112 protein-coding genes and 2 tRNA genes (2 of these 114 cut by a window edge) are annotated in these 111,621 nt (G+C 70.4%); 60 read left to right on the forward strand and 54 right to left on the reverse strand.

All coding sequences use genetic code 11. The annotated features are described in order from the left end of the window. A protein-coding gene (locus EJ357_RS19105) for a class I SAM-dependent DNA methyltransferase (RefSeq protein ID WP_126392831.1) crosses the window boundary here: on the forward strand, nt 1–325 show its end. Its footprint begins 419 nt before the window's first position; the window shows 325 of its 744 coding nt (coding positions 420–744); its start codon lies off the left edge, out of view; it ends in the stop codon at nt 323–325. Between the two features lie 103 nt (nt 326–428). Continuing rightward, complete coding sequence (locus tag EJ357_RS19110) at nt 429–713, forward strand: hypothetical protein (protein WP_126392832.1); 285 nt, start codon at nt 429–431, stop codon at nt 711–713. 46 nt (nt 714–759) lie between these two features. On the opposite strand, the gene EJ357_RS19115 is transcribed toward EJ357_RS19110, so the two are convergent. Together EJ357_RS19115 and EJ357_RS19120 are read right to left on the reverse strand one after the other, a co-directional pair. Then, entirely contained in the window at nt 760–1,605 is an 846-nt protein-coding gene (locus tag EJ357_RS19115) for a DMT family transporter (RefSeq protein WP_126392833.1), read from the reverse strand. Further along, a complete protein-coding gene (locus EJ357_RS19120) occupies nt 1,602–2,129 on the reverse strand; it encodes a YbaK/EbsC family protein (protein ID WP_126392834.1) in 528 nt (175 codons plus the stop codon). Before EJ357_RS19120 ends, EJ357_RS19115 begins: the two co-directional genes overlap by 4 nt. Nucleotides 2,130–2,228: 99 nt before the next feature. Here EJ357_RS19120 and EJ357_RS19125 point away from each other — a divergent pair, with 99 nt between their 5' ends. Further along, on the forward strand, nt 2,229–3,023 hold the full coding sequence (locus tag EJ357_RS19125; RefSeq protein ID WP_126392835.1) for a methyltransferase: 795 nt from the start codon (nt 2,229–2,231) through the stop codon (nt 3,021–3,023). Here the strand turns inward: EJ357_RS19125 and EJ357_RS19130 are convergent. Both EJ357_RS19130 and EJ357_RS19135 read right to left on the reverse strand, forming a co-directional pair. Next, nucleotides 2,992–3,180, reverse strand: coding sequence for a DUF397 domain-containing protein (locus EJ357_RS19130; protein ID WP_126392836.1), 189 nt, complete (start codon nt 3,178–3,180; stop codon nt 2,992–2,994). The two genes, EJ357_RS19125 and EJ357_RS19130, sit on opposite strands and share 32 nt — an antisense overlap. Then, nucleotides 3,177–4,010, reverse strand: coding sequence for a helix-turn-helix domain-containing protein (locus EJ357_RS19135; protein ID WP_126399666.1), 834 nt, complete (start codon nt 4,008–4,010; stop codon nt 3,177–3,179). Before EJ357_RS19135 ends, EJ357_RS19130 begins: the two co-directional genes overlap by 4 nt. 152 nt (nt 4,011–4,162) lie before the next feature. Between EJ357_RS19135 and EJ357_RS19140 the strand changes: the two genes are divergently transcribed. The 3 genes from EJ357_RS19140 (at nt 4,163) to EJ357_RS19150 (ending at nt 5,430) form a co-directional block, all read left to right on the forward strand. After that, complete coding sequence (locus EJ357_RS19140) at nt 4,163–4,699, forward strand: ATP-binding protein (RefSeq protein ID WP_126392837.1); 537 nt, start codon at nt 4,163–4,165, stop codon at nt 4,697–4,699. A gap of 63 nt (nt 4,700–4,762) precedes the next feature. Further along, nucleotides 4,763–5,011 (forward strand): type II toxin-antitoxin system VapB family antitoxin, encoded by a 249-nt coding sequence (locus EJ357_RS19145; RefSeq protein WP_126392838.1) that lies wholly within the window; start codon nt 4,763–4,765, stop codon nt 5,009–5,011. A gap of 2 nt (nt 5,012–5,013) precedes the next feature. After that, nucleotides 5,014–5,430, forward strand: coding sequence for a PIN domain-containing protein (locus tag EJ357_RS19150; RefSeq protein WP_126392839.1), 417 nt, complete (start codon nt 5,014–5,016; stop codon nt 5,428–5,430). Between the two features lie 81 nt (nt 5,431–5,511). Here the strand turns inward: EJ357_RS19150 and EJ357_RS19155 are convergent, their stop codons facing one another. Then, nucleotides 5,512–7,746 (reverse strand): MMPL family transporter, encoded by a 2,235-nt coding sequence (locus tag EJ357_RS19155; protein ID WP_126392840.1) that lies wholly within the window; start codon nt 7,744–7,746, stop codon nt 5,512–5,514. A gap of 147 nt (nt 7,747–7,893) precedes the next feature. After that, nucleotides 7,894–8,493: a TetR/AcrR family transcriptional regulator gene (locus EJ357_RS19160; RefSeq protein ID WP_126392841.1), complete on the reverse strand. Its 600-nt coding sequence runs from the start codon at nt 8,491–8,493 to the stop codon at nt 7,894–7,896. A 186-nt stretch (nt 8,494–8,679) separates the two neighbouring features. Between EJ357_RS19160 and EJ357_RS19165 the strand changes: the two genes are divergently transcribed. After that, nucleotides 8,680–11,943 (forward strand): S41 family peptidase, encoded by a 3,264-nt coding sequence (locus EJ357_RS19165; protein ID WP_126392842.1) that lies wholly within the window; start codon nt 8,680–8,682, stop codon nt 11,941–11,943. Nucleotides 11,944–12,075: 132 nt separating this feature from the next. Here the strand turns inward: EJ357_RS19165 and EJ357_RS19170 are convergent, their stop codons facing one another. The 4 genes from EJ357_RS19170 to EJ357_RS19185 all read right to left on the reverse strand — a co-directional run bounded on the left by EJ357_RS19170 (nt 12,076) and on the right by EJ357_RS19185 (nt 15,719). Continuing rightward, nucleotides 12,076–12,294, reverse strand: a complete 219-nt coding sequence (locus EJ357_RS19170) for a hypothetical protein (protein ID WP_126392843.1) — start codon at nt 12,292–12,294, stop codon at nt 12,076–12,078. Between the two features lie 88 nt (nt 12,295–12,382). Continuing rightward, nucleotides 12,383–13,276 (reverse strand): SDR family oxidoreductase, encoded by an 894-nt coding sequence (locus EJ357_RS19175; protein ID WP_126392844.1) that lies wholly within the window; start codon nt 13,274–13,276, stop codon nt 12,383–12,385. Further along, nucleotides 13,273–14,208: an alpha/beta fold hydrolase gene (locus tag EJ357_RS19180; RefSeq protein ID WP_126392845.1), complete on the reverse strand. Its 936-nt coding sequence runs from the start codon at nt 14,206–14,208 to the stop codon at nt 13,273–13,275. The genes EJ357_RS19175 and EJ357_RS19180 overlap by 4 nt, the downstream gene beginning before the upstream one ends. Continuing rightward, nucleotides 14,205–15,719 (reverse strand): flavin-containing monooxygenase, encoded by a 1,515-nt coding sequence (locus EJ357_RS19185; protein ID WP_126392846.1) that lies wholly within the window; start codon nt 15,717–15,719, stop codon nt 14,205–14,207. The genes EJ357_RS19180 and EJ357_RS19185 overlap by 4 nt, the downstream gene beginning before the upstream one ends. Before the next feature lie 196 nt (nt 15,720–15,915). Between EJ357_RS19185 and EJ357_RS19190 the strand changes: the two genes are divergently transcribed. Next, nucleotides 15,916–16,551: a MerR family transcriptional regulator gene (locus tag EJ357_RS19190; protein ID WP_175647831.1), complete on the forward strand. Its 636-nt coding sequence runs from the start codon at nt 15,916–15,918 to the stop codon at nt 16,549–16,551. Here EJ357_RS19190 and EJ357_RS19195 read toward each other — a convergent pair. Continuing rightward, the gene (locus EJ357_RS19195) at nt 16,548–17,351 is read right to left on the reverse strand and encodes an exodeoxyribonuclease III (protein WP_126392848.1); all 804 of its coding nucleotides are present in this window, start codon (nt 17,349–17,351) and stop codon (nt 16,548–16,550) included. The genes EJ357_RS19190 and EJ357_RS19195 overlap by 4 nt on opposite strands. Nucleotides 17,352–17,428: 77 nt before the next feature. Here EJ357_RS19195 and EJ357_RS19200 point away from each other — a divergent pair, with 77 nt between their 5' ends. Continuing rightward, nucleotides 17,429–17,905, forward strand: coding sequence for a GNAT family N-acetyltransferase (locus tag EJ357_RS19200; protein ID WP_126392849.1), 477 nt, complete (start codon nt 17,429–17,431; stop codon nt 17,903–17,905). A 4-nt stretch (nt 17,906–17,909) separates the two neighbouring features. On the opposite strand, the gene EJ357_RS19205 is transcribed toward EJ357_RS19200, so the two are convergent. From EJ357_RS19205 to galU, 8 genes are all read right to left on the reverse strand, one after another. Beyond that, a complete protein-coding gene (locus EJ357_RS19205) occupies nt 17,910–19,169 on the reverse strand; it encodes an MFS transporter (protein ID WP_175647441.1) in 1,260 nt (419 codons plus the stop codon). Between the two features lie 94 nt (nt 19,170–19,263). Further along, nucleotides 19,264–19,337, reverse strand: a tRNA-Ala gene (locus tag EJ357_RS19210). A gap of 92 nt (nt 19,338–19,429) precedes the next feature. Continuing rightward, nucleotides 19,430–20,671, reverse strand: a complete 1,242-nt coding sequence (gene sepX, locus EJ357_RS19215; RefSeq protein WP_126392850.1) for a divisome protein SepX/GlpR — start codon at nt 20,669–20,671, stop codon at nt 19,430–19,432. 184 nt (nt 20,672–20,855) lie between these two features. Beyond that, entirely contained in the window at nt 20,856–21,503 is a 648-nt protein-coding gene (locus tag EJ357_RS19220) for a GNAT family N-acetyltransferase (RefSeq protein WP_126392851.1), read from the reverse strand. A gap of 20 nt (nt 21,504–21,523) precedes the next feature. After that, the gene (locus EJ357_RS19225; protein WP_126392852.1) at nt 21,524–22,021 is read right to left on the reverse strand and encodes a MogA/MoaB family molybdenum cofactor biosynthesis protein; all 498 of its coding nucleotides are present in this window, start codon (nt 22,019–22,021) and stop codon (nt 21,524–21,526) included. Then, nucleotides 22,018–22,512, reverse strand: coding sequence for a cyclic pyranopterin monophosphate synthase MoaC (gene moaC / locus EJ357_RS19230; RefSeq protein ID WP_126392853.1), 495 nt, complete (start codon nt 22,510–22,512; stop codon nt 22,018–22,020). Before moaC ends, EJ357_RS19225 begins: the two co-directional genes overlap by 4 nt. Nucleotides 22,513–22,598: 86 nt before the next feature. Next, entirely contained in the window at nt 22,599–23,921 is a 1,323-nt protein-coding gene (gene glp, locus EJ357_RS19235; RefSeq protein WP_126392854.1) for a molybdotransferase-like divisome protein Glp, read from the reverse strand. Between the two features lie 4 nt (nt 23,922–23,925). Beyond that, entirely contained in the window at nt 23,926–24,828 is a 903-nt protein-coding gene (gene galU, locus EJ357_RS19240; protein ID WP_126392855.1) for a UTP--glucose-1-phosphate uridylyltransferase GalU, read from the reverse strand. Nucleotides 24,829–24,961: 133 nt separating this feature from the next. Here galU and EJ357_RS19245 point away from each other — a divergent pair, with 133 nt between their 5' ends. Beyond that, on the forward strand, nt 24,962–25,543 hold the full coding sequence (locus EJ357_RS19245; protein ID WP_407698498.1) for a 5-formyltetrahydrofolate cyclo-ligase: 582 nt from the start codon (nt 24,962–24,964) through the stop codon (nt 25,541–25,543). Nucleotides 25,544–25,617: 74 nt separating this feature from the next. Here EJ357_RS19245 and EJ357_RS19250 read toward each other — a convergent pair whose 3' ends face one another. After that, the gene (locus tag EJ357_RS19250; RefSeq protein WP_126392857.1) at nt 25,618–28,389 is read right to left on the reverse strand and encodes a penicillin acylase family protein; all 2,772 of its coding nucleotides are present in this window, start codon (nt 28,387–28,389) and stop codon (nt 25,618–25,620) included. A gap of 240 nt (nt 28,390–28,629) precedes the next feature. On the opposite strand from EJ357_RS19250, the gene EJ357_RS19255 reads away from it, so the two are divergent. From EJ357_RS19255 to mscL, 6 genes are all read left to right on the forward strand, one after another. Further along, entirely contained in the window at nt 28,630–30,156 is a 1,527-nt protein-coding gene (locus tag EJ357_RS19255; RefSeq protein WP_126392858.1) for a potassium/proton antiporter, read from the forward strand. A gap of 248 nt (nt 30,157–30,404) precedes the next feature. After that, the gene (locus EJ357_RS19260) at nt 30,405–31,697 is read left to right on the forward strand and encodes an MFS transporter (RefSeq protein WP_126392859.1); all 1,293 of its coding nucleotides are present in this window, start codon (nt 30,405–30,407) and stop codon (nt 31,695–31,697) included. 67 nt (nt 31,698–31,764) lie between these two features. Then, a complete protein-coding gene (locus tag EJ357_RS19265) occupies nt 31,765–32,094 on the forward strand; it encodes an FmdB family zinc ribbon protein (protein ID WP_126392860.1) in 330 nt (109 codons plus the stop codon). 77 nt (nt 32,095–32,171) lie between these two features. After that, the gene (locus tag EJ357_RS19270; RefSeq protein WP_126392861.1) at nt 32,172–33,014 is read left to right on the forward strand and encodes an S-methyl-5'-thioadenosine phosphorylase; all 843 of its coding nucleotides are present in this window, start codon (nt 32,172–32,174) and stop codon (nt 33,012–33,014) included. A gap of 312 nt (nt 33,015–33,326) precedes the next feature. Then, a complete protein-coding gene (locus EJ357_RS19275; RefSeq protein ID WP_126392862.1) occupies nt 33,327–33,791 on the forward strand; it encodes a CpaB family protein in 465 nt (154 codons plus the stop codon). A 129-nt stretch (nt 33,792–33,920) separates the two neighbouring features. Further along, nucleotides 33,921–34,382, forward strand: coding sequence for a large conductance mechanosensitive channel protein MscL (gene mscL, locus EJ357_RS19280; protein ID WP_126392863.1), 462 nt, complete (start codon nt 33,921–33,923; stop codon nt 34,380–34,382). Between the two features lie 52 nt (nt 34,383–34,434). Here mscL and EJ357_RS19285 read toward each other — a convergent pair whose 3' ends face one another. Then, nucleotides 34,435–34,617 carry a hypothetical protein gene (locus EJ357_RS19285; RefSeq protein WP_126392864.1) on the reverse strand — a complete coding sequence of 61 codons (183 nt, stop codon included), beginning with the start codon at nt 34,615–34,617 and terminating at the stop codon, nt 34,435–34,437. Nucleotides 34,618–34,701: 84 nt separating this feature from the next. Between EJ357_RS19285 and EJ357_RS19290 the strand changes: the two genes are divergently transcribed. From EJ357_RS19290 to EJ357_RS19305, 4 genes are all read left to right on the forward strand, one after another. Beyond that, entirely contained in the window at nt 34,702–35,940 is a 1,239-nt protein-coding gene (locus EJ357_RS19290) for a low temperature requirement protein A (protein ID WP_126392865.1), read from the forward strand. An 82-nt stretch (nt 35,941–36,022) separates the two neighbouring features. Then, entirely contained in the window at nt 36,023–37,141 is a 1,119-nt protein-coding gene (locus EJ357_RS19295) for a P1 family peptidase (protein WP_126392866.1), read from the forward strand. Nucleotides 37,142–37,304: 163 nt separating this feature from the next. Next, nucleotides 37,305–38,510: a L,D-transpeptidase gene (locus EJ357_RS19300; protein WP_126392867.1), complete on the forward strand. Its 1,206-nt coding sequence runs from the start codon at nt 37,305–37,307 to the stop codon at nt 38,508–38,510. A 178-nt stretch (nt 38,511–38,688) separates the two neighbouring features. Next, a complete protein-coding gene (locus tag EJ357_RS19305) occupies nt 38,689–39,435 on the forward strand; it encodes a DUF6227 family protein (protein WP_126392868.1) in 747 nt (248 codons plus the stop codon). 48 nt (nt 39,436–39,483) lie between these two features. Here EJ357_RS19305 and EJ357_RS19310 read toward each other — a convergent pair whose 3' ends face one another. The 5 genes from EJ357_RS19310 to EJ357_RS19330 all read right to left on the reverse strand — a co-directional run bounded on the left by EJ357_RS19310 (nt 39,484) and on the right by EJ357_RS19330 (nt 45,795). Beyond that, entirely contained in the window at nt 39,484–39,741 is a 258-nt protein-coding gene (locus tag EJ357_RS19310) for a hypothetical protein (RefSeq protein WP_126392869.1), read from the reverse strand. A gap of 120 nt (nt 39,742–39,861) precedes the next feature. Continuing rightward, a complete protein-coding gene (locus EJ357_RS19315; protein ID WP_126392870.1) occupies nt 39,862–42,006 on the reverse strand; it encodes a PTS fructose transporter subunit IIABC in 2,145 nt (714 codons plus the stop codon). Between the two features lie 250 nt (nt 42,007–42,256). Continuing rightward, the gene (gene pfkB, locus EJ357_RS19320; protein WP_126392871.1) at nt 42,257–43,204 is read right to left on the reverse strand and encodes a 1-phosphofructokinase; all 948 of its coding nucleotides are present in this window, start codon (nt 43,202–43,204) and stop codon (nt 42,257–42,259) included. Then, nucleotides 43,201–43,962 carry a DeoR/GlpR family DNA-binding transcription regulator gene (locus tag EJ357_RS19325; RefSeq protein WP_126392872.1) on the reverse strand — a complete coding sequence of 254 codons (762 nt, stop codon included), beginning with the start codon at nt 43,960–43,962 and terminating at the stop codon, nt 43,201–43,203. The genes pfkB and EJ357_RS19325 overlap by 4 nt, the downstream gene beginning before the upstream one ends. Nucleotides 43,963–44,217: 255 nt before the next feature. Next, the gene (locus EJ357_RS19330; RefSeq protein WP_407698499.1) at nt 44,218–45,795 is read right to left on the reverse strand and encodes an MFS transporter; all 1,578 of its coding nucleotides are present in this window, start codon (nt 45,793–45,795) and stop codon (nt 44,218–44,220) included. Nucleotides 45,796–45,857: 62 nt separating this feature from the next. Here EJ357_RS19330 and EJ357_RS19335 point away from each other — a divergent pair, with 62 nt between their 5' ends. Next, nucleotides 45,858–46,823: a helix-turn-helix transcriptional regulator gene (locus EJ357_RS19335; RefSeq protein WP_126392874.1), complete on the forward strand. Its 966-nt coding sequence runs from the start codon at nt 45,858–45,860 to the stop codon at nt 46,821–46,823. 514 nt (nt 46,824–47,337) lie between these two features. On the opposite strand, the gene EJ357_RS19340 is transcribed toward EJ357_RS19335, so the two are convergent. Further along, a complete protein-coding gene (locus EJ357_RS19340) occupies nt 47,338–48,333 on the reverse strand; it encodes a sigma-70 family RNA polymerase sigma factor (protein WP_126392875.1) in 996 nt (331 codons plus the stop codon). A 180-nt stretch (nt 48,334–48,513) separates the two neighbouring features. Here EJ357_RS19340 and EJ357_RS19345 point away from each other — a divergent pair, with 180 nt between their 5' ends. Next, complete coding sequence (locus EJ357_RS19345; RefSeq protein WP_126392876.1) at nt 48,514–49,044, forward strand: GNAT family N-acetyltransferase; 531 nt, start codon at nt 48,514–48,516, stop codon at nt 49,042–49,044. Nucleotides 49,045–49,101: 57 nt separating this feature from the next. Here EJ357_RS19345 and EJ357_RS19350 read toward each other — a convergent pair whose 3' ends face one another. After that, the gene (locus EJ357_RS19350; RefSeq protein WP_126392877.1) at nt 49,102–49,887 is read right to left on the reverse strand and encodes a dioxygenase family protein; all 786 of its coding nucleotides are present in this window, start codon (nt 49,885–49,887) and stop codon (nt 49,102–49,104) included. Nucleotides 49,888–50,007: 120 nt separating this feature from the next. On the opposite strand from EJ357_RS19350, the gene EJ357_RS19355 reads away from it, so the two are divergent. Then, entirely contained in the window at nt 50,008–50,577 is a 570-nt protein-coding gene (locus EJ357_RS19355) for a MarR family winged helix-turn-helix transcriptional regulator (RefSeq protein WP_126392878.1), read from the forward strand. 114 nt (nt 50,578–50,691) lie between these two features. Here EJ357_RS19355 and EJ357_RS19360 read toward each other — a convergent pair whose 3' ends face one another. Together EJ357_RS19360 and EJ357_RS19365 are read right to left on the reverse strand one after the other, a co-directional pair. Then, the gene (locus EJ357_RS19360; RefSeq protein WP_126392879.1) at nt 50,692–52,233 is read right to left on the reverse strand and encodes an MFS transporter; all 1,542 of its coding nucleotides are present in this window, start codon (nt 52,231–52,233) and stop codon (nt 50,692–50,694) included. Nucleotides 52,234–52,346: 113 nt separating this feature from the next. Then, nucleotides 52,347–53,009 carry a TetR/AcrR family transcriptional regulator gene (locus tag EJ357_RS19365; RefSeq protein ID WP_126392880.1) on the reverse strand — a complete coding sequence of 221 codons (663 nt, stop codon included), beginning with the start codon at nt 53,007–53,009 and terminating at the stop codon, nt 52,347–52,349. A 336-nt stretch (nt 53,010–53,345) separates the two neighbouring features. On the opposite strand from EJ357_RS19365, the gene EJ357_RS19370 reads away from it, so the two are divergent. Further along, nucleotides 53,346–54,629, forward strand: coding sequence for a M6 family metalloprotease domain-containing protein (locus tag EJ357_RS19370; RefSeq protein ID WP_126392881.1), 1,284 nt, complete (start codon nt 53,346–53,348; stop codon nt 54,627–54,629). A gap of 160 nt (nt 54,630–54,789) precedes the next feature. Beyond that, nucleotides 54,790–56,493 carry an IclR family transcriptional regulator domain-containing protein gene (locus EJ357_RS19380; protein WP_126392882.1) on the forward strand — a complete coding sequence of 568 codons (1,704 nt, stop codon included), beginning with the start codon at nt 54,790–54,792 and terminating at the stop codon, nt 56,491–56,493. 135 nt (nt 56,494–56,628) lie between these two features. Here EJ357_RS19380 and EJ357_RS19385 read toward each other — a convergent pair whose 3' ends face one another. Next, a complete protein-coding gene (locus EJ357_RS19385; protein WP_126392883.1) occupies nt 56,629–57,216 on the reverse strand; it encodes an NADPH-dependent FMN reductase in 588 nt (195 codons plus the stop codon). Between the two features lie 232 nt (nt 57,217–57,448). Between EJ357_RS19385 and EJ357_RS19390 the strand changes: the two genes are divergently transcribed. Continuing rightward, nucleotides 57,449–57,521: transfer RNA gene (locus EJ357_RS19390), tRNA-Arg, on the forward strand. A 112-nt stretch (nt 57,522–57,633) separates the two neighbouring features. Beyond that, nucleotides 57,634–57,981 carry a hypothetical protein gene (locus EJ357_RS19395; protein WP_085571756.1) on the forward strand — a complete coding sequence of 116 codons (348 nt, stop codon included), beginning with the start codon at nt 57,634–57,636 and terminating at the stop codon, nt 57,979–57,981. A 90-nt stretch (nt 57,982–58,071) separates the two neighbouring features. Here the strand turns inward: EJ357_RS19395 and EJ357_RS19400 are convergent, their stop codons facing one another. Then, complete coding sequence (locus EJ357_RS19400; RefSeq protein ID WP_228473095.1) at nt 58,072–59,256, reverse strand: tyrosine-type recombinase/integrase; 1,185 nt, start codon at nt 59,254–59,256, stop codon at nt 58,072–58,074. Between the two features lie 54 nt (nt 59,257–59,310). After that, entirely contained in the window at nt 59,311–59,592 is a 282-nt protein-coding gene (locus tag EJ357_RS19405) for a helix-turn-helix domain-containing protein (protein WP_107485938.1), read from the reverse strand. 468 nt (nt 59,593–60,060) lie between these two features. Here EJ357_RS19405 and EJ357_RS19410 point away from each other — a divergent pair, with 468 nt between their 5' ends. The 5 genes from EJ357_RS19410 (at nt 60,061) to EJ357_RS19430 (ending at nt 65,250) form a co-directional block, all read left to right on the forward strand. Then, complete coding sequence (locus tag EJ357_RS19410) at nt 60,061–60,303, forward strand: helix-turn-helix transcriptional regulator (protein WP_175647442.1); 243 nt, start codon at nt 60,061–60,063, stop codon at nt 60,301–60,303. Nucleotides 60,304–60,440: 137 nt separating this feature from the next. Then, a complete protein-coding gene (locus EJ357_RS19415; RefSeq protein WP_126392884.1) occupies nt 60,441–61,700 on the forward strand; it encodes a DUF3631 domain-containing protein in 1,260 nt (419 codons plus the stop codon). 192 nt (nt 61,701–61,892) lie between these two features. Further along, nucleotides 61,893–62,723, forward strand: a complete 831-nt coding sequence (locus EJ357_RS19420) for a DUF2637 domain-containing protein (protein ID WP_126392885.1) — start codon at nt 61,893–61,895, stop codon at nt 62,721–62,723. A 185-nt stretch (nt 62,724–62,908) separates the two neighbouring features. Next, nucleotides 62,909–63,544, forward strand: a complete 636-nt coding sequence (locus EJ357_RS19425; RefSeq protein ID WP_126392886.1) for a MobC family plasmid mobilization relaxosome protein — start codon at nt 62,909–62,911, stop codon at nt 63,542–63,544. Then, nucleotides 63,541–65,250, forward strand: coding sequence for a relaxase/mobilization nuclease domain-containing protein (locus EJ357_RS19430; protein ID WP_126392887.1), 1,710 nt, complete (start codon nt 63,541–63,543; stop codon nt 65,248–65,250). Before EJ357_RS19425 ends, EJ357_RS19430 begins: the two co-directional genes overlap by 4 nt. Before the next feature lie 360 nt (nt 65,251–65,610). Here the strand turns inward: EJ357_RS19430 and EJ357_RS19435 are convergent, their stop codons facing one another. Continuing rightward, complete coding sequence (locus tag EJ357_RS19435; protein WP_126392888.1) at nt 65,611–66,165, reverse strand: flavoprotein; 555 nt, start codon at nt 66,163–66,165, stop codon at nt 65,611–65,613. Then, nucleotides 66,162–66,353: a ferritin family protein gene (locus tag EJ357_RS50760; RefSeq protein WP_085571751.1), complete on the reverse strand. Its 192-nt coding sequence runs from the start codon at nt 66,351–66,353 to the stop codon at nt 66,162–66,164. Before EJ357_RS50760 ends, EJ357_RS19435 begins: the two co-directional genes overlap by 4 nt. 444 nt (nt 66,354–66,797) lie before the next feature. Here EJ357_RS50760 and EJ357_RS19450 point away from each other — a divergent pair, with 444 nt between their 5' ends. The 6 genes from EJ357_RS19450 (at nt 66,798) to EJ357_RS19475 (ending at nt 71,440) form a co-directional block, all read left to right on the forward strand. Then, nucleotides 66,798–67,772, forward strand: coding sequence for an STAS domain-containing protein (locus EJ357_RS19450; RefSeq protein WP_107463573.1), 975 nt, complete (start codon nt 66,798–66,800; stop codon nt 67,770–67,772). Nucleotides 67,773–68,002: 230 nt separating this feature from the next. Then, nucleotides 68,003–68,515: a DUF5994 family protein gene (locus EJ357_RS19455; RefSeq protein ID WP_228473096.1), complete on the forward strand. Its 513-nt coding sequence runs from the start codon at nt 68,003–68,005 to the stop codon at nt 68,513–68,515. Between the two features lie 124 nt (nt 68,516–68,639). Next, entirely contained in the window at nt 68,640–69,833 is a 1,194-nt protein-coding gene (locus EJ357_RS19460) for a PP2C family protein-serine/threonine phosphatase (RefSeq protein WP_055539107.1), read from the forward strand. 171 nt (nt 69,834–70,004) lie between these two features. Next, on the forward strand, nt 70,005–70,709 hold the full coding sequence (locus EJ357_RS19465) for a DUF5994 family protein (protein ID WP_055539108.1): 705 nt from the start codon (nt 70,005–70,007) through the stop codon (nt 70,707–70,709). Nucleotides 70,710–70,719: 10 nt separating this feature from the next. Beyond that, nucleotides 70,720–71,031, forward strand: a complete 312-nt coding sequence (locus EJ357_RS19470) for a hypothetical protein (RefSeq protein WP_086698428.1) — start codon at nt 70,720–70,722, stop codon at nt 71,029–71,031. Nucleotides 71,032–71,050: 19 nt separating this feature from the next. Continuing rightward, nucleotides 71,051–71,440 carry an STAS domain-containing protein gene (locus tag EJ357_RS19475; protein WP_126392889.1) on the forward strand — a complete coding sequence of 130 codons (390 nt, stop codon included), beginning with the start codon at nt 71,051–71,053 and terminating at the stop codon, nt 71,438–71,440. Between the two features lie 228 nt (nt 71,441–71,668). Here EJ357_RS19475 and amaP read toward each other — a convergent pair whose 3' ends face one another. From amaP to EJ357_RS19500, 5 genes are read right to left on the reverse strand one after another with little or no spacing between them, the layout of a single operon-like run. Then, entirely contained in the window at nt 71,669–72,262 is a 594-nt protein-coding gene (gene amaP / locus EJ357_RS19480) for an alkaline shock response membrane anchor protein AmaP (RefSeq protein WP_126392890.1), read from the reverse strand. 10 nt (nt 72,263–72,272) lie between these two features. Next, complete coding sequence (locus EJ357_RS19485; RefSeq protein ID WP_055539111.1) at nt 72,273–72,962, reverse strand: DUF6286 domain-containing protein; 690 nt, start codon at nt 72,960–72,962, stop codon at nt 72,273–72,275. After that, entirely contained in the window at nt 72,959–73,405 is a 447-nt protein-coding gene (locus EJ357_RS19490) for an Asp23/Gls24 family envelope stress response protein (RefSeq protein WP_107463575.1), read from the reverse strand. The genes EJ357_RS19485 and EJ357_RS19490 overlap by 4 nt, the downstream gene beginning before the upstream one ends. Then, the gene (locus EJ357_RS19495; RefSeq protein WP_055539113.1) at nt 73,402–73,629 is read right to left on the reverse strand and encodes a hypothetical protein; all 228 of its coding nucleotides are present in this window, start codon (nt 73,627–73,629) and stop codon (nt 73,402–73,404) included. Before EJ357_RS19495 ends, EJ357_RS19490 begins: the two co-directional genes overlap by 4 nt. 38 nt (nt 73,630–73,667) lie before the next feature. Continuing rightward, entirely contained in the window at nt 73,668–74,099 is a 432-nt protein-coding gene (locus tag EJ357_RS19500) for an Asp23/Gls24 family envelope stress response protein (RefSeq protein ID WP_086698432.1), read from the reverse strand. A gap of 133 nt (nt 74,100–74,232) precedes the next feature. On the opposite strand from EJ357_RS19500, the gene EJ357_RS19505 reads away from it, so the two are divergent. Together EJ357_RS19505 and EJ357_RS19510 are read left to right on the forward strand one after the other, a co-directional pair. Next, nucleotides 74,233–75,018 carry a hypothetical protein gene (locus EJ357_RS19505; RefSeq protein WP_055539115.1) on the forward strand — a complete coding sequence of 262 codons (786 nt, stop codon included), beginning with the start codon at nt 74,233–74,235 and terminating at the stop codon, nt 75,016–75,018. Between the two features lie 319 nt (nt 75,019–75,337). Continuing rightward, complete coding sequence (locus tag EJ357_RS19510; protein ID WP_126392891.1) at nt 75,338–76,381, forward strand: fatty acid desaturase family protein; 1,044 nt, start codon at nt 75,338–75,340, stop codon at nt 76,379–76,381. Nucleotides 76,382–76,537: 156 nt separating this feature from the next. Here the strand turns inward: EJ357_RS19510 and EJ357_RS19515 are convergent, their stop codons facing one another. Both EJ357_RS19515 and EJ357_RS19520 read right to left on the reverse strand, forming a co-directional pair. Then, complete coding sequence (locus EJ357_RS19515; protein WP_086698444.1) at nt 76,538–77,020, reverse strand: DUF5994 family protein; 483 nt, start codon at nt 77,018–77,020, stop codon at nt 76,538–76,540. Between the two features lie 702 nt (nt 77,021–77,722). After that, the gene (locus tag EJ357_RS19520; protein ID WP_126392892.1) at nt 77,723–78,550 is read right to left on the reverse strand and encodes a hypothetical protein; all 828 of its coding nucleotides are present in this window, start codon (nt 78,548–78,550) and stop codon (nt 77,723–77,725) included. Between the two features lie 565 nt (nt 78,551–79,115). Between EJ357_RS19520 and EJ357_RS19530 the strand changes: the two genes are divergently transcribed. Further along, entirely contained in the window at nt 79,116–79,682 is a 567-nt protein-coding gene (locus EJ357_RS19530) for a Uma2 family endonuclease (protein WP_126392893.1), read from the forward strand. A gap of 394 nt (nt 79,683–80,076) precedes the next feature. Here the strand turns inward: EJ357_RS19530 and EJ357_RS19535 are convergent, their stop codons facing one another. Continuing rightward, nucleotides 80,077–80,982, reverse strand: coding sequence for a helix-turn-helix transcriptional regulator (locus EJ357_RS19535; protein WP_126392894.1), 906 nt, complete (start codon nt 80,980–80,982; stop codon nt 80,077–80,079). Between the two features lie 157 nt (nt 80,983–81,139). Here EJ357_RS19535 and EJ357_RS19540 point away from each other — a divergent pair, with 157 nt between their 5' ends. Genes EJ357_RS19540 through EJ357_RS19550 form a run of 3 tightly spaced genes read left to right on the forward strand, consistent with a single transcriptional unit; the run spans nt 81,140 to nt 83,138 of the window. Further along, on the forward strand, nt 81,140–81,922 hold the full coding sequence (locus EJ357_RS19540; RefSeq protein ID WP_126392895.1) for an SDR family oxidoreductase: 783 nt from the start codon (nt 81,140–81,142) through the stop codon (nt 81,920–81,922). Nucleotides 81,923–81,966: 44 nt separating this feature from the next. Beyond that, nucleotides 81,967–82,878 carry an SDR family oxidoreductase gene (locus EJ357_RS19545; RefSeq protein WP_126392896.1) on the forward strand — a complete coding sequence of 304 codons (912 nt, stop codon included), beginning with the start codon at nt 81,967–81,969 and terminating at the stop codon, nt 82,876–82,878. A 29-nt stretch (nt 82,879–82,907) separates the two neighbouring features. Continuing rightward, entirely contained in the window at nt 82,908–83,138 is a 231-nt protein-coding gene (locus EJ357_RS19550; RefSeq protein WP_126392897.1) for a tautomerase family protein, read from the forward strand. Between the two features lie 141 nt (nt 83,139–83,279). On the opposite strand, the gene EJ357_RS19555 is transcribed toward EJ357_RS19550, so the two are convergent. After that, the gene (locus tag EJ357_RS19555) at nt 83,280–84,203 is read right to left on the reverse strand and encodes an RNA polymerase sigma-70 factor (protein ID WP_126392898.1); all 924 of its coding nucleotides are present in this window, start codon (nt 84,201–84,203) and stop codon (nt 83,280–83,282) included. Nucleotides 84,204–84,350: 147 nt separating this feature from the next. After that, entirely contained in the window at nt 84,351–84,824 is a 474-nt protein-coding gene (locus tag EJ357_RS19560; protein ID WP_126392899.1) for a carboxymuconolactone decarboxylase family protein, read from the reverse strand. A gap of 176 nt (nt 84,825–85,000) precedes the next feature. Between EJ357_RS19560 and EJ357_RS19565 the strand changes: the two genes are divergently transcribed. The 3 genes from EJ357_RS19565 to EJ357_RS19575 all read left to right on the forward strand — a co-directional run bounded on the left by EJ357_RS19565 (nt 85,001) and on the right by EJ357_RS19575 (nt 87,865). Continuing rightward, nucleotides 85,001–85,387 (forward strand): DoxX family protein, encoded by a 387-nt coding sequence (locus EJ357_RS19565; RefSeq protein ID WP_126399671.1) that lies wholly within the window; start codon nt 85,001–85,003, stop codon nt 85,385–85,387. A gap of 222 nt (nt 85,388–85,609) precedes the next feature. After that, nucleotides 85,610–86,452, forward strand: coding sequence for an NAD(P)H-binding protein (locus EJ357_RS19570; protein ID WP_126392900.1), 843 nt, complete (start codon nt 85,610–85,612; stop codon nt 86,450–86,452). 534 nt (nt 86,453–86,986) lie between these two features. Next, complete coding sequence (locus tag EJ357_RS19575) at nt 86,987–87,865, forward strand: helix-turn-helix transcriptional regulator (RefSeq protein ID WP_126392901.1); 879 nt, start codon at nt 86,987–86,989, stop codon at nt 87,863–87,865. A gap of 4 nt (nt 87,866–87,869) precedes the next feature. Here the strand turns inward: EJ357_RS19575 and EJ357_RS19580 are convergent, their stop codons facing one another. Then, nucleotides 87,870–88,169, reverse strand: a complete 300-nt coding sequence (locus EJ357_RS19580) for an Atu4866 domain-containing protein (protein ID WP_126392902.1) — start codon at nt 88,167–88,169, stop codon at nt 87,870–87,872. A 245-nt stretch (nt 88,170–88,414) separates the two neighbouring features. Here EJ357_RS19580 and EJ357_RS19585 point away from each other — a divergent pair, with 245 nt between their 5' ends. Both EJ357_RS19585 and EJ357_RS19590 read left to right on the forward strand, forming a co-directional pair. After that, on the forward strand, nt 88,415–89,065 hold the full coding sequence (locus tag EJ357_RS19585) for an Atu4866 domain-containing protein (RefSeq protein ID WP_126392903.1): 651 nt from the start codon (nt 88,415–88,417) through the stop codon (nt 89,063–89,065). Nucleotides 89,066–89,313: 248 nt separating this feature from the next. Next, the gene (locus EJ357_RS19590) at nt 89,314–90,705 is read left to right on the forward strand and encodes an amidohydrolase family protein (RefSeq protein WP_126392904.1); all 1,392 of its coding nucleotides are present in this window, start codon (nt 89,314–89,316) and stop codon (nt 90,703–90,705) included. Between the two features lie 258 nt (nt 90,706–90,963). Here the strand turns inward: EJ357_RS19590 and chvE are convergent, their stop codons facing one another. Continuing rightward, a complete protein-coding gene (chvE, locus tag EJ357_RS19600; RefSeq protein WP_126392905.1) occupies nt 90,964–92,049 on the reverse strand; it encodes a multiple monosaccharide ABC transporter substrate-binding protein in 1,086 nt (361 codons plus the stop codon). A gap of 638 nt (nt 92,050–92,687) precedes the next feature. On the opposite strand from chvE, the gene EJ357_RS19605 reads away from it, so the two are divergent. After that, nucleotides 92,688–93,068: a hypothetical protein gene (locus EJ357_RS19605; protein WP_126392906.1), complete on the forward strand. Its 381-nt coding sequence runs from the start codon at nt 92,688–92,690 to the stop codon at nt 93,066–93,068. A gap of 73 nt (nt 93,069–93,141) precedes the next feature. On the opposite strand, the gene EJ357_RS19610 is transcribed toward EJ357_RS19605, so the two are convergent. Beyond that, nucleotides 93,142–94,482 carry a ferredoxin reductase family protein gene (locus EJ357_RS19610; RefSeq protein WP_175647443.1) on the reverse strand — a complete coding sequence of 447 codons (1,341 nt, stop codon included), beginning with the start codon at nt 94,480–94,482 and terminating at the stop codon, nt 93,142–93,144. A gap of 392 nt (nt 94,483–94,874) precedes the next feature. Between EJ357_RS19610 and EJ357_RS19615 the strand changes: the two genes are divergently transcribed. Then, entirely contained in the window at nt 94,875–95,306 is a 432-nt protein-coding gene (locus EJ357_RS19615; RefSeq protein WP_126392907.1) for an SRPBCC family protein, read from the forward strand. A gap of 46 nt (nt 95,307–95,352) precedes the next feature. On the opposite strand, the gene EJ357_RS19620 is transcribed toward EJ357_RS19615, so the two are convergent. After that, nucleotides 95,353–96,180 carry an SAM-dependent methyltransferase gene (locus EJ357_RS19620; protein ID WP_126392908.1) on the reverse strand — a complete coding sequence of 276 codons (828 nt, stop codon included), beginning with the start codon at nt 96,178–96,180 and terminating at the stop codon, nt 95,353–95,355. Between the two features lie 126 nt (nt 96,181–96,306). Here EJ357_RS19620 and EJ357_RS48340 point away from each other — a divergent pair, with 126 nt between their 5' ends. After that, on the forward strand, nt 96,307–96,480 hold the full coding sequence (locus tag EJ357_RS48340) for a hypothetical protein (RefSeq protein ID WP_175647444.1): 174 nt from the start codon (nt 96,307–96,309) through the stop codon (nt 96,478–96,480). 42 nt (nt 96,481–96,522) lie between these two features. On the opposite strand, the gene EJ357_RS19625 is transcribed toward EJ357_RS48340, so the two are convergent. Beyond that, nucleotides 96,523–97,737 (reverse strand): MFS transporter, encoded by a 1,215-nt coding sequence (locus tag EJ357_RS19625; protein ID WP_126392909.1) that lies wholly within the window; start codon nt 97,735–97,737, stop codon nt 96,523–96,525. Between the two features lie 72 nt (nt 97,738–97,809). Between EJ357_RS19625 and EJ357_RS19630 the strand changes: the two genes are divergently transcribed. The 3 genes from EJ357_RS19630 to EJ357_RS19640 all read left to right on the forward strand — a co-directional run bounded on the left by EJ357_RS19630 (nt 97,810) and on the right by EJ357_RS19640 (nt 100,241). Then, nucleotides 97,810–98,793: an ArsR/SmtB family transcription factor gene (locus EJ357_RS19630; RefSeq protein ID WP_126392910.1), complete on the forward strand. Its 984-nt coding sequence runs from the start codon at nt 97,810–97,812 to the stop codon at nt 98,791–98,793. Nucleotides 98,794–98,802: 9 nt separating this feature from the next. After that, a complete protein-coding gene (locus EJ357_RS19635; protein ID WP_126392911.1) occupies nt 98,803–99,306 on the forward strand; it encodes a glutathione peroxidase in 504 nt (167 codons plus the stop codon). A gap of 65 nt (nt 99,307–99,371) precedes the next feature. Further along, nucleotides 99,372–100,241: a MerR family transcriptional regulator gene (locus EJ357_RS19640; protein ID WP_126392912.1), complete on the forward strand. Its 870-nt coding sequence runs from the start codon at nt 99,372–99,374 to the stop codon at nt 100,239–100,241. A gap of 34 nt (nt 100,242–100,275) precedes the next feature. On the opposite strand, the gene EJ357_RS19645 is transcribed toward EJ357_RS19640, so the two are convergent. Together EJ357_RS19645 and EJ357_RS19650 are read right to left on the reverse strand one after the other, a co-directional pair. Next, nucleotides 100,276–102,138: an MFS transporter gene (locus tag EJ357_RS19645; protein ID WP_126392913.1), complete on the reverse strand. Its 1,863-nt coding sequence runs from the start codon at nt 102,136–102,138 to the stop codon at nt 100,276–100,278. A 199-nt stretch (nt 102,139–102,337) separates the two neighbouring features. Next, nucleotides 102,338–105,088, reverse strand: a complete 2,751-nt coding sequence (locus EJ357_RS19650; RefSeq protein ID WP_228473097.1) for a D-alanyl-D-alanine carboxypeptidase — start codon at nt 105,086–105,088, stop codon at nt 102,338–102,340. Nucleotides 105,089–105,339: 251 nt separating this feature from the next. On the opposite strand from EJ357_RS19650, the gene EJ357_RS19655 reads away from it, so the two are divergent. From EJ357_RS19655 to EJ357_RS19665, 3 genes are all read left to right on the forward strand, one after another. Continuing rightward, the gene (locus EJ357_RS19655) at nt 105,340–106,095 is read left to right on the forward strand and encodes a GOLPH3/VPS74 family protein (protein WP_126392915.1); all 756 of its coding nucleotides are present in this window, start codon (nt 105,340–105,342) and stop codon (nt 106,093–106,095) included. Nucleotides 106,096–106,434: 339 nt separating this feature from the next. Next, nucleotides 106,435–107,292 (forward strand): helix-turn-helix domain-containing protein, encoded by an 858-nt coding sequence (locus EJ357_RS19660; RefSeq protein WP_126392916.1) that lies wholly within the window; start codon nt 106,435–106,437, stop codon nt 107,290–107,292. Between the two features lie 233 nt (nt 107,293–107,525). Continuing rightward, nucleotides 107,526–107,717: a DUF397 domain-containing protein gene (locus tag EJ357_RS19665; protein WP_126392917.1), complete on the forward strand. Its 192-nt coding sequence runs from the start codon at nt 107,526–107,528 to the stop codon at nt 107,715–107,717. 124 nt (nt 107,718–107,841) lie between these two features. On the opposite strand, the gene EJ357_RS19670 is transcribed toward EJ357_RS19665, so the two are convergent. Then, nucleotides 107,842–108,681 (reverse strand): hypothetical protein, encoded by an 840-nt coding sequence (locus EJ357_RS19670; RefSeq protein WP_126392918.1) that lies wholly within the window; start codon nt 108,679–108,681, stop codon nt 107,842–107,844. 76 nt (nt 108,682–108,757) lie between these two features. Between EJ357_RS19670 and EJ357_RS19675 the strand changes: the two genes are divergently transcribed. After that, nucleotides 108,758–109,543: an SDR family oxidoreductase gene (locus EJ357_RS19675; protein ID WP_126392919.1), complete on the forward strand. Its 786-nt coding sequence runs from the start codon at nt 108,758–108,760 to the stop codon at nt 109,541–109,543. 125 nt (nt 109,544–109,668) lie between these two features. Beyond that, nucleotides 109,669–111,249, forward strand: a complete 1,581-nt coding sequence (locus EJ357_RS19680) for a sodium:solute symporter family protein (protein WP_126392920.1) — start codon at nt 109,669–109,671, stop codon at nt 111,247–111,249. A 54-nt stretch (nt 111,250–111,303) separates the two neighbouring features. Here EJ357_RS19680 and EJ357_RS49395 read toward each other — a convergent pair whose 3' ends face one another. Then, nucleotides 111,304–111,621, reverse strand: the 3' portion of a protein-coding gene (locus EJ357_RS49395; RefSeq protein WP_228473098.1) for a hypothetical protein. The gene runs 225 nt beyond the window's last position; the window shows 318 of its 543 coding nt (coding positions 226–543); its start codon lies off the right edge, out of view — the gene reads right to left on this strand; the stop codon is at nt 111,304–111,306.

Consider the following 111,621-nt stretch of genomic DNA (forward strand, 5'->3'; position numbering starts at 1 on the left):
CCACTCCTTCAGCCTGTGGAACTACACCCCGTACGGCTTCCGGGTCCTGGTCGAGGAGGCGGGGCTCGCGCTGGAGGAGATCCGGCCCTCGCTCGACGGGGTGGCGCTGATCATGCGCAGCTATCTCGGCCGGCCACCGGAGTACAGCCGGTACTGGGACGAACAGTCCCCGCTCAACACGGAGATCGACGAGTGGGCGGCACACGGCGGCCGCCGCCGCAGGACGGCGCTGGTGAACCTGCGCAAGCTCACGTACTGCGGCCAGTTCGCGTTCCGGGTGGCCAAGCCGGTGCAAGATCGCGAAACTCGGCGCGCCGCAGGATGATTTGGGGCATTTCTACTTAATCTCCCTTAATCGTAAGGGTCGCTCCTGCAGGAAAGGGCCGCCCCTTCACGCATTGCATCCACCTCACTCCACCGGAGATGACATGCAGAAGCTTCGCAAAGCCGCCGTCCTGGTCGCCGCCCTCAGCAGCGTGGCGCTCATGGGCGCCGGCACCGCCCACGCCGACGGCCACCGCGGCGGCAACGACTTCAAGGTCCAGCAGAGCACCTCGTGCAAGTCCCACGACCTGAACATCGACATCCTCGGCACGGTCGGCCTGCTCAACGGCCTGCTGGGCGGCGCCCTCAACGGCGAGGGCTCCGAAGGCAGCCAGAGCACGCACCTCGGCTCGACGATGGGCTGCAACAACGCCGCCTTCGACAAGTGACCGTCTGACTGGTGCGCAAGCCCCGGCCATCGGCCGGGGCTTCGGCCTAACTCGCGTGCAGCATCATCCCGATGCCCACCACCAGCAGCGCCGCCGCCGCGATCCGGGCCCGCCCGAACCGCTCCTTGAAGAAGACGGCCCCGATGGCGGCCCCGACGATGATCGAGGACTCCCGCAGCGCGGCGATCGGCGCCAGCTCCGCCTTCGTCTGGGCCCACAGGACCAGCGCGTACGCGGCGACGGACAGCGCGGCACCCAGCAGCCCCAGCACGGCGAACGGCCGTAGCACGGCGACCGTCTCCGCGCGCCAGCGCCAGACCGCGTACGCCGGGATCGCGAGCCCCTCGACCACCATCAGCCAGGCGATATAGCCGAGCGACGACCCCGAGGCACGCACCCCCAGCCCGTCGATCACGGTGTACGCCGCGATGCTCAGCCCGGTCGCCAACGCGGCGCCGATCGCCGCCCAGTTGGGCCGGTGCCCGCGCAGCCCCCACAGGGCGACGCCGACGAGCCCCGCGCAGGACACGGCGATCCCGGCGGCCGCCCACCCGTCCGGCACCTCGTGCGCGAACACGGCGGCGAACAGGGCGACCACGAGCGGCGCGGTGCCCCGAGCGATGGGGTAGGCCTGCCCGAAGTCGCCCAGCCGGAAGGACTTCATCAGCAGCGCGAAGTACACGATGTGGACGACGGCCGAGGCGAGCAGATACGGCCAGGCCCCGGCCGCCGGGAACGCCCCGAAGGGCATCAGCGCCAGCCCGATCAGCACCCCGCCGCCCGCGATGAGCGTGAACCCCACCAGCTTGTCCGTGATCTTGTGGGCGATGGCGTTCCAACTGGCGTGCGTGACGGCCGCCAGCAGGACGGCGGCGGTGACCAGGGGCGTCACGAAGTCTGCGTCTGCTCGCGCACGTCCACCACGGTGGCGCCGGCGTGGGCGACAAGTTCCTTGGGCTCCATGGGGAAGACCGCGTGCGGGTTCCCGGCGGCGGCCCACACGACCTCGTGCTCCAGCAGCGACCGGTCGGCGAGCACCCGCGTCCGCGTACGGTGCCCGAAGGGCGGTACGCCGCCGATGGCGTACCCGGTGGTCTCCCGTACGACATCCGCCTTGGCCCGCGTGACCTTCTGGACGCCGAGTTCCTTCCGGACCAGCTCCACGTCGACCCGCGACGCCCCGTCCATCAGCACCAGCACCGGCTCCCCGTCCGCCGCGAAGATCAGCGACTTGCAGATCTGACTGAGCTCGCACCCGATGGCCGCGGCGGCCTCGGCGGCGGTACGGGTCGCGTCCGGGAAGCGGCGGATGCGGGTGTGGAGGTCGGCCAGCCCCAGCTCACGCAGGGCTTCGGCGAAAAGGGGGTGGGCGGCTGTCGTCATGGACGGCACGGTAGCGGTGCGTGCATGAGCCATGCGACCCATTACCCGCTCGGGGAAGCAGAAAGCCGACCGACGGGGCCAGAGGCAGGCCTCCTGCTCGCGCACCCCCCAGGTTCCCCCGAAGATGGCGATATGTCCCGATATCTCTTCGACAACACCGACGCCCGCACCCCGGACCGCTTCGCCGTCCTGGAGTCCTGCTACGACCACGTCTCCCGCCGCCGGCTCGAACTGACCGGCCTCGCGCCCGGCTGGCGGTGTCTCGAAGTCGGCGGCGGGGGTGGCTCGCTGGGCGACTGGCTGGCCGAGAGAACCGGCCCCGACGGCGAGGTCACCGTCACCGACATCGACCCCCGCTGGGCCGAGTCCCGCCCGCACTCACCCCAGGTCCGCCTTCTCCACCACGACATCGTCAACGACCCGCTCCCAGGCGACGGCTACGATCTGATCCACGCCCGGCTGGTCCTCATCCACCTGCCGGAACGGCTCCAAGTCCTCGACCGGCTGGTAAGGGCCCTGCGCCCGGGGGGCACGCTGGTCCTGGAGGAGTTCGACTGCCACTGGTCGCCGGTGCTCGCGTCCCCGGACGAGGAGTCGGAGGCTCTCTTCGACCACGTCCAGGCGGCCCTGCTCGCACAGTTGCAGAAGGCGGGCGCGGACCCCCTCTGGGGCCGGCGCGTGCTGGGCGCCATGCGGCGGGCGGGCCTGGAGGACGTCACGGCGACGACGTACGCCGAGTCCTGGCAGGGCGGCACCCCGGGCATCGACCTGCACCGTGTGAACGCGCAGCAGACGGAGGCGGGCCTACGGGCGGACGGCGTGACGGAGGCCGAGCTGCAGCGGTTCTACGCACTGCTGCGGGACCCGGGGTTCGTGGTCAACTCCCCTCCCTTGATCAGCGCACAGGGAAGGCGCCGAGGAAGGTAGTCCAGGTGGACGGGGTGACCGTGAGGTGGGGGGCCTCGGGGGTCTTGGAGTCGCGGATGTGGATGGTGGCGGGGGTGGTGGCTACCTCGACGCAGTCGCCGGGCTCGCTGCTGTCGCTGTAGCTGCTCTTGAACCAGTGGAGTTCGGCGGTGCTCATAGTCTCCCCAGCGCTTGCTCGATGAAGGCCTGCGACTCCCTCGGCGTGAGAGCCTGCGCCCGGATCATGCCATAGCGCAGCTCAAGGATGCGGAGATCCTTGGGGCTTGAGACCGGGCGGGCGTTGAACACGCCGCTGGAACGTCCGATCGCCGTACCGTCGGCAAACTTCAGCACCTGAATCAGGCCCGACGCTCCGGCGTTCTCCTGCCGGTCGGTCGGCATGACCTGGAGCGTGACGTTCCGCAACTGCGCTACCTCCAAGAGGTGTTCGAGCTGTCGGCGTAGCACCATCTTCCCACCGTAGGGCCGTTCGAGTGTCACCTGTTCCTGGACGAAACTGAGCGTCGGAGCAGGTTCCCGCTCGAAGACGGCCTTCCGAGCCATGCGAGCGGCGGTCTCCCGCTCGACGATGTCTTCGGTGAGCGCAGGCTGCCTCATCTCGAACAGCGTTCGCGCGTACTCCGGCGTCTGCAACAGGCCGTGGATGTTGTGGCTGCCGTACAGCAGCATCTCCACGGCCCGCCTCTCCATATCCGCCAGATCCCGCACCTTCTTCGGATACCGCGCCTGCTCCATGTCCCGCTTGAACGCCTTGAGATGCCCCTGCGCCCTCAGGACGTCGTCCGCCTTGTCCAGGAACTCCGGCCGGGGAATCCGCTGCCCCCGCTCGATCTTGCGGATCATGTCCTCGCCGTAGCCCATGACCTCCCCGAACTCGGCGACCCGCATCCCCGCCGCCTCCCGGCACACCTTCAGCAGCCGCCCCACCGCCTGGACCACGGGCTCGATCTCGTCCCCCGGTTCGACATCCCAACCGGCCTCGTCCACCTGGTCGTTCACAGTCACCCACCTCCGACGCGCACTCGTACCCGAACAACCCCCGAGACAGCCGAGACAGCACGAGACAAACCCGGGACAGTCCCGCTACGCACCGCCGCGATCGCTCACCCAGGGAAACCGATCACGCCACTCTGAGTGACATGAACCGCGAGATGACTGCCCCTGAAAACGACCTCACCCACACCATCCGCAACTTCAGCGTGCTGCTGTCCCCCACGCCCCGAGGCGCCCGGCTCGCCCGCCTCCTCGCCACGGAACAACTCCGCAGCTGGGGACTCCCGTTGGACCCCGCGGAGCACATCGTCGCCGAGCTGGCCGTCAACGCCGCGACGCACGGCCGTGTTCCCGGACGCGACTTCCGCCTGACCCTCTACGTCGTCGCCGACACCCTCCGCATCGAGGTCACGGACACCCGCGGCGACCTCCTGCCGCAGCGCACACCGACGGCCCCGGACGCCGAGTCCGGTCGGGGCCTGCTCCTGGTGGAGGCGTTGGCCGACCGGTGGGGCGCGGCGCCGGGGCCGTATCCGCGCAAGACGGTCTGGGCGGAGGTGAAGGTGCGGACGGGGGAGAAAGAGCGCGACATCAACCGGATCATCGACGAGCGCATGGCGAATCCGGCAGGAGGCGTCCCCATCGAGGACGTCATGCGGGAGACGCTGCAGCGTAATGACTAAGCAGCCGGAAATGTATGAAGCATGGGATACCTTTGTATGAAGCACATCTCACGGAGGTGCCCCATGTCCGCCACCCAGATCGACATCGACGACGAAGCCCTTGCCGAGGCAATGAGGCTGTCCGGCGCCAAGACCAAGAAGGAAATGGTCAACCTGGCACTACGGGAGTACGCCGAGCGTCGGCGACGCACCGAGGCCCGGCTGCGCTACCTGGAGATGGCCCAGGAATGGGATGAGGACGGGTTCTGGCGTCGCCACGCGGCGGAGAAGGGTTCCGTCGGCGGTGATCACGTGGAGAAGGGCGTCGCCTGACCGTGATCCGCTATCTCGCCGACTCGACCGCGGTCTGGCGGCTCCAGCGCGACAAGAAGCTCAACAGCGTCTGGGCACCCGAGGTAGAGGACGGGGCCATCGGTTCCTGTGCGGCACAGCGCACGGAGTTCCTGCAATCCGCACGCGACCTCGACGAGTACGACCACATGGCGGAGATGTTCGCCTATCTGTATCCGGACGTCGCCGTGCCGAAAGGCGCCTGGCGCTGGATCGAGGCCGGACAACACCGGCTCGCGCAGCGCGGGCAACACCAGAGTCTCTCCGCCGTCGACTGGCTCGTCTGCGCCACAGCCGCCCACCACGGCCTGGTGATCCTGCACGACGACAACGACTTCCGCGCGGCGGCCCGGATCCTCACAGACGTGAACGAGCGGAACGTGTTTACGCCCCCGGCATAGGAGAAGCCGGTGAGAGCACCCGTCCCCACGGAGCCCTCACCGGCCGGCCTACCTCAGTGGTCGTACGTCAAGGGTGACCGGTCAGACGCGCACCAGCTCCCGCTCCCCGTCCCTGTCGGCCTCCGCCTCCGTACGCAGCGCCTCGCCCTCCACGTCCACGTTCGGCAGGACGCGGTCCAGCCACTTCGGGAGCCACCAGGCCTTCTTGCCGAGCAGGGCGAGGACGGCCGGGACGATGGCCATGCGGACGACGAACGCGTCGAAGAGGACCGCGATCGCGAGGCCGAAGCCGATCATCTTGACCATCGACTCGCCGGCGCCGATGAAGCCCGAGAACACCGCGATCATGATGATCGCCGCCGCCGTGACGACCCGCGCGCTGTGCCGGAACCCGGTCACCACGGCCTGGGTGGGCCGCTCGCCGTGGACGTACGCCTCGCGCATCCGCGTCACGAGGAACACCTCGTAGTCCATGGCCAGTCCGAAGACCACGCCGACCATGAAGATCGGCATCATCGACATGACCGGGCCGGTCTCCTGGACGCCGAAGAGGTCGGCGAGCCAGCCCCACTGGAAGACCGCCACGACCGCGCCCAGGGCCGCCAGGACCGAGAGCAGGAAGCCGAGGGCCGCCTTCAGCGGGACGAGGATCGAGCGGAAGACGAGGATCAGGAGGAGGAAGGCGAGGCCCACCACCAGGATCAGGTACGGCACCAGCGCGTCGTTCAGCTTCTGCGAGAAGTCGATGTTCATCGCGGTCGTGCCGGTGACCAGCACTTTCGCGTCCGTGTCGGCCGTGATCCCGGTGCCCGCGTCACGGATGGAGTGCACCAGGTCCTCGGTCGAGACCGACGACGGCTTGGAGTCGGGGATCACGGTGATCGTCGCGGTGTCGCCGGACTTGTTGAACGTCGCCGGGGTCACCGTGACGACGTCCTTGAGGTCCTTGATCTCGTCGGAGACCTTGGTGACTGCGGCCTTCGGGGCGTCGCTCGTCTTCGCGTCGACGACCACCACGAGCGGGCCGTTGAAGCCGGGGCCGAAGCCCTCGGAGAGCATGTCGTACGCCCGGCGCTGGGTCGTCGACGTCGGCTGGGAGCCGTCGTCGGGGAGGCCCAGTTCGAGGGAGGTCGCCGGGAGCGCCGCGGCACCGAGGCCGAGGACGCCGAGCAGGAGGACGGCCAGGGGGCGGCGTACGACGAAGCTCGCCCAGCGCGTGCCCATGTTCGGCCTGCCGGAAGTGGCCCCCGTACCGGACTCGTCCACGGCCGCCTTCTTCCTGCCGCCGAAGCGCCTGCTCTTCTCGCCCGCCGGCCTGACCTTGCGGCCCGCGTAACCGAGGAGTGCCGGAACCATGGTCAGCGCGATCAGCACCGCGATCACGACCGTGCCCGCGGCCGCGAGTCCCATCTTCGTCAGCATCGGGACGTTGACGACGGCCAGGCCGGCCAGGGCGATCACCACGGTGAGGCCGGCGAAGACCACCGCGGAGCCCGCCGTGCCGGTGGCCCGGCCGACCGCCTCCTCGCGGTCGCGGCCCTCGGCGAGTTCGGCGCGGTACCGGGAGACGATGAAGAGCGCGTAGTCGATGCCGACCGCGAGACCGATCATCGCGGCCAGGGTGGAGGTGGTGGAGCCCAGGTCCAGGGCGTTGGCCAGCGCGGTGATCGCCGAGACACCGATGCCGACGCCGACGATGGCGGTGAGCAGCGGCAGTCCGGCGGCGACCAGCGAGCCGAAGGTGATGACGAGGACGACCGCGGCGACGGCGAGCCCGATGACCTCGGAGGCAGCGCCCTCGGGCGCCGCCTGGAGCGCGTCGCCGCCGATCTCCACGGTCAGCCCGGCGTCCCGCGCCTGCTGCCCGGCGTCCTCCAGGGCGTCCCTGCTGGCGTCCGTCAGCTCCATGCCGGGGACCTCGTAGCGCACCGAGGCGTAGGCGGTCGTGCCGTCCTTGCTGACGGCGTGCGCCTTGAAGGGATCGGCGACGGAGACGACCTCGGAGCCGTCGGACAGTTCCTTGACGGTCTTCTCGACGGTCGCCTTGTTGGCGGCGTCCGTCATCTTCTCCCCGTCCGGCGCCTTGAAGACGACCCGGGCGGTCCCGCCGTCCGCGCTGCCACCCGGGAAGCGCTGGTCCAACAGGTCGAAGGCCTTCTGCGCCTCGGTGCCGGGGATGGAGAAGGAGCTGGATCCGGCGCTGGGCGCGCTGGCCGCGCCGACACCCGCGAGGGCGAGCAGCGCGACCCATATGAGGGCGACGAAATGCCGTCGCCTGAAGGCGAGCCGGCCGAGTTTGTAGAGAAACGTGGCCACGAGAGCGACTCCCGGTCAGGTCGTGGGATTGGGGCGCCGGCCGGGGTTCCGACACGGGCCCCGGGGCAGGGGTGATCAGCCCGACGACGTGAGCGGTTACGTCAGGTGGAGGGCTTGCTGGGGGAACCCGTCAGCTGGAGGGACTCGTCAGCCGACGGGTGCGCCGAGGGCGGGGAGGACCACGGCGTCGATGTACGAGGAGAGGAACTCCTGCGTGGGCGGCCGGTCGTCGATCAGCGTCCGGGTGGCGAACGCGCCGACGAGCATGTGCACCACGTAGTCCAGCGCGGGACAGTCGGCGCGGACCTCGCCGCGGTCGACGGCCCGTTGGACCACCCGGTGGAACTCCGCCATCTCCGGCTCGATGAGCAGTTCCTTGAAGGCCTGCAGGAGATCCGGATTGGCGTGCACCGCCATGAACAGACCCCGCATCAGCGCGGCGTTCTGCTGCATGGTGCAGTCGTCCTCACGCGAGGTGAGTGCCTGCAGGTCGCCCCGCAGGGTCCCGGTGTCGACGTCGTCGATGCTGCCCGGCTTGTTGTGCCGGATCGCCTTCGCCACCAGCTCCGGCTTGCCGCCCCACTGGCGGTAGAGCGTCGCCTTGCTGGACCGGGTGCGGGCCGCCACGGCGTCCATGGTGAGGGCGTCGTAGCCGACCTCCCGGAGCAGGTCGAGCACGGCGCCGTACAACTCGGCCTCGCGCTCGGGGGTGATACGACTGCGCCGCGCTGTTGCCGCCTCGGTCACGGTCCTCACCTTCCCACTCCGAACGACACGGTTTCGTACACCACGAAGGTACCGCATCCCTCTTCGAAACGAAACGGTTTCGTTCGCGTAGAGGCGTGTTCTGGGTCACGCACGGGCACCGACCGCCGACACACGCCCTGTTTCCCACGAGTTGCCCCCGTCCGTCCCCCGGCAAAGCATGGGGAGGTGAGCTACCTGCGCCTACCGCATCTGAGCGGCGACCTGCTGTGCTTCGTGGCCGAGGACGACCTGTGGCTGGCCCCTCTCGACGGCCCCGGCCGCGCCTGGCGGCTCACCGTGGACCGCACCAAGACCGGCCACCCCCGCTTCTGCCCCGAGGGCCGGCGCATCGCGTACACGAGCTGGCGGAGCCTGGTCCCCGAGATCCACCTGGTCCCGGTGGACGGCGGGCCGGGCGAGCAGCTCACCCACTGGGGCTCGGCGGACACCCAGGTGTGCGGCTGGACACCCGACGGGGTGATCCTCGCCGTCGCCTCCCACGGCGAGCCCTTCTCCCACTTCACCTGGGCCTACAAGGTCCGCCCCGACGGCGACCCCGGCCGCAAGCTCCCCTGGGGCCCGTGCTCGGACATCCAGGTCGCCGACATCGACGGCGAGCGCAAGTCCCTGCTCCTGACCGGCACCCCACCGCACGAACCGGCCTCCTGGAAGCGCTACCGGGGCGGGGCCACGGGCCGCCTCTGGCTGCACGGCGAGCGTCTGCTCGCGGACATCGGCGGCCACCTCGGCTCCCCCATGTTCGTCGGCGGCCGGATCGCCTTCCTCTCCGACCACGAGGGCGTCGGCAACCTCTACTCGTGCGCGTACGACGGCTCCGACCTGCGCCGGCACACCGACCACGACGCCTTCTACGCCCGGCACGCCTCCAGTGACGGCACCCGGGTGGTGTACCAGTGCGCGGGCGACCTGTGGATCGTGGACGACCTCGCCGCGGACTCCAAGCCGCGCAAGCTCGAAGTACGGCTGAGCGGGCCGCGCGCGGGACGCCGTACGTACCAGGTGCCGGCCGCCCAGCACGTCGACGGCATCTCCGTGGACGAGACGGGCCGCGCGAGCGCCGTGGTCGTGCGCGGCAGCCTCTACTGGCTCACCCACCGGGACGGCCCGGCCCGCACCATCACCGACACCCCGGGCGTACGGGTCCGGCTCCCGGAGATGCTCGGCTCGGTCGGCCAGGTCGCGTACGTGACGGACGCCGAGGGCGAGGACGCCATCGAGATCGCCTATCTGCCCCGGGCGACCGGTGACCGGGAACCCCGCCGGCTGGCCTCCGGCGAGCTGGGCCGGGTCCTGGAGATGGTCGCCGACCCGAAGGGAGAGCGCCTCGCGCTCGCGTCCCACGACGGACGGCTCCTTCTCCTCGACGTCACGGAGGACTCCAACGGCGAGGTCACGGAGCTGATCCGGTCGATCAACGGCCCCGTACGGGACCTGGCCTTCTCCCCGGACGGGACCTGGCTGACCTGGTCCCACCCGGGCATCGGCCGCTCCCTGCGCCAGATCAAACTGGCCCGGATCTCCGGGACCGGCCAAGGAGCAGGGCCGGGGGCAGGGGGCGCTCTGGTCATCGACGTCACCAACGGCCGGTTCGAGGACGAGAACCCGGTGTTCACCCGGGACGGCCGCTACCTCGCCTTCCTCTCCTGGCGCGGCTTCGACCCGGTGTACGACGTCCACACCGGCGACCTGTCCTTCCCGCTGGGCTGCCGCCCCTACCTGGTCCCCCTGTCCTCGGCCACCCCCTCCCCCTTCGCCCTCAACCCCGAGGGCCGCCCGGCGGCCGGCGGACTGGACCCGGTGGAGGACGAGGAGGGCTCCGAGGCCGGAGCGACGACCATCGAGGTCGAGGGCCTGGAGAGCCGGGTCACCCCCTTCCCGGTCACCGCCTCCAAGTACTCCGCGCTGCACCCGGTCGCGGGCGGCGGACTGGTGTGGCTGCGCTGGCCGATCTCGGGCGCGCTGGGCGAGACGTTCGCCAACCCGGACGACACGACCGGCCGGCCGACCCTCGAACACTTCAACATCAGCAAGGCCAAGAAGTCCGAACTCGTCGACCATCTGGACTGGTTCGCGGTGAGCGGCGACGGCAGCCGCCTGGTCCTGGTGGACGAGGGCGACCTGCGGGCGGTGCCCGCGAGCGAGTCCGGCGACAGCGACACGACGGTGTGGATCGACCTGCGCCGCATCCTGCATGAGGTGGACCCGACGGCGGAGTGGAGGCAGTCGTACGCGGAGGCCGGCCGCCTGATCAGGGCGTACTTCTGGGAGCCGGACATGTGCGGCATCGACTGGGACGGAGTCCTCGCCCAGTACCGCCCGTTGGTCGACCGCGTCGCCTCCCCCGACGAGTTCGCCGACCTCCTCCGCGAGGTGCTGGGCGAACTCGGCACCTCGCACGCGTACGTCTCCCCCGCCCGCCGCAACGAGGGCCCGCCCCACTACCAGCGCTGGCAGGGCCTGCTGGGCGCCAACCTGGTCCGCAGGGACGAGGGCTGGACGGTCAGGCGCATCCTCCCCGGCGAGTCGTCCGACTCCAAGGCCCGCTCGCCCCTGGCCGGCACGGGCATCCGCGAAGGAGCGGTCCTCACCCACGTGGACGGCCGCCCGGTGGACCCGGTCAGGGGCCCGTACCCGTTGCTGGCCGGCGCCGGGGGCACGACGGTGGAGCTCACCTTCAGCCCGGCAGAGGGCGAGGCGGGCAGATCACGCCGGGTCGCCGTGGTCCCGCTGCTCGACGAACGCCCCCTGCGCTACCAGGACTGGGTGGCCAAACGCCGCGCCGTCGTACGGGAGTTGAGCGGCGGCCGCTGCGGCTACCTGCACATCCCCGACATGGGCGGCTCGGGCTGGGCCCAGTTCAACCGGGACCTGCGGATGGAGATGTCACGCCCCGCGCTGATCGTCGACGTGCGCGGCAACGCGGGCGGCCACATCAGCGAACTGGTCGTGGAGAAGCTGACCCGCACGATCCTGGGCTGGGACCTCACACGCAACGCCCAGCCGGTGTCGTACGCCTCGAACGCCCCGTGCGGCCCGGTCGTCGCCCTGGCCGACGAGGCGACCTCCTCGGACGGCGACATGATCACGGCGGCCTTCAAACTCCTCAAGCTGGGCCCGGTCGTCGGCCAGCGCACCTGGGGCGGAGTGGTCGGCATGACCGGCCGCCACCGCCTGGGCGACGGCACGGTGATCACGGTCCCGATGAACGCCGCGTGGTTCGACGCCTACGGCTGGAGCATCGAGAACAAGGGCGTGACCCCCGACCTGGAGGTCCTCCGCACCCCCCTGGACTGGGCGGAGGGCCGCCACGCCCAACTGGCGGACGCGGTGGAACTGGCCCTGAAACTCCTGGAGTCGAACCCTCCGGCAACGCCGCCGGACTACGCACACGTACCGAACCGATCAAGGCCGGAACTGCCGCCCCGTTAGGGGCGCGGGGAACTGCGCGACAAGCCCCCCACACAGCCGCACCCGACAACGAACCCTCTCAACGCAGCAAAAACGCGGGGCACCCCTCAAAGAAGGGCACCCCGCGCTCATCGGCTCAGCCGACCACGACACTTACCGGTCGTAGTCCTGGTCGAACCGCTCCTCGTCGTCACGAGTGGAGCGCTCGCGCTCATCCTCGCGCTGCGGCCGCTGACGACCCCGCTCCGGCTGACCCGGCTGACCGGGGTGGCCCGGCTGACCCGGACGCCCCTGCTGACCCTGCTGCCGCTGCTGCTGCGCGCGCTGCTTGAGCTGCTCGGACTTCTCCTGGAACTGGTCCTTCATACCCATGTGGGTTCACTCCCGTAGTGAGTGGGGGGTTGGCCCCTCGCTGGGGCCTCGACCAGATTCACACGGGCGATAACCCCACGCATGTCGATCAGTTACGCGGCGTGATCCGCGCAGCTCGCTCCCGCTCGTCGGCGGAGCCCCCCGCCCCGACCAGCCCCGTCCGCATCCCCTCCAGCCGGTCCGCGAACCGCAGCATCTCCCGCTGCCCCACGGTCCCGATGAGCCCCGGCAGATACCCGCGCACCCCCTGCATCCCGCGCAGCCACCACTGCCCGTACACATGGCTCGACCGCCGCTCGATCCCGGCCACGATCCGGTCGACCGCCGGCCCCAGCGGATACGTCTTGTTGGACGGCCACGGCAGCCGCTTGCGCAACTCCCGCATGACGTCGTCCTGATCGGCCCCGCGCACCATGTCGGTGTCGGTCCAGGAGAGATACCCGACCCCCACTCGCACGCCCTTGTACCCGACTTCGGCCCGCAGACTGTGCGCGTACGCCTCCACACCGGACTTGGACGCGCAGTACGCGGTCATCATCGGCGCCGGAGTGATGGCGGCCAGCGAGGCGATCTGCAGCAGATACCCCCGGCTCTCCATCAGCACCGGCAAAAACGCCCGGGCCGTCACCGCCGACCCGATGAGATTGACCTCGATGACCCGCCGCCACGCCTCGGGGTCGGAGTCGATGAACGGCCCACCGGAGGCGACCCCCGCGTTGGCGACCACGATGTCGACCTTCCCGAACCGCTCCTTGACCTCCCGCGCCACCCGGGCCATGGCCTCATGGTCCGTCACATCGGCGTACCAGTGGTCGCTGTCGCTGTGCAGCCGCTCGGAGACCTGCTTGAGCTCGTCCGGCTCCAGCCCGACGAGCGCCACCTTCGCGCCCCGCGCGGAGAGTTTGCGGGCGAGCAGCTCACCGACACCCCGCGCCGCACCGGTGACGACGGCGACCTGCCCTTCGAGACTCACCCTGCTCATGCGCCCTCCTTCACCTGCGTGTACGTCGTGGCCCTGGCATACGTCGTGACGAGCTCCCGTATCTTCCCGGTCACCAGCTCGGGCGCCTCGACCGGCGTCATGTGCCCGAGGCCGGGCAGTTCGGTGACGCCGAGGCAGTGGGGCAGCGCAGCGGCCAGCGAGCGGGCGTGCACCGGCGGCGTCAGCCTGTCCGCCGTACCGACGACGACCGCCGTCGGCACCGCCAACTCCCTTACGCCATGGTCGAGATCGAGCAGGTCGAGCACCTGCGACCAGGCGTACCGCACCTTGCGCGGACACGCGTGCACGATCCGCGCGCACGCCTCGACCATGTGCGGGGCCGAACCGGGGCCCATCGTCGCGTACTTGAGGATCGCCCGGGCGACCGGAGTGACCGGCCCGAGCGGCGCCCGCGACCCGAGGATGTGCTTGGTCAGCCAGGTCCGCAGCCGCCCGGGCCGGATCGGCACGACGGTCGACTCGGCGACCAGCCGCGAGGCGCCGGTGCTGCACAGCAGGACGGCGGCGGCGTGCTCCCGCAGCGCCGGGCGCGTGGCGGCGGCCATCACCGTCATGCCGCCCATGGAGTGCCCGGCGATCACGGCCTGCTCGCCGGGTGCGAGGGTCGCCTTCAGTACGGCTTCGAGGTCGTCGGCGAGCCCGTCGGCGGTGCAGCCGGGGCCGGCCGGGCTGCGTCCGTGGCCGCGCTGGTCGTAGGCGATGACGCGGTGGTCGACGGCGAGGTCCCGTATCTGCGCCGCCCAGAAGGCGGTCGAGCAGGTCCAGCCGTGCGCGAGGACGACGGCGGGCGCGTCCTCGGGCCCGTGCACCTCTATGTGCAGCCGGGCGCCGTCGGCCGAGGCGGCCGACAGCTCGCGGGCGGGGACGGGTGGGGCATAGGGCCCGGAGGCCACGTGCATGAGACGGCTCATGCCGTCACCTCCGCGTTCTCGTTGCTGTTCTCACTGTCCTTGCTCGCCCGGACAACGGCATACTCGGCGAGGTCCACCCGCCGCGTGGCCCGCCGGAACTCCGAGGTCGTACCGGGCCAGATGGTGGTGTTGCGCCCGTTGGCGTCGAGGTACCAGCTCGTGCACCCGCCCGTGTTCCACACGGTCCGCTTCATGCGCTCCTGCACCCGCCGGTTCCAGGCGTTCACGGCGCTGGGCCGCGCGTCGAGGGCGACCTTCCCGCCCAGGACGTTCAACTGGCGTAGGAAGTCGGCCATGTAGTTCAGCTGGGACTCGATCATCAGGATCATGGACGAGTTCCCCAGCCCGGTGTTGGGCCCGATGATGGTCATCCAGTTCGGGAAACCGGCGGCCGAGGCACCCCGCAGGGCCTCCATCCCGCCCTTCCAGGCCTCGGCGAGCGTCCGGCCGTCCGCGCCCACCACCCGCTCGGCGATGGGCATGTCGGTGACCCGGAACCCGGTGCCGAAGACGATCACGTCGACCTCGGCCTCACTGCCGTCGGCGGCCACGACGGTCGAGCCGCGGATCTCGCTGAGCCCGCTCGCGACGACGTCCACGTTGGGCCGGGCGAGCGCAGGGTAGTACTCGCTGCTCAGCAGGATCCGCTTGCAGCCGATGCGGTAGTCGGGCGTGAGCTTGGCGCGCAGGGCGGGGTCCTTGATGGCCCGCCCCATGTTCCGCTTGGCCAGCTGCTCGATGAGCCCCAGTTCGTTGGGATGCTTGGTGAACGCCTGGACCTGCAGCTCCCGGAGCCCCCACAGCAGTCCGCGGCGCAGCTGGGTGGTGAAGGGCAGGGCCCGGTGCAGCGAGCGCTCGGCGCCGCTGATGGCGCGGTCCACGCGGGGCATGACCCAGGGCGGGGTGCGCTGGAAGAGGGTCAGCCGGGAGACGTCGGGCTGGATGGCCGGCACGATCTGGATGGCGGAGGCGCCGGTGCCGACCATGGCGACGCGCTTGCCGCGCAGGTCGTGGTCGTGGTCCCAGCGGGCGGAGTGGAAGACCTTGCCGGGGAAGGAGTCCAGCCCGGGGATGTCGGGGATCTTCGGGTCGGAGAGCGGGCCGGTGGCGGAGACGACGAGGTCGGCCGACAGACTGCCGCTGCTGGTCTCGATGTCCCAGCACAGCCGCTCGCCGTTCCAGGTCATCCGCTTCACCTCCGAGTTGAAGCGGATGTGGGGGCGCAGCCGGAAGACGTCCGTGACGTGCTCCAGGTAGGCGCGGATGTGCTCCTGCCCGGAGAAGGTGCGCGGCCAGTCGGGGTTGGGCGCGAAGGAGAACGAGTACAGATGGGACGGCACATCGCACGCGCACCCCGGATAGCTGTTGTCCCGCCAGGTGCCGCCGACGCTGTCGGCCCGCTCCAGGACGACGAAGTCGGTGACACCCTCGCGCCGAAGCCGGACGGCGGCCCCCAGCCCGCCGAAGCCGGACCCGATCACCGCGACCCGCACATGTTCGCGTTCGGCCATGCCTGTGCCTCCACACTTCAACACGACAACACTGCAACCGGAACCGCGCCAGTGAACACTGGCGCAATGGGAGAGTAGAGGAGGTCCGTACCGACCGGTAGGGGTCAACCGGGGTTCGTTTACATCAGCGGCTGCCGCCGCGGGTACCGCCAGTACGAATTAAGGTTCCGGAGTGACCGAGAAGCGTGAGTACCGCATGGAGGAGCTGGCCCGTCTGGCCGGCATCACGGTGCGCACCCTGCGCTTCTACCGCGAACGCAAGCTGATACCGCCGCCCCGCCGCGAGGGCCGTATCGCCTGGTACGACGACCACCACCTGGCCCGCCTGCGCACGATCGCGGCCCTGCTGGAGCGCGGCCACACCCTCACCGGCATCGCGGAGCTGGCGGAGGCCCTCGACCACGGCCGGGACGTCGCCGACCTGCTGGGCGTCGCCACCCCGACCGAGGAGGAGCCGGTCCGCCTCACCCCCGAGGAACTCGCCGCCCGCTTCGAGGGCCAGGTCACCCCGGAGAACCTCGCCGCGGCCCTGGAACTCGGCTATCTCGGCACCGACGGCGACGAGATCGTCCACATCAGCCGCCGCCTGCTGGACGTCTCCGCGGCCCTGGTCCGCGAGGGCATCCCGCTCGCGGAGGTCCTGACGGCGGGCAAGCGGGTCCGCGAACACGTCGACGACCTGGCCGAGATGTTCGCCGACCTGGTGCTCCGCCATACGGGGGAGGACGACCTCCAGCGCCTGCGCCCGCTCGCCCGGAGCGTGGTGGAGGCGGAGCTGTCACTGGCCCTGGACCGGCGGCTGCGCAAGCAGAGCGAGCGGGACGGGCCCTAGCGGTCGTACACGACCGTCACCGGCGCGTGGTCCGACCACCGCTCGGCGTGCGTCGCCGCCCGCTCCACGTACCCCTTGCGGGCCTTCGCGGCCAGCCCCGGCGTCGCGACCTGGTAGTCGATACGCCAGCCGGTGTCGTTGTCGAAGGCGCGCCCGCGGTACGACCACCACGAGTACGGTCCCTCCACGTCGGGGTGCAGCGACCGTACGACGTCGACGTAGCCGCCCTCGGCGGGGTCGAACACCCGCGTGAGCCACTCGCGCTCCTCCGGCAGGAACCCGGAGTTCTTGGTGTTGCCGCGCCAGTTCTTCAGGTCGGCCCGCTGGTGGGCGATGTTCCAGTCGCCGCAGACGACGACTTCACGGCCGTCGGCGGCGGCACGCTCGCGCAGGTCCTTCAGATAGGCCAGGAACTCGCCCATGAACCGGACCTTCTCGTCCTGCCGCTCGGTGCCGACCTCGCCGGAGGGGAGGTACAGCGAGGCGACCGTCACACCGGGCAGGTCGGCCTCGACGTAACGCCCGCTGCCGTCGAACTCGCTCGACCCGAAGCCGACCTGGATACGGTCGGGCTCGCGGCGGGTGTAGAGGGAGACACCGGCGCGGCCCTTGGCGGCGGCGGGCGCGTGCACGACGTGCCAGCCGTCCGGCGTGCGCACCTGCTCGGGCAGCTGCTGCGGCTCCGCGCGCACCTCCTGCAGGCACAGCACATCGGCTTGCGTACCGGCGAGCCACTCCACGAAGCCCTTCTTCGCGGCGGCCCGCAGCCCATTCACATTCACAGAGGTCACAGTGAGCACTCCGGCACCTTACCGGCACACTGGACGGTGTCCGGTTCTGGAACCCCTTGATCTTGAATTGATATACGGTACCTAGCATGCATATACGTCGCGTCTCCTTCGACCACCCCGACGCCGTCAAACTCAACGACCAGGTCCAGGCCGAGTACGGCGTCCGCTACGGCGACGACGGCGACGCCACCCCCATGGACGCGGCGAACTTCGAGCCCCCGAACGGCCTCTACCTGATCGCCTACGACGAGCTCGGCACCCCCGTCGCCTCCGGCGGCTGGCGTGTCCAGGACGAGAACGGCGAGGGCAACCAGGACGGCGACGCCGAGCTCAAGCGGATGTACGTCGTCGAGTCGATGCGCGGGCGGGGTCTCGCCAGACGCGTCCTGGCGGCGCTGGAGGAGGACGCGCGGGCCGCGGGCCGCACACGCATGGTGCTGGAGACCGGCGCCAAGCAGCCGGAGGCGGTGGCGCTGTACACGTCCAGCGGGTACGAGCCGTGCGAGAAGTTCGGCTACTACCGCCACCACGAACTGAGCCTGTGCTACGCCAAGGCGCTGTGAGCGGTCAGTGCTGTGAGCGGTCCCGTGGCGCGTTGCCGGGTTTCACGGCGTTGATGCGATACACGTCCCGCACACAGAGGTTGAGGACGCAGGAGACGGCGACCAGCGCGGCACACGCCACCAGCACCGTCCGGTTGTCCCAGGTGCCGGCCGCGAGGGCGGTCAGCAGATAGCCGAGCGGAATCGCCAGCCGCTCCCCCACGCTGTTGAACGCGCTCATGCGCCCCAACTCGCCCTGCGGCACATGCCGCTGGAAGGCGGTCGTCCACGCGACGACCGCCACGTCCAGCCCGACCCCCGCGAGCAGCACGGCCAACAGCAGCCAGGGCAGCGGCAGTCCCCAGCCCATGACGAGCAAGGGAACGGCCAGGGGCAGACAGGCCACGATGGCCACCGCCAGCAACCGGTACGGCCGCCAGCGCAGACACACCACCGTCCCGGCCAACAGCCCCGCCGCGAACGCGCCCTGCACCAGCCCCCAGTCCCGCGCCCCGGCGTACCGCTCCGCCGCGACGACCGGCCCCAGCAGCTGGAACCCCGCCAGCCAGGCGGCGACCAGGACGGTCCCCGCGAGCGTGTACGTCCACAACCAGGTCCGCGACCAGAAGGCGTGCCATCCCTCCCGCAGATCACTCAGCGCGCCGGTGACGGTGACGGGCGCGTCCAGGCGCAGCCCGAGCAGCAGGAGGGCGGCGACGGCGAAGGAGAGCGCGTCCCAGGCCAGCGCCCAGGCCGGGCCGCTGACCGCGACGACGACTCCGCCGACCGCCGGCCCGAGCACCTTGACCGCGTTGCTCGGCAGCCTGAGCAAGGCGTTGGCCTGCTGCAACTGCTCCGCGGGCACGATCTGGGCCACGGCCCCCTGCGTGGCGGGCACGGTGAAGGCCACCGCCGTCCCGGAGACGAAGCCGCAGACCGCGATGGAGAGGGTCGTGGCGTGCCCGGCGGCGACGACGGCCGCCAGGGCTCCCTGGGCCGCGGCCGCCAGCAGATTGCCGAGGAAGAGCAGCCGGCTGCGGGACATACGGTCCGCGAGCACCCCGCCCATCAGGAGGAAGAAGACGGTCGGAACGGTGTTCGTGGCGAGCACCACACCGAGGGCCCCGGCTCCCCCGCCCTGTTCGATGACCGAGTAGGCGAGCGCGAGGGGCGCCATCGCGGATCCGGTGGCGGAGATCAGACTGGCGGTCACGAACCGCCGGAAGGGCGCGCTGCGCAGAGGTGTCGCGCGCCTCGCCGGTAACTCTGCGGCGACCTTCTCCACGTTTCCCCCGGTGGGTAAAACAAAGATCCCGCCCGATCAACCGATCGGACGGGATCTCGCCAACTCCCCAAGTTTCCTTGGAAAGTCGTTGCGGTGGACCTGAGGGGATTTGAACCCCTGGCCCCCTCGATGCGAACGAGGTGCGCTACCGGACTGCGCCACAGGCCCTTGCAACGAGTGAAACTTTAGCACCCCGATCGGCCTGCTTGGAAATCCGTTCCTGGCCGGCCGCACGACCCGCCACCGGGGGTGGCCTTCGGCTACTCGTTCGCCGCGCGCGGCCGGTCGCCGTCCTCGTACTGGTCGAACAGCGGCGTACGACCCCGCTCACGGGCCCGGCGGGCGGAGGCGGCGCGGCGGGCGTCGCTACGGCCGCCCCCCTCACCCTTCTCCTCGCCGCGGGCCTCGTCGGCGGGCTCCGCACCCCGTGCGGCACCGTCCCCGGCGCCGTCGCCCGCGTCCCGTTCCCGGCCGACGGAACTCGACCGGGCCGAGCTCCACGCGTCCGGCGCCCCGAGGTCCACGTCGGAGGTGGCGCGCGGCGCGACCGGCGCGGTCACGTACGTCGGCAAGGGCACCGGGACCGGATCCCAGCTGTCCCCGTGTCCGGGCCGCCGCTGGCGCTCGCGCTGCTGGTCGACCCACTCGGCGTGGTCGGTCTGCTCGACGAGGGCGCGCCGGTCCGCGGCGAGCGCGGACATGCCGGTCTCGGTGCCTGGTTCGGGCCTCTCGTCGGGCTCGTCGATGCCGTCACCGGCGTCGGCGGGGCCCCGCCTGCGCGACTGGCGGGCGTGCTCGCGCACCCGCTGGGCGGCGGCCTCGGCCTGGCGCCGGTCCATCTGGTAGGCGAAGCGGCGGCGCTCCTGGGAACGCAGGTACGCGATGTACCCGCTGAGCAGCACGGCCGGAATGCCGGGCGCCCACAGGAACGCGAGCCCGCCGACCGCGGCGACGATCGCGCCGAGGGTGAAGGCGAGGAAGAGGACGACGGTGGTACGTCTGCGTCGCGCGAGCGCCTTGGAGCGCCGTGCACGGGCTTCGGCCGCCCCCTCCGAGGAGGGGCGCCGGGCGGCGGGCACTCGCGCCCGCTCCCCCCGGGCCGGGCCGGAGACCGGTTCGGGGACGGGCGCGTTACCGCGTTCGGGGGCCGGCCTGGACGCCTGTCCATCGGTCGGCTCCGGGCGTCCGGGCTTCTGCCCCTGGACCGTCGCCTGGGTCTGCGGGCGGGTCGGAGGCACGGCGAAGGCCCGGACGTCCACCGACTCGGTGACCGCGCCCGGGTCATCGGCGCTGGGCTCCCCCTCGTCGGTGGAGCGCGCGCGCAGGTCCTTGGCGTATCGGCGCTCCATCCCCGCCCGTCCGGACAGCAACCGGATGGCTGTGCTGAAGCGTTCCGTCGGACGGGCCTCGTTCAGCTCGTCCTGCCTACGGAGCCACATCGGCACCAAGTAGGCGGCCCAGGCCCCGACAATGACTGCGTAGATGAGGCCGCTGCTGCTCACGCCTCACACGGTAGAGGGGTTTGCGTGAGGCCATCCGCCAATTGAGCCGGTGTGTCGCACGATCTGGCTGATATTTCGAACTTTTTTTGTGACCGATGCGATCAGCAGCCCGCCGAGGGCGCGAATTTATAGCCCTGAGCCGGTCATCGGGCGATCAATTTCGAACACTTATTCAATTTCCGGGCTACGCGGGATTCCCCTGCGGGTTCTGCCGGGTGTTCTGCGGGTTCGAGTGCGGCGTCTTCCGGGAGCGTGCCCGCTGCCAACGGCTCAGCAACCCTTCCGGGACCTCTTCCGCCGTGAGCGCGAAGACGAGATGGTCCCGCCAGGCCCCGTCGATGTGGAGATATCGCGGACGCAGCCCCTCCTCGCGGAATCCGAGTTTCTCCACGACCCGGCGGCTGGGCCCGTTCTCGGGGCGAATGCAGACCTCGATGCGGTGCAGACCGACGGTCCGGAAACAGTGGTCCACGACGAGCGCCACGGCGGTCGGCATCACCCCGCGGCCCGCCACCGCCTCGTCCACCCAGTAACCGACGTGGCCCGAGCACATCGAGCCCCAGGTGATCCCGGCGACCGTCAACTGCCCGACCAGTCGCCCCTGGTACTCGATGACGAACGGCAGCATCCGGCCCGCGTTCGCCTCGGACCGCAGGTGGCGGACCATCTGGCGGTAGGTCGGCCGGTGCGCGATCGGCCCGCTGGGCGTGGGCGGCGGAATCGTGGCCTCCCACGGGCGCAGCCAGTCGCGGTTGCGTCGGTTGACCTCGCGCCAGGCCCGCTGGTCGCGCATCTTTATCGGCCTCAGGACGACGTCGCCGTCCCTCAGCACGACGGGCCAGGATGGGCTGTTCAGCTCGCACCCCCACTGGGTCTGGGGTGGTCGCCGCCGCGGATCTGGTCCACGGCGTGGACCAGCAGGGGCTCCAGGACGGCCAGCCCGTCCTTCACCCCGCCGCTGGAACCGGGCAGATTCACGATCAGGGTGCTCCTCGCCACTCCGGCCAGGCCCCGGGAGAGCGCGGCGGTCGGCACCTTCTGCCGTCCGAACGCCCGGATGGCCTCCGCGATGCCCGGCACCTCGTAGTCGATCACCTCGCGGGTCGCCTCGGGGGTGCGGTCGGTGGGTGAGACGCCGGTGCCTCCGGTGGTCACGATGACGTCGTACCCCGCCTCGACACCGGCGTGCAGGGCGGCCGCGACCGGGTCGCCGTCGGGCACGATCTGCGGCCCCTCGACCTCGAGGCCGAAGCCCTTGAGGCCCTCGGCGATCAGTGGGCCGCCCTTGTCCTCGTAGACCCCGGCGGCAGCCCTGTTGGAGGCCGTGACCACGAGAGCGCGATACGTCATGACCGGCTCCAGTCGCCCGACTTGCCGCCCGTCTTCTGCTCCACCCGCACGTCCGTGATGACCGCTCCCTTGTCGACCGCCTTCACCATGTCGATCACGGTGAGCGCGGCGACGGAGACCGCGGTGAGGGCCTCCATCTCGACGCCCGTACGGTCCGTGGTCTTCACGGTGGCCTGGATCTCCACGGCGTCGTCCGCGACCGACAGATCCAGTTTCACACCGGACACCGACAACGGATGGCACAGCGGGATCAGGTCCGGCGTGCGCTTGGCACCCATGATGCCCGCGATGCGCGCGGTGGCCAGGGCGTCGCCCTTGGGGACGCCCTCGCCGCGCAGCAGCTCGACCACGCGGGGTGAGACGAGGACGCGTCCGCTGGCGCGGGCCGTGCGCGCGGTCACGTCCTTGTCGGACACGTCGACCATGCGGGCCGCGCCCGCGTCGTCGATGTGCGTGAGTCGGTCCTGGGTGGATGGGTCCTGCGTGCTCATGCTGCTGTGGCGCTCCCGGTCCGGGCCCGTCGCGGTGCGGCGCACGGGCCTGCTGTGCGCGACACGGTACCGCCAACCAGGGGTGCTCAGCCGAGCAGGACCACCTCGACCTCGGCGCCGGGCTCGACGCTCTCCGCGTCCTCGGGGACGACGATCAGCGCGTCCGCGTGCGCGAGGGCGGTGATGAGGTGGGATCCGGCGCCGCCGACGGGCCGGACCTCGCCGTCGGCGTACGCCCCACGCAGGAACTGCCGGCGCCCCTTGGGCGAGCTCAGCGCCTTGTCCGCGGTCAGGGTCGCGCTCACGCGCGGACGGTGGACGTCCTCCAGGCCCATCAGTGTCCGGATCGCGGGGCGCACGAAGATCTCGAAGGAGACGTACGACGACACCGGGTTGCCCGGGAGCGCGAGCAGCGGGGTGTGGTCGGGGCCGATGGAGCCGAAGCCCTGGGGCTTGCCGGGCTGCATGGCGAGCTTGCGGAACTCGACGCCGCTGCCCGCCTCGTCCTCGTCGCCGACGTGGGACAGCGCCTCCTTGACGACGTCGTACGCCCCGACGCTGACGCCGCCGGTGGTGACCATGAGGTCGGCGCGGACGAGTTGGTCCTCGATGGTGGACCGGAGCGTCTCGACGTCGTCGGCGACGGCGCCCACGCGGTAGGCGATGGCGCCCGCGTCCCGGGCGGCCGCGGTCAGGGCGAAGCTGTTGGAGTCGTAGATCTGGCCGCTGCCCAGCGTCTCGTCGGGCTGGACGAGTTCGCTGCCGGTGGACAGCACGACCACGCGCGGGCGCGGGCGCACGCGTACGCTGCCTCGGCCGATCGCGGCGAGCAGGGCGATCTGCGGCGGCCCGAGGACCGTGCCGGCTTCGAGCGCCCGGTCGCCGGACTTCACGTCGCTGCCCTGCGCGCGCACATGCGCGCGTGCCTCGGCCGGCCGGTAGACGTGCACATCGCCCTGGGCGCCCTCGGGGGCCAGGCCGCGGGCGCGCATGCCGGTCACCGGGCCCTCGCCGAGGCCTCCGTCGGTCCACTCCACCGGAACGACGGTCTCGGCGCCGGGCGGCAGCGGGGCACCGGTCATGATGCGGGCGGCCTGGCCGGGGCCCACTTGGAGCAGTTCGGCCTGGCCCGCCGCGACGTCCCCGACGACCTCCAGGACGGCGGGGAACTCCTCGCTCGCGCCCGCGACATCCGCGACCCGCACCGCGTACCCGTCCATCGAGCTGTTGTCGAACGGCGGCAGCGAGACCGGCACCGTGACGTCCTCGACCAGGACGCAGCCCTGGGCGTCGAGGAGTTGCAGCTCGATGGGTTCGAGGGGGCGGACGGTCGTGAGGATGTCCTCCAGGTGTTCGTCCACCGACCAGAGGTGGTCCTGGTCGGCCGGGCGGGTCGCGGCGGTGCTCAAAGCGCTACATCTCCTCGGCTACGTAACTGCGAAGCCAGGTCCGGAAGTCCGGGCCCAGGTCTTCACGTTCGCATGCGAGTCTGACAATGGCACGCAGGTAGTCGCCCCGGTCACCGGTGTCATAGCGGCGGCCCTTGAAGACGACGCCGTGCACCGGGCCGCCGACCTTCTCGTCCTGCGAGAGCTGCTGGAGGGCGTCTGTGAGCTGGATCTCGCCGCCGCGGCCCGGCTCCGTCTCGCGCAGTATGTCGAAGATGTGCGGGTCGAGGACATAGCGGCCGATGATGGCGTAGTTGGACGGCGCGTCGGCCGCGGCGGGCTTCTCGACCAGGTCGTGGACCTTGACGACGTCCCCGTCCTCGGTGGGGTCGACGGCCGCGCACCCGTAGAGGTGGATCTGCTCGGGCGAGACCTCCATGAGCGCGATGACGCTGCCGCCGCGCTGCTCCTGGACCTCGACCATCCGCTTGAGCAGCGGGTCGCGCGGGTCGATCAGGTCGTCGCCGAGGAGGACCGCGAAGGGCTCGTCGCCGACGTGCGGGGCGGCGCACAGGACGGCGTGACCGAGGCCCCTGGGGTCGCCCTGACGGACGTAGTGCATGGTGGCCAGGTCGCTGGACTCCTGGACCTTGGCGAGCCGTTCGGCGTCGCCCTTCTTCTCCAGCGCGGACTCGAGTTCGTAGTTGCGGTCGAAGTGGTCCTCCAGGGGGCGCTTGTTGCGGCCCGTGATCATGAGGACGTCGTCGAGGCCGGCGGAGACGGCCTCTTCGACCACGTACTGGATCGCCGGCTTGTCGACGACCGGCAGCATCTCCTTGGGAGTGGCTTTGGTGGCCGGAAGGAAGCGGGTGCCTAGGCCCGCTGCGGGGATGACAGCCTTGCTGATCCGAGGGTGCGACTGAGTCATGCCCGCCACCTTATCCGGTGCCTTTGTATGGAATCTGAGGCTCCGGTTATTTGGAACTCATATGAGCCCATTGGGAAGGGTACGGAAGCGACGGGTGAGTCACATCGGACGTTCGGGCGAGACTGACAAGCGAATGTTGCGGCGAGAGTTCCTCGCGGTGAGAAGCAGGTTGACGGCGGATGACGTGCGGGCATCCGCCGTCGCGCTGGCCGAGCGGGCCCTGGACCTGCCCGAACTGGCGCACGCGCGCGTGGTGGCGGCGTACGTCTCCGTCGGCACCGAACCGGGCACGCCGGCGCTGCTGGACGCACTGCGCGCGCGGGGCGTGCGCGTCCTGCTCCCGGCCCTGCTGCCCGACAACGACCTCGACTGGGGCGCGTACACCGGGGAGGACTCCCTCGCCCGGGTCCAACACGGCAAGCTGATGGCCCTCTTGGAGCCGAGCGGCGAACGCCTCGGCCCGGACGCCGTGACCGACGCCGACGTGGTGCTGCTGCCGGGCCTCGCGGTCGACGCGCGCGGAATGCGGCTGGGACGCGGCGGGGGGTCGTACGACCGCGTCCTCGCCCGTCTGGAGAGTGCGGGCGCCCGTGCCTCGCTCGTGGTGCTGCTGTACGACTCCGAGGTCGTCGAGCGCGTCCCCGAGGAGCCGCACGACCGTCCGGTGCACGCGGTGGTGACACCGTCGGGTGTGCGCCGCTTCCGGGACTCCTGAGTCGCGTCCCGCATGCGAAGGGGCCCTCACGCGTGCGCGTGGAGGGCCCCTTTCGGCCGTTCGCCGTCAGCGGGTCACGGCCTGAGCACCAGGGTGTCCTCCGTGCTGTCGTCGACCGCGCCGTCCGAGAAGGACCAGTCGAGCAGTTCGCCGTCGGCCCACTTGTCCGTCTGGTCGGTGTAGTGGGCGTTGTAGGCGTGTCCGGAGGCGCCGGTGAGGTTGATCCACTTCGACTTGTCGAGGTCGCCGAGGTTGACCACCATCCGCATCGACGGCACCCAGACGACGCCGTAGCCGCCCGCGGCGTTCCAGCCGGTGGCGTTGACCGTGCCCTCGCCGCCGCTGAGCTTCCAGGGGCCGCGGTTGAGGACGTACTGCAGGAAACCGGGGCCCTCGGTGCCGAGCGTCTGGTTCTTCAGGAACAGGCGGTGCAGCCGGCCCCAGCTCCAGGTGTCGATGTCCTTGCCGAGCTTGGCCGTCAGCTCCCAGCGGGCGTCGATCATGGCCCGCCTGAACAGGCTGTCGCGGTCGGTGGCGCCGGGGCGGGTGCCCGACCTCGGCGTCGTCCACCAGTCGCTCTTCTCGTCGTTCATGAGGCTGCGCACGACCTCGAACCAGCGGTCGCCGCCGTCCGGCTGCGCCTGGTCGGCGTCGCGCTCACCGCACTCGCGCACCTTGTCCGTCTGGTCCGCGGGGCCCGTGGTGTTGACGGGGTCGACGTACAGGCACTGGCCCTTGACCCGCAGCTCCTTGGGCAGCTTGTTGCCGAAGGCGAGCTTGAGGACGTTGCGCCAGACCGAGTTGAAGTAGGCGGCAGCCGCCGAGTCGGCGTCCTGGGTGTAGTCCCAGCCCTCCAGGAGCTCCTGCGCGTCCCGGACGTCCTTGTCCTCGATATCGATCTTCAGCAGCTTGGGCACGAGCAGCTTGGCGATCTCGCTGCTGTTGTCGAGCTGCATCTGGCGCATGTCGTCGGTGGAGATCTTGCCGCCGTCGTCGATCTTCGACTGGATCAGGTCGGTGATGCGCTGGCTGCGGGCGCCGTAGCCCCAGTCCGTGGTGAGCGTGTACGGGTACTTGGCCTTGTCGACCACCGCCTGGTTGGCGGTGACGATGTAGCCGCGGGCCGGGTCGTACTCGTACGGCAGCTCGTCGTCGTCGATGTAGCCGGTCCAGCGGGACTTGGAGTCCCAGCCCGGCGCCGGGACGGAGCCGTCGTAGCCCTGCGCGCGCGTGGGGATCTTTCCGGGCAGCGTGTAGCCGATGTGGTTCTTCGTGTCGGCGTAGACGAGGTTCTGCGAGGGCACGTCGAACAGGGTCGCCGCGGCACGGAAGTCGTTCCAGTTCGCCGCCCTGTTCATGGCGAACACGGCGTCCATGGAGGTGCCCGGCTCCAGCGCGGTCCAGCGCAGCGCGATGCCGTAGCCGTCGCCGCGGTCGGGGGCGGCGGTGTCGACGGTGGCCTTCTTGCCGACCTTCACCAGCTCGCTGCTGCGGTCGGACAGCAGGGGCATCCCGTCCTTGGTCTCCCGGACGACGATCTTCTTGGACGTGCCGCCGGCGACCTTGATGGTCTCCTCGCGCGTGGTGAAGGGCACCGTCCTGCCGTCGTACAGGTAGCCGTCGCCGGAGAGCTTCTCCAGGTAGAGGTCGGTGACGTCGACGCCGGAGTTGGTCATGCCCCAGGAGATGTTCTGGTTGTGGCCGATGATCACGCCGGGCATGCCCGCGAAGGTGTAGCCGGTGACGTCGTACTGGCACTTGCTGGAGACCGAGCGGCAGTGCAGGCCCATCTGGTACCAGACGGACGGCAGCGAGGCCGACAGGTGCGGGTCGTTGGCCAGCAGCGGCTCGCCGGTGATGGTGTACTTCCCGGCGACCACCCAGGAGTTGGAGCCGATGCCGTTGCCGTTCACGCCGACGGCCGTCGGAAGGCCGTCCAGGACGTCCTGGAGGCCCGCCAGCTGGCTCTGCAGTCCGCTGGTGCCCGACGAGGAGGCCGTCCCCGCCGTACCGCTCGCGGAGCCGCCGGCGGACGAGCCCGCGGTGGACGCGGAGCCGCCCTGCCGGAACGTCTTGGTGACCGCGTCGTACCCGCCGGCCTGGACGATCGTCTTGTTGCGGCTGTAGGGGTACTGCGGGTACAGGTCCGCGATCTCCTTGGGGCCGAGGCGGCTGGTCATCAGGGCGCGGTCGATCTCGTCCTGCATGTTGCCGCGCAGGTCCCAGGCCATCGCCTTGAGCCAGGAGATCGAGTCGACCGGGGTCCACTTCGCCGGCTTGTAGTCGTTCTCGAACCCGAGAGCCGCGTACTCCAGGGAGATGTCCTTGTTGTCCTTGCCGTCCAGGTAGGCGTTGACGCCCTTGGCGTAGGCCTGGAGGTACTTCTTGGTGGAGGCCGACAGCGTCTTGTCGTACTCCTCCTGCGCGATCCGGTCCCAGCCCAGGGTGCGCAGGAACTCGTCGTTGTCGACCTGCCCCTTGCCGAACATCTCCGACAGGCGCCCGGAGGTCATGTGCCGGCGCACGTCCATCTCGTAGAACCGGTCCTGCGCCTGGACGTAGCCCTGCGCCATGAACAGGTCCTCGTCGGAGGAGGCGTAGATCTGCGGGATGCCGTAGTCGTCGCGCTTCACGTCGACGGGCCCGGACAGGCCCTCCAGCGCGATCGAGCCCTTGGTCTGCGGGAAGGAGGCACGGACGGTACTGATGGACCAGTAGGCACCGCCGGTGACGCCCGCGATCAGGGCCAGCGCCAGCACGAGGACGAACAGACGGGCTTTGCGCCCCTTCTTCCTGCCGGACTTGCCGGGCTGCTGACCCGTGGAGGCGGTGGTATTCGGGGGCATCGCTGTCCTTGCTGTCCTAACGCGAGCGGCAGGGCTGGCTGTCCTTTTGAATGAGCGCTGGAGCAACCATAGGCGCAGGGCCCGGTGCCACTTGACGCGGAGTGGCGATCCAGCGCGGACGGACGTTCGATCATGCCTGTCCGAGCGTCAAGAAATCGTCAAGAGTTAGGTAAGGTAACGAAGTAGTTGGGTGCGGAGAACTGCCACTTCGTGTCCTATGTACGTTGAGCCCACGCGCGCGTGCGCGCGGGCCAGGGAAGGGAACGGCCGCTGACTGTCCACGACCTAAACCAGCTCCTGCTCGTCTGCTCGCTCGTCCTGCTCGTCGCCGTCGCAGCGGTCCGGATCTCCTCGCGCAGCGGGCTCCCCAGCCTGCTCGTGTACCTGGGCATCGGCGTACTCATGGGCCAGGACGGCATCGGCGGCATCCGCTTCGACGACGCCGAGCTGACGCAGGTCATCGGCTACGCGGCGCTGGTCGTGATCCTCGCCGAAGGCGGTCTGGGCACGAAGTGGAAGGAGATCAGGCCGGCTCTTCCGGCCGCGACCGCGCTGGCGCTGGCCGGGACCGGGATCAGCGTGGGGATCACGGCGGCGGGCGCGCACTACCTGGTCGGGCTGGACTGGCGGCAGTCGCTCATCATCGGGGCGGTCGTCTCCTCCACCGACGCGGCAGCGGTCTTCTCCGTGCTGCGCCGGATCCCCCTGCCCGCGCGCGTGACGGGCACCCTGGAGGCCGAGTCCGGCTTCAACGACGCCCCCGTGGTCATCCTGGTGGTCGCGTTCTCCCAGGCCGGCCCCATGGAGCACTGGTACGCGCTGGTGGGCGAGATAGCCCTGGAGCTGGCCATCGGCGCGGCCATCGGCATCACGGTGGGCCTGCTGGGCTCGTGGGGGCTCAGGCACGTGGCGCTGCCCGCCTCCGGTCTCTACCCGATCGCCGTCATGGCCATCGCCGTCACCGCGTACGCGGCCGGCGCGATGGCGCACGGCAGTGGCTTCCTGGCCGTGTACCTCGCCGCGATGGTGATGGGCAACGCCAAGCTGCCGCACTGGCCCGCCACGCGCGGGTTCGCCGACGGGGTCGGCTGGATCGCCCAGATCGGCATGTTCGTCCTGCTCGGCCTGCTGGTCACCCCGCACGAGCTGGGCGACGACATCCTGCCCGCGCTCGTCATCGGACTGGTGCTGACCATGGTGGCTCGCCCGCTGAGCGTCGTGGCCTGTCTGACGCCGTTCCGGGTCGCCTGGCGGGAGCAGGTGCTGATGTCCTGGGCCGGGCTGCGCGGCGCCGTGCCCATCATCCTGGCGACGATCCCCATGGTGAGCGGCGTCCGGGACAGCCGCACCATCTTCAACATCGTCTTCGTCCTGGTCGTCGTCTACACCCTGGTCCAGGGCCCGACGCTGCCCTGGCTGGGCCGCAAGCTGAACCTCGGCCAGGGCCCCGAGGCCGCCGACCTCGGCATCGAGTCGGCGCCGCTGGAGCGGCTGCGCGGGCATCTGCTGTCCTTCGGGATCCCCGAGGGTTCGAAGATGCACGGCGTCGAGGTCAACGAGCTGCGGCTGCCCGCCGGGGCCGCCGTCACCCTGGTCGTCCGCGACGGAAAATCGTTCGTTCCGCTGCCGACGACGGTGCTGCGACTCGGGGACGAACTGCTCGTGGTCGCCACGGATCCGGTACGGGACGCCGCCGAGAACCGGCTGCGGGCCGTGGCCGCCGGGGGCAAGCTGGCCGGATGGCTGGGGACGAACGGGACGAATTAATCGCAGGTGGAGCACGCCGTAGTGCTCATTTTCACAGGCGAGAGCGGCACTGATCCCTGTAGTATGCAGGCGTCACCCAGATCAAACCACCTCTGCCTGACGCAGAGCTGACGCGACCGTATGGCGGCCGGGACGTCCTTCCTCAACGGGGCGCCGGTATCTACCGCAGTCCAGCGCAAGAGGACAGCTCTCGGCGCCGCCCCCCACCCGAAGGGGCCGCGCTACCAGGTGGCAGAAAGGCACGGGCCGTGGCGTCCACGGTCACCACCGAGCCGTCGAAGGACTCGTCGGTCTCCTCCCGCCCGGGATACGGACAGCTGCTGCGCACCCGCGGCGCCTGGACGTTCCTGCTCCCCGGCTTCGCGGCACGCCAGCCGTTCGCGATGCTGACCATCTCCATCGTGCTGCTGGTGCAGCACACCACCGGTTCGTACGGTGCGGCGGGCGCCGCCGCGGCCGTCACCGGCGTCTCCATGGCACTGTTCGCGCCCTACAGCGGCCGCCTCGCCGACCGGTACGGGCAGCGCGCCGTCCTGATTCCCGGTGTCCTGGTGCACGTCCTGTCCGGCCTGACGCTGACGGCACTCGCCCTGGCCGACGCCCCCCTGTGGGCACTGTTCGCCGCGGCTGTGCCGACCGGTGCCTCGGTGCCGCAGATCGGGCCCATGGTGCGGGCCCGCTGGGGCGTGAAGCTGCAGGGCTCGCCCCTGATGACGACGGCCGCGGCCTTCGAGTCGGTCACGGACGAGCTGACCTTCGTCGTCGGCCCGCTGCTGGCCACCGCCCTGTGCACCGCCGTCGACCCGGCCGCCGGCCTGGTGACGGAGGCCGCGCTCACGCTGCTGGGCGGTCTGCTGTTCGCCGCGCAGAAGAGCACCCAGCCGTCGGTCACGGCCGTCGGGCACGCACGCGTGGAGCACACCTCGGCGCTGCGCGTCCCCGGCGTGCGCGTGCTGATCGTGACCTTCCTCGGCATCGGTTCCGTCTTCGGCGGCATGCAGGTCTCGCTGGCCGCCTTCACCGAGTCCATCGGCGAGCCCGGTCTGAACGGCGTCCTGTACGGCACCTTCGCCGCGGGCAACATGATCTCCGGTATCGCCTGCGGCGCCATCGCGTGGAAGGTGGCCCCGCAGCGACGCCTCGTCATCGGGTACGCCGCCCTCGCGCTGGCCGCGTCCGGCCTGTGGGCCGCGCACTCGGTGCTCGTCCTGGCCGGCCTCGGCCTGCTCGTCGGCATGTGCATCGCGCCCGCGCTGATCACCGGGTACACCCTGGTCGAGAGCCTGGTGCCGGCCGGTGCCCGCACGGAGGCCTTCACCTGGCTCACCGGTGCGGTGGCGCTCGGCCAGGCCGCCGCCGTCACGGTCGCCGGACAGCTGGAGGACCGCTTCTGGGGCGGCGCCGGGTTCCTGGTGCCGATGGGCGGGACGCTGCTCGCCCTGGCGACCCTGGTGGCGCTGCGCGCGCGGCTGTCGGCGCGGCCCCGCGGCCGTACCGTCGCACGTGGCGTCGGTCACCGCGTGCCGGTGGCAGTGGACTGAGCGGCTGGAATACGACACACTTGACCGTCGTTAGCACTCATCGAGTGAGAGTGCCAGGAGGAAGACAGTGCCCACCTATCAGTACCAGTGCACCGAGTGCGGCGAGGGTCTCGAAGCGGTGCAGAAGTTCACCGACGACGCCCTGACGGAGTGCCCCAGCTGCCAGGGCCGCCTCAAGAAGGTGTTCTCCGCGGTCGGCATCGTCTTCAAGGGCTCCGGCTTCTACCGCAACGACAGCCGCGGCTCCTCGTCGAGCAGCTCGCCGGCTTCGTCGAAGTCGTCGACGTCCTCTTCGTCGTCCGACTCGTCGTCTTCCTCTTCCTCCTCTTCGTCTTCGTCGTCCTCGGACTCGAAGTCGTCGAGCGCGGGCACCACCTCCAGCAGCTCCGCCGCGTAACACCCACTGCTCGCGGGACCCTGTCGTCATACGGCGACGGGGTCCTCGGCGTTTCCGGGTGCGGTTAGGGTGCGGGCATGGCGAACAAGGCGAACGTCGAAATCGGCGTGATCGGCGGCTCCGGCTTCTACGCGTTCCTCGACGACGTGACCGAGATCCAGGTGGACACCCCGTACGGGCCGCCCAGCGACTCCCTCTTCCTCGGCGAGATCGCCGGCCGGCGGGTCGCCTTCCTGCCCCGGCACGGGCGCGGCCACCATCTGCCGCCGCACCGGATCAACTACCGGGCCAACCTCTGGGCACTGCGCTCGCTCGGCGCGCGCCAGGTCCTCGGCCCGTGCGCGGTGGGGGGCCTGCGCCCCGAGTACGGACCCGGCACGCTGCTCGTGCCGGACCAGCTGGTCGACCGTACGAAGTCCCGGGTGGGGACGTACTTCGACGGGCTGCCGCTGCCCGACGGCACCGTCCCGAACGTCGTGCACGTCTCGCTGGCCGACCCCTACTGCCCCGCCGGACGCGCGGCCGCGCTGAAGGCGGCGCGCGGGCGGGACTGGGAGCCGGTGGACGGCGGCACGCTGGTGGTCATAGAGGGCCCGCGCTTCTCGACCCGTGCCGAATCGTTGTGGCACCAGGCGCAGGGCTGGTCGGTGGTGGGCATGACCGGCCACCCCGAGGCGGCCCTCGCCCGTGAACTCGAACTCTGCTACACCTCGTTGGCGCTGGTCACCGACCTCGACGCGGGCGCCGAGACCGGCGAGGGCGTCTCGCACGACGAGGTGCTGCGGGTGTTCGCGGCGAACGTGGACCGGCTGCGGGGTGTGCTGTTCGACGCGGTGGCGGGGCTGCCGGGGAACGAGGATCGGGACTGTCTGTGCGCCGGGGCGCTGGGTGGGATGGATCCCGGGTTCGCGTTGCCGTAGCGCCCGAGTCGGTTCCGGGCCCCGCCAAGGGGCGGAATTCCTCGTTCGGGTGGGGGAGTTTTCCACAACCGGCCGGTAGTCCACGGGCGTCGGCGGACGACTGCGCATTGCCTCATCGTGGCGTCGAAAGCCGTTCCGTCGTCGCAGGTGGTGGTCCTCATGTCCGTTGCTCCGTCGTCCCCGTTTCCGTCCGCTCCGTCGTCCCCCTTTTCGTCCGCTCCGTCGTCCCCTTCTTCTTCGTCTAGTTCTTCTTCGTCTACTTCGCCGACCGTTCCGCTTCCGCCGGGCTCGGATGCCCCGGCCACGTGCGAGGTGCCGCACTTCGAGCCGGTCCGGGTGCGCGGCGGGCGGTATCCACTACGCCGACTCGTACGGCACCGGAGGCGGGCCGTGGCGGCCGGGCTCGCCGTGACGGCGGCGGCACTCGTGGCGGCGGGCCCGCGGGAGGCCGACAGGGCGCGTGGGCATCCGGTGGCGGAGCCGGTACGCCAGCACCGGGCCGTCGAGCGGGTGTCCGCGCCGGTGCGGATCGCCGACGGGGCGACCGTGCGGCTGCTGCGGCCCGGTGACCGGGTCGACGTGATCGCCGCGCAGGAGACGGCGACGGGCGGTGACGCCCAGGTGGTCGCGCGCGGGGCACGGGTGACGAAGGTGCCGGAGCCGCTGGACGCCGCGGCCGACAGCGGGGCGCTGGTGGTGCTGTCGGTGCCGCGTTCCACCGCGGCGCGCCTCGCGGGTGCGAGTGCCACGGCACGGTTGGCGGTGACGCTGTGCTGAGCGGGATCAAGCATCACCTCCGGTCAAGCCCCTCGTTCCGGTGGCTCAATTGGACAGGATGGCCCAACCCTGCCGTAGGTTGCGGAGCTGTTCGTTCCACAACCTGTGCATGCGAGGAGAGGCTCCGCGGTGAGCGAGAAGAAGGAACCGAGCGTCTGGGAGGGCTTCAAGACCTTCCTGCTGCGCGGGAACGTCGTCGATCTGGCGGTGGCGGTCGTCATCGGTGCCGCCTTCACCAACATCGTCAACTCGGTGGTGAAGGGGATCATCAATCCGCTGGTCGGGGCGATCGGCACCAAGAACCTCGATCACTACAGCTCGTGCCTGAGCTCGAGCTGCGAGGGCGAGCAGGGCATCCAGATCCTGTGGGGCTCGGTCCTCGGCGCGGCTCTCAGCTTCGTGATCACCGCGGCCGTCGTCTACTTCCTCATGGTCCTGCCCATGGCGAAGTACCTGGCCCGGGTGGAGGCCCGCCGCAAGGCCAAGGAGGGCGCGCAGGAGGTCATCGAGGTGACCGAGCTGGAGGTGCTCAAGGAGATCCGCGACGCGCTGGTCGCACAGCGCGGCTCGGGGTCGGGGCACGACCGGTAGAAGCGGCTCCGACGGGAGCGGCTCAGACGGAAGCTGCTCCGCGGGAAGCGGCTCAGATGTGGTGGGGCGGCTTCTCGTCGAGGAACCGCTTCAGGTCGGCGGCACTGTCGCCGTCGGCGCGTGGCCGCTCGCCCCATCCGCGGTCCGTGTCGTCCGAGGACTGCTGGTCCAGCGGATCGTCGAAGATCAGCGCGGGCTTCGGGGCGCGCGGCTCGGGGGTGGGGGCGGTACTCATACGTTCAGGGTACGGCCCGCGGCCTTGCGCGCTTGTGAATCACTGGGCAAGAAATTCCACGCCCCATCTGCTGTGCTTGATCTCATGACGTCCAGTTCGACTCCCGCGCCGGAGTCTCCCCGCGCGTCCGAAAGCCACCGCCCGCTGCGCAGACTCACGGCCCGTGGCCGTGGTGAGGCGCACCGGACCGCCACCCCGCTGGAGCTCTTCTTCGATCTGTGTTTCGTCGTCGCCATCGCCCAGGCCGGGATCCAGCTGGTGCACTCCGTCGCCGAGGGGCACGCGAGCGAGGGCATTCTCAGCTACGCGATGGTCTTCTTCGCCATCTGGTGGGCCTGGATGAACTTCACCTGGTTCGCCTCCGCGTACGACAACGACGACGTCCTCTACCGGGTCGTCACCCTGCTGCAGATCGCCGGTGTGCTGGTGCTGGCGGCCGGGGTCTCCCGGGCGTTCGAGGACCACGAGTACCAGGCGGTGGTGCTGGGCTATGTGATCATGCGGCTCGCCCTGGTGGCGCAGTGGCTGCGCGTGGCCAGGTGCAGTGACGGCGCGGAACGGACGATGGCCCTGCGGTACGCCGGCGGGGTGCTGCTGTGCCAGATCGGCTGGGTGGGCCTGGTGGTCCTGCCCGAGGAGGCCAGGGTCTGGGTGTTTCTGGTGATGGCGATCCTCGAACTGTGTGTGCCGCCGTACGCGGAGAAGGACCACCCCACGTCCTGGCATCCGCGCCACATCGCCGAGCGGTACGGGCTGTTCACGATCATCGTGCTCGGCGAGACCATCGCCGCCGCCACGGTGGCGGTGAAGGCCGGCATCGACGAGAGCGACGAGCTGGGCGACCTGTTGCCGATCGCCACGGGCGGACTGCTGATCATCTTCGCCGCGTGGTGGATCTACTTCGTGGTGCCGATCCACGGTCACCTGCGCTCCAACAAGCAGGCGTTCCTGTGGGGGTACGGCCACTACGTCGTCTTCGCCTCGGCGGCCGCGATCGGCGCCGGACTGGAGGTGGCGGTCGAGCAGGCCGTCGGCAAGGCGCACATCTCGACGCTGGCCGCGTCGGCGGCGGTGACCCTGCCGACGGCGCTCTACCTGCTCAGCGTCTGGGCGCTGCACTCGCGCCACTTCAAGTTCGGCATCACCCAGCAACTGGTGCTGCCGACGGCGGCACTGCTGGTGATCTGCTGCACGTTCCTGGGCGAGTGGGCGGTGCTCGCGGCCGGCCTCGTCTCGGCGCTGGCGGTGGTGACCGGGACCACGCTGACAGCACGTATGGCGAGCCGGGAGAAGGGAAGGCGGGTGAACGTGCCGGTGACCTGACGCTCCGGGTTCGCGGTACTCGGGCGGCTGAACGTCCTGCGAGGTCCTGGGTCCGCGCCGGTCGCTGGACGAGACTTGGGGCATGACAGTTGACGCTCTGACAGATGTCCCGGGGCTGCGGGTAGGGCACGCGACACGCACCGGCGACGGTTGGCTCACCGGTACGACGGTCGTGCTCGCCCCGGAGGGCGGGGCCGTCGCCGCCGTGGACGTACGCGGCGGAGGGCCGGGCACCAAGGAGACCGACGCGCTCGATCCGCGCAACCTCGTGCAGAAGGTCGAGGCGATCGTGCTGACCGGCGGCAGCGCGTACGGGCTCGACGCGGCGTCCGGGGTGATGGCCTGGCTGGAGGAGCAGGGGCGCGGGGTGCGGGTGGGCGCGGATCCGGCGCATGTCGTGCCGGTGGTGCCGGCCGCCTGTGTCTTCGACCTCGGGCGGGGCGGCGACTTCCGCGCGAGGCCGGACGCGGCCACCGGGCGGGCGGCGGTCGAGGCGGCCGCGGCGAGCGAACCGGGCGCCCCCGTGCGGGAGGGGTGCGTGGGCGCGGGTACGGGAGCCGCGGTCGGCCCGGTCAAGGGCGGGATCGGCACCGCGAGCACCATCCTGGACTCGGGGATCACGGTGGCCGCCCTGGTGGTGGCCAACGCGGTGGGCTCGGCGCTGGATCCGGAAACGGGCGTGCTGTACGGGGAGTTGTTCCAAGGGCGCGTGGACTATCCGCAGGCACGTGTCCACGAGGCCGCGGGCCGGCGTCTCGCCGAGACCACGGCCAAGAACGCACCTCCCCCGCTGAACACCACGCTCGCGGTCGTCGCCACCGACGCCCGACTGTCCAAGGCACAGGCCCAGAAGCTGGCCGGCACAGCCCACGACGGCATCGCGCGGGCCGTGCGCCCGGTGCACCTGCTCCACGACGGCGACACGGTCTTCGCCCTGTCCACCGGGGAACACCCCCTCGACCCCGACCACCCCCTCGCACTGAATCCCCTCCTCGCGGCGGGCGCGGACACATTGACCCGCGCGATCGTGCGCGCCGTACGCGCGGCCGAGTCGGTGGACGGGCCCGGAGGAGCGTGGCCGTCGTACCGGGAGTTGTACGGGGACGGGAAGACGGGCGGGGACGGGAAGACGGGCGGGGACGGGAAGGCGGGCGGGGACGGGGAGTTGGGCGGCGGCAGGAGGCCGGCCGGGGAGCGCTGACCGCGAGGCCGACAGGGTCGGTGCCTGCCCGGTGCGGGGATTGTCGCGGTTCTGTCACGTGATGGCGTTCACCGCGTACAGCGGGAACCCGGCTCGGTGGCGGTGGCCTCTTCCACCGTGGAACGGAACGGAATCCGCAGATCGCATGAAGATGGAGCAGCTCGTGACAACGCCGGACATAGCAGCGCGGCGCGCACTGGGGGCCTGTGCCGCCCTGGTGATCGGCGCTTTGACCCTCACCGCCTGCGGTGGGAACGCCGACAACGAGGACGGGAAGGGCGGCCAGGACTCGTCCGCCGCGAAGATCGTGATCTCGGCGAAGGACGGCTCGACGGGCGCGTCGATCAACACGACCGGTGTGAAGGTCAGCGGCGGGCAGCTGACCGAGGTGAAGATGACGCTGGCGGGGAGCGGGCAGGCCGTGCCGGGCTCCCTGACCGGTGACGGCGGCAGCTGGAAGCCCAAGGAGCAGCTGGAGCGGGGCACGAAGTACCGGATATCAGCCAGCGCGAAGGGCGCGGACGGGCGCACCGTCGCCGCCGACTCGACCTTCACCACGGTCAGCTCGGCCAACAGCTTCATAGGGACGTACACGCCCGACGACGGCACGACGGTCGGCGCCGGTATGCCGGTGTCGTTCAACTTCGACAAGGCGATCAGCGACAAGAAGGCCGTGCAGTCGCACATCACGGTCACCTCCAGCAGCGGGCAGAAGGTGGTCGGGCACTGGTTCGGCCAGCAGCGACTCGACTTCCGGCCCGAGGAGTACTGGAAGGCCGGCTCCAAGGTCACGATGGAGATCGACCTGGACGGCGTCGAGGGCGCGAACGGCGTCTACGGCGTGCAGCGGAAGACCGTCAGCTTCACCGTCGGGCGCTCGCAGGTCTCGACGGTCGACGTCAACACGCAGACGATGACGGTCGTGCGGGACGGCAGGACGATCAAGTCGGTGCCGATCTCGGCGGGCAGCTCGGAGTTCTCCACCTACAACGGGCAGATGGTGATCTCGGAGAAGTTCAAGCAGGTCCGCATGGACAGCCGTACGGTCGATCTCGCGAACGCCTACGACATCAAGGACGTGCCGAACGCGATGCGGCTGACGACGTCGGGGACCTTCATCCACGGCAACTACTGGTACAACAAGGGCAACCCGCCCTTCGGCAGCCAGGGCACCAGCCACGGCTGCGTCGGCCTGCAGGACGCGCGGGGCGGGCAGGCGGACACCTCCGCCAAGTGGTTCTACGACAACTCGCTGGTCGGCGACGTGGTGATCGTCAAGAACTCCCCCGACAAGACCGTGACGCCGGACAACGGGCTCAACGGCTGGAACATGGGATGGAACGAGTGGGTCGCGGGCAGCGCCGTGTGATCCAGTGAAGTACGACTCGAGCAGGGATTATTGACGGTTCGTCGGGCCGCGCGGGAACTTCTCGCGCGGTCCGTGCGTTTTACCGGACGTACGTTTTCTCGGTTCCCGGACATGATGTCCGACCGAGGGGCTACGGTATGCACCCACAAGGTGACATGCAGCAACGCCGGGAGAAACCTTGAGCGTTCCGTACGACACGGCAGCGTACGAACCACCCGAGTCGCCGGAGTCTCCGGAGGAGCACCTCGCGCGACTCCTCGGCCGCGCCCTGAACTCCTTCGAGTTGCCGGACGAGACGATACGACAGCTCGACTGCGCGCTGGCTCACGACAGCTCGCTGCACTCCGCGCACCACAGCGCGGGGCGGCATCGCGAGACGTACCGGCACACCTGGCTGCTCGCCGACGGCTCGGCGCTCACGCTGTGGGAGCTGGCGCACAACACCGCACGGGGCGGGGCGCAGCAGCACGAGGTGTACGCCGACGAGGAGGACCTGCGCGCCGCGACCGCGCGGCTGCCGCTGCCGCCGGACGCGCCGGACTTCGAACTGCCGGTGACGGTGCAGATGTCGCCGATCCCGGCGCCCCGGCACGCGTATGTGCCGGACGACTCGGCGGACCACGCACGCCGACTGCTGCGCCGGGCGGAGAACGCCGACCGGCCGGGCGCGGAGACGGCCGCGCTGCTGGCCACGGCGTTCGCGCACCAGATCACGCAGGCGTTCGGGCGCCCGGGGCGTTCGGGGCGCGCCGGCCTGTGCTTCTCGCTCTACGAGCACGCCTTCCTGCTGCGCGACGGCAAGGAGATCTCCCTGTGGGAGGTCGAGCACACGGCGACGCCGGACGGGCGGCACATGTGCGAGGTGTACGTCGACGAGGACGCGGCGCGGGATGCGATGGAGCGCCGGGCGGCGCAGGTGTCGTAACGCCGACACCGCCGGTCGGGGCAGACGCCTTGGCTCCGCCCCCGCTGTTCAGCGGCCGTTGCCGAGCTGTCGTACCAGTCCCGCGAACGCGTCCCGTTCCGCCGGGGTCAGTTCCACGGCCTCCCGCTCGGGAGGTGCCTGCCGCTGCTGCGGGAGGGCGGAGAGCGCCGAACCGCCCGCGCGCCGCGGCGACCGCTCGGGGCGGATGCCGCGCAGGAGGCGGATCAGGCCCATCACCCAGAGCACGGCCGCCAGGGCCAGGACGACGGGGCCCAGCAGTTGGAGGAACGAGACGTGCTCAGGCATGGGGCCCAGTAGACACCACGGTCCGGGCCTTTGGGCCCGGACCGTGACGTATCTCGCAGGTGCCGTGAACAACTCACAGCGCCTCAAAGGGACAAGCGGGAGCTTTGCCCGCCGGAGCGCTTACGCCGCCACCGGCTGCTTCGCCTCCGTGGCCGTGGTGGCCGGGGACTCGGCGGCCGGGGTGCCGTCCGGGGCCGTCTTGCGCATGCCCTTCAGGACGATGACCAGGCCGGCCGTGACCGCCGTACCGGCCGCGATGGCCAGCAGGTAGAGGAACGGCTTGCCGATCAGGAAGGTGACCCAGATACCGCCGTGCGGGGCGCGCAGGGTCGAGCCGAAGGCCATGGTCAGCGCGCCGGTGACCGCGCCGCCCGCCATGGAGGCGGGGATGACGCGCAGCGGGTCGGCCGCGGCGAACGGGATCGCGCCCTCGGAGATGAAGGAGGCGCCCAGGACCACGGCGGCCTTGCCGTTCTCACGCTCGGCCGTGGTGAACAGCCTCTTGCGGACGATGGTCGCGAGGGCCATGCCCAGCGGAGGCACCATGCCGGCGGCCATGACGGCGGCCATGATCTTCATGGCCGAGTCGCTCGGGGCGGCCACCGAGATGCCGGCCGTCGCGAAGGTGTAGGCCACCTTGTTGACCGGGCCGCCCAGGTCGAAGCACATCATCAGGCCGAGCAGGACGCCGAGCAGGATGGCGTTGGTGCCGGAGAGGCTGTTGAGCCAGTCGGTCAGCCCCTTCTGCGCCTCGGAGATCGGCTTGCCGATGACCACGAACATCAGGAAGCCGACGACCGCCGAGCCGACCAGCGGGATCACCACCACCGGCATGATGCCGCGCATCACGGGCGGGATGTCGATCCGCTGGATGCCGAGGACCACACCACCGGCGATCAGGCCGGCGACCAGACCGCCGAGGAATCCGGCGCCGATCGTGACCGAGATCGCGCCACCGACGAAGCCGGGTACGAGTCCTGGCCGGTCGGCCATGCCGTACGCGATGTATCCGGCGAGGACCGGGACGAGGAAGCCGAAGGCCGCGGCGCCGATCTGGAAGAGCAGCGCGCCCCAGCTGTCGATCTGGCCCCAGTCGAAGTGCTCGGTGACCGACTTGGCCTCGTTGATCTGGTAGCCGCCGATCGCGAAGCCGAGGGCGATCAGCAGACCGCCGGCCGCGACGAACGGGACCATGTAACTCACGCCGGACATCAGCCACTTGCGCAGCTTGGTGCCGTAGCCCTCGCCGGGCTCGCCCGCGCGCTCGACAGGGGTGCCGGGCCGGGCCGCCGCGGTGGCCTCGCCGCGCTCCGCCTTTGCGCGGACCTCGGCGATGAGGTCGGCCGGGCGGTTGATGCCGGCCTTCACGCCGACGTCGACGGTGGGCTTGCCGGCGAAGCGGTCCTTCTCGCGTACGGACACGTCGTGGGCGAAGATCACGCCGTCCGCCGCCGCGATGACGGCCGGGTCGAGCCGGGTGAAGCCGGCCGAGCCCTGCGTCTCGACGACGAGTTCGACGCCCGCCTCGCGGCCCGCGTTCTCCAGCGACTCGGCCGCCATGTAGGTGTGGGCGATGCCGGTCGGACAGGAGGTGACGGCGACGATACGGAAGGGGCGCTCGCCGTCGGCGGAAGCCGGGGCACCCGGCGCCGGGGCCTCCGCGCCCTCGGCGTGCGCGCCCGGCGCCGGGGCCGTGGTGCCCGTGGCGGCGTCGGCGGAGGCCGCCACCGACGACGCCACGGAGTCTGTGGAGGCGCCTTCGGCGGCGCTCGCGCCCTCGGACGCACCGGACGCGGCTGCCTGCGCCGTCCCCGCCGCCGGCTCCTCGTCCCCGCGGATCAGCGCCGCCGCCGAGGCCGCGTCGCCCGCCGACCGCAGCGCGTCCGTGAACTCGGCGTTCATCAGCTGCCGGGCCAAGGACGACAGGATCGTCAGGTGGGCGTCGTCCGCGCCGGCCGGGGCGGCGATCAGGAAGACCAGGTCGGCGGGGCCGTCCGCCGCGCCGAAATCGATGCCGGCGGCGCTGCGGCCGAAGCCGAGCGTCGGCTCGGTGACGTGCTCGCTGCGGCAGTGCGGGATGCCGATACCGCCGTCGAGGCCGGTCGGCATCTGTGCCTCACGGGCGGCCACGTCGGCGAGGAAACCCTCCAGGTCGGTCACCCGGCCCAGGGCCACCATGCGCTCGGCGAGGGCGCGGGCCGCGGCTTCCTTGGTATCGGCGGACAGGTCGAGATCGACCAGGTCCGCGGTGATCATGTCGCTCATCGCGGGCTCCTTCGCACGCGTATCGCCCGGGGGGTCTGGTGGGCGGAGAAGGGGACGGGGGTGCCATGGGGGGTGGCGGGGCTGCGGTGGGGGGTGGCGGGGGTGGAGGAGGCGGGGTCGGGGAAATCCCGCCTCCTCCGGGCGGCAGAGCGGCTCAGGAGGCCCTGCCGTCCGCCGGCGGCCGTGAGTAACAGCGAGCTTCGCCGCCCACGGGACCGATCGGCAAGAACTGTGACAACCGCGACATTGCTCATGACACCGGCTCCTTCAGTACACGGTCCACCGGCACCTCGGCCGTGACCGTCACCGCCGTCAGGTCCACATCACCCGGGGACGGCATCACGCTGCCGGGCAGCTGCACGGCAGCCGCGCCGTGGGCGACCGCCGAGGCGAGGGCCTCCGGCCCGCTGCCGCCGGCTATGAGGAATCCGGCGAGGGAGGAGTCTCCGGCGCCGACGTTGCTGCGTACGACGTCGACGCGCGCGCTGCCGAACCAGGCGCCCGAGCCGTCGACCAGCAGTTGCCCGTCGGCGCCCAGGCTCGCGAGGACGGCCTGCGCACCCATCTCGCGCAACTCCTCGGCCGCCTTCACCGCGTCACCCACGGTGGCCAGCGGGCGCCCGACGGCCTCCGCGAGCTCCTCGGCGTTCGGCTTCACCACGTCGGGGCGGGCGCGCAGGGCTTCGAGGAGGGCGCGCCCGGAGGTGTCCAGCGCGATCCGCGCGCCCCCGGCGTGGGCCCGGGCGACCACATCGGCGTACCAGGACGGCGCGAGCCCGCGGGGCAGGCTGCCGCAGCAGGCGATCCAGTCGGCGTCGCGCGACTGCTCACGGACCGTCTCCAGGAGCAGCTCCTGCTCGGCCGCGGACAGCTCGGGACCGGGTGCGTTGATCTTCGTCAGTACGCCGTCCGACTCCGCGAGCGCGATGTTCGAGCGGGTGGCCCCGGCCACCGGCACCGGCGCGACCTCGATGCCCTGCGCGTCGAGCAGGTCGGCGACGAGCGCGCCGGGCGCACCACCCAGCGGCAGGACGGCGATGGTGCGCTGCCCGGCTGCCGCGACCGCGCGCGAGACGTTCACACCCTTGCCGCCCGGGTCCATCCGCTCGCCGGTGGCGCGGATGACCTCGCCGCGGTCGAGGGAGGGGACCTCGTACGTACGGTCCAGGGACGGGTTCGGGGTGACGGTGAGGATCATGCGCGAACTACTTCCGTGCCGCCGTGCTCGATCGCGGCGGCGTCTTCGGGGCTCAGCCCGCTGTCGGTGATCAGCAGGTCCACGTCGCTCAGGTCGCCGAAGCGGGCGAAGTGCTCCTGACCGTGCTTGGAGGAGTCGGCGAGCAGCACCACCCGGCGGGCCGCGGCGACGGCCGCGCGCTTCACGGCCGCCTCGGCGAGGTCGGGGGTGGTCAGGCCGTGCTCGGCGGAGAAGCCGTTGGCCGCGACGAACAGGACGTCGGCGCGGATCTCGCCGTACGCGCGCAGCGCCCAGGCGTCCACGGCGGCGCGCGTGCGGTGCCGTACGCGCCCTCCGACCAGGTGGAGCTGGATGCCGGGGTGGTCCGCGAGGCGGGCCGCGATGGGCAGGCTGTGCGTGACGACGGTGAGGGACGCCTCCAGTGGGAGCGCCGCGGCGAGGCGGGCCACCGTCGTACCGGCGTCGAGGATCATCGTGCCCTCGGTGGGCAGCTCGGCGAGGGCCGCCTTCGCGACGCGGTCCTTCTCGTCGGCCGCCGTCGACTCGCGCTCGGCGAGGTCCGGCTCGAAGTCCAGGCGCCCGACCGGGATCGCGCCGCCGTGCACACGGCGCACGAGCCCGGCGCGGTCGAGGGCCTTCAGGTCCCGGCGGATCGTCTCCGCCGTCACCTGGAACTCCTCGGCCAGCGACAGGACGTCCACTCGGCCGCCGTCACGGGCGAGCCGGAGGATCTCCTGCTGCCGCTCCGGTGCGTACATGTCCGTTCGCCTCCGAACTGTGCCCGAACTTGTGGTTTCGCTGGGAGGCTACGCCCGGATTTCCGGAAAGTAAACAGGTTCGGATGCAATCGGGCATGAGCACATTCCCACTCGGGCATGATCGGGCTTCCGGCATCGGGCATGGTCGGGCTTCCCGCATGGGGAGATCCGACAGGGGGAGACACGAGAACGACGAAGGGCCCGGCACCGAAGTGCCGGGCCCCTCCCCCGCTCTCAGAGCCTGTGAACAGGCTCTCAGCCCACCAGCGCGGGCTCCTTCCGCGGCGCCGGTGACGGATCGTCGGCCGCTCCCTCGATGTGCTGGGCCGACCGCTTCGGCAGCGCGAACATCAGCAGGAAGATGACGGCCATCACCGCGGCCACCCATCCCAGCGCGTGCTGGAAGCCGTCCGCGAAGGCCGCGCCCACCGCCGGTCCGTGCGCGGACTCGGCCCCCTCCGCCAGCCGGTCGTCGATGACGCCGAAGAAGACCACGGAGACCAGCCCCAGCCCGAGCGCGTTGCCCATCTGCTGGACGGTGCTGATGAGGCCGGACGCCGAACCCGAGTGCTCGCGGGGCACCTCCGAGAGGATCGCGTCCGTCAGCGGGGCCACGATCAGGCCCATGCCGACGCCCATGACGACCAGCGGCAGAGCCATCTGCCAGGGGGCGATGGACAGGCCGTAGTGGCCGGACTCCCAGATGTAGATCAGGACGCCGATCGCCATCACCAGCGCGCCCGCCTGGAGCACCTTGCGGCCGAAGCGCGGCACCAGCTTTCCGACGGACAGGCCGGCCGCCGCCGAGACCGCGATCGAGAACGGGATCCCGGTCAGACCGGCCTTCAGCGGGCTCCAGCCCAGGCCGTACTGCATGTACAGCGTCCAGACCAGGAAGAAGATGCCGAGCGCGACACCGAAGACGGTCTGTACGGCGATGCCCGCCGCGAAGCTCTTCACCTTGAACAGGGACAGCTCGACGAGCGGGGAGCCGTCCCGGTCGGCCTTGCGCCTCTCGTACGCCACCAGCGCCCCGAGGACCACGAGCGCGCCGCCCATCGACACGTACCCCCACAGCGGCCAGCCCAGCTCGCGGCCGCGGGTCAGCGGGTAGAGCAGCATCAGCAGGCCGAGGGTGACGAGCGCGACGCCGACCAGGTCCAGCTTCAGGGCCTTCGGCGCCTTGGACTCGGTGATGAAGCGGCTGCCGAGGATCAGGCCCGCGATGCCGACCGGGAGGTTGATGAGGAAGATCGGGCGCCATTCCAGGCCGAAGAGGTTCCACTCCGTCAGCAGCGCGCCGAGGAGCGGGCCGGTGACCGCGCCGAGTCCGACGACCGCGCCGAACAGGCCGAAGACCTTGCCGCGTTCGTGCGCCGGGAAGGTGGCGTGCACGATCGACAGGACCTGCGGGACCATCAGCGCCGCCATGCCGCCCTGCAGAATCCGGGCCGCGACCAGCATCTCCGGGTTCGCGGCGAAGCCGCACAGGGCCGAGGCCAGGGTGAAGCCGGCGATGCCGACGAGGAACAGCCGCTTGCGGCCGTGGATGTCGCCGAGCCGCCCGCCGGTGATCAGGCCCGCGGCGAACGCGAGGGCGTAGCCGGCGGTGATCCACTGGATCTGGCTGAAGGTCGCGCCGGCGTCCCGCTGGATCGACGGGATCGCGACGTTGACGATCGTGACGTCGACGAGGTCCATGAAGGCCGCGGTCATCACGATCGCCAGGGCGAACCAGCGGCGGCGGTCGCCCGCGGCGGGCTCCGCGGGCTCGGCGAGCGGGGCGCTGTGGTGGGTCACGGGGTCGGTCCCCGCTGAGGTCCTTGAGGTCATGGAAGGAAGTTACGACCCCATTAGGTCAGATCGTGTCCTAGTTCTGCGGCATCCTCGAATTCATGACGACGGATACTCCGGCACGGCTGCTCCAGCTCCTCTCCCTCCTCCAGACGCCTCGCGAATGGCCCGGCGGTGAGCTCGCCGAGCGCCTCGCGGTGTCCCGGCGCACGGTCCGGCGGGACATCGACCGGCTGCGGGAGCTCGGTTATCCCGTGCAGGCGACCAAAGGGGCCGACGGCGGCTACCGGCTCGTCGCGGGCAAGGCGATGCCGCCGCTCGTGTTGGACGACGAGGAGGCCGTCGCGATCGCGGTCGGGCTGCGGGCCGGGGCCGGGCACGCGGTAGAAGGAGTGGAGGAGGCGTCCGTGCGGGCGCTGGCGAAGCTGGAGCAGGTGCTGCCGTCCCGGCTGCGGCACCGGGTGGCCACACTGCAGGCCGCGACGACGCCGCTGACCAGTGGGGACGGGGCGAGTATCGCGCCCGAGACGCTGACCGTGATGGCGTCGAGCGTGGCGGGGCAGGAGCGGTTGCGGTTCGCGTACCGGGCGGGGGACGGAACCGAGTCGCGGCGGCTGGTGGAGCCGTACCGGCTGGTGTCGACCGGGCGGCGCTGGTACCTCGTCGCCTACGACCTCGACCGGGCCGACTGGCGGACGTTCCGGGTGGACCGGGTGAGCGAGCCGTTCGCCACGGGGGCGCGGTTCGCTCCGCGGGAGTTGCCGTCGGGGAGTGCGGCGGAGTATCTGCGGCAGTCGATGTGGCGGCGGCAGGAGACGTACGAGTTCTCGGTGACGTTCGACGCGCCCGCGGAGTTCGTCGCGGCCCGGTTGCCGGGGTGGCTGGGGGCGCCGGAGCCGGTCGGGGACGGACGGCGGTGCCGGTTGCGGGGCTCGGCGGGGGATGCCGTGGAGTGGATGGCGGTGCGGCTGGCGATGGTGGACTGCGAGTTCGCGGTGGAGTCGCCGGAGGAACTGGTGCGGTGCGTACGGGAGTTGGGGGGCCGGCTGGGGCGGGCCGCGGGGTGAGACCGGGGCCGGGGTTCCGGGGGATCGGCACGTCGTTGCGGGCGGCTGCGCCGAGGTGGCACGAGCCGATCAGGGACGCTCCGCCCATGTGACAGAATCTGCCCTTTGGTGGGCCACCCCGTGGTTCAGGTACGGGGTGGCCCACCGGTCCAGGGCGCGGCCCGGTGGACCCAGGGCCCACGACTACGGGCACCGAACCCAAAAGAGCCGGGCCCCGGCACCCAGGGGGGATAGGCGCCGAAGCCCGACTCGGGGAAAGTCCCGGCGCCGGGGGGAGTGCGTCGGGACTTGGTCTCTTGGTGTGTGGTGTGCTCGGGGCGCGGTCGGCGGGGTCCGTCGATCTCCGTCCGGGCCGCGAGGCCGTCGCCTCAGGTCCCGAACTCCCTTGCCCGGAAGTCTTGTTCCCGGTGCTCCATCGGTTGAAGCGGCGTTACATCGCCATGTTTGCGCGGTCTTTCGCCACCCGGCGTACGCCGCAGCCGGACACACACCCCCGGCCTTCCCGCCCGAGGCACTACGCGGCCGCGTCGAACCCGGTGCTCCGCGCCAGCTTCTTCAGCTCCAGCAACGCGTGCTTCTCGATCTGCCGGATCCGCTCGCGCGTCAGGCCGTGCTCCTTGCCGACCTCGGTCAGCGTGCGCTCGCGGCCGTCCTCGATGCCGTACCGCATCTTGATGATGGACGCCGTGCGCTGGTCGAGGCGGCCGATGAGGTCGTCGAGCTCCTCGCTGCGCAGCAGGGTCAGGACGGACTGCTCCGGGGAGACCGCCGAGGTGTCCTCCAGCAGGTCGCCGAACTGGGTCTCGCCCTCGTCGTCCACCGACATGTTGAGGGAGACCGGGTCGCGGGCCCAGTCCAGGACGTCCGTCACACGGTCCGCGTTCGAGCCGAGTTCGGCGGCGATCTCCGCGGGCTCCGGGTCGCGGCCGTGCTCGCGGTTGAACTCACGCTGCACGCGCCGGATTCGGCCCAGCTCCTCGACCAGGTGGACGGGGAGGCGGATGGTGCGGGACTGGTCGGCTATCGAGCGGGTGATGGCCTGGCGGATCCACCACGTCGCGTACGTAGAGAACTTGAAGCCCTTGCGGTAGTCGAACTTCTCCACCGCACGCACCAGGCCGGCGTTGCCCTCCTGGATCAGGTCCAGCAGGGGCAGGCCGCTGCGCGGGTAGCGGCGGGCCACCGCGACGACCAGGCGGAGGTTGGAGCGGATGAAGACGTCCTTGGCCCGCTCGCTCTCCTCGACGAGGGCTTCCAGCTCCTCGCGGGTGGCGTCAGCCCTGGCCTCCTCGTACCCGTCGAGGACCTGCCTGGCGAACACACCCGCCTCGATGATCTGCGACAGCTCGACCTCTTTGGCCGCGTCGAGCAATGGCGTGCGCGCGATCTCGTCGAGGTACATGCCGACCAGGTCGCGGTCCGCGATCTCGCCGCCATGGGCGCGAACACTGCTTGCCGTGTCGGTCCGGCCGGTGGCGGACTGACGACGGGCGACGGCACGGGTTGCCATGCGTGCTCCCTTGCGATGTGGGGCGGGCGGGTGATTCGTGAACGCTTGGGACTCTGCTCGAGTGCCCTGCATCCGATGGAAACAACGACTGGAATCAGGACAGAATTCCCAACCCGCCCCTCAATTTTTCTGATCTTGCAGTACCCTGTCCGGCCACGTCCGGCCACACGAGGAGGCCCGATGCCGCCGGAACGTAGAGAGGTGCAGGTCAGGCCGGGAGTCGAGAGTGACCTCGAAGCCCTCACCGAGCTCTACAACCACTACGTACGTGAGACGCCCATCACATTCGATACGGAGGCCTTCACGCCGGAAGAGCGCCGCCCTTGGCTGCTCTCCCACCCTGAAGACGGGCCGTACCGGCTGATGGTTGCCGTGGAGGCCGGCCTCGAAGGGAACTCACAGCGGATTCTCGGCTACGCCACATCCAGCGCCTTCCGGCCGAAGCCCGCCTACGAGACCTCCGTCGAGGTGACGATCTACCTCGCGCCGGACTCCGGCCGCCGAGGCGTCGGCGCCCTCCTCTACAAGGCCCTGTTCGAGGCCCTGGCCGAGGAGGACCTGCACCGCGCCTACGCCGGCATCGCGCAGCCCAACGAGGCGTCGACCCGGCTGCACGAGCGGTTCGGTTTCCGGTACGTCGGCACGTACCGCGAGGTGGGCCGCAAGTTCGGCCGGTACTGGGACGTGGCCTGGTACGAGAAGGAGCTGTAGCTCCCCCGCGCCCGGCCGAACCGCACCGGCTCCCGTCGTCCGAACCGCACCGGCCCGTCAGCCGAACTGCACCGACCGCTTCGCCAGCCCCATCCAGAACCCGTCGATCACCGACTTCTGACCGGCCGCCTCACCGGCCGCGTCCGCCGCGCCCATGGTCACGAACAGCGGGGCGAAGTGCTCGGTGCGCGGGTGGGCGTAGCGGCCGGCCGGGGCCTTGTGGAGGAAGTCCAGCAGGGCGTCCCAGTCGCCGTTCTCCAGCGCCCGGCGGCCCCAGTCGTCGAACTCCACGGACCAGGAGGGGATGCCGGCCTGCCGCAGGGCGGCGAGGTTGTGGGTGAAGAAGCCGGAGCCGACGATCAGCACACCCTCGTCGCGCAGCGGCGCCAGCTTGCGGCCGATGTCCAGCAACCTCAGCGGGTCGAGGGTCGGCATGGAAATCTGGAGGACAGGGATGTCGGCTCCGGGGTACATCTCGACGAGCGGTACGTAGGCGCCGTGGTCGAGCCCGCGGTCCGGGATGTCCTGCACGGGCATGCCCGGGGCGCGCAGCAGCTTCCGTACGGACTCGGCGAGCTCGGGAGCGCCGGGTGCCGGGTACGTCACCTTGTAGTAGTGCTCGGGGAACCCCCAGAAGTCGTAGACGAGAGGAACGGACTCGGTGGCACCGATGGCAAGCGGGGCCTCCTCCCAGTGGGCGGAGACCATCAGGATCGCCTTGGGGCGCGGCAGGCCGGCCGACCATGCCGCGAGCTCACCGGGCCAGACCGGGTCGTCCGCGAGCGGCGGGGCACCGTGGCTGAGGTAGAGGGCAGGCATGCGCTCCTGCGTGGCGGCGGACATGGTGGCGACTCCCTCCGGAGAGCTGAAGCCTTATTTGCTTCAAAACTAAAGCTTCTCTCTTCCAAGACGGTACGCCTCGGTAGTTAAAAGTTCAAGGAGAGCTCTCGTACAGTGGAGTACATGAATACGGCACCGACCTCCGCGCCACCCGCGGCCGAACCCGGACCCGAATCCGAGCGAGTACCCGAACAGGCCCACGCGTCGGCACCGCCGCGCTGGCTCACCGACGAGGAGCAGCGCGTATGGCGCTCGTACATCGAGGCGTCCACGCTGCTCTGGGACCACCTGGACCGCCAGCTCCAGCGGGACGCGGGCATGCCGCACGTCTACTACGGCCTTCTGGTCAAGCTCGCCGACGCCCCGCACCGCAGACTGCGGATGACCGAGCTCGCGATGCTCGCCAAGATCACCCGCTCCCGTCTCTCGCACGCCGTCGCCCGGCTGGAGAAGAACGGCTGGGTGCGGCGCGAGGACTGCCCCGACGACAAGCGGGGCCAGTTCGCGGTGCTGACCGAGCAGGGCGTGCGGGTGCTGCGGGACACGGCGCCGGGCCATGTGGAGGCCGTACGGCAGGCGCTGTTCGACCGGCTCAGCGTCGAACAGCAGCAGGCCCTCGGCGAGATCATGCAGATCGTCGCCGAGGGCCTGCAGCCGAGCGAAGCGGGTGCGGACCTGCCCTGGCTCCGCTGAGCCGCTCGATTCAGCGAGCCGGGGCAGGTCCTGCGAGGCGGTACGTACGGAGCGTCCCCTTCCCCGTACGTACGCCCGGTCCCAGGGGGTACGGCCGTACGGTCGTCGTCGGTATCAGTGCGCGACGACCGGCACCGGCACCTCGTCCGCCGCGCCCTCCTCGGAGGACGCCACCGTCGTACCGTCGGGGCGGCCGGCGTTGACGAAGGTCACGACGATGAGCGCGGCGAGCACCAGCATGCCGACGGCGAACCAGATCGCGTTGGTGTATCCGTGCACCATGCCCTCCAGCTGGACCAGCTGCTGCTGCGAGCGGGAGCTCGCGGAGCCGATGTGGTCGGCGATGTAGGAGGTCGTGGCCGAGGCGGCGATCGTGTTCAGCAGGGCCGTACCGATCGCGCCGCCCACCTGCTGCGAGGTGTTGACCATCGCGGAGGCGACACCCGAGTCCCGGGGCTCGACGCCCAGGGTGGACAGGGACATGGCCGGCATGAAGGCCGTACCCATGCCGAGACCGAGCAGCAGCATCGCCGGCAGGATGATCGAGGTGTAGGACGAGCCGATCTCGAGCTGGGTCATCAGGAGCATGCCCAGGGCGGCGACCAGGAAGCCGGGGCCCATCAGCAGCCGCGCCGGGACGCGGGTCATCAGACGGGTGCCGATCTGGGTCGAGCCGACCATCATGCCGACGATCATCGGCATGAACGCGAAGCCCGTCTTGATCGGCGAGTAGCCCTTCACGATCTGCAGGTAGTAGGTCAGGAAGAGGAACGTGCCGAACATGGCGATGATCGCGATGCCGAGCGAGAGGTAGACGCCACCGCGGTTGCGGTCGGTGACCACACGCAGCGGCAGCAGCGGGGCCTTGACCTTGGCCTCGGTGACGACGAACGCGAGCAGCAGGACCGCGGAGGCGACGAACATGCCCACGGTCACGGAGTCGCCCCAGCCGTCGGACTCGGCGCGGGTGAAGCCGTAGACCAGCGCGACCAGGCCCAGGGTGGACAGCAGGACGCCGGGGATGTCGAGCGGGTTGCGGTTGCGGCCGCCCTCCGGCTCACGGATGACGAAGTACGCGCCGGCCGCCGCGACGATCGCGAACGGGATGTTGACGAAGAACGTCCAGCGCCAGTCCATGTACTCGGTCAGCACGCCGCCGAGGATGAAGCCGACGGCGCCACCGCCACCGGCGATCGCACCGTAGATGCCGAACGCCTTGGCGCGCTCCTTGGCGTCCGTGAACATCACGGCGAGCAGGGAGAGCGCGGCGGGAGCGAGCAGGGCGCCGAAGACACCCTGCAGGGCACGGGCGCCGAACATCATGGCCTCGTTGGTGGCCGCGCCACCGAGCGCGGAGGCGCCGGCGAAGCCGACCAGGCCGACGACGAAGGCCCGCTTGCGGCCCCACAGGTCGGCTATGCGGCCGCCGAACAGCAGCAGACCACCGAAGGCCAGGGCGTAGGCCGTGACGACCCACTGCCGGTTGCCGTCGGAGATGCCCAGGTCCTGCTGGGCGGAGGGCAGGGCGATGTTCACGATGGTCGCGTCGAGCACGACCATGAGCTGGGCCAGCGCGATGAAGACGAGCGCTTTCCAGCGGTTGGGATCTACAGCGCCGAGGGCACTGCTCGGAGCCTTTGCGGCCGTTTCAGACATGGGGGTACCCACTTCGGGACTTCGTGACGGAAAAAAGGTGTGTAAGGGGACGGCCCGTCATCGGTGACGGCCGGTGAAAGTCGTTGCGTTACGGACTGCTGTGGAACTCTGAACTAATCGCTGCTGACAGGGCAGTCTTGGCGGAGGTCCTCCATGGTCACGGCCGTTCCCGGGAGTTCGGAGCGGGCCGGGGCCCGCAGTCCGTCCAGGAACAGCTGCAGGGTGCGGTGTGAGAAGCGGTCGAAGTTGGCGCAGGCCGTGCCGGCCGGCGGACGGGACAGCTGGGCCACGGCGACCATCACGTCGCCGACACCCACGTCCGCCCTCATCTGACCGGCCGCCTTGGCCCGGTCCATGAGTTGCTGGGTCAGTTCCTCGACGCGTTCGCGTGCCGCCTCCAGGTCGGGGTGGTGCTGGTCGAAGGTGCTCTGGACCATCGGGCACAGCGCGCTGATCCGCTCGTCGGCCGCGGTGTGCACAAAGCTTTCCAGAGCCTCGAAGGCGTCCCCGGTCTCCGCGAGCGCGATCTCGGCCGCCTCGGACGTCCGGTCCATGACGGAGCAGACGACCTCGCGGACCAGCGCGTCGCGGTCGGGGAAGTTTCGGTACACCGTGGCGTTGCCGACGCCGGCCCGGCGGGCGATCTCGTCGAGCGGCACATCGGGGCCGAACTCGACGAACATCTCCCGGGCGGCGGTGACGATCCGCTCCCGGTTGCGCAGGGCGTCGGCGCGCGGCCGGGGCGCCTTGCGCGGTACGGGGGTTGCGGTCTGCACGGCGTACTCCTGAGTTGGGTGAGCTCCGGTTGATGAGCTCTGGCTGGTGAGCTCCGGTTGATGAGCTCCGGTTGATGAGCTCCGGTTGACGGGCTGCCCGGAGGCTATCCGGGGAGAGCCTCCCCGTTTCGCTCGGACACATGGCTAAACGGGGAAGAGCTCCCCGGTTATTTCCCGCCGGCGAAAAGATTTCATGTGACCTGGATCACAAGCTCCCGCTCGTAAGGACCCACGTTCGGTCTCCTCCAACGCGCGCCCGCGCACCCGTCGACACAGGGTGATCGAGAGGGTGCAGCACGCGGTCCGGCGGGCTGCCATGGACTGAAGGGCCCATGCATGCAGCCGAGCCGTCGGATACGCCCCCGCCGTGCAATCGCCCTCGCCTCCGTGACCGCCCTGACCCTGGCGGTCAGCACCTCGGCAGGCACCGGGCGCCACACGGCGGGCACCCTGACGGCGGCGGGAGCGGGACCGGTGGCGGCGCTCGCCCGCTCCTCCCCCCTCGGCCCCTGCATGATCAGCGGCCGGCCTACGGTCCAGATGTCGGAGGGCGTGCCGACGACACGCGGCTACTCGCGCTCCACCGGCACCGTGCACGCCCTCACCGTGATGGTCGACTTCCCCGACGCGCCCGGTCAGGGCCACGCCCTCGACCGCTTCGCGGAGTTCTTCCCACAGACCCAGGACTGGTTCCGCACCAGCTCCTACGGCCGCCTCGACTACCGCCCCCGGACCCCGATCCGCGGTTGGCTGCGCATGCCCAAGTCCTTCCACGCCTACGGCATAGAACGCGGCGCGCCCTTCGACCCCGGGTACCGGCAGCTGGTCCAGGACATCGTGGCCTCGGCCGATCCCAAGGTGAACTTCAAGTCGTACGACTTCCTGAACGTGCTGGTGACGCCGAACGCCGGCCCGTCGGCCCTGGACACGGTCCTGTCGGTGTCCTTCGCCGGCAACACGGAGGCCCCGGTGGCCGACGGCGTCTCCGTCGCCAACGCCTCCTTCGTCTACTCCCGCCAGGACGACGGCTCCGGCTCCTACCACCGCACCGGCTACCGCGTCCTCCCCCACGAGAACGGCCACGTCTTCGGCCTGCCCGACCTGTACACCGCGGAGGGCGGGAGCGCGGTCGGGCACTGGGACATCATGAGCGAGGACTGGGGGGCCAACAACGACCTGCTCGGCTGGCACAAGTGGAAGCTGGGCTGGCTGGACCCGGCCCAGGTACGGTGCGCGGCCGCCTCCGGCACCTCCGAGTACGAGCTGACGCCGCTGGCCCGCGAGGGCGGCCCGAAGCTGGTGTTCGTCCCGCTGGACCGCCGCAGCGGCTACGCCGTCGAACTGCGCACCCGCGAGGGCAACGACGAGACGGTGTGCCGCCCCGGCGTCCTGATCTACCGGGTCGACGCGGACGTGGACACCGGGATGGGCCCGGTAAAGGTCCACGACTCCCAACAGGACAGCGGCGGCTGCACCCGCAGCCCGAACGTCCACGCCGAGCTGTCGGACGCGACGTTCGTACCCGGGGAGGAGTTCACGGACTCGAAGCGGGGGGTGCGGGTCGCGGTGGTGGGGGCGGATCTGACGGGGAGCTACCGGGTGCGGGTCACTCGGGGGTAGGCGGGGCGGGGGTGGGGGTGGGGGTGGGGTCGGGCTTGGGGGACGGAGACGGGAACGGGGATGGGGCGAACACTCGGGCGGGGGCGTGGGGCAGGGTTGCGGATCGCGCGCGTAGGGCGGATTACGGTTAGGGCTGCTGCGACCGCCGTACGGAGAGCCGATGCCCGCGAAGACGACCCTGGACGACGACCGTGCCGTGCCGGCGGAGGCGGTCACTCCGCTGATCCGGGGTGTGGTGGTGCTGCGACGGCTGACGGAGGCCGGCGGGACGCTGAGCGCGAGCGGGCTGGAGCGGAGCACCGGGCTGGCGCGCTCGACGGTGGACCGGATCGCGTCCACGCTCGCGCGCATGGGATACGTCCGCCTCGACGGCCGTGATGTGGTGCTGGCCCCCCGTGTGATGGAACTCGGCAACGCCTACCTGGCCGCCCTCGGCCTGCCCGCCCTGCTCGCCTCCCACGCCGACGCGCTCGCCGACGCGCTGGACGAGTCGGTGTCCCTGGCGGTCGCCGACCGCGACGGCATCCGCTTCATCCACCAGGCGACCCGCCGCCGCGCGATGTCCCTCAGCTTCCGCATCGGCGACCGGCTCCCCGCCGAACGCACCGCGCCGGGCCCGCTGTTCGCGACGGAGTGGACGGACGCGCAGTGGCGGGCATGGCACGAGCGGCGGGCGGCGGACCCGCAGGACCGGGGCTTTCCCGCCGTACCACCCCGGGAGCACACGTCACCCGACGAGGACGAAGAGTACGACCAGGACTTCGCACGCCGGGCCGAACGGGCCGGCAAGGACGGCTGGGCGCTGGACGACCAGTTGATCGAGCCGGGGCTGGTGGCGGTGTCGGTACCGGTACGCGACCCCCGCGCGGGCGGCCGTATCGCCTGCGTGGCGAACGTGGTGAGCCACACGAGCCGCCACACGGCCGCGCACCTGCGCGACACGCTCCTCCCCCGCCTGCGCACGGCGGTGGCGGAGATGGAACGCGAACTGCGCGAGGCACCCGAACCCGCGCCCGGCCCGGCACCGACCGGCCTGGCGACCTGGACGGGCGCCTCCAAGCAGGAGCTGGGCAGGGAGTTCGTCGAGTCGCTGGCCCGCGGACTGACCGTACTGACCGCCTTCGGCGCGGGACGGGCCGAACTGACGCTCACGGACGTGGCACGGGCGACGGGTCTGTCCCGCGCCACGGCACGCAGGGCCCTCATCACGTACGAGCATCTGGGCCTGGTACGCCAGTCCGGCACCCGCGGCTTCGCGCTCACCCCCCGCGTCCTGTCGCTGGGTTTCCCGCCCCTGTCCCGCACCTCCTTGGCCCGGATCGCTGCTCCGCACCTGGCCGAACTGGCCTACCGCGTCCACGAGTCGGCGTCGCTGGCGGTGCTGACACCGTCCGGCGAGGAGATCCAGTACACGGCCCGGGCCGCCACCGCCCGCGTGATGAGCGTCAACGTGACGGTCGGCACACGGCTGCCGGCCTACGCGACCTCACTTGGCCGCGTCCTGCTGGCGGATCTCCCGCCCGGGGAAAGGAAGTTGGACGCGAGCGGGGCAGCCCTGCTGCGCCCGCTGACCCCCCGCACGATCACCGACCCCTCCACCCTGACGGCCGCCCTGGAGGACGTCCGCGCGCGGGGGTACGCCCTGGTCGACGAGGAGCTGGAGGAGGGCCTGCGCTCGGTGGCGGTACCGGTCCGCGACCGCACGGGCCGGGTGGTCGCCGCGGTGAACGTGGCGACGCACGCCGCTCGGCGGACGGTGGAGGAGTGCGTACGGGAGGTGCTGCCGGAGCTGTTGGAGACGGCCGGGCGGGTGGAGGGGGACCTGGGGGTGGCGGGGAGGTTCGCTCGGGTGTCGGTGGAGTGAGGTGAGGCGGGGAGGTTCGCTCGGGTGTCGGTGGAGTGAGGTGAGGCGGCATCGCCTCACTGCCCGGGCAGCCGCCGACCGGGCAGCCGCCGCGCCCAGGGTGCGACCTCGGCCGCCGTTGCCCACGGTGCGATCTCAGCCGTCGTAAGGCCTGGCGGCACGCCCCTCGCGCAGGGTCAGCCCCCACCAGGCGAGCTGGTCCAGCAGCACGGAGGCGGCCTTGGAGGTGCCGTCCGTGTCGTGCGGGCGGCCCTCGTCGTCGAACTGCTCCCACGCCATGTGGAAGCTCACGGTGTCGCGCAGAGTGACGGCGTGCAGCTCGGCGAAGACCTGGCGCAGCTGCTCCACCGCCCGCTGGCCACCGGCCATACCGCCGTAGGAGACGAAGCCGACCGGCTTGGCCCGCCACTCCCGGTACACGTAGTCGATGGCCAGCTTCAGCGAGGCCGGGTACCCGTGGTTGTACTCGGGCGTGACGACGACGAACCCGTCGAGCCCACCGATCCGCTCGGCCAGGGCCGGGGCGTCGTCCGGGGCGGCGGACCGCTCCAGGGTGAGCTTGAGCTCGCCGGCGAGGGCGGGTTCGGACAGGTCGATGACATGCGTCTCCATGTCGTCACGCCGGCCGATCTCGGAGACGAACCACTGAGACACCTTGTCGGCGAAACGGCCGGGACGAACGCTGCCGATGAGAACGCCGATCTTGAGCGGGGGCTGCGACATGGCACGGGACATGGTGTACCTCGGTTCCGGGAAGTCGGTCGGGAGCGATCGAGCGCCACCTCCGGGTGGGGCCCGCTCAAGCAACGTAAAATCTCAAGCGAACTTGAGGTCAAGCGCTCCCGGAGAGCCCCGAGGGAGGCCCCCGAAGAAGATCGCCGAACCACACCACCGATCACCGGCAACCGGGGCGAACGCCGAGGGACGTATCCGCTACGCTGTCAGGACACCTTTCGCCTTCGTAGCTCAGGGGATAGAGCACCGCTCTCCTAAAGCGGGTGTCGCAGGTTCGAATCCTGCCGGGGGCACAGCAAAGCACCAGGTCAGGAGCCCTTCCGTCCAGCGGACGGGAGGGCTCCTGCGCTTGCAGCACACATATGGCACACATGCCATGCGCGCGGACGGTGGGGAGCTGGCAGGATGCCCGTCAAGGATGATCTGGCCCGGCGCCGGCACGAGAAGTTGATCGACCGCCTTGAGTCGCTGATGCGGGCCGCGCTCAAGCCCGAGTACCAGGGCTACTACGGGCATCTGATCCTGAGCAGCGACGATCTCGCGGAGATGGGCGAGCTCAAGGACGTCCGGCGTGCCGCTCGGGAGGCGGGACGTCGTCTCGGCTGGAAGGCGACCACCCAGCTCGTAGGTGGCCGGCTCTTTGTGCTCGACGAGCGGGAGGTTCCCGAGGAGATCGAGCAGCTGGCTGGAGACACGGCCGCTGCAGCGATTGACGGGGCCTGGCAGGAAGGCCGCCGACCGCGCGGCATCTGATCCGAGGGAGCGGCGAGGGGCCGCCCCACCGCAACAGCGTGGTGGCGCGGCCCCTTCGACTACGGCTCCCCCGCACGGATTAGGCACACATCACGCGGCGCCTTCCTCCAGTGCGGCCACCGCCTCAGCGGCCTTGCGGGCCTGCCGTTCCGCCTTCTCCAATTTGGCCTTCGCCTTGGCCAGCTGCTTGGCGCGGCGCTTGTGCATCTTCTTCGACACCTCGTCCAGACGGTCCGGGAAGAGGTGGCCATACGTGTCCAACGTCAGGGTCGCGGACTTGTGGCCCAGCATCGTCTGTACGACGTTGACGTCCGCGCCGCTGGCGATGGCCAGCGAAGCCGCCGTGTGCCGCAGCTTGTGCGGGGTGACGTTGAGGTGCCCCAGCCCGGCCTTCACGACCGCTGGCGCGAAGAACCGCTGACGGAAGTTACGGGCACGCAGCGGGCCTCCCTGAGGGGCGGTGAAGAGCAACTCTTCATCTCCCCGGCCCTGGACGTGGGGCTTCAACTCCTCTGCCAGGAACCGCGGGATCGGTACCGACCGGCGCTCGTGGTTCTTGGGGGTGTCGAGGTAGAGCTTGCCGTTGTCCTCAGCGTACGCCTCGACGATGTGCGCTCGGCAGGCGTCCAGGTCCACGCGACCCACCTTCAGCGCGGACGCCTCGCCCCACCGCAGGCCGGTGTAGGCCAGCAGCAGGATGAACACCCGGTAGGCGCCCGACGCGTTGGCCAGCGCGTCGACCTGCATGTCATCGAGGTACACGTGGTCGGCCGGCACCGCCTTCGGCAAGGGCACGCCGACAGCCGGGTTGACCGCCAGACGACGAGCCTTGACCGCGTAGCCGAGAACGCGGCTGAGGACGACGTACGCCTTGCGGACCGACCGAGGGCTGAGCTTCCTGCCGCCTGCCGCCTCGCCGGACAGCAGGTCCGCGAGCCACTCGGCGATGTCCTCGAAGTGGATGCGGTCCAACGGTGTGGTGCCCCACCTGGGGATCACGTGGACGTCGAGAACGCCGCGATAGCGGCCCCGGGTCGAACGCTTGAGATGGATCTGCGCGGCCAGCCAGGACTCCGCCACCTCTGCGAATTTCACGCGTGCGGCTGCGGGATCGCGGTAGGAGCCGTCGTTGAGACGGGACTCCATCCTTGTCCGCTCCGCCTCGGCGTCGACCTTGCGGGCGAAGGTCTTCATCTTCGGCTTGCCATCGGGGTCGTACCAGCGCACGCGGTACCGCCCCGGCGGCGTACGGCCCGCCCGCTTGGCTTCCGCCACGGCCCGTACGTACGTTCCGTGCCCGATACGGTCCTCAATCCAGACCCGCGCCAACTAGCACCCCCTCCGGTCATTACTGGACACCGACGGGAGCGGCAGGAGCAGGGCCATGGGAGGAACACCGAGCGCGGTGGCGATGGCGACGAGGTCGTCGACATCGCAGCGTCGGTGGGCGCGTTCGGTTCGGCTGAGGGCGGTGTTGGACATCGGGCGGCCCAGCGCGGTGCAGCGGGCGGCGAGCTGGTGCTGGGTCAGGCTGCGCACGAGGCGTAGGTGCTCGATGGCGCGGGCGGTGTGGAGGCCGGCGGGGCCTATTTCGACAGGTCGGGTTGCCATGACAGGTAGCTGTAACTTGCATCCGGCCGTCATGGCAAGAGTTAGTTCTTAAACTCTATAAAAGTCGCCCGGGGGCGAAGTGGTGTTCGTCTCGCCGAATTCCGGTACATCACGAGCCTTTTCAGCGGAGAGGCCGTGCTATCTTCCCTCCGCATCATGGAGATGGGCGATTTGAGCGACTATCAGACATAGTGTCCGGTAGGCTGACCGCGCCACTGATGACTGCTGGGCGCTATCTCTGAGCTGCGGAGGTACCGGATTCCGACCCCTCTGCCAGCCGTTGCGCCACAGAAAAATTCCAGGCTCTGCGGGAGCGATTTCGGCAACCGGGGATCCGCCCTTACTGTTTGGTCTCCCCCGGCCACGCTGAGAGAAGTAGTACAGAGTTTCAGAACTAACTCTGGACTTTTCCCTTGGCGGTGTGGCTGTGTTGTCCAGGCCCGTTGTTCAAGACCGAAAAGGAGCCCTGTGCCGAAGACCTCTCCCCGCAGTACCAACGTCCCTGTCGCCACCGCAGCTGCCCAGCGCGGCCCGCTGGCCACCCCTGCGGAGGTCGCCGCCTACCTCGGGGTGCCGGTGAAGACCCTCTACCAGTGGAAGTACCGGGGCATCGGCCCCAACGTGCACAAGGTCGGCCGCCACCTGCGCTACCGCTGGCACGAGGTGGACGCCTGGCTGAACGCCCAGGCCACGTACGACCTCGTGGTCTGACGCCGCCCTTTCAGGGACAGCGAAACGGCTCTCGGCGAGCCACCACCGAGAGCCGCACAGTCCCTGCCCCATCGCCCCTGAATGACCGATCCGGTGGGCCGGGCCTTGCCCGTCCGGCCCACCAGGGAGGAACGCCTGTGGACGAACCTACGTCCTCCACCACCCCTACCGCATCCCCGACGCCCACCTGGCCGCCCGTCGCCGTCCCCGGCCAGGCAGCTCCCGCAATACCCGAACCCTCGCCCGCCGAGGACGAGAAGCCTCCCCAGGCTCCAGAGGGCGCCGCCTTGCTGGACGAGCTGCGGGAAGCCATCGCCCGGTACGTGATCCTGCCCAGCAGCGAGGCGCTGACCGCCGTCACACTGTGGGTCGCGGCCACGCACATCCAGCCCGCCCTCCAGCACGCGCCTCGTCTCGCGGTGGTCGGACCGGCGAAACGGTGCGGCAAGTCCCGCCTGCTGGATGTGATCACGGAGACCGTGCGCGAGCCGCTGATCACGGTCAACACCAGCCCGGCGGTCGTCTTCCGCGCCATCGGCGATGACCCGCCCACCCTGCTGGTGGACGAGGCCGACACCATCTTCGGCAGCATCAAGGCCGCCGAGAAGAACGAGGAGCTGCGCGGCCTGCTCAATGCCGGCCACCAGCGCAACCGGCCCGCCCTGCGCATCTCCGGGCCCGAGCACAAGCCTCAGGCGTTCCCCACCTTCGCCATGGCAGCGCTCGCCGGCATCGGGGATCTACCGGACACGGTCATGGACCGGGCGGTGGTGATCCGCATGCAGCGCCGCAAGGATGGTGAGCGGGTCGAGCAGTTCCGCTCCCGCCGCGACATCCCGACCCTGCACGGCCTGCGCGACCGGCTGACCGCCTGGCTGCGCCCCCTGATGGACACCGCAGCGGACTTGGTACCGCCGATGCCGGTGCAGGACCGGGCGGCAGACACCTGGGAACCGCTCGTAATCGTCGCGGAACTGGCGGGCGGCACCTGGCCCGAGGAGGCCCGCGCCGCGTGTGCGTCCATGTGCGCGGCCGAGGCAGGCAAGGACGACGAGTCGAACCTGAAGACCCGCCTGCTGCAGGACATCCGGCGCGCCTTCGCACGCTGCGGTGATCCCGACATCATGCGCACCCGGGACCTGCTGGACGAACTCCTCAAGGACCAGGAGGCGCCGTGGGCCGAGTACGGCACCGCCGGCCTGAGCCCACGCCACCTGGGCATCCTCCTCAAGGACTTCGATATCAAGGCCGCCACTCACCGCTTTGAAGGCGGCCAGCAGGCCAAGGGCTTCGCCCGCCTCCGCTTCGCCGACGCCTGGGCCCGCTACTGCCCCGAGGAGCCGACGCCCGACAGCGGCGACGAGAGCACCGCCCCCGGCCCGGGCCTGCACTCGTAAAGACTCGTCGCACTCGTCGCGTCGCAGGTCAGCCCCGCGACGAGTGTCGTCGCCGTGACGAGTCCACTCGTATCACGCCAACCTTCCGTACCTGCTGTGACCAGGCACGCGACGAGTGCGACGAGTGCGCACCCCCTCCCACCAGCCTCACTCGGTGCCCATGGCACCCGCTCCCCGCCTGGAGTACCCCGCTTGCCTTCACGCACCGCCCAAGCTCCCTCGCCAGTACTGACCGCAGCGATCCGCCTCGGGGTCGCCCTGGTCGGCACGATCGGCTTCGCCCTCTCCTACGACGCTCTGCGGCAGATGGCCGTCGCCATCCACGTCCGCGGAATCCTCACGTACGCCTTCCCCCTGGTGATCGACGGTTTCATCGCCATCGGCGTCGCCGCCCTGCTCATCCTGCGCACCGCACCCTGGCGCTCCCGGCTGTACGTCTGGGCACTCGTCGGCATCGCCACGATCACCAGCATCTGGGCCAACGCCCTGCATGCCGTCCGCCTCAACCAGCAGGCTCACACCACCGGGCTCCACCTGGACGACGTCACCGTCGGCGCCCTGTCAGCCATCGCCCCGCTGGCACTGGCCGGAGCCGTCCACCTTGACCTGGTCATCCGCCGCCACCCCACACGCCACGTTCAAGAGGTCGCCACCGCAAAGAGCCACAACGCCCCTGGCTACGGCCACAACCACACCGACTACGCCGAGCCGACTCCGTCATCCGAGGGCAACGCCGGTCTGCCAGAGCAAGCAGAGATGCCCGATGTGGCCGGTCGCCCCCGCGACGTGGTGCGGGACGCCGCCAATGTGCCGCAGGCTCGGAAACCGCTCGCCACGGCAGAGGGCCACGAACGCGACGTCACCTTCGACGAACTCCTCGCCCTCGCCCGCACGGCACCGCTGGGACGCGGAGGCCGCGCGTCACGCCGCAACATCGAGGCGGCGATACGAGACGCCGGCTACCGCATCGGCAAGGACCGCCTGACCCGGATCAAGGACTGGGTGCAGGCCGAACTCGACTAGGCCGCCAGCCAGTGGCGGGCCGAGCCCGACAAGGAACCCGCCAACGCCCTCTGAGGCTCCCAGCAGCACCCACCACCCTGCGAACTCGACTTCTCTCGCTCGTCCCCGCGCTGACCAGTACGGGGACGAGCCAGCCGTCGAATCGCGTCACCGTCGCACCGCAACACCACATGGAGAACCGCTCTATGCCCGACCTCCACAATGAACTCCCCACCAGCCAGCAGGAGGTGACCACCGCCGTCACCCAGCCAGCAAGGTATGACGTTGGACCGTCCAAGGGCCGGTCCAACGCGGACACCTCCGCCCCGGGGGTGGCGGAGGACTTCGGGCACCAGGGGGTGCCCGAGGAGGAGGCACCCGCCGACGCAGCCGAGCAGTCGCCCGCCGCCAGCGCCGACGAAGTCACCTTGCGTCGTCTCGCTCGCCGCCGTTCCCGCGAGGACGTCCAGCGCAAAAAGCGTGTCGACGTCCGCTACAGCGTCGACGAGAAGACCCGGATCCTCACCCGGGCCCGTGAGATGGGCATCGCCGGCGCCCACCTCGTCGGCGCCGTGATCATGGCCTACCTCGATGGCGATCTCACCGTGGGCCTGGCCGGGCAGCGCACCCAGCTCGATGATTGCCTCGACAAGCTCGACGCCCTGCGGGCCGAGGTCGCCCGCATCGGCAACAACGTCAACCAGATCGCCCACCGCCTCAACGCCGGAGGGGATCCACACCCTGTGGACACCGCCGTCCTCGCGCAGACCGAGCGCACCCTGGACGCAGTCCGCGCCGCGATCGGCGACATCGCGCAGACCATGAACCACGCTGCCCAGTGATCGCCAAGATCGGCAGCGGCAAGGACACCGCCGGCCTGATCCGGTACCTGTTCGACACGAAGAAGGCCAAGGACCACACCGACCCGCACCTGATCGCCTCCTGGGACGGCTTCGCACCCGACCCAGGCCGCGCCGACGACTTCGACGCCACAAAGAAGCGCCTCGTGGCCGACCTCGACCTGCGGGTCAAGCAAGCCCGCCGACTGGGCCGGGTACCCGAGCGGCACGTGTGGCACTGCTCGGTACGTGCCGCCCCCGGCGACCGGCACCTCACCGACGCCGAGTGGGCGGACATCGCGCGCCGCATTGTGGCGGCCACCGGGATCGCGCCACAAGGCGACCCCGACGGGTGCCGTTGGGTCGCCGTACGCCACGCCGACGACCACATCCACATCGCCGCCACCAAGGTCCGAGGAGACCTGAGCACCGCCCGCCACTGGAACGACTACCTGAAGGCCGACAAGGAACTCGCCGCCATCGAGAAGGAATACGGACTCCTGCAGGTCGTGCGCGGCGACCGCACCGCCACCAAGCGCCCCACCCGCGCCGAGATGGAGAAAGCCCGCCGCGCCGGCACGACTCGGACCTCCCGCGAGCGCCTGCGCACCACCGTCCGCCAGCTGGTGTCCATCGCCACCAGCCCGGAGGAATTCCTCCACCTGCTCGACGGCGTCGAAGGCGTCCTCGTCGATGTTCAGCACTTTCCCTCCGGCGACGTACGCGGGTACAAGGTCGCCGTGGCAGGCGACACCAACGCCGCCGGCGAGCCGATCTGGTTCTCCGGCGCCAAACTCGCCCCCGACCTGTCCTTCCCCAAGATCCGCGAACGCCTCACCGCCATCGAGGCTCCGCCCGCAGCGGAGCCGGGCAGCCGGCGCAGGCCCAACCCCTGGTACCAGGCCACCGCCGCGGCTGAGCGCATCCCCCACCACCTCGACCACGGTGACGACGCGGCAGCCCAGGCCCACATCGCAGCCTTTGGCGAAGCCATCGATGTCCTGCCGCTGCTCGCCCCCAGCCACCTGCGGCCACAGCTGCAACAGGCCGCCACAGCGTTCGAACGCGCCACCCGCTCCCGCATCCGCGCCCAGCAGGACCAGGCACGCGCCCTCCGGGGCGCCGTCCGCGCGCTGCGCACCGTGCCGGTCACCGGTGACGGGTCCGGGCTGGCGATGTTCCTCGACATCGCCGTGCTCGTCATCTTCGCCACAGCCCGCTGGCACCAGGCTCGCCAGCACGACCAGCAGGTCGCCGCCGCCCACCAGGCCCTGGTCCACCTGCAGGCCGTCTACCAACAGGCTGCTGCCGAGCCACTGGCCGCCCTGGCCCAGCGCCAACCACCGGCCCGCACCATGGAGCGGCACGCCCAGCGGATCCTCGTGATCGTGCCCGAACACGCTCAGCAGATCCTCGACGACCCCGCCTGGCCGGCACTGGCCGCCGCCCTGACCGAAGCCGAGACCGCCGGCCACGATCCCGAGCTGCTCCTCCAGCATGCCGCCCGCCAGCGCACCCTGGACGACGCCCGCTCCACCGCCAGGACCCTCACCTGGCGCATCCAACGCCTCGCCGCCCGGCAGGCCCCCAGCGCCCGAGCACGAGCCGCCCAAGCCCGCACGAGCGTTGCAGCACGAACGGCACAGCGTGGCCAGACCCCACCGAGCCCTTCGCAGCCTGGGCCTGCGGCACCTTCTCGACACCGGTAATTCCGGCACTGACGGCCTCGCGCGCGAGGCCGTCAGCAGGAGGAAGGCACCTGTCCCGTTCACCCCCAGGTTTCCCACACCGCTGACACCACACAACGGGCGCTTGGCCGGTCCAGGACGGGCGCGGGTTTCCTGAGTGAACATTCGCGCGTTTCCTGAGTGAACGCTCTGGTGTTTCCTGAGTGAACGGTCTTTACCCGGGGGACCCCCTCCTACTTCCGGATCAGCTCGCCTCGGCAGCAGCCCAGCACGTCCGCACGAGGAGGAGTGATTGCCTCGCTCCCCGGTGACCTCGTCGGCAGCCTGGCGAACGGGCGTCGACGATGATCACTGCGGCCCGTCTCCGGTGAAGGAACCGCGTCACCGCACCGTGCTGACCAGAGGCTCCAGCAACTCCAGCGCTTCCTCCCAGCGGAAGCGATCCGCCGCGCCACCGGCCCTCGGCCGGTGCGGTTCGCACGAGCCGATCAGGACGCCCATCCCCTGCAGACGGTCCAGGCTCTGCTGATAGGCAGGGTGGGCGGCCTGGGCTGAGTTCAGGTAGGGCAGTGCCACGGTCGGGATGCCCATGCCGTACGCCTCGCACAGGATGCCCAGGGCGAGGGTGTCTGAGATCCCGGCGGCCCACTTGTTGATCGTGTTGAACGTGGCGGGAGCGACGGCGATCGCGTCCGCCGGAGGCAGGGGGCGCGGGTCTCCCGGTGATCGCCAGGCGGAGCGGATCGGGTAGCCGGTCTGTGCCTCGATCGCCTTGGCGTCGATGAAGTCGAGTCCCTGCGGTGTGGCGATGGCGCCGACGTCCCAGTGCGCCTCCTGGGCGGTGGTGATGAGCTTGCCGACGTCACGGGCAACACCTGCCGCGCACACGACGACGTACAGGAAGGGCTTCTTGTCCGGAGCGGTCGGCTCGGTCACGCGGGGACTCCCAGTTGGCGGCTGAAGTGGTGCAGTTCCGGCAGGGTACGACGGCGGTCGCGGGCGGCCATGTCGGCGACCAGGTTGCGGACGTCGGGACGGCGGATGTCCTGGGCTGCGGCGTGCTGCTGCTGGTAGCTGGCCGGGGCGCCGCAGGTCGTGAGGAAGACGAGCTTGCCGAAGGTCATGCCGTCTCAAAACCTGATCTTCAGACGCCGTGTCGTCGGGGCAAGTCCGCCCGCGCTGCAGGCTGCCTTACGGGAGGGGACACGCTGGAGGTGGCCTTGGCAAGCCGGGCCTGGCGCGAACCCATGCGCTCGTACTCGCGGCAGAGCCCGGACCGTGGGGGCGGCCCGTGAGGTGATGCGGCCCCTACCGTGCCGCGCGCCCGTCGAAGCAGCCGCTTCCGGTTGCGGCCGACGTACGGTTGAAGTACCGAGGGCACCACGCACTCCGGCCGCCCCGCCGGGTCGTCCTCGGCGAGAGACGAACCCCGGGCCGCCCCAGTGGTCGGCGCGGAGACGGGTCGGCATCATGTCCGCCGCGGTCGAAGCAACTCCGCGCAAGCTCATCATGGCAGGGGCCGCGCTGAACACCCGTGCAGGTCCGCAACCCCGCCGAGGGGAGGCGTGATGGCCTTTGCCCGGCTGGACATCCATCGGCGGAACCGAGGAGAGCGGACGCTCGTCACGCTTGCCGGCGACATCGGGCCGGCCACGACGCCGCTGCTGCGGGCCGCAGTGGAGCAGTGTCTGCTGGACGGTGTCACCGTGATCGACATCGATATGACCACGGTCGGCTCCTGCGACGCCAGGGGCTTGGACGTCCTCCTGTCGGCATCACGGCGCGCCAGCCGGGTCCACGCTCGCCTGCGGCTGCACCATCCGTGCGCGCAGATCACCCGGCTCCTCGATACCACCGGATCGACTTCGCTGCTCCTTACGGCCCCCGTGAGTCCCGTGCCGCCCGCCGCATCCGGCGACCTCATGAGTACCGCGACGCGGGCGCCCGAGGACCCCGCTCGTCGGCCGGATCAGCCGGTCCTCAGGGACGGGATCCGCCTTCGACGGCTGACCCGCTGGCAGGCAGAAGACATGCGCGAGGACATCGCGGACCTGGCTGCGGAGTCCGTCGCGGGCACCGCCGGCGAGGCGTACCACGACCGTGGAGACTTCCTGCACCGCTTGGCGGTCACCGCCCACCGCCCTGGCTTCGCCCTGCTGGTCGCAGAAACGACGGTGCTGATCGGTTGCGCCTTCGGTTATCCGGTGGACCCTGACGGCTCCGACCGCCGGTGGTTCGACGGAACGCTCCAGGAGATCATCCAGCGGCTCACCTCCCGCGCACGGTTCGTCGTCCTCACCCAGGTCGTGGCCCATCCGCACGCTCAGCACCGCGATATCGCCCGCCGCCTGCAACAGCGTCTGCTCACAGACCTGCGGTCCTCCCTCGGGGTCACCCTGCTGCATCCTGCCGACCAGGCAGGACAAGCCGCCTTCTCGTCCTGGGGCTGGCAGAACATGGGCGAGGTGGTCGGGCTGCCCGGCCCCGTCGCCCCCTGTGTGTTGACCCTGTCTTCCGAAGGGCAGCCCTCGGCACGCCGATGATTCGGCAGAGGAGCGATGAGCCGGCGGTCGTACGCGGCCCGGGCCGCCACGCCACCCGTCGTCCGCCGTACGGACGTGTCTCGACGCGATGGCTGCGCGCCACGCCGCCCGCCACAGCCGGGAGTAGCCTGACAGGTACCGAGAACTGTCGGGCGCACGACCACGGCGGCGCCGTTCCCGGCGAGTGACAGACACGGGCAGCCGGAAACCGCCCGGATCGGGATCGCACGATGAACGCCATCACCAAGTCCGCCAAAGGTACGGCCCCAGGTGACGGACACTCCTACCGGATGCCCTTGCCCCGGCTGCGCCTCACGCCGGATGTCAGCCATGGCCCGCTGGACGGCGCATGGTGGCCGCGCTGCGACGCACTGGAACTGGAGCTGCCCGCGCTGGTCGGCTCCTTGGATCCGAGCATCGGCACCATCACGCGCGTGACCGTGGGTACCGCCGCCTGGCCAGATGCCCCGCAGGAGGTGATGGCACCGGGGCATGTGATCGAGGTGGCCCTGAGCAACGGGGCGGCCGAGATGCATGCCATCACCGTGGACTGCGGCACCGTGGGGCGCTGGGAACTGCTCGTGGTCCCACCGGACGAACCGGCCGGAACGGCAGCCCTGCTGCTGACCGCCGCCTCCGACCCCGAGAACCCCTTGTCCGCCCCGCGCCTGCTGGCACTCGCCGAGAGCGGCCTCGACGGACAGGACACATGGGAGTCGGAAGGAGGAGCCGGACCCAGGTAAGCAGCCCGACCCGGCCTGCCACGCGTACCCGGCGGGCCCGGGCGTCCACGACCCCGTGATGGAGCCATGGCACCGACAGATCCCTTGTCATACCGGCCCGCCCCTGACCATGGCGGGTGAGGGGATGACGGCAGGACGGCGCGCGGACCGCTCCGAGAGCTTCGGAGAAGCTCTCCTCGGAGAGATCCTCGACAGCGCGCACGAATTGCCGCCCCATCTCATCGGGCCCCTGATCGCTGACGTGGTGGACCGGCTCGGTGGCCGCCGACCGCAGGTGCTGTTGCAGGACTACGGCCAGCTGCTGCTCGTACCGCTGCCCGGTGAGGGCCTCACGGGCGGGGAACCTCAGGTGATCGACGACTCCGAGGCGGGCCGCTGCTTCCTCGACGCGGTCCCCGTGGAGGTGCCCCGGGAGGACGGCGTCCGGGTCCACCTGCCCCTGCTGGACGGCGGTGACCAGGTGGGGGTCATGGTCGTGACGCTGGACAGCGTCGACGACCACGACCGCCGCCTGCTGCTCAGAATCTCCGGCCTGGTGGCCGACCTGCTGGTGACCAAGCACGGCTACTCCGACCTGTTCTTCGGCGTCCGACGCGGCGAGGCGATGAGCGTCGCCGCGGAGATCCAGTGGTCGCTGCTGCCACCGCTAGCGATGATCATGCCCCGGGTCGCCGTCGCCGGGATCCTGGAACCCGCCTACGACGTGGGCGGTGACAGCTTCGATTACGCGCTCAACGATGACGTCCTCCACGTGGCCATGATCGACGCGATGGGCCACGGACTGGACGCGGCCACGATGGCCACCGTGGCCATCGGCGCCTACCGCCACGCCCGCCGGGCCGGCATCGGACTGCCGGAGATCTACGACTTCATGGACCGCGCCGTGGCAGAGCAGTTCGGTCCCGAGCACTTCGTCACCGCACAGATGATGCAGCTGGACACGACGACGGGACGGGCGCAGTGGATCAACGCCGGGCACCCGTCGCCGATCCTCGTCCGCGACCACCGCGTCGCACAGCGTCTGGTCGCCCCGACGACCCTTCCCGTCGGCCTGGGTGGTTCGGTGCCTCGGATCAGCGAGCTGGGGCTAGTGCGCGGGGACCGCGTCCTCTGTTTCACCGACGGAGTGGTCGAGGAGCACAAGAGCGGTGGGGAGGAGTTCGGGGAGGACCAGCTGATCGACTGCGTGAACCAACTGGAGAGGACCGGGCGCGGCATCCGGGCGGTGACGCGATCCCTGTCCCACACGCTCAAGCAGGCGAGGGGCGGGCGGACCAGCGATGACGCGACCCTGCTCATGGTGGAGTGGCGCGGCTGACCTCTCACTCCCGCCGTCCGACACCGTTGTGCCGGCCGCGCCCGGCGGCGACGGCCCTTCAACCCGAAGGACGGGAGCTCCCGGCACGCGCTGACACTGCCGGGAGATCACCCGGCCGGTACTCCACTCCATGTGGCCACTGCTCCGCGCCGCAGCGAAACGCGGAGTAGTGTGGACAGTACCGAGGGCATTTCGCACACCGGCTTCCACGCCGGGTCGTCCCCGGCGAAAGATGAAACCCGGGCCGCCGCAGAGGCGGCCCGGAGACGGGTCCGCATCATGTCGGCGACCTTGTACTCCACTCTGCCGCACCCCGAGTCCGTCGCAGCCCCGGCCGCGCGTCTCGCACTGAAGACCGAGAGCCCCTCCCGCGGACTCCTGGACGGAGCCTGGTGGCCCCGCTCCCGTGATCTGCTGAGCGAACTGCCGGCACTCACCGACGTGTTGGATCCCCTGTGGGGCCGCATCACCCGCATCGCCGTAAACCCGGAACACTGGCCGGTCATCCCCCGCACGGTTCCCGTGGACGGCCACATCGTCAAGGTCGGCTGGTTCACCCCGGAGATCGACCCGCACAAGCTGCTGCTGCTCTCCTACGGCACCGGCCGCTGGGATCTCCTGGTCATCCCGCCCGAGACCGGGGCGGAGTCTGCGGCCCGGCTGATGGCTGCCGCGTCCGACCACGACGGCCCGCCCCTGACCGCGAGCGCGCTCATCGCCGCGGACGAGGCCCGGCACGGCGTCTTGGCGGCCGACCAGCCACTGGACCCGGGCGAGGCATGGGAGTACGAGGGCGGCGCCTCCGCGGTGTCCGTAGCCGTTCCCCCGCAGACCGGTCCGCCCGGCCGGGCCAGCCGGCTGATCATCGGTATGTGAGGTGGCCGCCATGAACGCCTTCCTGACAGCCGCCGCTTTCGTGGTCCTCATCGCAGCGGCGGCGTACGTGATCCACCGGCTCGGCCTCCAGCACGCCGACAGGATCGCCGCGTACCGGTACAGCACCCCCCGGCCCGGCCGCCGCGGCCGCTGCCTGCCGCAGCCGTACCGGGCACCACGAGTGAGCATCCGGGCGCCCCACCGGCCGCCCGGCCGCGCCTCGGTACCGTCGGCTCAGTCCGCGGCGACGCGTGCCCGGGGTGTACACCCGGGCCCCGGACCGGGCGGGAAGCGGCCGGGACCCGTGGACCGAGGCATCTGAGCATCCGAACCGAGGCGTCATGACTCTTCCGCAGCTGAACATCTACCGGCACGACCGGGACAGGCGGGCACTGGTCACCCTGGCCGGTGTGATCGACCCCGCCACCGCGCCCCAGGTGCGCGCCGTTCTGGAGCGGTGCCTGCAGGACGGCATCACCCTCATCGACGTCGATCTGACCACCGTCGACCGCTGTGACAGCAGCGGCCTGCGCGTCTTCCTCGACGTGTCACGGCACGCCGCCGAGACTCACGCGTCCCTGCGGCTGCACCACCCCTCCCCGCAGACCGAACGACTGCTCATGGACACGGGCTCCGACCGTCTGCTTCGTACGACGAGGCCAGGAGGGGCGCGGCCTCAGCGGGCCGGGCGCCGAGGAGATCGCCACACGGAGCGGGCCGCCGCCAGGTAGAGCAGATCGGCGATGAGGAGCAGTACACCGGCGGAGGTCAGATAGAGCATGCCGTCGACGCCCGCCCCGATGGCGCAGAGCGATTCCGGCGACGAGCAGGGTCAGGAACAGGACCATGCGGAATGCCTCCCTGGAGAGAACCGCGGCGTAGATGACTTTGGGGCAGTCGTGAAGACCTGCCCTGCGAGCCAGACCGTGTCCCCCGTTGGGAGTCAGGCCCTGTGGATCTCAGCCGACGCGTCGTGCGCGGTGGCGGACTTCCTTGAGTCGGACCTTCGAGGGGAGGCGGTCCAAGCCGGCCGAGTCCCGCGCGTGCGTGAGTGTTTCCCGGCTCAGTCGCCCCAGAGTCCACGCTGGATCCGCATGAGGCTCCAGCAACAGCCGCACGCGCGCAGCCGGAGCGGAGCTTCGGCCCGTCAGCCGTGCATGCGCCCCCGAGACCCCGTCCAGGGCCTGCGCCTCTTCCTCGATCACGTCCTCCAGTGCGCCGCCGTCGAGCCGGGCCGCCGCCCCGTCCCCGCTGTCGACGAGGACGCCGCCCAGGCGGCGCCTGCGCTGTGCGAGGAGCCACCACAGCAGCAGGACCAGCAGCACCGCGAGCACCGCGATGACGGTCGGCCACCACCAGCCTTCCTCCCGCCACCGGGTGCGTCCCTCGGTTCCCAGCACCACGTCGTCCGGCCCGCGGAAGGGCCACCAGCCCGGCATGCCGAAGTCCCAGCGGCGCGGCAGGTCCAGCCCGCCCAGCAGCACACCGCCGCCCAGAGCGAACAGTCCAAGGCCGTGAAGCCCCAGCAGCACCCGGTTCACCGTCCTGAGCATCAGGATCACCTCAGCCCTTCTTCGGACGCCGGACGCGCACGGTCAGCGTGGGTTGCCGGGCGAGTCCCAAGGACGTCACGGCTTGGCCCAGCTCGCTGTCCAGGTCCGCGCGGACGTCCTCGAGTTCGCGGAAATGGGCGCGCGCCCGGGCTTTGACCTTCCGGCGGCCGACAGCGACGCGTGCCGACTGGACACCGGGCACCTGCACGGCCCGGTCGCGCAGAACCAGGGCGGCCGCGCGGCGGTCGAGCCCGGCGCGGACCTCCCCTGTCCCAGGGATACCGGTGGGCTGGCGCATGGGCAGCAGCCTGCGCAGTCCCGGCGTCACCGCCAGCAGGAACAGCCACAGGCCGAGGGCCATCGCCACTGCGGCCCCGACGATCACCCAGATGTCATCCAGTGGCCGTGTGGCCAGTTCCTCGGCGAGCCGCAGCCGCCAGCGCATCGCAGACCGACCTGCCCGGACCGAGACCACGTCGTACAGGAGCAATCCGATGGCCGCGGCGGACAGCAGGGCCACCACGGCCGCGGGAATCCGCCGCGTTGACCAGAAACGGCGCGCCGACCGGCCTGGTTCATCGATCGCTGCCGTCGCGCCCGAGCCCGCCCCCGGGGTGCCGTCGGCGGACGGAGCTGCCTGTCCGGGTTCGGGGGGAAGGTCGCTGTCACCGGTCGGCTGCCGCCAGGTGTTCGCGCTCATCTCACCCTCTCCTGGTCCGTGTGGCGCGTATGCACCGAGTGCAGCCTCTCGACCGACACCGCAAGGTCGGACACCTCCATGCCGGCCCATGTCCTGAGCCGTTCGGTAACCTCCCGGCGCACTGCGGCGCACTGCGCCCCGATGTCGGACGGATAGCCGAGCTCGACGGTGATGCGCATCCGTGCCTCGCCGAGCGCCGCCTGCCGTCCGCCGGCAGCCTCGGCGCCTCGTCCTGCGGTATCCCGCTCCGGTGCCCGCCGCACGGAAGTGGTCACGCGTGGCATCCGGCGGCCGGGTGGTACGTGGTCGACCGAGTCGGTGAACCGGCTCAGCGCCTCGCGCGCCACGTGGGAAGCGATCTTCGCAACGACCCGGTCGGCGATGGTGATCGCACCACGCTCCCCACGGGGAATGCCCGGACGCCGATTGGCTTCACCGGTCACTGCCGCCAGTCTCCCCGTGCCCGTCGCCGGTCATCTCGGATCCGCTCCTGCCGGTCCCGGCGGCGGACGAAGTCGCCCGGTTCGAGATCGCCTTCCATGAACCGCCCGACCACGAGTCCGACGACACCCAGCCCCAGCACCAGCAGGAAAGCCCAGAAGTCACCGAAATACGCGGCGAAACCCAGCGCCATCCCGGCCATCAGGCCCACCACGGCTCTGCTCATCACGCGCTCCTTCGCTCACGCGGGCTGCTGCGCCCCGGCTACTGGATCCGCTGCCGCTCTTCCCCTTCGTCCTCCTCGTCGGGGAGCTTCACATCGCTGACCGTGATGTTGACTTCGACGACTTCGCGATCCGCCATCCGCTCCACCGCGGAGATCACGTTCTCCCGCACCTCACCGGCCACGTCCGTGATGGAGACGCCGTAGTCGACGACGATCTCCAGGTCGATGGCCGCCTGCTTCTCTCCGACCTCGACGCTGACCCCGCGTGTGACGGACTTGCCGCTGCCTGCGCCGGGCATCCGCTCCCGCATGGATCCCATTGAGCGCGCGAATCCGCTGCCCAGGGCATAGACGCCGCGCACGTCCCGTGCTGCCATTCCGGCGATCTTCTCCACCACCACATCGGCGACCGTCGTCCGGCCACGAGAAGCGGGAGCGCCACTGCGCCTTACGGCGGTGATCTCGGTCATCGGGATATTCCTCCCTTAGAGGCCCACCTGGCTATCTTTTATACAATTATATTTACATTAGGGCGCATTGCCGGAATTGAACACTGCGAGGCACGAGGGTCCGACAAGTCACCTGAAAGAGGGTGCGAGGCCGGTGAAGACCGAAGCAGGGACGCAGGCGGTACGGCACCAGTTCGGCCTGGGCCGGCTGCTCCCGCTGGGCGGGCCCGCCGACGGGGCTTGGATCACCGAGCAAGCGGCCGTCCAGACCCTCAGGCGGGCCGCGAACGAGATTCCCGGGGTGCGGCTGGAGTCTCTGCGCATCGGGCCGGCGCCGCTCGAATCCGTATCCGAGCCGGCCGTCCGTCCGCCGGCCAGCGCGATGCCGCCGGGCCCGCTCAGGATCGAAGCCGCCTTTTCGGCATCACTCGGGGAGCCACTGCCCGAAACCGCCGACCAGTTGAGGAGCAGACTGCTGGACACGGCCGCTCGACGGCTCGGCCTGGCCACCGTGGCAGCCGACCTGCGCGTCACGGATCTCCATGAGGCCCCGCAGACAGCTACGGAGACGCGGACCGTTGTGAGATCCATGACGCTCACGCCGCAAAGCACAGCCGCAGCAAGGACCGCAGCCGCACGGAGCTCGCTCCCCGTGACCGGAGCGGGCTCCCCGCGAAGGCCCGTCGGGGATCTGGCGGACGTCGCAACGGGTGTTCCGGGCGTCGCCGGCCTCACCACCGTGCTGGGGAGCCGCCCGGTCAAGATGGAGGACCATGCCGACCCACCCGGCCGGCGTGTCGAGGTCCACCTCGCGGTCGCCCCTGGACACCATCCTCTGGAAGTCGCGCGCACCGTCCGGGCCGCCGTGGCCGACGCGGCGACCACCGACGCCCCGGGCCCGGTCACCGTTGCCGTCCTCATCACCGAGACCGCGGCTTGACCGGACAGGCGTCGAGCACTCATCAGCGATCAGCAGATCCGCTTCACCGGCCGGAGTCGGTTCTGTCTGCCGACATGCACGCGGACCGCTCCGGAGGCCCCGTCTGACACGGTGTGAGACGCCTGCGGCGGGGTATCCGCTAGAAACAGAGGGCCTGCGCAGCAGCCGCTGACGGACGAAGCAGACGCCTCCCAGCTCCGTGGTCGTGTGATGTGTCCCGCAACCACGGAGGACGAAAAGCCCTGCCTGCGGCCCGGTCCAGCGGCTCCCGGGGCGGCGCCGGGCCACTCGGCCCTTCTTCGGAGAGAGTTTCACCATCATGAGCAGTAACACCGCGGTCCGCCCCCCGCCCTCGGAGGCGTCCGGAAGTGACTTCGCCCGCCTGTCGAAAAAGATCGCCGCCGCCGGGCTGCTGGGGCGCCGTCCCGGCTACTACGCGCTGCGGACCACGGTGGTGGCCGGGCTCTACGTCAGTGGGTGGGCCGCCGTCGCGCTCATCGGCGACAGTTGGTGGACTCTGGCGGTCGCCGCGTTCCTTGGCGTTGTCTTCGGCCAGGTCGCCCTGCTCGCCCATGACGCGGCGCACCGCCAGGTGTTCCGCCGACGCCGGGCCAGCGAGGTGTCCGGACGGATCGCCGGTGCCGGTATCGGGATGGGCTACGGCTGGTGGCAGGACAAGCACACCCGCCACCACGCCAACCCCAACCACGAGGAACTCGACCCCGACCTCGACCCCGACCTGCTGGTCTGGTCCCAGGACCAGGCGCGGGCGGCCAAGGGGCTCCCCCGCCTGATCGGCCGCTGGCAGGCGTTCCTGTTCTTCCCGCTCCTCACCCTGGAGGGCTTCAACCTGCACGTGTCGAGCGTGAAGGCACTGGCCAATCGTTCGCTGAAGCACCGCACGCTCGACGGCGTCCTGCTGTTCACGCACTTCGTGCTCTACCTGACCGTGCTGCTGTGGCTGCTGCCGCCCGGCATGGCGATCGCCTTCCTCGCCGTCCACCAGTGCCTGTTCGGCGTCTACCTGGGCTCCCTCTTCGCGCCCAACCACAAGGGCATGCCGATCCTGACAGGCGAGGACCGCCCGGACTTCCTCCGTCGCCAGGTGCTCACCTCACGCAACGTGCGCGGCGGCATGCTCACCGACATCGCACTGGGCGGGCTGAACCACCAGATCGAGCACCACCTGTTCCCCAGCATGCCCAGCCCCAACCTGCGCAGGGCCCGGACCATCGTGCGGCGCCACTGCCAGGAACTGGGTGTTGACTACGTGGAAACCGGGTTGGTCGCCTCCTACCGGTTGGCCCTCGCCAGTCTCCACCGTGCCGGAGCACCGCTCCGGCAGGCACGTGTCCCCATCTGAGAGACCCTGCCGGAGCCGTCGGAGGCCGTGATGTGGCCACCGTCGACACACCCCGGTCCGCGCGGAGCACCGCGAAGAGCACGACGGCTGCAGTGGCGCGGCTGACCTCGCCCCGCCGTCCGACACCGTTGCGCCGTCGAGCCCGGCGGTGATCCGTCAGCCCGACGAACCGCGCCCGCTCCCGGTGTCGATGAGGATCTGTTCCGCCTGGCTGATGTTGTCCGCCAGGACCGCCTGGGCCATCGCGGTGCGGGCGGCGTCCGGTGCCGCGTCCGGCGGGACCACCAGGAGCGAGAAGATGTCCCGGTCGCCCCGGGTGATCAGGACCGTGTCGTCACCGACCGGGAAGGAATCGATGTGCACCACGCGGTCGTCCACGAGGATGCGCGTCGGGAGACCTTCCCAAGCTGCGGTGTCCAACCCCACGCGGGCCACAGGGCCGAGATGGGCGATGAGGGCACTCAGCAGCGCGGGCAGCTCGGCGCCCATGTCGCGCGAGCGCGGCCACCACGCACCATCGAGGACGCCTTCACGTGATGCGGTCGTCTCCAGCCGGAGAAGCGCACAACCCGGCCGCACGGCCTCGTGGACACCGCTGGGCAGACGCCGGGGAACAGGAGGTGTATCCGAGCTGGTCATGAGGACCACCCGTCTGTAGGGCAGGTGCGACAACGGGACCGCCTCGCACCTGCCACGCTACTCCTGGTGCCACGCGCGCCGACGTCTCCGAAATCGCCCTCTACCGACCGGCCCCAGCCGGAACGGATCCAGCACACATGAGGCCGGGAAACCCCGTGAACACACGAGAACTACAGAGGAGTGTTTTCCCAGGCCAAGCGACCTGAAGCGAGCGTTTCAGCAGGTCGCAGGCCCGTTCGGAGAAAACTCCTAAAGCGGGTGTCGCAGGTTCGAATCCTGCCGGGGGCACTAGGCAAAACGGCCCGGACCGATCATGGTCCGGGCCGTTTTGGCGGCACCATTTGACGGCAGTCGCCTCTACCTCGCCCAGTGCGGCCCCCTTCCCCAGCGATGCTGGTGCACAACCAGCCGCCGAGGGAGCGAGCCGAAACCCCTGGTTTCAATCGTCCGCCACTTCAATGCCCCGTACAAGGACGTCGTTACCGTCTCCCGCCGGTTCAAGACCGTCTCTGCCGTCAGCCCAGTGCTCGGGCTGCGCGAAGAACACGGATACGTGCACCCCCTGCAGACCGAGCGAACCAGTTCCAGGGGGCGCCACCAGGCGGTCACTTACCGAGTTCACCCATCGCTGCTGACATCGCCCTCTGAGCGAACGCCGCAGTGCTCTTCAGGGGCACGAACCGACGGTTGGGCTCAAGGAGATCACGCAGCGCTGCCTTGCACCGGGCGTCCTGGACGGTCGTCCAGAACGATGGTCGTGACCTCACTGTCATCGGGTCGATGCACCGTGGCGTTCTCGATAGCCAAGTGAGTTCGCGAGTACACCGCGCTTGCCAGGGCCCACGTCACCATGTCGGTATCGGGCCCGTGATCATCGAGAATTTCCCGGGTGGTGACCAGAATCGCGAGCAGGGAGCGACCGGAGACGAACGTCTCGATTCGCCCGTCTTCGAGGTCGGTGACGCGGTCCGGCAGGCGAAAGTGCTGGTGCCGAGAGGTCTGCTCCAGCAGGAATGCCCACGTATCTTTGTGGCAGATCAGTCGGACCGAGGAAATGGCCGCGGCCGTCAGTAGGCCACGAAGGTGCTTACCGCGCTCCTCCGCACGCCGGGACTCCCTCAGTTCGATGTCCGATGCCGTTTCGTCGTGTCCGGTTGGCGCCCCCTCAGGTGCTACGGCGTTCGGTGCCTCGGTGGAATTCGCATCGGCTGACGCCACGTCCGGTTCAGGCACCGCAAACGCCTCTGCAGGTGGGTCGTTCGTTCCCGACTGATCGTCGTGCCTGTCGCTTCCTTCGTCAGCAGGGTCCGCGTCTGTCACCTCGGCCACCTCTTCTTCCCCCCACCTGTGAGGCTCCTCGTTGTCGCTGCCGGCCCCCAAAGGCTGTGGCTCATGCTCTGGAAGCACAATCCGGATCCGGTCATCAGGAGTTACTGGGCGTGGCACACCCAACGTGTGCGCCCATGCTTGCGCAATCTCGCGACGGAGCGCTTCGACCGCAGTGCGGGTGTCGCCGAGATCGCTCAGCATCCGCTCCTGGCTCCCGGTTCTCTTCGCGCAGTCCGGCCGTGCCCTGCTGGACGTTCTCCAGGATCTTGCGGCGCAGTTGGTCCTGATCTTGATGGAAAGCACCGAGCCCGATGGTCGGATCGTTGAGCGCCTCCCGTATCTCTTCGAGCTCTTTGAAGATCCTCTCTGTGTCCTGTCTCCGCGACACGCAGCCTCCTCGCCGTTGACTGGTCAACGAGCGCATGTCTCCCCATCCGGAAATTGGATGAAGCGACACTTTGAAGCCGCTTTGCGCCTAATGGCCCAGGGCCGCGAACGTCGGGCCCCTTTCCGATTCAGGCCAGACCGAACTCCTCGGCGTGCGCCTGTCGCGCAGGACCCGCAGGTTTCGTAGGCCGGCGGGCACGGCCCTGGTCATGGCGGGCGGGCCATAGACGTACACGTCGTGTTCGGTGATGTCGGGGACCTGGTCGGACGCTGGCCGACGGGGAGGGGCGTGATCGAGATCAGCGTGCCGGAAGGATGGCAGACAGTACGCTGAACCCAGCGGGATCGGGCCCGCAGCACAGTGTCCGGGAGGTGCTTCATGACGGCCGAGATGGTGGCCCCGGCGTGGATGCATGAGCAGATCACGGCGGAGGAGTACGACTCCTGGTCCGAGGAGCAGTGCGCCGGCATCGAGATCGTGGACGGGATGGTCGTCGTGAGTCCGAGTGCGTCCAAGCGGCACAACCGGCTGGCTCGGATTCTGGCGAACGCTCTGGATGCCGCGGCGGGCGCGGAGTGGAACGCCGACACGGACTTCGACGTCCGGCTTCAGGACGTCCCGCTCACCAATCGCCGCCCGGACGTCGTCGTGTACCGCGCAGACACGATCGACATCACCCCCACCCGCCCTGAGCACGTGCTGCTGGTCGCGGAGGTGGTGTCGCCGGGCTCGGAGACCACCGACCGGATCGTGAAGGTCGATCAGTACGCCAAGGCGGGCATTGGCTTCTACTGGCGGATCGAGCAGGCCGCGACAGGCGTTCCTCTCGTGTACACCTACGTTCTCGACCCCGCGACGAAGACCTACCGGGACGGAGACGTGTTCACCGGCGTCCTCAAGGTAGCGGCCCCGTTCCCGGTGGAGATCGACCTGGGGCAGGTCTGACCTGGCGCTGCTCAGCAGCCGGCGGCGCGTGAGCGATGCGTGAGCGGACGGTCCGATACAGGGCGGCATGAGCCGGATCAAATGGCTCGCCGTGCCGTTCCGACCAGGGAAAACAGCACCAGACGGCAGCGCCTGGCACCGTCAGGCAAGGATCCAATCCCACTCCTAAAGCGGGTGTCGCAGGTTCGAATCCTGCCGGGGGCACAACGCATTGCCGCTCTGACCTGGGGTTTATCCCCCAGGGGGGGCTCCTACTCGGCCTCGGACTCCTCGTCCGGGGCCGTTTGCGCGAGTGGACGTGCGTCGTCGTGAGTCCCGGGCCGGAAACCACCTGTGCTGGGAGAAGGCCGCCACGTCATGGTCGGGCAGCCCCTGGCGTCCTCGGAGGCGCGGGTCAGCGCTGCCTTCCTGATTCCGCCGCGGACAACGCCTCCGGTGCCGTGCCCTCGGTGACGGTCAGGTCCTGGGTTCCTATGACGGACAGCAATTCCAGCTGCTCGGCTCCCCGGCTTCCGGGCGGCGCGGTGAACCACAGCAGGCGTTGGCGTCCGTCCTCGCTGAGCAGGTTGTAGCAGTCGAGTTCGATGATGCCGAGCGTGGGGTGGACGATCTTCTTGTGGTCCTTGCGGCGCACCGCGACGTCGTGGGTGTCCCAGAGGGCTGCGAACTCCTGGCTGCGGCGGCGTAGCACGGCGATCATCTTCGTGACCTCCGCGTCCCGGCCGCGCCGGGCGGCCGCTGCCTGGAGGTCGGCCACGAACACCCGGGAGTGGTGCGGGTGATCCTCGGACGGGTACCTCTCGCGCGCCTGCGGATCGGTGAACCAGCGGTACACGAAGCTTGCCGTCGGGCCGTGGTGTGCCGGGGACTTGCCGAGCAGGTTCCGGGCCAGGTCGTTTTCCACCAGGGTTTCGTGCAGGTCGGTGATGACGCGCGCGGGGGTGTTGGACAGCCGGTCCAACAGTCCGAGAAGCGCGGGCTGCACGTGTGCCGACGGTCCGTGTGCTGATGAGGGGACCGGCCGTTCGGCCAGGTGAAACAGGTGGTCGCGCTCGTCGCCGTTCAGGCGCAGGGCTCGGGCGAGGGCGGCCAGGGTCTGGGCCGAGGGCTGCACGCCGTTCTTTGCGCCGCCGCGTTCCAACTCGGTGTAGTAGTCGGCCGACAGCCCTGCCAACTGGGCGACCTCCTCGCGGCGCAGCCCGGGGACGCGCCGGCGCGGGCCTTGGGGAAGACCGACCTCGGCGGGGCGGATGCGGTCGCGGCGTGTCCTGAGGAAGGCGCCGAGTTCTGGAAGGTTCACCGCTTCATGGTCGCTCGCGCGCCGAGCCGTAGCCAGGGGGTGGCATCCCCTGGGTAAACGCAGCCCTGGCTAGGGGTGGGGGCCCGGCCGATCGTGGAGGACGCAGCAGGGCGTCGGCGAGACCGCGGCCTGATCGCATCCACCACAGGAGTCAGTAATGCCTATTCCCACTCCCCTCGACGGGACCGCTGCATCGGCCCAGCCCTCCGCCTCACCCCGTGTCGCGATCGTCACCGGCGGCTCGCGCGGCATCGGCCGCCAGGCCGTCGGCCGGTTGGCCGCCGACGGGTACGCCGTCGTGGTCGGCTATGCCGGCAACCAGGACGAGGCCGAGGCCGCCGTGAAAGAGGCCGCCACCAGTGGTGGCCGGGCGATCGCGGTGCGCGCCGACGTCGCCGACGAGCACGCCGTCGAGGCTCTGTTCGACGCGGCCGAGGCGGAGTTCGGCGGTGTCGACGTCGTCGTGCACGCGGCCGGGCGGGCACACATGGCGCCGATCGCCGAGTTGGACCTGGCCGTCCTGGACGACCTGCACCGCACCAACATTCGCGGCACGTTCGTCGTCGTCCAGCAGGCCGCCCGTCGGGTGCGCCGCGGCGGTGCGATCGTGACGTTCTCCACGTCCGTGGTGGGGCTGGCCTTCCCGAACTACGGTGCGTACTCCGCCAGCAAGGGTGCGGTCGAGGCGCTGACGCTGATCCTGGCCCGGGAGCTGCGGGGCCGGGACGTCACCGCCAACGCCGTCGCGCCCGGTCCCACGGCCACCGACCTGTTCCTGGACGGCAAGGACGAGCAGACCGTCGCCCGTCTGGCCGCCCAGCCCCCGCTGGAGCGACTTGGTACCCCGGCAGACATCGCCGAGGTCGTCGCGTTCCTGGCCTCCCCGGCCGGCCACTGGATCAACGGACAGGTCGTCCGCGCCAACGGCGGAATCATCTGAACCGCCCGCGGCCACCCCATCGATCAAGAAAGTAGGGCCCTGTCATGAGGAACGACGACACCGGAAAGACCATCCTGGTCACCGGGGCCTCCAGCGGCATCGGGGCGCTGTCCGTGCGTGCACTGGCCCTCGCCGGTCACACCGTGTACGCGGGCATCCGCCAGACGGCGACCCGCAACGCGGCCGCGGTGGCCGACCTGACGCGCTACGGCACCGACCACCAGGTCGACGTACAGGCCGTCGAGCTGGACGTCACCTCCCAGGACTCCGCCGACGCCGCGGTCGACCGGATCCTCGCCGAGCGCGGCCGACTGGACGTGGTCGTGCACAACGCCGGACACATGGTCCTGGGCGCCGCCGAGGCGTTCACCACCGAGCAACTCGCGGACCTGTACGACGTGAACGTCCTGGGCACGCAGCGCGTCAACCGCGCAGCCCTGCCGAAGTTGCGTGAGCAAGGCTCGGGGCTGCTGGTGTGGATCGGCAGCTCCAGTACCCGCGGCGGCTGCCCCCCGTTCCTGGCCCCGTACTTCGCAGCCAAGGCCGCGATGGACGCGCTGGCCGTCAGCTACGCCGCCGAGGTGCTCCCGTTCGGCATCGACACCGCGATCGTGGTGCCTGGTGCGTTCACCACCGGCACCAATCACTTCGCCAACGCCGGCGCCCCCGCGGACCGTGATCGTGCCGAAGCCTACGACCTGCGTCACCAACCCTTGATGGACGACCTGGGCAAGCGTCTGGCCGCGCTCATCCCTCCGGACGCCGATGTGACCGAGGTCGCTGAAGCCGTCGTGCGCTTGGTCGCGATGCCGCACGGCACCCGGCCGCTGCGCACCCACGTGGACCCCAGCCGAGACGGCAGCGAAGTCGTCTCCGCGGTCGCCGACCGCGTCCGCGCCGACTTCTTCCGCCGCATCGGACTGGACAGCCTGCTCACCGCGGGCAGCTCCCTGTAACGCCCCACTGAGAGAAGGAACAACCAGCCATGCCTTTCGCGAACTTCAAGGTCCCCGAGAAGACCCTCACCCCGAAGCAGAAGGAGGAGATCGTCACCCGCACCACCGAGCTGTACGTCGAGATCTACGGCGAGCGCGCCCGCAACAACACCATGGTTCTGGTCGAAGAGGTCGCCGACGGCGGCTGGGGCATCGCCGGCAATGTGCTGACCCTGGCCATGCTCGGTGAGGCGACACCGACCGACACCGGCGACGCCTGACCGCACCGGCCTTCATTCGGCCAAGACAACACCTTGAAACCGACGGCCGCCGATCGTGCCCGGCGCCCTCGCGGGTGACGATGAGCGTGGTGGCCGTCGGTCGAGCTGCGGGCCTCGACGCGGCCCGCGCCGCTCCCAGGGTCATTTCATCTGTCGACGGGTCTGTTTCACCTCGCCGTCGATGGCCCAGGCGTCGGCAACCGGTCCGAGGTGGCCGAGCTTGTCGGGGTTGATCACCGAGCGGATGGTCTGGATCTGCCCGCCGAGCACGTCGAGGGTCATGGTGTGGAGGACCTTGCCGTCCCGGTCGCGGAAGATGGCGCCGGGCTGGCCGTTGACCTCATGCGGCTCGAACGTCACGTCGATCCGGGCCAGCAGCGGGAAGACGGAAGCCAGCAGCCGAGCCACGTTCTCGGCGCCGACGAGGGCCCTGGCCAGCTGCGGAGCCTTGCCGCCGCCGTCCCCGACCATCTGCACGTCGGCGGCCAGGAGATCCCGCAGGCCGGCGAAATCGCCTTCGCGGAGGGCGTCGAAGAACCGCGTCGCCAGCTCCTGCCGCTCCTGGCGGTCCGCTTCGAACCGCGGCCGCCCGGCCTGCATGTGCCGCCGTGCCCGTACCAGCAGCTGCCGGCACGCCGCCTCCGAACGCCCCACCGCCGCGGCGACGTCGTCGAACCCGAAACCGAACACCTCCCGCAGCACGAACACCGACCGCTCCAGCGGGCTGAGCCGCTCCAGAAGCAGCAGCGCCGCCATCGACACCGAGTCGGCCAGCTCCGCCGAGCGCGCCGGATCCTGATACGGATCGCTCAGCAGTGGCTCGGGGAACCACGGGCCCACGTACTCCTCCCGCCGCACCCGCGCGGAGCGCAGCACGTCGATCGAGATCCGCGTCACCGTGGCGGACAGAAACGCCTTGACCGAGGTGGGAAGGGTCTGCGAGCCGTCGAAGCGCAGCCATGTCTCCTGTACCGCGTCTTCGGCCTCGCTCACGCTGCCCAGAATCCGGTAGGCGATCGAGAACAGCAGGGGCCGCAGCTCTTCGAACTCCTCGGCCTTGTTCACGCCGCATCCTCCTTGAGGTCTTCCCACCCGGCCGTGTCCCCCGTCGCGGGCACGGCCTGGTGATCATGTGGTCCCTCGGCGAAGCTGTGCAACACCCCCGTACCGGGAGGCATGCGACAGTTCCCGGGGCTGGTCATCGACGGCTGATCAGTGGAACTGCCCGACCTCGTAGTCGCCGGCCGGCTGCTGCGCGATGATGTTCAGCCGGTTCGCCGTGTTCATGAAGGAGACCAGGAGTACCAGGGCGGTGAGCTGCTCCTCGTCGTAGTGCTTCGCGGCACGTGCCCAGACCTCGTCGCTGACCCCGCCGGCCGCGTCGGCGACCCGGGTACCCTGCTCCGCCAGCTCCAGCGCGGCACGTTCGGCCTCGGTGAAGACCGTGGCTTCCCGCCACGCCGTCACCAGGTTCAGCCGCACCAGGGACTCGCCGGCCGCGGCGGCGTCCTTGGTGTGCATGTCGATGCAGAGGGCGCAGCCGTTGATCTGGCTCACGCGCAGGGCCACGAGTTCCTGCGTCGCGGCCGGCAGCGGCGATTCCTTGAGCGTTTTGCCCGCCGACATGAGGTGCTTGAGGGCCTTGGCGGCGGTCGGGCCGGCGAAGTAGTTCAGTCGCGCGTCCATTGCGTTCTCCTCCGTGCTCGTCGGTGGCTTCCCTCCTGGGACGAGACAGCCCGCCGCCCTGTGACACGGACGCGTGTGATCCACGTCTCCCCACACTCGGGTGTTCACGGATGTCACAGGCGGGGGCGCCGTCTCGTCCCAGGGGCAGCAGGCAGTCCTGGAACAAGGAGCTGATGATGAACCTCGCCCTCTGGATCGTCGCCGGACTGATGGCCACCGTCTGTCTGATCGGCAGTTCCAAGATGTTCGTGCCCAAGGAGAAGCTGGCCGCCTCGGGCGGCACCGCCACCCGGTGGGTCGAGGACTTCAGCCCCCGTGCCCTCAAGGCCATCGGCGCCGTCGAACTCCTGGCCGCGGCGGGCCTGATCCTGCCCGCCGCACTCGGCATCGCGCCGGTCCTGGTGCCGCTGGCCGCCACCGGGCTGGTGCTGCTGTTCGCCGGCGCGCTGACCATGCGCCTGCGCCGCGGCGAGAGAGCGACGATCACGGGCGACCTGATCTACCTCGCCCTCGCTCTCTTCCTGGTGTGGGGCCGCTTCGGCCCCGAGTCCTTCACCAGCTGACCACCCAGGCCGACGGCAGCCGGTTACCGAAGGCGCGCGGACTCACGCCGACGAACGAACTCCAGCACCCTCTGGTGCGTGCTCACGCCCGCGGCAACCCGAAATGCCGAAATCAAGATCGCTTACGGGACGGCCCTGCTCAGGCAGGCCGGCAGCCGTCGTGTGCTGACCGGACCTCACCCCGTCCCATTCCGTCCTCGCATCGCGTGAAGGAGCAATCGCATGATCCTGGTCACCGGAGCCAACGGCGTCGTAGGACGTCAGGTGATGAACCAGCTGGCGCAGGAGGGCACGGCCGTCACCGCGGTGACGCGTGGAACCGGCGGGGCCCGGCTCCCTGACGGCGTGGCAGCAGTCCGCGGAGACCTGTTCCATCCCGAGTGGATCGAGGCGGCGCTGGAAGGTGTGGAAGCACTGCAGATCAGCCCACGCGCCGCCGGTCCCGGCCTCGGCGAACTACTGAGGCTCGCCGTCAAGCAAGGCGTACGGCGCGCGGTGCTGCTGTCGGCCACCACCGTGCAGTACCCGGCGGGGGAGGCCCGTTTCGCCGCCCGGTTCAAGCACGCCGAGGAACTCGTCATGAGCTCGGGGCTGGACTGGACGGTCCTCCGCCTGGCCGACTTCGCCGCCAACGCGCTGGCCTGGGCTTCCCAGATCAGGGCCGGTGACGTGGTACGCGGTGCGTACGGCCGTGCCGCCACCTCTCCCATCCACGAAACCGACATCGCGGCGGTCGCCGTACGCGCTCTGCGGGGCAGCCTGCGTACGGAGGCGATCCACACACTGACCGGGCCGCAGTCACTGGACCAGATCGAGAAGGTACGGCTCATCGGTGCCGCCATAGGCCGGACGCTGTCCTTCCAGGAGCTCCCGCCCGAGCAGGTACGGCAGGGCATGCTCGCCCAGGGACTGCCCGAGGAGATCCCAGCCCGGCTGCTCGGCTCTCTGGCCGACTACGCCAACCGGCCGGGCCCCACTACCAGCACGGTGGAAAACCTGGTGGGCCGGCCCGCGCTCACCTTCGCCGACTGGGCACACGACAACGCACCCGCTTTCGGCGGCTGATCCGCATTTCGGCGGGGTTGAGCAGTTCACCGTGGTCGCCCGGTCGGCCTGGGGCTCGTAGCGGTCAGCGCGCTCGCCGTGCCGGGAGTCGGGGCTCAGGACGATCGACGATCAACGGCTGGTCGCCGGTCCGCTGGGCGGCCGGGCGGCCGGGGCACGGACAACCTCTGGCCGACACGGCGGGAGGGGCGCACTGCCCTCAGGCGGGCCGCAACCAGTTCGCTGAGCCCAGCACCTGCTCGCCAACCGGGCTCGAGAGGGCTGGCGAGAGGGATCTCGGCGCATACCGGCGTCGGACTCCGCACCGGAACCGGTGGCAGGGGGCCGTGCGGCATCCATGTCCGCCGAAGCCTCCTCGCCTTGCCCGCCAGTGCAGAACACATTCGGCACACATGAGGCCGGGAAGCCGTGCGAGCACACGGCCTGAAATCCCCTGAAATCCTGTGAACGGCCGATTCCGCGGGGGCGTTATGGCCGGACGCTCGGACGTCCCGTCCGCCGACGGCCGGCATTCCCGCCCACTAGGTTGGGGTCATGAGCGGCAGCACTCCCTTGGGAGACTTCCTCAGAGCACGGCGCGAAGCCCTCAAACCGCAGGACGTGGGCCTACCGGAGCACGGGCGCAGGCGGGTGCCGGGGCTGCGCCGCGAGGAGGTCGCCATGCTGGCGGGCGTGAGCTCCGACTACTACATGCGCCTGGAACAGGGCCGGGAGACCAGTCCGTCGCCCCAGGTGATCGATGCGATCGCCGCCGCTCTCCACCTCGACGACGAGGCACACGACCACCTGCGCAGACTGACCCGGGGGCCCCAGGAGCACCGCGGCATTCCCGCCGGTCACGACAGGCTCAGTCCCCAGCTTCTGCAACTGATCGACAGCTGGCCCGACACCCCCGCCTTCATCCTGGGACCGGCCCTGGACATCCTGGCGCACAACGCGCTTGCCGCGGCCCTGCACAGCGGATTCCAGCAATTCGACAACCTGGCCCGCATGGTCTTCCTGGACCCGGCCGGGCGCACCTTCTACCAGGACCGGGACAAGGCCGCGAACTCCTGCGTGGCCGAACTGCGCGCGGCATACGGATACGACCCCGATTCCCAGCGGATCACCGAAGTCGTCGAAACGCTCTGCGCGAAGAGTCCCGAATTCGCCGAACTGTGGGCACGGCACGAGGTGAAAGGCAAGACCCAGCAGGCGAAGAACCTCGCACACCCCGAGGTCGGCGCTCTGGAGATCCAGTTCTCGGCCTTCACCGTCAACGATGCCCCGCACCAGCAGCTGGTCGTCTACCAGGCCGAGCCGGCCAGCGCCACCGCGGCTGCCTTCGCCGAACTCCGGTCCCGCGTCAACCGTGGGGAATCGGCACAGGTGCCAGTGCCTGGAACGAACAGCCCCCACAGGAATTCCGCGTGACCTGTCAGCCGCGCGACCGGATGCCTCCGTCCCCGCCACGCTCGTCGCCCACGCGGTAGAGCACCAGGTGCTCGTGGAAGAGAACGCCGTCGCGGATGTCGCCGGTGGCGGTGAAGCCGGTGTCGTCGACGTAGTCGATGTGGTTGCCGGTGACGGTGTAGCTGCCGGTATAGGCGCTCTGGCGGTTTCCGCGGGCCTCGTCGTAGCGGCCGTTCGGCAGCAGTTCCTGGCGGATGAATCCGTCCGCGGTCACCCACATCCCGACGTACGGGTGAGGGGCGCGGGGCGTGTCGTTGCCGGTCATGGCTCCATGGTTGGCCCGGCGGCCGATCGCAACCAGGCCGTCGTCTCCCCAGGTGCGGGCTTCCTGGGGGCGCCGCACCCACCGTCGTGAGCGGAACGGCGCAGCGAAATCAGGATGGCGACACAGGCGAGCCCCCCCCCCCGGATGCGGCGAACCCGCAATGGCAGCCCGTCCGCGCCGGCCAGGGGCCCCCGCTCGTCTCGAACGACGGTGGCCGTCCCGTCCTGTTCACCAACGCCCGGATCATGACGATGGACCCGCTGATCGGGACCATGACCGGCGCCGACATCCTGTTCGTCGGTTCCCTGGCCGTGGGCGTCGGTCCCGGCATCGTCACCGCGGCGGAGGACGACAACCCCATCGTCGGCGACTGCACCGGCATGACCGTCGTCCCCGCCGTCGTGGACACCGTCGCGCCGGCCGGCGGACGCGGCCGCCGCTCGGATTGCGTCGCGACGCTGACCCCGGGCAGCACCACCGACCTTCTGGTCGTGCCCGACGAACTCGCCGCCGATGTGCCGAGCGCGGTGGCCACCCTGATGTCCCGGCCGGAGCAGGTCCGCGCACTGGTCGCGGCCGGCCGGCCCGTCCTGTGGGCGGGCACCGACGTCCCCGGCCGGACCACCGCCCCCGAGGCGGGCATCCCGGCCGCACCGGACCTGACCGGCAGCCCGCGGGGCGGCGTCTGGATCGACCGGAAGGACTTCCTGCACCAGCGGCTCTCCGCCGACGGCCGCTACGACGAGACCCGGGGCGGTCGACCGCACGCCTACCAGGGCCGGTTCTGGATCGACGGCGACCGCATCGACTACCTGGACGACCTGGGCTTCTGGGCCTACGGAGAGTTCAAGGGCGACGAACTGCACCACGCGGGCTACGTCATGAAGCTGAGCTGACCCGCCAGTCGGCAGATGCCATGCCGCAAGCACGGTGACCCGGCCCCCTCCCCCGTGCGGCCCACGGACGACCGGCTCCAGGACCGCGCCCGTGACCCTCCTGATCCTGGGTGCGCGACACCTGGGGAAACGGCGGCCTGGTTGCCGTAGCCGGGGCGACCCAGGCTGGAAGCCGAGCGGTACTGGCGCCACTTCCCCGGCAGCCCTCCACCCCCGCTCCCACATACGGAAAGAAGACCAGACCCCTCATGAACGTCAACGACACCACCAGCGCCGCCGTCCTCGAACAGCTCCGGCGTCGCCCCGCGGAAGAACGGCGCATCCTGTTCACCGGCGCGACCATCGTCACCATGGACCCCGACCTCGGCGTCATCGACCACGGCGACCTCCTCGTCGAGGGCGACACCATCACCGCCGTCGGCCCCCACCTCAGCGCCGGCGACGCCGTGGTCGTCGACGCCACCGGGGCCATCCTCAGCCCCGGCTTCGTGGACACCCACCGGCACGCCTGGGAGGCCCAGCTGCGCCGGATCATGCCGGACGTCGACGACCTCGGCGGCTACGTCATGTCCACACTGGCCGGCTACGCCACGGTCTACCGGCCCGAGGACATGTACATCGGCACGCGACTGGCCGCCCTCACCGCGATCGACAGCGGCATCACGACCATGCTCGACTTCTCCCACAACTCCCGCACCCGAGAGCACTCCGACGCCGCCATCGAGGCCCTTCGCGACACCGGTATCCGCGGCGTGCACGCCTCCATGGGCCCGCACTTCGGCGACTGGGACCGCCAGTGGCCCGGCGACCTGACCCGCGTCAAGGACCGGTACTTCAGCAGCGACGACCAGCTGCTGACCCTGCGCCTGGCGACGCTCGCCACCGACGAGATCGCCGGCCCGGCGCTCGCCTACGGCCCGGAACTTGCACGAGTGGCAGAGGACTTGGGCATCGGAGTGAGTGTCGACGCCGTCTTCGGCACGTCCTCCTCCGAGGCGATCCTGCGCTGGGCCAAGGACGGCATCCTCAGCCCCGGCGTCACCCTCATCCACGCCACCGGACTGACCCCCGAGGCATGGAAGGCGATGGGGGACACCGGCACCACCGTGGCGCTGGCCCCCACCTCCGACGCCCAGATCGGCCTGGAGACCGCGATCCCCGCCGTCGACGAGGCCCTGTCCGTCGGCATCCGCCCCGGACTGAGCATCGACGTCGAAGTCGCCCTGGCCAGCGACATGTTCACGCAGATGCGGGCCCTGCACGCCATCCAGCGGATGCGAGCCGTCAACGCCGCCTACGGCACTGACCAGCAGCCCCGCCGCATCACCACCCACGACGTCCTGGACTTCGCCACCCTCCAGGGCGCCCGCACCAACGGCCTGGCCGCCGCCACCGGCTCACTCACCCCGGGCAAGAAGGCCGACCTGCTGGTCATCCAGGCCGAGGACCTCAACAACATGCCGCTCAACGACCCGATCGGCACCGTCGTACTGGGCTCCGACGCCCGCAACATCAGCGCCGTCCTCGTCAACGGCGAGCCCCGCAAATGGAACGGCCACGTCCTCGACGTCGACCTGTCCGCCCTGCGCCGCGAGGTCCACGCCTCGCGCGAGTACGTGCTGAACACCCCGGCTGCCTGAGCATCCCCAGGCGACCGCGTCCGGCTTCGCCTACGCCGCCGGATTCCTCCTCTCCGGTCCCCTCTCCGACCGCTACGGACCACGCGCCGTGATCACCGCAGGACTCGTGGCCGCCACTGCATCCACCGCCGCGAGCTTCGCACCCTCCGCGCTCCTACGTCGTCCACCACAGGCCGTCGCGGCCGGGCTCGGCCGGCGCGCGGTCTTCTGGCTCGGTGCCGCCCTGATGGCCCTGAGCGTCCCGCAGAGGCCGTGGTGCTACTTGAGCTCGGCGGCGGTGAAGTAGCCGTCCGAGACAAGGATGTCGTAGTTGGTCTTGTCGACGCTCGTGGGCTGCAGCAGAACGGCGGGCACGGCCTTTACGCCGTTCTTGTAACTCCTGGAGTCGTCCACATACGGCACTCTGTCCTTGAGTATGTCGTCGACCATGGTGGTGGCGGCCTCGGCCAGTCGGCGGACGTCCTTGTAGACGGTCTGCGACTGCTGACCCGCGATGATCGACTTCACCGACTCCAGTTCGGCGTCCTGACCAGTGATGACTGGGAGGGGCTCGATGTCGGAGCCGTAGCCTGCCGACTTCAGCGCGGACAGGACGCCCCGTGAGATGCCGTCGTACGGCGACAGGACCGCGTCGAGCCGCTCACCGCGGTACCACTTGCCGAGGATGTCGCTCATGCGTCTTTGCGCGGTGGGCCCGTCCCAGCGCGGGGTGGTGATCTGTTTGAGCTCGGTCTCGCCGGACCGGACGACCAACTGCCTGTTGTCCAGAAACCGCTGCAGGTGCGTCATCGAACCGTCGAAGAAGTATTTGGTGTTGTTGTCGTCGGGGGAGCCTGCGAACAGCTCGATGTTGAACGGGCCTTTGCCGTCCTCCAGGCCGAGCTTGTCGACGATGTAGTGGGCCTGGATCATGCCCACCATCTCGTTGTCGAAGGAAACGTAGTAGTCGACGTTCTTGGTGCCGAGGATGAGCCGGTCGTAGGAGATCACCGGAATGTCCGCTGCGGCGGCCTGTTGAAGCACACCGTTCAGCGACCTGTTGTCGATGGCCGCGATGATCAGTGCGTCGACGCCCTGCTGGATCAGTTTCTCGATCTGTGAGACCTGGGCCTTCGGGTCGTCGTCGCCGTAGACCAGCTTGGTCTTGTACCGCCGGGCCTTGAGGTCCTCGACGACGCTCTTGCCGTCGGTGAGCCAGCGCTCGGAAGACCGGGTCGGCATGGCGACGCCGACGGTGGCGCCCTCGGTGCTGTCCAGTGAGCCGCCCTCGCTGTCCTTGCCGCAGGCGGACAGGGTGAGGCCGAGGGAGGCGGCTCCGGCGAGGACGGTTCTTCGATTGAACATCGTGATTCGTTCCTGGTCCTTCTCGTCGTTGAGGGGATGACGGCGTATCAGACGCCCCGCACAGGGGTGGCGCACGGGTGGCACACGGTTGGAATCGGTGCCGCGTTCCGACCACATGCGTGCTGATTCCGGCGACGCACAGGCCACTCGCATTCCAACGTTCGAAATATGGTCACCCGTTCGAAATATTGGCGCGAGGCTAAAGGGGAGCGGGTGGGGTGTCAACGGTACGAACATCAACGGTTACAGAAGGTGCTGCCAAGGGGCCCGCGCGGACGAGATGGAGGTCCCGCCCTCCACCCCTCCGCGAGTGCCCCGCCGTGGGACGAACTCGTCGACGGCGCGCGGGAGTTTCGTCGGCACCCCGCGTCAACGGCGAAGAGCCTGGGCCATCTCGTGCTCATGGCGCGGCCACACGGGTGGTTCTGCGCGGAGCACCTACGCCCGCCACCCGATTCACAACGCCTTTGCCCCGCAGGGAACTTGGGCCGACCGCAGGCCCGACGCCCCTGCTCGTTGGTCATACGATCCGGCGTGCCGACGAGCAGATATCGGGTATTTGCGCATTAACCTCTCGTCACCTTATGACGTGGCGGATCGCGTACGCATACGCGTCCGCTTCAACGCTCGGAGAAGACATGCGCAAGCCTCGCAAGACCGCTGTCGTGGCCGTCCTCCTCAGCGCCATCGGCTTCCTCGGCACCGGCACCGCCTACGCCGACGGGCACGGACACGGACACGGGCAGAAGCACGAACAGAAGCACGGGAAGAAGCACGGGAAGAAGCACGGACACAAGCACCACGGCAAGGAGACCAAGGCGCAAGCGAGCCAGACGCTCCTCATCAGCCAGAGCACCACGTGCAGCACGACCGAGGAGAACATCGACGTACAGGGCCAGTACGGGTACCAGAACGGCCTGCAGGGCAACCAGTACAACGGCACGGGCTCGCCCGGCACGCAGACCACCACCCTCGGCTCGAGCCAGGGCTGCAACAACACCGTCGTCCTCGGTAAGTAGCTCACCAGGGGCCCGGCGCGGGGCTCGGCCCTCAGGCCTGCACCCGCCGGGCCGGAGCCGGGCCCCCGCCCCGTCAGGCCAGGCCGAACCTCTCGGCGTGCACCTGTCGTGCGGGGACCCGCAGATCTCGCAGGCCGGACAGCGCGGCCGCGGTCATGGCGGGCGGGCCGCAGACGTATACGTCGCGTTCGGCGACGTCGGGGACCAGTCGGTGCAGGCTGTCCGGGCCGAACGGCGGGGCGCCGCCCTCGGCGGTCCTGCCGGTGAGCAGGTGCAGCCGCCCGCCCCGCAGGGCGACCAGGTGGCGCACCTCGTTCAGCAGCACGGCGTCGGCCTCGCTGCGAACGCGGTACAGCACGACCACGTCACCGGATCCCTGCTCCTCCAGCATCGCCCGCACGGGCGTGATCCCCACCCCGCCGGCGATCAGCAGGACGCCGGGCCGGGTCCGGTGCAGCGAGGTGAACGCCCCGTACGGCCCCTCGACGAAGGCCCGGCTGCCGACGGGGACGTCACGCAGGCCGGCGCTGGCGCTGCCGGCCGCCTTCGCCGTGAGGCGCAGGCCCTGACCGCCCGGCGCCGCCGACAGGGAGAAGGGGTTGGCCAGCCACCAGTGGTTGTGCCCGGGGAACCGCCAGATGCAGAACTGGCCCGCGCGGGCGGGGAGTTTGTCGAGGTGTCGGCCGGTGACGTACACGGAGACCACGTTGTCCGACTCCGGCACCACGGCCGCGACACGGAACCGGTGGTAGGCGTTGCGCCACAGCGGCATGACGAGCCGCCCGGTCAGCAGGGCGCCGAAGGCGAACAGCCACAGGAGCCACCAGTAGGCCGTGGCGAACGCGGAGGACGCGAAGGTCGTGGTCTCCTGCAACTGGTGGACGAACGCCAGGCCCAGGGCCACGTAGAGCAGCAGGTGCAGTCCGTGCCAGACCTCGTACTGAAGACGTCGGCGCAGGCCACGGGTGGAGATCACGGCTATCACGACGATGAGGGTCGCGGCGAGCATGCCCAGCAGGGAGGCCGGCACCCCGCTCAGGGCGACGAACGTCTTCCCCATGGACGCGTCGTCGAGCGTCGCGTAACCGAGCACCACCAGCGTGGCGTGGGTGAGGACGGTCCACAGCAGGGAGAAGCCGACCCAGCGGTGCCACACGGTGAGCCGGTCCATCCCGATACGGCGGTCCAGCCACGGCAGCCGGGCCACCAGCAGCAGTTGGAACAGCATCAGCAGGGCCGCGTGCAGTCCGAAGAACTTCGCGACCGTGAGCACGCCGTTCTTGCCCGAACCGGCGCTGAGGAACAGCGCCTCGACGATCACCACGTTGACGATGACGAACGTCCACATCGCCCAGCGCGCCGCATCCACCGGAAGCACGGTGCCGCCGCGCACCGTGTTGCTCGTAGCCGCCATGGTTGCCTCTCATCCCCCCCGTGGCCGCAGTACTCACGGCTGTATGCACAAACCCCATGAAGACCGAGGGAATCGGTCGAATGCGCACCTCGATCGGGTAAGAATACGGCGGGTTGGCCCGATCCGTTCATGCCGGAACCGTCGAATCTGACCGCGCTGGAGGCGGTCCTGCACGACGGTCGTCGACGGCGCCGCCGTGTGGGCGTGCCCGAAGAGCGGGGCGGTGTTCGCGCGGGTCGGCGGGCCGGAGGGTGACGCCCGGCCGCGGCGATGCGGGGCTCGGGCGCGATGACGTACGTCGGACCGCGTCCCCGGCGCCCCACCCGTGTCGCCGACGGGCGCACACTGGAAACACAAGGGCATGTCTCGTGAGCCGGACGTGGAGGTGGGCCATGAGCACCCTCGAAGAACACGTGGATGTCGGAGTCCCGATCGACAGGGCCTGGGACGGCCTGCACCGGGTGGAGAACTATCCCCGCTTCCTGGCGGGCGTGCGCGAGGCCCGTACGGAGGCGGGCGGACGGGCGCGGCTGGATGTCGAGGCAGGCGGGCCGGCTCGGGAGTTCGAGGCCGAGATGTCGGACCGGGCGGGCGAACGCGTGCTGGAGTGGCGCACGACGGGTGCTCCCCGGCTGGCGGGTTCCTTCTCGCTGCTGGCCATCGACCAGGACCACACCCGGGTCCAGGCACGCGTCGAGTACGACCCGGCCACGGTCCGGGAGACCTTCGGCGGGCCCAAGGGATTCGCCCAGGCGAACGCGATCGAGCGGCTCGTCCGGGGTGATCTGGAGCAGTTCAAGGAGTACGTCGAACAAGAGCGGTGAGTGAACGCCGCCCCCGCCGGGCCGGCCGGTGAGCGCGCCCCACGGCTCAGGGCTTGCGGCCGACCCCGCAGTACGCGTCGACCGCCGCCGTCGCGGGGTCCGCCGGGCCGAGGGCGTCGGGGCGCCACTCGGGTACCTGGACGATGCCCGGATCCACCAGGTCGAGGCCGTCGAAGAACGCGGCGATCTCGCCGATGCTGCGGACGTGGTACGGCACGGCGCCGCTCGCGTTGTAGGCCTCCGACGCGGCGATCATGCCCTCGCTGGTGGCGGTGCTGTCGCTGATCACGAGGTGGCTGCCGGAGGGGAGGCCGGCCAGGAGGCGGCGTACCAGGTCGCGGGCCTGGTCGTGGTCGGCGACATGGCCGAGGGTGTTGAGGATCATCAGGGCGACCGGGCGGGAGAGGTCGAGTGTGCCCGCGGCGGCCGCAAGGACGGCCTCGGGTTCGTACAGGTCGGCGTCCAGGTACGTCGTCATGCCCTCGGGGGTGCTGGTGAGCAGGGCGCTCGCGTGGGCCAGCACGACGGGGTCGTTGTCGACGTACACGATCCGCGCGTCCGGCGCGACGCGCTGGGCCACCTGGTGCGTGTTGTCGGCGGTGGGCAGACCGGTGCCGATGTCCAGGAACTGCCGTACGCCCGCCTCACCGGCCAGATGGCGTACGGCGCGCCCCAAGAACTGGCGGCTGGTGACGGCCACGTCGACGAGGCCGGGGAAGATCTCCTTGATCTCGTCGCCGATCCGCCGGTCGACCTCGTAGTGGTCCTTGCCGCCGACGAAGTAGTTCCAGAAGCGGGCCGAGTGCGGCGTGGAGGTGTCGATCCGGGCCCGCGTCCGAGCGGCGGCGCTGATGGGGGTGTCGGGGTCGGGCACGGTGGGGCCTCCTGGGGTTGCGCGATGGTGATCAAATCAGCAACCAACCTAGGCCAACTCCCGCTGAATATGCGGGAGTTGACGGAGTTGACGCGTAAGCGCCTCACGCACCGTGAAGTTTTGGCCATGAACAGGCCTTGTGCGATCCCCGCGTTGGAGCGCCCCTGGGCCACCCACTCAAGGACCGCCAGGGACATCCACCACAGGGTCGTCGCCCGCCGCAGCCCCAGCAGTCCCGCCGCGATCGACGACCCCCTGATCGACGCCCCCCTGATCCCGTCCGGCGTGCGGTCCATATGACGTGCTCCTCTCCCCCGCGGGTGGGCCCAAGTGCCCGTGCCCTCATTCTCGCGACGACGGGGCCGCCAAGTCGGTGGTGACAACTCCCCTCTTGGCCGACCGGGAAGAGCGCTCCAAGCCCGCCAGCATCAGCGTCACCGCGACCGACGCCGCCGCCATCGCCGTCATCCCGGTCGCCGGGGAGGTCAGTTGGGCCACCGTGCCGGCGAGGGCCGCGCTCACGCCCTGCATCGTGAGCATCCCGGCGGAGCGCAACCCGAAGGCGTGGCCGGCCATGTCGTCGGGGGTGAGGGACATCAGACGCTCCATCTGGACCAGGCTCGCGGCGAAACCGGCGTTGGAAAGGCACACGGCCACGCCCGCCACGACCACCCCCGGCCGCAGCGCGAAGAGCAGATACGGCGTCGCCAGCAGCAGAAGCAGCGGGGTGGCCAGCCGGGGGCGCAGGGCGGGCGGTACGAAACGGCCCACGAGCACGTCGCCGACGAACATGCCCAGCGCCCCGCACGCGAACAACGCGCCGGCGGCCTCCGGGGCGTAGGAGACGTACAGGGAATCGCAGCCGACGACGAGTCCGTTGGGGATCCACAGGCCCAGGTAGGTGAGGCGGCGCGGGCGCGAGGACCACAGGAAGGCGTTCGTGCTCCAGGTCGCCGCGACCGAGAGGCGGCCCGAGGCGCGGGGCGGGCGGGCGGTCAGGCCCAGCCGGTAACCCAGCGCGGACAGGGCGTACAGCGCTGCCGCGAGGAGCAGACAGGTGCGCGGGGACAGGAGTGCCAGGAGGGCACCGCCGGTCGCGAAACCGATGACCTGCATCAGCCCCGAGGCCATGTTGAACACCGAACGCCCCAGCACGAAACCGTCCTTGGGGAGGATCTCGTTCAGCAGCCCCCCGGTCACTCCCCCGCCCAGCGACGCGATCAGGCCCTGCACGAGCAGGACGCCGAAGACCGCCCAGATCGGCAGCCCGGGCAGGGCCAGCACCGCCGTGACCGCCGCGAAGGCGAGACCCATCCCGGCCAGCGCCGAACGAGGGGCCAGCCGGTCGGCGCCCGAGAGCAGGAAGGTCGCGCCGAGCACCTGCGCCAGCTGCGGCCCGAACATGCTCATCGCCGACAGCAGCGGCGAGTCGGTGGCCCGGTAGACGTGGGTGGCGAGCGCGAGACCACCGATCGTCAGGGCCGCGTTGTAGGCGGCGTAGGAGAGGAAGAACGGGGTGAACTCCGGGGTGCGGAACAGGTCGCGGTAGCTGCGCATGCACGCGAGTCTCGGAGCGGCCGGGAGGAGATCGTTATTGTTTCGCCCGTCGGCGAAACCGCGGGGGTGGTCATGGGCTGGTGGCAGCTCAACGCCGACACCCTCGTCCGCAGCCGGTTCATCGTCTGCCCGTTCACCGAGACCTTCGCGAGCCTGCGGCTGCTGCACGCGGGCACCGGAGCCCACCCGGGCGAGGAGGCCTGGCTCCGCGCCCACCTGCCCGGCTACCGCGCCCTCCTCGCGGCCGACCCGGCGACCGCGCTGCTCGTGCGCTGCGGGATGGGCACGTCCTGGATCGCCGACTTCCTCGCGCCCCTGCCCCGCGACGGGACGCCCCTCGAACGGACGCTGGCCCAGATCCGGGCGACCGACCCCGCCGCGGCCCGGGCCGACCTCCGCGTCTCCCTGCGCGGCCCGCTCCCGGCCGCCCTGGAGCGTGACGACCTCCCGGAGCGGGCGGCCGCGCTCCTCGCCCACGTCTGGACGGCGACCGTACGGCCGTACTGGGACCGTCGGCGGCGGATCCTGGAGGCGGACGTGGTCGCCCGGACCGCGCAGGTGAGCCGGGGCGGCTGGGCGGCCGTACTGGACTCGCTGACGCCGGGGCAGACGCGCTGGCTCGGCGACAACCGGCTCCAGGTGAACCAGCACGAGCGGCCGCCCCGCGAGATCTCCGGCGCCGAACTCGTCTTCGTCCCGGTCACCGCGGGGCGCGGCTGGGCGACCTGGGAGGAGCCGAGACGGTACGCCATCGTCTACGGCTGCTCCGGCGTCCTCGCCGACCCCGCCGCCCGCAGCGTGCCCGCGAGCCTGGGCGCGCTGCTCGGCACCGCGCGGGCCGGGGTGCTCGTCCTCCTCGACTCCCCCATGAGCACCAGCCACCTGGTCGCCGTGACCGGCCAGGCCCTCGGCTCGGTCGGCCGGCATCTGCGCGTCCTGCTGGACGCGGGGCTGGTGGAGCGGCGGCGGGCGGGGCGGTCGGTGCTGTACGAGCGGACGGCGGCGGGGGCGGTACTCGTCGAGGCCTCACGTCGGCCCGACACTTACCGGAGTTAGCATCCGCTTATGACGACCACTGACAGCAGCTCCCCTCTCTCCGTCGAGATCGGCTCCCTCCAGGGCGGCGCCGCCGACCTCTCCCAGTACGCGGGCAAGGCCGTGCTCATCGTGAACGTGGCCTCCAAGTGCGGCCTGACCCCGCAGTACACCGGCCTGGAGAAGCTCCAGGAGCAGTACGCGGAGCGCGGCTTCACCGTGCTCGGCGTGCCCTGCAACCAGTTCCTCGGCCAGGAGCCCGGCAGCGCCGAGGAGATCGCCGAGTTCTGCTCGGCGACGTACGGCGTGACCTTCCCGCTGACCGAGAAGGTCGAGGTGAACGGAGAGGGCCGGCACGCGCTGTACGAGCGCCTGGTCGGGTTCGCCGACGCCGAGGGGCACAGCGGTGACATCCGCTGGAACTTCGAGAAGTTCCTCGTCGGCCGGGACGGCCGGGTCGTCGCCCGCTTCTCGCCGCAGACCGAGCCGGAGGCCGCGGAGCTCGTCTCGGCGCTGGAGGGCGCGCTCGCCTGACCGGCGTTGACCTTGCCCCTGGGGCAGGGTCGAACCTCCTTCGCACCGGGCGGAAGAGCCGCCCGGTGACGGAGGATGACGCCGTGGACGACGAACTGCTCACCATCGGCTCGTTCGCCGCACGGGCCAGGCTCTCGGCCAAGGCGCTGCGGCTGTACGACCGCCTGGGGCTGCTGGCCCCGGCGCACGTCGACGAGCTCAGCGGCTACCGCTACTACCGCGCCGACCAGATCGAACGCGCCCGCCTCGTGGCACTCCTGCGCCAGCTGGACATGCCGCTCGCCCGGGTCGCCGAGGTCGTCGAGGCACCGGACGGGGCCGCGGCCGCCGACCGGCTCGCCGCGTACTGGGCGGACGTCGAGGCGCGGGTGGCGGGGCAGCGGACGCTCGCCGAGTACCTCCGTGGACGACTGTCGGGGAGGAGCTCCGAGATGAACGGGAAGTTCGTGGTCGAGACGGTGGACGTGCCCGAGCAGGTACTGATCACCGAGACCCGGCATGTGCTGGCGGGCGAGCTGCCCGCGTGGATCGGCGCGTCGCTGGGACGCCTGGAGGAGGCGGCGAAGGAGTGCGGCGGCATCGTGGCGGCGCCGTTCGTCGTGTACCACGCCGAGGTGTCGATGGAGAGCGACGGACCGGCCGAGTCGTGCGTGCCGGTGGCCGACGAGGCGGCGGCCCGGGCCTGGGTCGAGAAGCAGAACCGTGCGCGGAACACCAAGGTCCGCGTGGAGGCGGCCCAGCGCCTCGCCTACACCCGCATCACCAAGGCTCAGGTGGCCCATCCGCAGATCCTGGCCGCCTTCGAGGCGGTCGAGGAGTGGATCCCCGAGCAGGGGCTGTGGCAGGCCGGCCCGTGCAGGGAGGTCTACTTCGCGGACTGGGACGCGGCCGGGGCCGAGGACCCGGTGTGTGACGTGGCGTTCCCGGTGAGGTGACCGGGACGGGCTGCGCCGGGGACCGGAGTCCGTGTCACCCCTGGCGCAGCTCCTCCGGGCACGGCGTCCCCCGCGGCACCCCGTACGGCGCCGCCAGTCGGTAGGTGCCCGCCTTCGGGGCCACGAGCATCGTCCACTGGTCGCCGAAGGAGTCCTCCTCCGTCTCCATCAGACAGCCGTTGACGTTGTCGTACGACTTCGGCTCGTCGTCGGGACGGTTCCTGGACGCCTCCGTCTCCTGCGGCGGGTCGAGCTTCTTGCCCTCGGCGTCGACGATGCTCAGCCACGGCGAGTAGGGGATGCGGATGAGGACGCGGCCCGGCTTGCTCACCCGCATCGTCATCTCGCCCTGCTCGGCCCGCTCCACGACCGCGTTCGGCTCGGCGAGCGGCGCCGGAACGGTCACCTTGAACAGCTGCCAGTTGGCGTCGCCCCACACCTGCTTCAGATACGGCATGCCGCGCTGCAGCAGCTCCCGCTCGCGCTCGGCGCCCGTGGGGTCCGGCTCGTCCTTGGGCAGGACCACGAAGTGCACGGCCCAGCGCTTGAGCCACTCGTGATAGTTCGCGGAGTTCAGGGTGTCGTCGTAGAAGAGCGGGTTGCGCTCCATGTCGGCCTGGCGGTTCCAGCCGCGGGCCAGATTGAAGTACGGCGCGAGCGCGGAGGCCTCCCGGTGGGAGCGGGCGGGCACGACCTCCACCCGGCCCTTCTCCGCGCCGACCTCCTGGAGCTCGTTGACCAGCGGCGCCAGCTCGCGCGCCCAGGAGGCCTCCGGGGCGGCGTGGACGATGTCGTCGACCGTCTTGTAGCCGATCCACCCGAAGAAGGTGACCAGCGCCAGCACACCCGTGTACCACTTGCGCGAACGCGGCACCGTGAACGGCAGCGCCGCCACCAGCATCGTCCCGCCGAACAGCATCGCGAGGCGGGTGATGTTCGAGCCGATCTGCGAGCTGACCAGCCAGACGAGGATGACCGCGAGGCCGTAGACCGCCGACACCAGCCGGACCGTCTTCCAGTCCTCGGGGACGATCAGGAACGTCACGACCGAGAGCAGCAGCGGCAGCAGCACCGAGCCGATCACCATCGGCTGGGTGCCGGAGAACGGGAACAGCCACGCGGACACGGCCACGACGGCGGTCGGCGCCAGGCCCAGCGCCCACGCGCCCGGCCGTCGCTTCTGCAGGAACAGCGCGACCGCCACGAAGCCCACGAACAGCCCCGCCACCGGCGACGACATGGTGGCGAGCGCGGCCAGCGGCGCCGCGCACAGCGCCTTCGCCCAGCGCTTGTAGCGCCAGCGGTACGGCCAGCAGAACACGACGGCGACCGCGCCGAGCGCGAACAGCGTGCCCAGCGCGAAGGTCACCCGCCCGGAGATCGCGTTGGCGATCAGCCCGAACACCCCGGCGAGCGCCGCCCACAGCGGGTTGCGCACCGAACGGCTGCGCAGGAGCACCAGCGTCAGCAGGCCCGCGGAGATCGTCCCCGCGATCATCATCGTCGTACGGACGCCGAGGACCGACATCAGATACGGCGAGACGACGCTGTACGACACCGGATGCATCCCGCCGTACCAAGCGAGGTTGTACGCCGAGTCGGGATGCCGGCCGACGAACTCGGCCCAGGCGTCCTGGGCCGCGAGATCGCCGCCGCTGCTTGCGAACGTGAAGAACCAGATGACGTGCAGGAGTCCGGACAGGGCCGTGATCGACAGGACCGGATGCCGCAGCAGACGCTCACGCAGCGCGAGGACGGCGGCGGTCAGACGGGACGGCGGTCCGTTCTCCGGAGGGCTCCCACCGTCTCCCTGGCGTGGCGCGGGCACGCGTATTCGCGGACCGGCTCCCCGTCCCGGATCGGCGTCGTCTGCGCGTGTCGGCTCCGCAGTGGCCACCTTTGAGGCACTCCCCGTACTGTCCCGTCTTCTGTTCTGGCCGCGTCCCGTTTCCCGCGTGTTGTCGGCCCTGTCCCCGGGGATTTCGCGGCCGTACCTCTGTCAGCGACGACCTGCCCGTTTCGTGACGCTAGCACGCAGCCCGGCGACAGGGCGCGTCGGCGGGCTGCGTGCGGGGTGCGGTTCGGCTGCCGGTGGGTCAGCCGAGGCGGGTCAGCTTGTCCGTGAAGCCCGGTTCGGCGAGGTCCTTCTGCAGGGCCACCGGAACCTTGACCGCGCCGCTCGTTCCGTCACCGACGGTGAGCGTGCCCACCTTGGTGCCGGCCTTCGCGGTGTGCGGGACGTCGTCGGCGTCGAAGGAGAGCTTGACCTTGAAGCCCGCCCAGCCGACGGCGGTGACGTCCTTGGTGAGGACGACCGGGGTGCGGCCGCCGAGGCCGTCGTCGACGTATCCGACGACGTCGCCCTTCTTGAGGATCTTCGCCGAGGTCAGCTCGTCCTGGGCGGCCAGCATGGCGACCTTGCTGACGTCGTTGACGGTCTGGATGATCGGCGCCTTGTGCTGGCCGAGGATGGCGCCGACGAGCGTCACGGTCTCGCCGCCGACCTCCTTGCGGGCGGCGAAGAGGAGATTGCCGCCGGCCGCGCTGGTCGTGCCCGTCTTGATGCCGATGGCGCCGTTGTAGGGCACCAAATAGTTGTAGTTGTACCACTTCCGCCCGGACGGATCGATCCACTGCCCCATGGACGTGATCTCCATCAGCGCCGGGATCTTGACCAGCTCGTTGCCCAGCTTCACCTGGTCCTCGGCGGTGGAGACGGTGGTCTCCTTCAGTCCCGAGGCGTCGGTGTACGTGGTGTTGGTCATGCCGAGTTCCTTGGCGGTGGCGTTCATCTTCTCGATGAACGCCTTCTCGGTACCGGCGTCCCAACGGGCCAGCAGGCGGGCGATGTTGTTCGCGGACGGGATCATGATGGCCGCGATCGCGTCGTGCAGGGTGATGGTGTCGCCCTCCTTGACGGTGTTGAGGGTGGACTCGCCGTCCTGGTCGTAGCCGCCCTCCTTCTCCGCCAGGGCGTCGACCTGGATCTTCTCCCCGTCCTCGCCCGACTTCAGCGCGTGGTCCTTGAGGACGACATACGCGGTCATGGCCTTGGCGACGGATCCGATCGCGACCGGGGTCTGCTTGCCGAAGTTCCCCATCGTGCCGATGCCGTTGACGTCCATCCAGCCCTGGCCCTGGGTGGGCCACGGGAGGGACGCCTGGCTGCCGTCGAAGGTGTACGACTCCTCGGCGGTGAGGGCGAGGGCGGGGGTGGGCAGGGGACGGACGGCCTGCGCGATCGCAAAGACGATCGCGAGGAGCAGGACCACGGGGGTCCAGATCTTGACCCGTCGGATGGCCGTGCGGACGGGAGTGTCCGGGGGCGGGGGTGTGTTCGTCAGCTCGGCGAGCAGGTCGAGCGGGGGTTTGGGGGGCAGGGGCTGCTGGGTGGTGCGCTCGGGGCCGATCTGGGGGATGGCGGCGGTGACGTCCGGGGGCCTGGGGGTGTCCGGGACCTTGGGGGTTTCCGGAGCCTTGGGGCTTTCCGGGGCCTTGGGGGCGTCCTGCCTGATGTCCGGCTTGAGCGCGACGAACTTGCTGGTGCGTTCGGCGGGGGTCTCGGCTTCGGCTTTGCCTTCGGCTTTGGCCTTGTCTTCGCCGTCGGGCTTGGGGGCCTTGAGCGTGGTGGTGGGGTGGTCGACGGGGGGCTTGGCGGGGCGTACGGCCTTGAAGATCGCGGTCGGCTGATCGACGGCCTTGGCTGCGCCTTCGGCCTTGGTGTTCCCACCAGCACCACCCGCGCCGCTCTCGTCGTCGACTGCGGGTGGCCCCTGCGGGGCGACCGCCTCGGTGTCCTCGCCGCCGGCGGCCGAGGGTGCGTCGTCAACGGGGGTGTCCTCGGGTGCGTCCGAGCCGGGGGACGCGTCTTCGGGGGTCTCGTCGGCGAGGTCGCCGGAAGCCTCGGCAGGCTCGACTTCGGTGGCCTCGTCGGCTGCCTCCGCGTCCGCCTCGGCCTCGTCGCCCGCCGCGGCTTCCTTCGCGCCGTCGTCCGCGCCCGCAGCCGCCTTGTCGCCCTCCCCGTCCGTGGAAGCCACCCAAGCCGCCACAGCCGCCCTCAGCCGATCGTCACCCGGCGCGACGGCGTCGGCACCCTGCGAGCTCTCGCCCTCAGCCGCGTCGGCGGCGTCGGATGCCTCTGCGGGCTCGCTCGGGGCGTCCTCGGCGGGCTCGCTGTCGGTGACCTCGCCGGCTGCCTCCGCATCCGCCTCGGCCTCGCCCGAGCTGCCGGCCGTCCTGGCGCTCTCGACGTCCACGGCCGCCACGCTCACGTCCTCGGAGTCCCCAGAGCCCTCGGCCACCGCGCTCGCGTCCTCGAAGCCCCCGGCACCCGCACCAGCGGAATCCGCGGCCACCGCGTCCCCGCCCTCGCCGCTGTCGAGCTCAGCCTCCGCACTGCCGGCCTTCGCGCTCCTGGCACTCCCGGCCGCCACGCCCGCCTCCTCGGAGCTCTCGGCCGCCGACTCCCCGGCACTTCCAGCCGCCGGACTCGCGTCCCCGGAGCCTGCGCCCCTCACACTCCCGCCCTCGGCGTCCCGGGCGTCCCCGGCCACCGCGTCCTCGGCCACTTCGGCCTCCGCCAGCCTCGCCCGTACCGCCTCCAGTTCGCCTCGGGACAGGACGCGCGTCGCCGTGTCCACGCCGCCCTGCGACGTCGCCGTCGCCGGCTTCCGCGGGGCGGAGTTCTCGCGGGCCATCGCCAGTCGGGGGTCTCGCCTCTCGGTCGCGTCGGGGCGCGACGGGGCGGGGGGTTCGGGGGTGGAGTCGGGAACCGGACCCGTGCTCCCCGACGTCGGTTCTGCCGACGACTCGCGCTGCTTCGACCTGTCGGGGGACTCGCCCGCCACCGATGCCTCCTCCATGTGCCTCGCACGCCCTGCGTGCGGATGTCGAACCATGAGCCGTCGCCCGGACACGGCGCCCGTACGGCCCCCGTGCCGCTGTCCGAACCATGTACCAGTGTCCTGTGCGCGGCGCTCTGCTCCACCGGTAGACGAGAACGACATACCTACCGGTTCCCTCACAAACAGGTCACGCACCCTCGACAGACCAATGTGAGAGGGGTCACCCTGTCTTTCATCCACGCGGGGAGGCATGGATGGGCAGGAGCCGCAGAACTATTCCGGAGGAGCTTCTGCTGCTGGCGTTGGACCCGGCCACGGGAACCACCGCACAGCCGCAGTCGCTCGACCTCGGTCTGGCCGGAGCACAGCTAGTGGAGCTGGCGCTGGCCGGACGGATAGCCCCAGACGGGGATCGTATCGCCGTGGTAGCCCCACGGCCGACTGGAGATCCAACGTTGGACTGCGCGTTGGAGTTGCTGCGAAGGCGTGGCGCTCCCGTGCGGGCAGTGAACTGGATTGGCGGGCCGCGTCTCGGGCTGCGCCAGACCTACCTCTCGCATCTGGAGCGGTGCGGCATGGTTGCCGCCGTGCCGGGACAGATGTGCGGAGTGCTGCCGACGACTCGTTACCAGGCGACGGACACCGCCATCAGCCGGGAGATCAGGGCCCGGCTGGATTCCGCGATCCGCACCGGCGTACCGCCGGACCCGCGGACCGCGGCGCTCGCCGCCCTGGCACACGCGGTCGGCCTCGGCAAGCACCTGTACCCGGGGAACGAGGGGCGTTCGTCCCGCTCCCGGTTGCGGGATCTGATCAGGCACGACCCCATGGGCGGTCTCGTCGCGCACGCCGTGATGGACGTCCAGAACGGTGCGGCGGCCCAGCCGCGCCGCAGCCCGGCCCCGGCCGGCCGTCAGGCCGGCCCGGGAAGCAGGACCGCAGCGGAACCCGCACGTGGCGTTCCGGTGCAACCGCGCCGCGGATCCATGGCGCGCGTCGTGGCCCACTGAGCCGCAGTTCCACGACCCGCACCACAGGAGCCGTCGGCTCTTGGCTCGACCAGGCACCACACGCTCCATCTCGCACGCCGAGCGCCGCACCGAAGCACCCGAGACCGGTACGGGAGCCGCTGGTCCGCGCGGGGTGACGGGACCGTCGTCCGGACGACGACACCGGTCCCGCCGCCCCGCGCGGCCGCATGTGCCGGTGGAGTTCGGCGAAGTGGCGAACTGGCGTGTATCCAGCGCATATCCACCGTTTCCCAGCGGTAGTAAGCACCTTGGTGGCAGTCTGCTCAACAGCAGATACGCATAGTGGCAAATCACAGGCCAGCCGGAGGTGCACGTCCCGTGGCGTCCAATGTCAATCCCACCGTCAGGCGACGCCGGCTGGGCCAGGAGTTGCGCCGGCTCCGCGAGCTCAAGGGCATGACGGCCGAAGAGGTGGCCGAGCGGCTGCTGGTGTCGCAGTCCAAGATCAGCCGGTTGGAGAACGGCCGGCGCAGCATCAGCCAGCGCGACGTCCGCGATCTGTGCGGGGTCTACGAGGTGGAGGACCACCGGATCGTGGATTCGCTGATGCAGATGGCCAAGGACTCGCGGCAGCAGGGGTGGTGGCACTCCTTCGGGGACATTCCGTACAGCGTCTACATCGGGCTGGAGACCGATGCCGCGAGCCTGCGCGTGTACGACCCGCAGGTCGTCCCGGGGCTCCTGCAGACCAAGCAGTACGCGGAGGCCCTGATCGCCGGGGCGTTGCCGGAGACGGCGTCGGCCGAGATCGAGAAACGGGTCCAGGTGCAGATGCGCCGACAGGAACGAATCTCCACCGAGGACAACCCGCTGCGCCTGTGGACCGTCCTGGACGAGGCCGCCCTGCGCCGCGTCGTCGGCAACCGCTCCCTCATGCGCGACCAGTTGGAACAGCTCGTCGAGCAGTCCCAGCTGCCGCACGTCACCGTGCAGGTCATCCCCTTCGACATGGGCGCGCACCCGGGCCTCAACGGCCAGTACGCGATCCTGGAGTTCCCGGACGCGGCCGACTCCAGCGTCGTCTACATCGAGGGCGTCACCAGCGACCTGTACCTGGAGAAGGCGAACGACGTCCAGAAGTACAGCGTGATGTACGAGCACCTGCGGGCGCAGGCCCTGAACGTGGAGCAGTCACGCCAGTTCATCGCGGACATCGCGAAGGAGTACGCGCGCTGAGCGCCCCGTCTCGGTCGGAGAAATGCCGCACGGTACACGTCTCCCGGCCGGGACGGAAGACTCCACTGGAATATGCCACCCAGCCGAGTGAATAGTCGCTTCGTCAGCCGATGTTGGCGAGTAGCGTCGATCACGCCACCGAGCAACAACGTTGGCGTGAATCGCCCTGCGGGTCCCGGTCCGGACGCGTGGGGCGATGACAGCAACTCGACATCTGGCATTTCGGAGCAAACATGGCAATTCGTCAGGGTTCCACGGACACGTGGACCAAGTCCTCGTACTCCACAGGAAACGGCGCGTGCGTCGAGGTCAAGTCACCGGTCACGGCGGCCATGGCGGTACGGGACTCCAAGGTTCCCGAGGGCCCGGTCCTGGGGTTCCCCGCTGACGCGTGGAACACCTTCGTGGCGTCGGTGAAAGCGTAAGGGGCGGATCTGTCTGACCCACGCCCGCTACCGACCTCGCGATCAACAACTGCACAAGCACCACAGGTAGAGCCCTCTCGACCAGACCGCCGTCCTTGCCGAGGGGGCTCTGCCGTGCCCGCGCTCAGCGCAGCTCGGCGACGTGGCGGTCCGTCCCCGGCACCGTCGGGACGAACGGCGCCACCAGCTCCACCCGCCCCAGGCCCGACTCCTCGATGGCCGCCTCCAGGTCGGTGAAGTGCCCCTCCCAGCACTCCCTGGGATCCGCCTCCAGGAACCACAGCAGGGTCAGGCGGGTGTCGACACCCTCGACCTGCTTCACGTACGACATGCGATCCAGGGGAAGCGGGGTGGGCCGGAAGACGGTCACCATCGCGGCCGGGGAGCCCGCCAGGCGCCCCGGCAGGTGGCGGGCGCGCAGCCACTCCAGCAGTTCGGCGCGCTGCTCCGGTGAGTCGGTGTCGATGACCTCGACCACCAGGCCCGCGTAGGGGTGGTCCAGGGCGTGGAAGTCGCGGGGGCCGGCGGCGCCGTCGCGGTACACCGTCGCCTCGTGGTCCTGGAACGCCGTGAAGACGTGGGTGCGGTCCTGGTAGACGCGGGCGTCGCGGTTGAGGCGCTTGTTGATGGCGACCGTCCAGCGCATGTGGTCGGCGTAGCGGCCGGCGGTGATCCAGTACGTCGAGATGTAGCAGCCGGCGGTGACCGGCTGGGCTATCGCCGACTTCTCGGGGTAGCGCAGGAGTTGGAGGTCGCGAGTCGCCACCCACCTGCGGCCCGCGTACATCCAGGGCATCGCCATCGCGCCGGCGTAGTAGTGGTCGTCCTCGTACCAGCGGTTGTAGGCGTACTCATGGCCCGGGTGCGGTTCGACCATGGTGATCAGGGCATGGCCGGGGCTGACTCCGTACGGGCCGACGGCGGCCAGTTCGGCGTACGTCTCGCTGCGGGTGTCCTCGCTCATGCCGTTCCCCTTTCCTGCGGTCACCCATACTCTGACGGACCGTCAGATATTGCGTCCAGAGTCGGGAGGCAGCGGAATGGCACTGCTCGTGGGCAAGACCGTCGTCGTGTCGGGGGTGGGCGCCGGGCTCGGTCACCAGGTCGCCGCCACGGTGGTGCGCGACGGCGGGAACGCGGTCCTCGGGGCGCGCACGGAGGCCAACCTCGCCAAGAGCGCGGCCGAGATCGATCCGGACGGGGCGCACACGGCGTACCGGGCGACCGACATCACCGACGAGGCGCAGTGCGAGGCGCTGGCCGCGCTCGCGCGGGAGCGGTTCGGGCGGATCGACGCGGTCGTCCATGTGGCGGCCTGGGACAGCTACTTCGGCGGGCTTCAGGACGCGGACTTCACCACCTGGCAGTCGGTGATCGACGTGAACCTGCTGGGGTCGCTGCGGATGACACGGGCCTGTCTGCCGGCTCTCAAGGAGCGCGGCGGCTCGGTCGTCTTCATCGGGACGCAGTCCTCGGTCGCCGCCCCTTCGCAGGTGCGGCAGGCGGCGTACGCGGCGTCGAAGGGGGCGCTGACGAGCGCGATGTACTCGCTGGCCCGGGAGTTGGGCCCGCACCGGATCCGGGTGAACACCGTGCTGCCGGGCTGGATGTGGGGGCCTCCGGTGCGGGCGTTCGTCCAGTTCACGGCGCAGACGGAGGGCGTGCCCGAGGCCGACGTACTGAAACGGCTGACCGAACGGATGGCGCTGCCCGATCTCGCCACGGACGGGGACGTCGCGGACGCGGTGGTGTTCCTGGCGTCGGACAGGGCACGCTCCCTCACGGGGCAGTCGTTGCTGGTCAACGCGGGGGAGCTGATGCGTTGAGTTCATATAGATGAACAGAGGCTCTCATCTCGAACACTTTTACCCTCCCTTGACCTTACGCTCACTTGTCGTGTTCACGCGGCGGCGCCCAGGATGAGCGCGGGCTGAACCCTGGGAGGGCGCACATGAACGGTCTCGACTGGGCCGTGCTCATCGGCTACTTCGGCGTGATGGTGGCGATCGGCGTCTGGTCGCACAAGCGGGTGGACAACGTCAGCGACTTCTTCACCGCGGGCGGCAAGATGCCGTGGTGGCTGTCCGGGATCTCGCACCACATGTCCGGATACAGCGCGGTGATGTTCACCGGGTACGCGGGCATCGCCTACACCTACGGCGTCACGTCCTTCGTCACCTGGTCCTTCCCCATCGCGCTCGGCATCGCGATCGGCTCGAAGCTGTTCGCGCCGCACATCAACCGGCTGCGCTCACGGCTCCATGTGGCCTCTCCGCTGGAGTATCTGAAGAACCGTTACGACCTGAAGACCCAGCAGGCGCTGGCCTGGTCCGGCATGCTGCTGAAGATCGTGGACGTGGGCGCGAAGTGGGCCGCCATCGCCACGCTGCTGTCGGTGTTCACGGGTGTGTCGCTGAACCAGGGCATCCTCATCACCGGCGGCATCACGGCGGTCTACTGCACCATCGGCGGGCTCTGGGCGGACGCGCTGACCGAACTCGGCCAGTTCGTGATCCAGTTGCTGGCCGGCGTCGCGATGTTCATCGCGGTGATCATGGAACTGAACGACAAGGGCATCGGCTTCCTCGACGCCTGGGACCGTCCGGAGCTGCAGGGCCACGGTGAGCCGCTGGTCGGCCCCTACGGGACCGTGTTCCTCCTCGCCTTCCTCTTCATCAAGCTCTTCGAGTACAACGGCGGCATGCTCAACCAGGCCCAGCGCTACATGGCCACGGCCACTCCGTACGAGGCCGAGCGCTCGGCGCGGCTGTCGGCGCTGCTGTGGCTGGTCTGGCCGGTGGTGCTGTTCTTCCCGATGTGGATGTCGCCGCTGCTGGTCGAGTCGCAGAAGACGGACGGCTCGGACTCGTACGGCCTCATGACCGAACAGCTGCTCCCACACGGCCTGTTGGGCCTCGTCATCGTCGGTTTCTTCTCGCACACCATGGCCATGTGCTCCTCCGACGCCAACGCCATCGCCGCCGTGTTCACCCGGGACTGCGCGCCGGTGATCTGGCGCCGGGCGCGGACCTGGAGCGAGGGGCAAGGGCTGCGGGTCGCCCGGATCACGACCGTCGTCTTCCTCGGCCTGTCCATGGCGGCGGCGACCCAGGTCAACTCCCCCACGTTCAAGGACATCATCACCGTCGTCATCAAGTGGGTCGCCGGTCTGATGGGCCCGATGGCGATCCCGATGATGCTGGGCCTGCTGCGGCCGTTCCGCCGCTCCGGCCCCACGGCCGCGCTCACCAGCTGGTCGATGGGCCTGCTCGCCTTCTGGCTGGTCAACTACCCGATCAGCTGGCAGATCGAGGGCGGCGTACCGCTTCAGTACCAGGTCTCCATCCCGCTGGCCGTCTCGCTGGTCCTGTACATCCTCATCGGTTTCATCAAGCCGGAGGACACCCCGGAGCGGCTCGCGATCGTCGAGCGCATCAACACGGACGGCGACGGGGCCGCGGCGGCCGCGGTGCCGGATTCCGCGCCGGCGGACGGCGTGGAGGACGCGGTGGGCACGCGCGCGAAGGACTGACCGCCCGTGCCGGTGTGAGCGTCGTCCTCCGGGCGACACCCACACCGGCCCCGGTCACGCCGCGGGGCTGATACGGAGGATGGCGGCCCCGTCACCCACGTGGACCACCTGAAGTCCCATCCGGTTGACCACCGCCTTCGCGCCCCTGTCGCACGTCATCTGCGCGAACGCGGAGGAACCCGCCCCCGGTCCGGTGAAGGACGCCTCGCACCCGCCGTCGGAGGAGAACTCCGACCCGGTCAGCGGGGCGATCAGCGTGACCGTCCCGCCACTGATCGCCGACACCATGACCGGGCCGAGACCGAACCGCTCCGGCACCGGCACCGGCACGCCGGCCTCCTTGGTCACCCGGACCTCGCAGGTGCCGTCCGC

The sequence above is a fragment of the Streptomyces cyaneochromogenes genome, from assembly GCF_003963535.1.
Lineage (GTDB): Bacteria > Actinomycetota > Actinomycetes > Streptomycetales > Streptomycetaceae > Streptomyces > Streptomyces shaanxiensis.

Excerpts from the sequence above, each read along its gene's own strand:
- EJ357_RS19110 (WP_126392832.1), top strand. The coding sequence starts at position 429 with ATGCAGAAGCTTCGCAAAGCCGCCGTCCTGGTCGCCGCCCTCAGCAGC.
- EJ357_RS19120 (WP_126392834.1), bottom strand. The coding sequence starts at position 2,129 with ATGGCTCATGCACGCACCGCTACCGTGCCGTCCATGACGACAGCCGCC.
- EJ357_RS19125 (WP_126392835.1), top strand. The coding sequence starts at position 2,229 with ATGTCCCGATATCTCTTCGACAACACCGACGCCCGCACCCCGGACCGC.
- EJ357_RS19130 (WP_126392836.1), bottom strand. The coding sequence starts at position 3,180 with ATGAGCACCGCCGAACTCCACTGGTTCAAGAGCAGCTACAGCGACAGC.
- EJ357_RS19140 (WP_126392837.1), top strand. The coding sequence starts at position 4,163 with ATGAACCGCGAGATGACTGCCCCTGAAAACGACCTCACCCACACCATC.
- EJ357_RS19145 (WP_126392838.1), top strand. The coding sequence starts at position 4,763 with ATGTCCGCCACCCAGATCGACATCGACGACGAAGCCCTTGCCGAGGCA.
- EJ357_RS19170 (WP_126392843.1), bottom strand. The coding sequence starts at position 12,294 with ATGGGTATGAAGGACCAGTTCCAGGAGAAGTCCGAGCAGCTCAAGCAG.
- EJ357_RS19175 (WP_126392844.1), bottom strand. The coding sequence starts at position 13,276 with ATGAGCAGGGTGAGTCTCGAAGGGCAGGTCGCCGTCGTCACCGGTGCG.
- EJ357_RS19180 (WP_126392845.1), bottom strand. The coding sequence starts at position 14,208 with ATGAGCCGTCTCATGCACGTGGCCTCCGGGCCCTATGCCCCACCCGTC.
- EJ357_RS19185 (WP_126392846.1), bottom strand. The coding sequence starts at position 15,719 with ATGGCCGAACGCGAACATGTGCGGGTCGCGGTGATCGGGTCCGGCTTC.
- EJ357_RS19190 (WP_175647831.1), top strand. The coding sequence starts at position 15,916 with ATGGAGGAGCTGGCCCGTCTGGCCGGCATCACGGTGCGCACCCTGCGC.
- EJ357_RS19200 (WP_126392849.1), top strand. The coding sequence starts at position 17,429 with ATGCATATACGTCGCGTCTCCTTCGACCACCCCGACGCCGTCAAACTC.
- EJ357_RS19225 (WP_126392852.1), bottom strand. The coding sequence starts at position 22,021 with ATGACGTATCGCGCTCTCGTGGTCACGGCCTCCAACAGGGCTGCCGCC.
- moaC (WP_126392853.1), bottom strand. The coding sequence starts at position 22,512 with ATGAGCACGCAGGACCCATCCACCCAGGACCGACTCACGCACATCGAC.
- galU (WP_126392855.1), bottom strand. The coding sequence starts at position 24,828 with ATGACTCAGTCGCACCCTCGGATCAGCAAGGCTGTCATCCCCGCAGCG.
- EJ357_RS19245 (WP_407698498.1), top strand. The coding sequence starts at position 24,962 with ATGTTGCGGCGAGAGTTCCTCGCGGTGAGAAGCAGGTTGACGGCGGAT.
- EJ357_RS19250 (WP_126392857.1), bottom strand. The coding sequence starts at position 28,389 with ATGCCCCCGAATACCACCGCCTCCACGGGTCAGCAGCCCGGCAAGTCC.
- EJ357_RS19270 (WP_126392861.1), top strand. The coding sequence starts at position 32,172 with ATGGCGAACAAGGCGAACGTCGAAATCGGCGTGATCGGCGGCTCCGGC.
- EJ357_RS19285 (WP_126392864.1), bottom strand. The coding sequence starts at position 34,617 with ATGAGTACCGCCCCCACCCCCGAGCCGCGCGCCCCGAAGCCCGCGCTG.
- EJ357_RS19290 (WP_126392865.1), top strand. The coding sequence starts at position 34,702 with ATGACGTCCAGTTCGACTCCCGCGCCGGAGTCTCCCCGCGCGTCCGAA.
- EJ357_RS19295 (WP_126392866.1), top strand. The coding sequence starts at position 36,023 with ATGACAGTTGACGCTCTGACAGATGTCCCGGGGCTGCGGGTAGGGCAC.
- EJ357_RS19310 (WP_126392869.1), bottom strand. The coding sequence starts at position 39,741 with ATGCCTGAGCACGTCTCGTTCCTCCAACTGCTGGGCCCCGTCGTCCTG.
- EJ357_RS19315 (WP_126392870.1), bottom strand. The coding sequence starts at position 42,006 with ATGAGCGACATGATCACCGCGGACCTGGTCGATCTCGACCTGTCCGCC.
- pfkB (WP_126392871.1), bottom strand. The coding sequence starts at position 43,204 with ATGATCCTCACCGTCACCCCGAACCCGTCCCTGGACCGTACGTACGAG.
- EJ357_RS19325 (WP_126392872.1), bottom strand. The coding sequence starts at position 43,962 with ATGTACGCACCGGAGCGGCAGCAGGAGATCCTCCGGCTCGCCCGTGAC.
- EJ357_RS19330 (WP_407698499.1), bottom strand. The coding sequence starts at position 45,795 with ATGACCTCAAGGACCTCAGCGGGGACCGACCCCGTGACCCACCACAGC.
- EJ357_RS19335 (WP_126392874.1), top strand. The coding sequence starts at position 45,858 with ATGACGACGGATACTCCGGCACGGCTGCTCCAGCTCCTCTCCCTCCTC.
- EJ357_RS19340 (WP_126392875.1), bottom strand. The coding sequence starts at position 48,333 with ATGGCAACCCGTGCCGTCGCCCGTCGTCAGTCCGCCACCGGCCGGACC.
- EJ357_RS19345 (WP_126392876.1), top strand. The coding sequence starts at position 48,514 with ATGCCGCCGGAACGTAGAGAGGTGCAGGTCAGGCCGGGAGTCGAGAGT.
- EJ357_RS19350 (WP_126392877.1), bottom strand. The coding sequence starts at position 49,887 with ATGTCCGCCGCCACGCAGGAGCGCATGCCTGCCCTCTACCTCAGCCAC.
- EJ357_RS19355 (WP_126392878.1), top strand. The coding sequence starts at position 50,008 with ATGAATACGGCACCGACCTCCGCGCCACCCGCGGCCGAACCCGGACCC.
- EJ357_RS19360 (WP_126392879.1), bottom strand. The coding sequence starts at position 52,233 with ATGTCTGAAACGGCCGCAAAGGCTCCGAGCAGTGCCCTCGGCGCTGTA.
- EJ357_RS19370 (WP_126392881.1), top strand. The coding sequence starts at position 53,346 with ATGCAGCCGAGCCGTCGGATACGCCCCCGCCGTGCAATCGCCCTCGCC.
- EJ357_RS19380 (WP_126392882.1), top strand. The coding sequence starts at position 54,790 with ATGCCCGCGAAGACGACCCTGGACGACGACCGTGCCGTGCCGGCGGAG.
- EJ357_RS19385 (WP_126392883.1), bottom strand. The coding sequence starts at position 57,216 with ATGTCGCAGCCCCCGCTCAAGATCGGCGTTCTCATCGGCAGCGTTCGT.
- EJ357_RS19395 (WP_085571756.1), top strand. The coding sequence starts at position 57,634 with ATGCCCGTCAAGGATGATCTGGCCCGGCGCCGGCACGAGAAGTTGATC.
- EJ357_RS19405 (WP_107485938.1), bottom strand. The coding sequence starts at position 59,592 with ATGGCAACCCGACCTGTCGAAATAGGCCCCGCCGGCCTCCACACCGCC.
- EJ357_RS19425 (WP_126392886.1), top strand. The coding sequence starts at position 62,909 with ATGCCCGACCTCCACAATGAACTCCCCACCAGCCAGCAGGAGGTGACC.
- EJ357_RS50760 (WP_085571751.1), bottom strand. The coding sequence starts at position 66,353 with ATGACCTTCGGCAAGCTCGTCTTCCTCACGACCTGCGGCGCCCCGGCC.
- EJ357_RS19450 (WP_107463573.1), top strand. The coding sequence starts at position 66,798 with ATGGCCTTTGCCCGGCTGGACATCCATCGGCGGAACCGAGGAGAGCGG.
- EJ357_RS19455 (WP_228473096.1), top strand. The coding sequence starts at position 68,003 with ATGAACGCCATCACCAAGTCCGCCAAAGGTACGGCCCCAGGTGACGGA.
- EJ357_RS19460 (WP_055539107.1), top strand. The coding sequence starts at position 68,640 with ATGACGGCAGGACGGCGCGCGGACCGCTCCGAGAGCTTCGGAGAAGCT.
- EJ357_RS19470 (WP_086698428.1), top strand. The coding sequence starts at position 70,720 with ATGAACGCCTTCCTGACAGCCGCCGCTTTCGTGGTCCTCATCGCAGCG.
- EJ357_RS19475 (WP_126392889.1), top strand. The coding sequence starts at position 71,051 with ATGACTCTTCCGCAGCTGAACATCTACCGGCACGACCGGGACAGGCGG.
- amaP (WP_126392890.1), bottom strand. The coding sequence starts at position 72,262 with ATGCTCAGGACGGTGAACCGGGTGCTGCTGGGGCTTCACGGCCTTGGA.
- EJ357_RS19485 (WP_055539111.1), bottom strand. The coding sequence starts at position 72,962 with ATGAGCGCGAACACCTGGCGGCAGCCGACCGGTGACAGCGACCTTCCC.
- EJ357_RS19495 (WP_055539113.1), bottom strand. The coding sequence starts at position 73,629 with ATGAGCAGAGCCGTGGTGGGCCTGATGGCCGGGATGGCGCTGGGTTTC.
- EJ357_RS19500 (WP_086698432.1), bottom strand. The coding sequence starts at position 74,099 with ATGACCGAGATCACCGCCGTAAGGCGCAGTGGCGCTCCCGCTTCTCGT.
- EJ357_RS19510 (WP_126392891.1), top strand. The coding sequence starts at position 75,338 with ATGAGCAGTAACACCGCGGTCCGCCCCCCGCCCTCGGAGGCGTCCGGA.
- EJ357_RS19515 (WP_086698444.1), bottom strand. The coding sequence starts at position 77,020 with ATGACCAGCTCGGATACACCTCCTGTTCCCCGGCGTCTGCCCAGCGGT.
- EJ357_RS19520 (WP_126392892.1), bottom strand. The coding sequence starts at position 78,550 with ATGCTGAGCGATCTCGGCGACACCCGCACTGCGGTCGAAGCGCTCCGT.
- EJ357_RS19530 (WP_126392893.1), top strand. The coding sequence starts at position 79,116 with ATGACGGCCGAGATGGTGGCCCCGGCGTGGATGCATGAGCAGATCACG.
- EJ357_RS19540 (WP_126392895.1), top strand. The coding sequence starts at position 81,140 with ATGCCTATTCCCACTCCCCTCGACGGGACCGCTGCATCGGCCCAGCCC.
- EJ357_RS19545 (WP_126392896.1), top strand. The coding sequence starts at position 81,967 with ATGAGGAACGACGACACCGGAAAGACCATCCTGGTCACCGGGGCCTCC.
- EJ357_RS19550 (WP_126392897.1), top strand. The coding sequence starts at position 82,908 with ATGCCTTTCGCGAACTTCAAGGTCCCCGAGAAGACCCTCACCCCGAAG.
- EJ357_RS19560 (WP_126392899.1), bottom strand. The coding sequence starts at position 84,824 with ATGGACGCGCGACTGAACTACTTCGCCGGCCCGACCGCCGCCAAGGCC.
- EJ357_RS19565 (WP_126399671.1), top strand. The coding sequence starts at position 85,001 with ATGAACCTCGCCCTCTGGATCGTCGCCGGACTGATGGCCACCGTCTGT.
- EJ357_RS19570 (WP_126392900.1), top strand. The coding sequence starts at position 85,610 with ATGATCCTGGTCACCGGAGCCAACGGCGTCGTAGGACGTCAGGTGATG.
- EJ357_RS19575 (WP_126392901.1), top strand. The coding sequence starts at position 86,987 with ATGAGCGGCAGCACTCCCTTGGGAGACTTCCTCAGAGCACGGCGCGAA.
- EJ357_RS19580 (WP_126392902.1), bottom strand. The coding sequence starts at position 88,169 with ATGACCGGCAACGACACGCCCCGCGCCCCTCACCCGTACGTCGGGATG.
- EJ357_RS19585 (WP_126392903.1), top strand. The coding sequence starts at position 88,415 with ATGACGATGGACCCGCTGATCGGGACCATGACCGGCGCCGACATCCTG.
- EJ357_RS19590 (WP_126392904.1), top strand. The coding sequence starts at position 89,314 with ATGAACGTCAACGACACCACCAGCGCCGCCGTCCTCGAACAGCTCCGG.
- chvE (WP_126392905.1), bottom strand. The coding sequence starts at position 92,049 with ATGTTCAATCGAAGAACCGTCCTCGCCGGAGCCGCCTCCCTCGGCCTC.
- EJ357_RS19605 (WP_126392906.1), top strand. The coding sequence starts at position 92,688 with ATGCGCAAGCCTCGCAAGACCGCTGTCGTGGCCGTCCTCCTCAGCGCC.
- EJ357_RS19610 (WP_175647443.1), bottom strand. The coding sequence starts at position 94,482 with ATGGCGGCTACGAGCAACACGGTGCGCGGCGGCACCGTGCTTCCGGTG.
- EJ357_RS19615 (WP_126392907.1), top strand. The coding sequence starts at position 94,875 with ATGAGCACCCTCGAAGAACACGTGGATGTCGGAGTCCCGATCGACAGG.
- EJ357_RS48340 (WP_175647444.1), top strand. The coding sequence starts at position 96,307 with ATGAACAGGCCTTGTGCGATCCCCGCGTTGGAGCGCCCCTGGGCCACC.
- EJ357_RS19625 (WP_126392909.1), bottom strand. The coding sequence starts at position 97,737 with ATGCGCAGCTACCGCGACCTGTTCCGCACCCCGGAGTTCACCCCGTTC.
- EJ357_RS19630 (WP_126392910.1), top strand. The coding sequence starts at position 97,810 with ATGGGCTGGTGGCAGCTCAACGCCGACACCCTCGTCCGCAGCCGGTTC.
- EJ357_RS19635 (WP_126392911.1), top strand. The coding sequence starts at position 98,803 with ATGACGACCACTGACAGCAGCTCCCCTCTCTCCGTCGAGATCGGCTCC.
- EJ357_RS19655 (WP_126392915.1), top strand. The coding sequence starts at position 105,340 with ATGGGCAGGAGCCGCAGAACTATTCCGGAGGAGCTTCTGCTGCTGGCG.
- EJ357_RS19665 (WP_126392917.1), top strand. The coding sequence starts at position 107,526 with ATGGCAATTCGTCAGGGTTCCACGGACACGTGGACCAAGTCCTCGTAC.
- EJ357_RS19670 (WP_126392918.1), bottom strand. The coding sequence starts at position 108,681 with ATGAGCGAGGACACCCGCAGCGAGACGTACGCCGAACTGGCCGCCGTC.
- EJ357_RS19675 (WP_126392919.1), top strand. The coding sequence starts at position 108,758 with ATGGCACTGCTCGTGGGCAAGACCGTCGTCGTGTCGGGGGTGGGCGCC.
- EJ357_RS19680 (WP_126392920.1), top strand. The coding sequence starts at position 109,669 with ATGAACGGTCTCGACTGGGCCGTGCTCATCGGCTACTTCGGCGTGATG.